Here is a 115,343-nt window from a genome sequence, read left to right on the forward strand (position 1 = left end):
CGCTCCCACATTTTGATCTCCATGGGTCTTCAGCCTTTGGCTTCGCTGATAATCTGCCGAATCGCACCGACAAAGGCTTCTGGCGGCTGACCACCGCTGACCGCGTACTGGTCGTTGAAGACAATGGTCGGCACCGAGCTTACGCCACGGGAGACCCACAACTGTTCTTGCTCGCGAACTTCGGCGGCGTATTCATTGGAAGCCAGAATTTCTTCTGCCTGCTTGCGATCAAGGCCGACACTTTCAGCAATCGTCGCCAGGGTGGCGTGATCGGAAGGGTTCTGCTGATCGGTGAAGTACGCCTTGAACAGCGCCTCCTTGAGGTTGTACTGCAAGCCTTCAAGCCCGGCCCAATGCAGCAGGCGGTGAGCGTCGAAGGTGTTGTAGATGCGGCTTTGGCCATCGGTGCGAAAAGCGAAGCCGACCTCGGCACCCCGGTCGCGAATCATCGCCCGGTTGGCCTGGGACTGTTCGGCCGTGGAGCCGTACTTTTCAGTGATGTGCTCGGTGATGTTCTGCCCTTCGGCAGGCATGTCGGGGTTCAGCTCAAAGGGCTGGAAGTGGATCTCGGCCTGCACCTCGGGGCCCAACTGGTCCAGGGCTTCGGTCAGGCCGCGCAGGCCGATGATGCACCAGGGGCAGGACACGTCGCTGACGAAATCGATTTTCAGGGAAGTACTCATTTAGGCAACCTCGCAGGCTAAACAGGCCAGAAAGTTCGCACCATACACCCCATATCTCTGAGAAAAGAACCCCCCGGGGTGTTTACAAAACGTTGGGGCGAGCCAGCGGGTCGATCTGCGCCCAATGCGCCGTGTCTTGCCGATGGGCTTGCAGATACGGCAACACCGCCGCCAGCAATGGCGCCTTGAACGCTTCCTGGAATCGGTGAGCCAGGCCCGGAATCAGCCGTAACTGGCTGCCCTGGATGTGCGCCGCCAGGTGCACGCCGTGCATCACCGGCAGCAACGGGTCGGCGGTGCCGTGGACCACCAGGGTTGGCACTCGCAATTGATTGAGCAACGGTACCCGACTGGGCTCGGCAAGGATCGCCATGATCTGGCGCTTCACGCCGTCGGGGTTGAAGGCACGGTCATAGGACAGCGCCGCCTGATGCAAGAGCATCTGGCGATCGTCCTTCACCTCAGGGCTGCCCAGGGCCGCGAGCAGGTCGGCCTGTTGCTCCAACGCCACCTCGCGATTGGGCGCGCTGCGTCGCGACAACAATTGCACCAGTGCCGCACTCGGCGCCGGCAGGCCTTCGGCGCCGGAGCTGGTCATGATCAGGGTCAGGCTTTCCACCCGCTGGGGCGCCATGGCCGCCAGATGTTGGGCAATCATCCCGCCCATGCTCGCGCCCAACACGTGAAACTGCTGGATTTGCAGCGCATCCATCAGCCCCAAGGCATCGTCGGCCATGTCGGTCAGGGTGTAGGGCGCCGCCACCGGCAAACCTAACTTGTAGCGCAGCACTTCAAACGTCAGGTTGGCGCTGGCCGGCGCCTGGCGCCAAGTAGACAAGCCCACATCACGGTTGTCATAACGAATCACCCGAAAGCCTTGCTGACACAGCGCGACCACAACTTCGTCGGGCCAGTGAATCAGTTGCCCGCCCAGGCCCATCACCAGCAGCAACGCCGGGTCCGAGGCGCGACCAATACTTTGGTAAGCCAGGCTGACTTGTGGCAGGTCGACCCGTTGGGTCGGGACATTGGCATCGCATCGAGAAGTCGCAAAGGACGGCAGGCCGAACAACAGCGCGGCCAGAAATAACACTACACGCATGGAAAACACCGAAACGCAGAACCCCAGTAGAGCGCGAGTCTGATGAAGTTTGTTCAAGCGCGCTGCCACAGTTGCGTGACAGTTTGATGAAGGGCGCCCAACGGTCATTGGGGTTAATGCCGGGCTTGGCTGTCGACAGCGACGACAACATGAGACAAACTCACCCTATTCGTCTTTATCACAAATTGTATTCATGGAGTGCCCGTGCTCGAAATTCGTCACCTCAAGACCCTGCACGCCCTGCGCGAAGCCGACAGCCTGGTGGAAGCCGCCGAACGGCTGCACCTCACCCAGTCTGCGCTCTCCCACCAGTTCAAGGAACTTGAGGAGCGCTTGGGCATGCAGCTGTTTGTGCGCAAGACCAAGCCCTTACGCTTCACCAGCGCCGGCCTGCGCCTGCTGCAACTGGCAGATGCCACCCTGCCCTTGCTGCGCGGCGCCGAACGAGACATCGCACGCCTGGCCGGTGGCACCGCCGGGCGCTTGCACATGGCCATTGAGTGCCACAGTTGCTTCCAATGGCTGATGCCGACCATCGATCAGTTCCGCGATGCCTGGCCGGAAGTCGAACTGGACCTGGCCTCCGGGTTTGCCTTCGCTCCGCTACCGGCCCTGGCCCGTGGCGACCTGGACCTGGTGGTGACCTCTGATCCACTGGAGCTGGCGGGCATCACCTATGTACCGCTGTTCACCTACGAAGCGATGCTGGCAGTGGCCAACCAGCACCCGCTGGCGAACAAGCCCTATATCGTGCCCGACGACTTGCTCAACGAAACCTTGATCACCTACCCCGTGGAGCGCGACCGCCTGGACATCTTCACCCGCTTCCTGGAGCCGGCCGACGTGGAGCCCGCCCAGGTACGCACCTCGGAACTGACGGTGATGATGATGCAGTTGGTGGCCAGCGGCCGTGGCGTGTGTGGCATGCCACATTGGGCGCTGCATGAATACAGCTCGCGGGGTTATGTGAAGGCCAAGCGGCTGGGGGAGAAAGGCCTATTTGCCACGCTGTATGCGGGGATTCGCGCCGATATGCTGGACGCCCCGTACATGCGCGACTTCTTGCTGACGGCCAAGGACACGTCGTTTTCAACATTGGACGGGGTCAGCGCCGTTCGCTGAAGCCCACCCTGTAGCCGCTGGCGCAGCCTGCGATCCAGGCCGAAGGACTGGCGGCTCTGAAGAAAAAGGTCCTGCGGACCTTATCGCAGGCTGCGCCAGCGGCTACAGGGGTCGTGTGTTGGCAGACCCTCGTGTCACGAATGGTTCATGCGCTGCGACGCTGCTCAAGCATCAGCCGAACGGCCAAGGCTGCCAGGACAAACCCCATGAAATAGCGCTGCACCGAGAGCCAACTTGGGTTGTTGATAAACCAGCCGGCAATAGTAGCGGCGAAGAGCGAGATCAGCAGGTTCACCATGAAGCTCACGCTGATCTGGGTCATGCCAAGCATCAGGCTCTGGGTAAACACCGAACCGTGCTCCGGGGTGATGAACTGCGGGAACACCGAAAGGTAGAAAACGGCGATTTTCGGGTTCAGGGCACTGGTGAGAAAGCCCATCAGCACCAGCTTGCGCGAGGAGTCCGGCGGCAGTTGCTGGGCCTCGAACGGCGAGCGTGCCCCCGGTTTGACGGCTTGCCAGGCCAACCACAACAGGTACAGGGCGCCGGCCCATTTCAATGCTTCATAAGCCATCGGCACCGCAAGAAACACCGCCGTCAAACCTGCGGCGGCGGCGAACAGGTGGACGAAGAATCCCGCCACCACGCCCAGCAGCGAAGTAACCCCGGCCTTGCGGCCCTGGCAGATCGAACGGGAGATCAGGTAGATCATGTTCGGCCCGGGTGTGAGCACCAACAGCAGGGAAGCTGCAGCGAAAATCAGCAGGTCTTGGGTCGGAATCACGGTTCAATCCTTTGAGCCTGTGGGGGTCAGGCAGTGGCCAGAGATGAGCGATAAAACGGCAGAATCAGGTCCCGTGTCAACGGCGCCAGCACCAAGTCGCCGTCACCGGCAGGATCGATCCAGCACACCTCTTCAATCTCGGCAGCGGGCGTCACCGGCACGTCGATATTGACCTGGAACAACTCGGCCTCCACGACAAACCCCGGCTCGTTGGCGGCAGGCGCCGAGAACTTGCCGAGGTAGATGGCTGCAGCCGGGTCGACGTGCAGCCCCAACTCTTCGTGCAGCTCCCGGACCAAGGCCTCGGCTGGCTGCTCGCCAGCGTCGATCTTGCCGCCCGGCTGCATGAAGGCCTGGGTGCCGCGCTTGCGTACCAGCAGGGTTTGGCCATCGCTGCCGATCAACAGGGCAGCGGCGATGTGGATAGTTCCGGACATGAAGTAAACGCCTCTGAGTAAAGGCGGCAAGGATCACATGCGCGTCAGCGGCAGGCAACCGAATCGCCCTGAACTGTGCGAAGCGCCAGCGTGGATACGCGACCAGCGTCGTTTTTTTTATCCGCCATACATGCACCGCAACACCCATTACTGCCAGCCATAGACTCAGAACACATAGTCAATCGGGCGCGCCGCATCCTGAGTGCGTTGCGCCTCATTCATACGGGTTCCAACATGCATATTTCATTGCTCCCCTCCCAAGACCAACAAGGTGACGCCCCTGAACAGATCCAGGTCGCCACTGTGGCAGCCCATCCCTTGCAGCCCGTGACGCTGCCTGTGATACCGCCTGCACAGCTATCGATCGACGAACAGCAAGCGCACCTTATTCGCGAGCTCGGCAATCTTAATGCCCAAACCGACGATCTGATGCACGAACAGCCGAGCCTGGAGGCTGTATACCAGCAGAAATTGGCCGCGACATTTCCCGATTTACCCCGACCCATCAACCCAAATAGCATCTTTTACAGTCGTTACCGCGAGGACAGCGAGGGGCAACGACAACTTCTGTCTTGCGAACTTCTGGGGTCGCTATTGAACAAGGTGCGGGCTCCTGGTGGGGGCGCATACCTGACAGAGACCGGCGCCTTCTACCGGGAACGCAACACACTGGAGGCGGACAAAAGCGTCTCTGCAATCGGTTCGCCGGCGACAATCGCCAGCGCGCTGGAAATAGCCTTCACGATGAGCCTGAATGGATTCTGGGGGGCTCGCGAGGACGAACAACCCAACACTGAAGAGCAGTTGCTCGCTCTGCGCCGACAGGTCCTTGCCCATCAGTTGGCATTGCGCACGGTCGACGGCACGCTGTCGACCGGCGGGCGGACGCTGGCAGATAACCTACTGAAATATCCGGACGCAACCGCGCGGGAAAAGGCGTTCGCCGCCGGCAACAGGCCTGGGGTATATCGGCTGACATTGGAGGACGGCAGTGAATTCGCCGGCGCATTTATCCTGAGTGCCAGAGATGGAACGCCGCCAGCGGGCAACGTGATGCTGTACAGCCCGGGCGAGGGATTTGAGGAATATGAAAACCTCAGTCGCTTGAATGAAACAGTAGCGGCACGCGTACGTGACAACGGATCAGCAGGCAAGCTGCTGGCCGGTAGCCTGCCTGCAGCGGCTCGTACTCAATTGTCCCGCCTGCCCGTGCTGGCAACGCGGCCACCCAAGATAGAAGCCGATGTGATTGCAGACAGCGTCCGCTCACTGCGGATCCGGCAACACTTCCGTATCCGCGAGGCCCTGCGCGGGGAAACATTGCCGGTAACAGGCGAACTCGATCTGGCTGCTGATCTGACGCCGCAACTGGATGCCTGCGCGGCCCTGGCGGCTCGCAACCTACGCTTGGTGGAGCCGCACGAACCCGACTGGCTGATAGCTGCCAGCCCGGTAGATCAGGCTCGATACAGGCAACTGGAAAAAGCGATGATTGACAGCAACGAGGTGCTCATCCCTGTGCTTGAGAAGATCTCGACACTGAAATCGTTTTCAGAAAACGAAACCCACAAGGTACTGAAAGTACAAAAACCAGCGTATGCCGATGTGGATATTGCCCCCTATGACAGCCTGGTACATCTGCGCCTGATCGACACCAACACATTCGAGGTGAAGGGGTATCGCGACGAGGAAACCGCAACGGTCTATATCTGCGAGGACCCAAAGATCGACATCCCGCAGTTTCTGGAGAACCCATCATTGAAACGAGGCTCCTGGAAGACCAAGGACGTCGTGGATTTGCGGACCCTGGGAAGTTACGCCCGGCGTAACGTCGACCCTTGGTCCGCCCATGAGGTACACAGAACAATCACCGCTACCGCCGACATTATCGACACCTCGGGAGAAAAGAGGGGCCGGCTCGGTAATGCGGATTTACGTGCGCTCGCCCAGTTGGCCAATATTGCCGAAAAATATGACGCGTATCTTAGGTCAGCCTTCTCGCCGAGCGGCGAGGGGCGGATTTTTGCCACCGCCTGGCAACGTGCCCACGCAGCGAAAATGAACAAGGATGCCCTTGAGAGCCGCCTGAATCCCGCAGCCTACCGTCTATTTATATTCAAGACGCCCGGCAGCGGATTTGATTGGATAAAGGCCATAACGGAGCACCCCGATTCGGCAAGCCGCCCCCAGGTCAGCGGATTCGATATCGAGGGCAATCAGTTGGTGATGGGCAGCTCGCGGGAAGGGGGTCAGGGTGGACAGGCCATCAATGGCGTCGCGGTCATTCAGCGAAAAGGCACCGGAGCTGGCGGGGTCAGCGTCCTGTATACCCCGGACGCACCAGATAGCATGCCATTCAGGGAACTGGTCGAAGGGCTGGCGGGACTGGACACACTGAAGGCAAAGCCTGAATGGCAGGCCTACTTCACCCAACGGATGGCCACTAACGATGCACAGGAGCTTGCGCGGATCTTCAGCGATACACGCGGTACGCATCGTTATGCGTTAACGCCGATAAGCGGCAATTTCCACGCGTATCTGTATTCAATGCAACTTGGCTTTCAACTCGCGCATGCGGATTACCGCTCACGGAGCAACCAGGAAATTTCACGGGAATCGGCAGTGAATGCCTTTATGCTCGGCGCTGATGTCACCGATTTGCTGATGGACCTGGTGCCGGCCAAGACAGCGCTGTCGTTTTTGCGTCGGGGAATCATTAGAACGCTACACAGAGCGCAAAAGCTGGGACACCGGATCCCTGGGCTTGTCAATAAAGTCAGCGGGGGCCGGCAAGCCAGCATCGAGATCGGAAAGGCGTCGATCCGGCCGTTGGAGCCGACGTGGGTCAATGTCGCGGAGTATCGGTTGCCCAAGCAGATTGACTCGCTCTTTGACGTGGAGACGTTTGCACAGACGAATACTTACAAGTGGTCACGCAGTACGGGAAGCGCCCCCTATTTTATCGACAGCCGAAATAACCAATTTGTCGCGATGAGGGATGAAGGGGGACGCTATTACCTGTACTCGTCCTATATGAAGGACAGCGCACGTTATATAAAAGACCCCGCGGGGAGCAAAGTGGACTTTATCGTCGTGCCGGGAGACGCAAAAAGCTGGAAGCCCCGCTTCGAGAGAACTGTAACAGGCGGAGGGTTAATCTGGAGTACCCTGCGCCCTCTCACGGATGTACAGCAAATAGATAATGATCTGATCGCAGCGCTTCGCATCTATTCAACAGAAGCGGAAATGCCATACTTCGTAGAAACAATCAAAGAATTCAGTGACCCCAAAAAAAAACAACTACTTGATAACGCACGACAACGGCTGGGGGGCGATGTAGATGAAACTGCATTTCGTCGTATGGTAGCCGGCCAACGGGGTTTAAGCCAAAGCGCGAAAACCAAATTACGTGATGCACTGTTGACGCTACGATCTGACACGGATATTTTCACCCACATTAACAGATCAACCAGTTCTCTGACCCCACCACTCTCCCCCTCAAATAAATAACAACTTTATAGAAAAATAAAAAGAATAATTGGGAGAAATGATGACTTTTCAAAACACATCAGATCATCAATTAAAGTTCTAGACCCTGAAACAGGAGCGCAATTTGTAGGTTACGCCATTACGCCCAAGCAGTTGAGCAACCTGAACCGATTTGATCAAAAATACAAACTTTCAACTTGGGCGACCGACAGCCTTAATGACTTTCTAGACGAAAAGGGACGACGACAAATCCTCAGCAACATAGCAGCCGATAAAAAAATCACACCGCAAGAGGCACTGGAACAGCTTGTATCGTCGCCCATAATACAAGAAGCATTAAAAACGTTTAAAACAGAAAAATTCATAGAAAAGCTACGAAAACTCGGCGTAGATTCCTTTTCGGGGGATCTGAAAAAATCCGGTGTGCCTTATATCGCACTGTCCCATGGCAAACAAACAAGCGTCGACCCTGGCGTAAAAATGGTCGACAGCGTAGCCGTCGCTGAGTTTGAAAAAAACATCCCCCAATTCTCAACACCTTTAGAGTTCCCCAAACCACGAGCTCAAACCCACAGAGTTGATAAGCCTTCACTTACACCCAGCACTTCTGTTCCCCAAAGACCACCAGCCACGCGAGATCCAGCAATTAACATCGTGAAACTGGATGAGCTGGCAGAAACCCAAGTCCCCCTCCTACCCGACAATGCCAGAGCCAAAATCGAGGAGATTATTCAGGATATTCAAGCAGGTCGTGTTACCCGAAAAAAAATAGGCAAATACACCTATGTTGATTTACCGCAAGTAGAAGTTGGTACTGGACGTGGTCGATGGCGAGTAGCTTTTGAGAAAAGCGGAAAAGAGGATGAGAAAGATATCTTCATACTCAGGGGGATCATTGATTATCACGGTAACAAGCAAATAGCCTGGGGAATATAGGAGGTAACAAGTTGGGGCTTTATCTTCAGGTGCCCCTGCACGGCACAGGAAAGCGAACGCCGCCTCGCCGGGACCCGACCGTTGCAGGCAGCTAAGCGAGAAGCGGCGCCTCATCGGGCTCTTTGATAAACACGCTGAACTTGGCCCCTTCCATCGCCTCGAAGGCAATCAACTTATCCACCCAGCACCTTGCCGGCGTTGAGCAGCAACATGCCGTTGTCGGCGTTGAGGTTGCGGGCCAACACCATGCCTTCGACCAGTTCGCGGGGGCTGGCTTCATCCAGACCATGGGTGTTGCACCAGGTGCGTACCCGTTCGATGGTCTGCCGGTTGGTTTGCTTGCTGCGAGGCAGGCGCAGGTTGGCCAGCAGCGAGAACACTTCAAGGCCCGTCGCATAACGGTGTTTGAGTTCTTCGTAGGCCAGATCGAGCATATCGGCGGTTTGCTGCAACTCACTGGTACGTGACGCCACGTGCTTTTCCAGGGAGGCGTTCAGATGCTTGAGCTCGTCGTTCTGTTGGCGAATCAGTTGTTTCAGTCGCAGACGCTCACGCTCTGAATGTTGGTGGCCAGGGATTGGCGCAGCGCCAGCAGCAACTCTTCGTCCTTCCAGGGTTTGCTGAGGTAACGGTAGATCTGCCCTTCGTTGATCGCCTTGATGATCAGGGTCAGGTCGGTCTCACTGGTTAAAGGTAACAGCCTCCTGGCAATTACCCAGTAGTTAGTCAGTTTTTGTCGAAATGACGGCCTTGTGATACCAGTCCGTCAACCGAGCATAAAAAGCCGCCTCACTGAATGAAGCGGCCCTGAGGTGAAGCGTTTGCTGATCACGCCTCGACGTTTTTCGGGCTCGAACCAAACGATGCAAAACGCTTGTTGAACCCGGCAATCCGGCCTTCGGACTGGGTCTTGCGTTGCTGTCCGGTGTACACCGGGTGCGAAGCGCTGGACACGTCGAGGGCGACGTAAGGGTAAGTGTTGCCATCACTGTGTTTGTGGGTACGGTCACTGTCGACGGTGGAGCCGATCAGGAAGAACACATCGGCGGCGGTGTCGTGGAACAGCACGGTGCGGTAGTCGGGATGGATACCAGATTTCATAATGCCTCCGGGGCGTCTGGGTGATTTAAACTTGTTATAGAGTAACATAAACATCACACCCAAACGAGAACCGATTGCAATAAGAATAGAACCATCGGTACTGGTTACGCTAACTCAACCATTCGCTCACGTGCGCCAACGCATCCTTGACAGACTCCGGCGTGGCTTCGTTCTTGATCATCGTTTCTGCATACCCCTTGACCATTGCCTTGACGTCACCACTGGCTGCGCCCGCCATGGCCTTGTCAAAACCGTCCGCGCGGGTCTTTTCAATCCCGGCCTCCACGCCCGATTTAACGCCTCCAAGAGTGCCCTCTGCGTTTCCAACACCTTGCAATATGTTGCTCAATCCGGGGACGAACCACAGCGACTGACCCGCCTGGCTGGCAAACCCCTGCAGGTTGCCCTTGTTGGTACCGTTGGGCCTTACATAAGGGTCCCCTGTACCGTCCAGCCGGTGGTCGTCCCTCAAGGCGGTATAACCTTGCTCCGTGAAGTCTTTCCACATACCGGCAGGGGTGCCATGCCGGGCGTCGCCACTGCTGGTAATCCCTTCAAGATCCCCGTTGTTATGCGCCTTGCCACGGTGCTCACCTGAAGCCGATAACGAGGTATCAATGTAATTGAGCACCTTGGCAGCGTTGAACGCAGCGTCAGCTCTGGCGTCCGGGTCTTTGTTTTCCGCGCTCCAGTCACCTAACCGGCTATACGCCTGCTCACGATTGATGTCTTTTTGATGCCCAAGATTCTTGAGGATGGGATTGTCATTAATGATCTGCTCGGCACTGCGTTTGTCCCCAGGTGGACGCCCCGTAGCGAAGTCCGGCTTGAGCCTGACATCCTGCTCCGGCTTATCAATACCCTTCATCAATTGAAGGGCCCTCACGACTTGCTCTGATGGTACGGCAGGCCTCTCAATAACCCCGGACGGGCTTTGCGGCACTGACCCTGTAGAAGAAACAGCAATAGATAACGCCATACACGACTTACTCACTGACGTATTAATCGAGACGTCCTGTTGACCGTTGCGTCCTTGCGTATCAGCCCCACAAAGGCCTGGCCATAAGTGGCATCGCTGAGCTGAACAGTTCCTCGACCCGCTTCGGTGCGTCGCAGGGCGCTCAATCCTTGTCCGCTGTTTCAGTACTGGCGCAGAATGCGTGACCGACCTGATGAGTCCGAACCCAAGGAAACCGTATGAGCCTGTCCTTGCTAAGCCGTTACGCCTTCTTTGCCGTGTGCGTTATTTTCACCCTTGCCAGCCTCCCCTTTGTTGAACATGAATGGCTGTGGCCCATCACGGTGGTCACGGGGATCCTCAGCCTGATCGGCATTTTCGACCTGATGCAAAGCCCTCACGCGGTACGCCGCAACTATCCGATCCTGGGCAATATCCGTTACCTGGTGGAAGGCATCCGTCCGGAGATCCGCCAGTACTTGCTGGAATCCGACAGCGACGCCCTGCCCTTCTCCCGGGCCCAGCGCTCGCTGGTCTACTCCCGGGCCAAGAATGAAAGCGCCGACAAACCGTTTGGCACCCTGATCGACGTGTACCAATCCGGTTTCGAATTTATCGGCCACTCCATGCGCCCTGCGCCATTGAGCGACCCCAGCGCCTTTCGCGTGATGGTCGGCGGCCCGCAGTGCACACAACCGTATTCAGCCTCGGTGTTCAACATCTCGGCCATGAGTTTCGGCTCCTTGAGTGCCAACGCCATCCGCGCCCTGAACCAAGGCGCCAAGCTCGGCAACTTCGCCCATGACACCGGCGAAGGCAGTATCAGCCCCTATCACCGGGAAAACGGCGGCGACCTGACCTGGGAACTGGGCAGCGGCTACTTCGGCTGCCGCACCAGCGATGGCCGTTTCGACCCGGAACGCTTCGCCGTACAAGCGCAGAACCCGCAAGTGCGAATGATTGAAATCAAGATGAGCCAGGGCGCCAAGCCCGGCCACGGCGGGATCCTGCCCAAGCACAAGGTGACCAAGGAAATCGCCGAGACCCGAGGCATCATGATGGGCGAGGACTGTATCTCGCCATCGCGCCACAGCGCATTTTCCACGCCCATCGAACTGATGCAGTTCATCGCCCAGTTACGTGAACTGTCCGGCGGCAAACCCGTCGGCTTCAAGTTCTGCCTGGGTCATCCATGGGAATTCATGGGCATCGCCAAGGCCATGCTGGAAACCGGAATCCTGCCGGATTTTATCGTGGTCGACGGCAAGGAAGGCGGCACCGGCGCCGCCCCCGTGGAGTTCACCGACCACATCGGCGTGCCCCTGCGTGAAGGCCTGCTGTTCGTCCACAACACCCTGGTGGGCCTGAACCTGCGGGACAAGATCAAGCTCGGCGCCAGCGGCAAGATCGTTAGCGCCTTTGACATCGCCAGCGTGCTGGCCATCGGCGCCGACTGGGCCAACGCGGCCCGGGGCTTCATGTTTGCCATCGGCTGCATCCAGTCGCAAAGCTGCCACACCAACAAATGCCCGACCGGCGTCGCCACCCAGGACCCATTGCGTCAGCGCGCGCTGGTGGTACCGGACAAAGCCCAGCGGGTGTTCAACTTCCACCGCAACACGCTCAAGGCCCTGGCGGAAATGCTCGCGGCCGCAGGTCTTGATCATCCATCACAGTTGTCGGCCAAGCACTTGGTACGACGCATGTCCGCCACCGAGATCAAACTGTTCTCGCAGTTGCATGTGTTCCTCAAACCCGGTGAATTGCTCACCGGCGAAGTGAACGGCGAATTCTATTCGCGGATGTGGCAGATGGCACGGGCCGACAGTTTTGAGCCGCATGAAGAAGCAGCCGCTTAACCCCCATTGCGGCGCCGGGCACGGCGCCGCTCAAAGGATTGAACTCATGTTGAAAGTGATCGCCGAAGACTTCATCAAACCCGAACACCTGGACACCGTGCGTCCGTGGTATGCCGAACTGGTGGAGAAAACCCGTCAGGAACCGCTGTGCATCGCCTACGATTTGTTCATCGACCAGAAAGACCCAGGGCACTTTATCTTCATCGAGCAATGGCCCGATCAGGCCGCGCTGGACACGCATTGCCAAACCGAGCACTTCACCCGGCTGGTTCCACAGATCAACGCGCATCAGGCCAAGCCGTGCCGGGTATTGCTGATGGATGCATTCTGAACACCACTCTTTGCTGAATCGGACCACCGACGGCATTTTTGAACCAAGGAGATTCACCATGCCGTTACACGACTTCACCTCGCTCGCCGAGCAACTGCCCGACAGCTGGAAATCAACACACGTCGGCCAGGTCGGTCCGGCGCGGATCAAGGTCCTGCGTATGAACGAACAGGCCTACGAAGAAGAAACCCACGACTACAACGAAGGGCTACTGGTCATTAACGGCCACCTGCGTTTGTCCATTGGCGAAGAGGAAGTCAATGTGAGTGCCGGCCAGATGTATTTGGTAGACGCCGGTATCGCCCACGGTGTCCTGGCCGGCAGCCACGGTACATTGGTGATCATCGATGTCTAGCCAGGCAGGATGAGACATTCAGTAATACCCACGCTTTGCAATTGCTTACAAATACCGCCAACCTGCGCCCGCCCGACGTACGGCCCGACCAATGCCGACGTCCACTTGTCATTACTAAACCAACTGTTCAAGAGCCCGCAGCCATGTTTAACGGACGCGACCCGCGCATCGATTTTTTTCGCGGTCTGGCGCTGATCTTCATCTTCTGGGATCACGTGCCCCACAACCCTCTGGGCCAAATCACCCTGCGCAACATCGGTTTCAGCGATGCGGCAGAAGTCTTCGTGTTTCTCGCGGGCTTCGCGGCGGTGCTGGCCTACGGCAAGATCCTGCAGCGCGAAGGGTATTGGATTACCTGTGTGAAGATCCTGCGTCGCGCCTGGGTGCTGTACGTAGTGCATATCTTCCTGCTGGCGATGCTGATGGGCATTGTGTTCTTTGCCAACAGCCATGTGGAAACCCGCGACCTGGTCCAGGAAATGGGCCTGACGCACTTCATCAGCAACCCTCAGCAAGCGCTGACGGATGAGTTGCTGTTGCGCTTCAAACCGAACCTGATGGACCCGTTGCCGCTGTACATCGTGCTGCTGGCGGGCCTGCCGCTGGTGCTGCCGCTGCTGGTGCGCAAGACCTGGGCGGTCGTAGCCGTTTCACTGGCGGTGTACCTGCTGGCGCCGAAGCTGGGCTGGAACCTGTCGGCGATTGCCGACGGTGTGTGGTACTTCAATCCCGTCACCTGGCAGTTGCTGTTTGTACTGGGCGGCGCGGCGGCGCTGCACAGCCAGCAGCCCCGGCCCGCACAAAGCCGAGCGCTTTCGCGACAGCCACTGTTCATCGCAGCCGCCAGCTACGTGGTGGCTGCCGGTATCATCACTGTTTCCTGGCGCTGGCGCGAGATCCACGATGCAGTGATGCCCGCGCCCCTGAGCGACCTGTTGTACCCCATCAGCAAGACTGATCTGTCGCCGGTGCGCCTGCTGCACTTCCTGGCCTTGGCCTACGTCACTGCCAAGCTTTTGCCGGGCCGTGGCTGGACGCAAAACTGGCTGGCACAACAAACCTGCCGCATGGGCCGGTATTCCCTTGAAGTGTTCTGCCTGGGGGTGTTGTTGGCACCGTTGGCAGACATGGTCAACGCCATGACCAATGATGCCTTCGCCATGCAGATTTTCACCGCACTGGTGGGCGCCGGACTGATGGCCTTGCTCGGCGCGTGGCTGGACTTGAACAAGCGCCTGACCCAACCGGCGCGGGTAGCCACGACCTGACCTTCGACATCGCAAAAAACAAAAGCCCCGATCAATTGACCGGGGCTTTTTTGTTGACCGTGTACGTATCAGGACGTTGAACGTACCGCGCCTGGGGAAGCATTGGTCGGCTGCAACTTGAACACGTAGAACAGCACCGTCAGGAACAGCAGGAACACAGGCCCGACATACAACGCAACACGGGTATCCGGGAAGTACGCCATCAGGCCCACCACCAGCACCAGAAACGCCAGGGCCAGGTACGAGCTGACCGGGTACAGCCACATGCGGTATTTCAGGGCTTTCTGTTCGGCGGGGCTCAAGCTTTTACGGAACTTGAGCTGGGCCAGCAGGATCATGACCCAGGTCCAGATCGCGCCGAAGGTGGCGATGGACGTCACCCAGACAAAGACCTTGTCCGGTACCAGATAGTTGAGCAACACCCCCAGCAGCAAGGCGAAGATCGACAGCAGCAACGCACGGCGTGGCACGCCATTGCTGGAAGTGGTGGCAAAGGTCGCCGGGGCCTGGCCGTTCTGCGCCAGGCTGTAGAGCATGCGCCCGGTGCTGAATATCCCGCCATTGCAGGACGACAGCGCCGCCGTGATCACCACGAAGTTAATGATGCCGGCAGCGGTCTTGATGCCCAGACGCTCAAAGGTCATTACAAACGGGCTGCCCTGGGTGCCGATTTCATTCCATGGGTAGATCGACAGGATCACGAACAACGCACCGACGTAGAACAGCAGAATCCGCCAGAACACCGAGCCGATGGCATTGGGAATGGTCTTCTGCGGGTTCTTCGCTTCACCGGCGGTCAGGCCGATCATCTCCACACCCAGGTAAGCGAACATCACCATTTGCAAGGACATCAGCACACCCTGCACACCGTTGGGCAGGAAGCCGCCATGGGCCCACAGGTTGGAAATCCCCAGCGCCACGCCGTCGTTGCCGAAACCAAACGCAATGATGCCGACGCCACCAATGACCATCGCAATGATGGTGACGATCTTGATCAAGGCGAACCAGAACTCAAACTCACCGAAAGCTTTCACTGCGATCAGGTTGATGGTGCCCATGCTGATCAGAGCGGCCAGGGCCCAGATCCAGCGCGGCACATCGGGGAACCAGACGCCCATGTACACGGCGACGGCGGTGATTTCCGCAACGCAGGTTACCAGCCACAGGAACCAATAGTTCCAACCGGTGAGAAAGCCGGCCAATGGGCCGAGGTAGTCCTGAGCGTAACGGCTGAACGAGCCAGCGACTGGGTTATGCACCGCCATCTCGCCGAGGGCGCGCATGATCACCAGGATCGCCAGGCCGCCAATGATGTAGGACAGCATGATTGCCGGGCCGGCCATTTCGATGGCCTTGGCCGAACCCAGGAACAGGCCGACACCGATACAGGCGCCGAGCGCCATCAGGCGAATATGCCGTTCGCCAAGTTCGCGTTTAAGCGGACCGCCCGAAGGGGTCTCGCCGTGGGGCAGGTGGTTGCCAGCGGGCATAGGGGTACAACCTCATTTTGTTATTGGATATGAACCACCGAGTGTTCGACGTCACAGCGGGTCGCCACGACGCCCTCCTGCCAGGCCTGCCTTTTGGGTAAACCTGCCTGACCGTACAAACCGGGCCAGCTCAGCGGGGGTGCAGTATAAAAAGCCATGAGCAGGGCTTTTCACTCTATAAACAGCAAGATTCAGCGAGAAGTCTCGGCAAAAGCGCCTTTTGCGGAGGAGCATCACCTGGGCAATGTAGGAATTGCCTTCAATAAACGGCGGCGAGTATTGCACAAGGATGGTGCATCGTCATGCCCCTACCTTTGGTGGATTTACCTGGGGAAGAGGCTCTAGAACGCACCTATTGTGGCAAGTGGCTGGATATTGGCGAGCGGGCTTGTTGTGGCGAGCGGGCTTGCTCGCGTTGGACTGCGCAGCAGTCCCAAACCTGGCGACCGTGGTTTGTCTGCTAGAACTCGGGGGTCCTACTGGGGCGGCTGCGCCACCCAACGCGGGCAAGCCCGCTCGCCACAACAAACCCTCTGGTCACAACAAGCCCTCTGGCCACAACAAACCCGCTCACCACAGGGATCAGACGGTCGCAGAGACATCTGCACACTGATTTCAGGATCGCCTCCCAGCACTCAGTACTAGCGTCAATAAGTCACTACATCCATTAAGGAGCAAAGGATTGCCTCGCCAACCCAACTCTCACCTATTACGCCGTGGCCGCTATTCGGAGTCGGGTCGCGCTTATTTGATTACTGCTGTGGTTCATGCCAGACGCCCCCTGTTTCGTGACGTTCATCTGGGACGATTATTGGTGGCCGAACTAAAGCGAGCCCACGACTTTGGCTTGGTCAACTCACTCGCCTGGGTCGTAATGCCAGATCACTTTCATTGGCTATTTGAACTACGGGAAACGGAGCTGGCGCAAGTAATGGGGCGAACCAAGTCCCGGAGCACTCTGTCCATCAACCGTGCTTGCGGCACTTCAGGCGCGTTCTGGCAAAAGGGCTATCACGACCGGGCTGTTCGTACAGAGGAAGACCTGCGCAAGATTGCCCGCTACATCATTGCTAATCCACTTCGCGCCGGGCTGGTAAAAAGCATCGGCGACTATCCTCTCTGGGACGCCGCCTGGCTCTGAGCCAGACATCTACCCCTGTTGACCGGCGGGCTTATTGTGGCGAGCGGGCTTGCCCGCGTTGGACTGCGCAGCAGTCCCAAACCTGACTACCGTGATTTGTCTGGTAGAACTCGGTGGTCCTACTGGGGCGGCTGCGCCACCCAACGCGGGCAAGCCCGCTCGCCACAGAAGCCCGCTTGTCATAAAAGCTGTCCTGCTACACAAATTTCTCCTACACGCTCGCCACCGTCTAAGCTTCAGACAAGTCCGATCAATCTGCGTGAATGGATCAATCGACTATGGGCGCTTTATGGCAAACCGATTCGACCACGGCTGTGGTTCCAACCGACAGTGCGGATGAGCAGCCATTGCCACAAAAGCCCCGCAAACGACACTTTTTCTGGCGGATGTTCTGGCTGTTGCTGGTGATCAGCCTGATCGCCTTCGGTTATGCCGCCTCGCGGGAAATGCGTACGTCCAAGTGGCAGGCCCGGGAGTTCAGCCGGCTCGCCGAGTCGTTGACCTACAAGGTCCAACCCGGCCCCAGTAACGCCATTGTCTACCCCGGCGACGGCCCCTTCGATAAGCGCCTGGGCTACAGTGCCTTGGGCGATTTCCTACCGCGTTTGCTCAAACGCGACTACTTGATCCAAAGCCAGGCCCAGTTCTCCGACGCCTTGCTCGACTACACCCGCCACGGCCTGTTTGTGCCCTACGCCGAGAAAATCCAGGCAGGCCTGTCGATCACCGATTGCCGCGCCACACCGATGTACCAATTCTACTACCCGCAGCAGTTCTACCCGACCTTTGCGGCCATCCCGCCAGTGATGGTCAACAGCCTGCTGTTTATCGAAAACCGCGACCTGCTGGACCCTGCTCAACCCCGGGCCAACCCGGCGGTGGACTGGCCGCGCTTTGCCAAGGCCGCCTGGTCCCAGGTCGCCAAATTGCTGCACTTGCCAGGCCAGACAGCAGGCGGCAGTACGTTGGCGACTCAATTGGAAAAATACCGTCACTCACCCGATGGGCTGACGCTGTCCGGTGGCGAGAAGATTCGCCAGATGATTTCCGCCAGCGTGCGCACCTACCAGGGCGGCCCCGACACCCTGGAGGCGCGCAAGAACATCGTGCGCGATTACCTCAACAGCGTCCCTCTGTCGGCGGTACCCGGCCACGGTGAAGTACACGGCATGTCTGAAGGCTTGCGAGTCTGGTACGGCGCCGACTTCAAGCAGACCAACGCCCTCCTGACCAGTAACGATCCCAGGCAACTCGCACAAAAAGGCTTGGCCCTGCGTGAAGTCCTGTCGTTGATGATCGCCCAGCGTCGGCCTTCGCACTATCTGTCCAAAGGCCGTCAGGAGCTGGCAGAACTCACCGACAGCCACATCCGTCTGTTGGCGCAAAATGGCGTGATCGACCCCGCGCTGTCCGCCGCCGCCCTGGCCAGCAAGGTCAGTTACCGTGACTGGCAACAACAACCCACGACCCAACCCATCGAAACCAACAAAGGTATCAGCGTCGCGCGCAGCCGCCTGGCTGCCCTGCTCAATCGTCCGCTGTATGACCTGGACCGCCTGGACCTGTCCGCCACCAGCACCCTGCAAGGTGACCTGCAAACCCAAGCTACCGAGTACCTCAAACACCTGGCGGACCCAGCCTTTGCAGGACAACTCGGCTTGCTCGGCCCACGCCTGCTGACCCCGGCCAGCACCGCTCAGGTACGTTACAGCTTCAACCTCTACGAGATGACACCCGATGGCGCCCGGGTACGGGTACAGACCGACAACACCGATCAACCCTTCGACATCAACGAAGGCAGCAAGCTGGAGTTGGGCTCCACTGCCAAGCTGCGTGTGCTGACCACCTACCTGCAAATCATCAGCGAACTCCACGACCGCTACGCCGGCCAAACACCCGCCGCGCTGAAGAAAGTCAACATTGATGACCAGGATCGCCTGTCCCGCTGGGCTGTGGATTACCTGGCGCAAAACAGCGACCAAAGCCTGCCGAAAATGCTCGATGCGGCCCTCAACCGGCAGTACTCCGCCAGCCCCGGCGAAAGCTTTTTCACCGGCGGCGGCCTGCATCACTTCCATAACTTTCGCAACGAAGATAACGGCCGCAGCCCGACGTTGCGTGACGCCCTGCGCGAATCGATCAACCTGCCGTTCATTCGCCTGATGCGTGACCTGGTGCGCTACAGCACCTATCACGGCGCCAACAATAGCGCCGAGCTGCTCAAGGACGACAGCAACCCCCGTCGCCAGGAATACCTGGCCCAATTCGCCGACCGCGAGGGTACGACCTTCCTGCTGCGTTTCTGGAAAAAATACCGCAACAAGGACACCCAGGCCCGGCTCGACACCTTCCTTGACGGCATGCACCCCACCGCCATCCGCCTGGCCGCCGTACACCGCTACCTGTTACCCCAGGCCAGCCAAACGAGCTTCAACAGTTTTGTCCGTGCCCATTTGACCAGCACCAAGGCGCCGGAAAAGCTCACCGACGAACGCTTGGAAAAGCTCTATCAAAATTACGGTCCCGGCGCCTACGACCTGCCGGACCAAGGCTACATCGCCAAGGTCCATCCGCTGGATTTGTGGCTGCTCGGCTACTTGCTGAACAACCCCGAGGCCACCTTCACCCAGGCCGTCGCCGCCAGCGAGCATGAGCGCCAGGAAGTCTATGGCTGGCTGTTCAAGAGCCGGCACAAAAGTGCCCGAGACAGTCGGATTCGTACCATGCTGGAGATCGAAGCGTTCCTCGACATTCATCAACGCTGGCAGGCGGTCGGCTACCCGTTTGACCACCTGGTGCCGTCGCTGGCCACCGCCATTGGCAGTTCGGGCGACAAGCCCGCCGCCCTTGCCGAACTGGTGGGCACCATCCTCAATGACGGCATACGCCAGCCAACCCTGCGTATCGACAGCCTGTACTTTGCCGCCGGTACTCCCTACGAAACCCGTCTGATCAACGACCCGAACCGTGGCAAGCGCGTGATGCCCAGCGAAGTCGCCAGCGCCTTGCGCACAGCGCTCTCGCAGGTGGTGGACGCCGGCACCGCCAAACGGGTCTCAGGCAGTTTCAAACTGGCAGATGGTACGCCACTCGCCATGGGCGGCAAGACCGGCACCGGGGATAACCGCATTGAAGCCATCGGTGCCGGTGGGCGAATTCTCAGCTCCAAGTCAATCAACCGCACGGCCACCTTTGTTTTCTATATTGGCGAACATCATTTCGGCACCCTCACCGCCTTTGTACCCGGCGCCTCGGCCCAAGGTTTCAAGTTCACCTCGGCCTTGCCCGTCCAAGTCCTCAAGGGCATGTCTGCGATTCTGACCCCCTACCTGCAACCCGGTGCCCAAAGTTTGTGCCTGCAACCGACCGCCCGCCAATAAGGGCGTTATATAGCTGTTTTTCAGTCCTGAATAGTGCATCGGACGCGCGCTGTTCCTAGCAACATTTCAACCTTTTAAACCCGCGTACCTGGCAGATAATCGGATGCTCCAAGTCTTAATAAAAGGTCATCCAACTCATGTCAGTCACGCTCATGGACCGAGCCATATCGGCCGCCGAAAAAAAACCGGTTCATTACGATTTCATCCAGCAACAACTACCTCGATGGCTGACCGATACAGGGTCGCAACGAATAACCTCACTGAAAAATCTCACGCCTGACATCGCCCTGATCCACGCCAACGCCTTGCCATCGGCGCAACACAATTCACTCAAACAAGCCCTGGGCAACCATTGGACAACCCAGAACGCGCTGGACAAAAAGCTCGCGGCCCTAAGCGACATCAAGGCATTTGCCGAACCGCTGCTCAAAGATGCCCTGAAAGACTACGGCGACATCGACATACTCCACACCTGGATCCGCGTCTACGCGCCTGCCAAATTGGCGTGGTGGGCAAAAAATGTGCTGCACGGTGTCACCAGCAGGATCACCACCCTGCTCGACGCGGCGCTGCACAATTTCTCGACAGAGGAAAACTTTGCCGAGTTTACGTTCCTGTCCGATGCGGACACTCGCGGGCAACGCCAACTGTTGACATTCCAGCACAAGGAAACTGGCCAAACCCTCACCACTGAGGATTTCAAGACCCTGTGCCGAAAGCTCGATATCGGCGCACGCTATCAACAAAAAATACGCGCCACACTGGGGTTCGATGACGCGGCAATCGCCGCCCCGCTGCACCTCGACATCATCAGCAACCTGAAGGCAGCGTTGAACAGCGCCGCCCATCTGGGGCTGGCGAAAAAAGACATCACCCAGGATGCCTATGGGCTCGTTCAAGCCCTACTGCGTGGAGACTCCCGACTGGAACTGAACGGCCAACCGATGGATTTCTACACACTGGACCTGCTGGAAACACGCCTGATCGGCGTCCTGGTTATCGCGCCTACACAGGTTGGCCCCGAGACCATGAGGATGCTGGCCTATATTCCCGAGGACCCCGAGCATCCGCTCAAGGAATACGCTTCATCACTGGACTTCGTCAAAGAACTGACCAGCCAGTTACGTGACAAAACCCCCGCGCCTGAATCATCACGTCCCAGCTATCAACAATTCTTCAGCCAGTTCATTGCTCACAAAGAGCGCGGCCGTTTTTTTTACCAGCTCAACAGCTTGCTCTCCCCCCTACGCTGGTTTCCCAGGGAGCGTGGCGATAGCCGTCCGACCTGGCGCGAAACACCGGAGCAGGCACCCAACCTGCAGTTCCATATCGAGGCGGTACGGGACGACACCGCTAACCGCGCCAACGATCCGGATCACGATGACCTCTGGCACTACCTGTACCGGGTCAAACTGAACAAGATCGTCAATGATGCTCAGGAAATCGCCATCTCCACGGCCTATGTTGACCGCATGGCTCGCTGGAGCTGGTGGGATAACCTGGAAAACATGCTCACGGACATTTTCAACGCCGCCCTGCTGGTCGTTACCCCGTTCGTGCCCTTTCTCGGTGAACTGATGATGGCGTATACCGCCTACCAGGTACTCAACGACGTGTTCGAAGGTGTCGTCGACTGGGCAGAAGGCCGCCAACTTGAAGGGTGGGAGCAAACCCTGGCGGTGGCAGAGAACCTCATTCAACTCAGCCTGTTCCATGCCGGCGGGAAGATTACAGAAGTCGCCAGTTTGAAGCTGTCGCCCTTTGTCGACGGGCTCAAGCCCGTACAGACACCCGCGGGCGACACTCGCCTGTGGCACCCCAACCTCACGCCTTACCAGCAAAGGTCACTGCGCCTGCCGCCGACAATCGTCCCTGAAGAGAACGGCCTGCACCCGCATCAAGGCAAGCAGATTTTGCGGGTGGGCGAGCTGGCATTCATTTCCAGGGAGAAGAACCCGTCGACCTCACTCACCCCACGGCTGGCGTGGTTGATGATGTGGTGGCCCTTGAGCGGTTTGCCTTGGGGGTCGACCAGGCGCCCAAGCACGGTGACGGTGCGCATTACGCTGATCTTGCGGTAGTCCACGCCGCCCTTGTTCAGGTGATAGGCGGTGCGTGGCGGCTGGATACTGGCCGCCGGCGCGTGGTTGCCTTCGAAGTCGAAACTGACCGAGCTGCCTTTGTAGGCGGTGATCGGGATGAAGTTGCGCCCAGGCCGCAAGGTGGTGCTGCCGCCACTCAAGTCATCGGCACGCAGGAGGATGTCGTCGACGTCGGTTTCGACATCCACAATCATTCCCGAGCCGCCGCCGTGGTACTGGCTGGTGAGCACCATCTGCTGGCCGCCGATGGCAAACGTGCTGTCCAGGTTCAGGCCACCGGTGAGGTCGTTGTTGAACGAGGAGCGCTGCACGAAGCCGTCGCCATTGAACGCATCGGTCTGGAAGCTGGCCATGCCGGACAGGCCGACGCCGTAGGTGTCGCCCAGCACGGTGCCCGAGACGCTTTGCAGGACGTGGTCTTGCAGATCTTTGCGGTAGGTCAGCGAGCCGTTGTGATCGCGCCCACCGTCGCGGGAGGTACGCGTGCCGATGCTGGCAGACCATTGCTCGCCGGGGCTGCCCAGCGCCAGGCTGACACTCAGGTCGACCCCGCGGTTGCGTTTGTCGCCGGTGCTGGAGCTGGCCGGGCGGTCGAACAACGAGAGCCGCCAGTTGGCGTCACTGTCAAACAGACGGGTGCGCTCGTTCCAGCCCAGGTCCAGGCCAACGCCTTCGGTGTTGCCTTCGCTGTAGGAAACTCGGGCACTGATGGAACGCAGGTTACTCAGGCGATGGTTGAGCGAGAGTGAGGACAGGCTGGTCTGGCCGATAAAGACATCACGCTGGCGAATGCGGGTGCCGTCGGGCAGGGTTTCGTAAGTGTTGCGGTTGTCGAGCCAACTGCGGGTGTGGTTGAACACCACACTGCCCAGGCCGTAATTGTAGAGGCTGTTGAAGTCGACACCGGTGCCGTAGTTGTCGGTCTGGTAGACATTGGCGTAGAGGCTGGCGTTATTGGCCAGGGTCCAGTCGATAGACGTGCCGTACTGCATGTTTTCCTTGACCTGGCGCCCGGACAACCCCAGCACCACCCGCGGGTGAGCCAAGTAGTTGACGGAGGCTCCGGCGGTCATGTCGCCGCTGGACTGATCATCCCAGTTGCTGAGCAACTTGCTTTCCTGGCCGGCAAACACGTTGTAGCGCCAATGGTTGTCGAGGTTGCGCCAGTTGTTGGGCTTGTACACCAACTCCTGGGTGGTGCTGGTGACCTGGCCGTCTTCCACCAGACGCACTTCCACTTCATAGATGCCGCCCGGCAACGGCCGCGTGTCCAGGCTTTGCAGGCCGGTGGTGACCGCCTGGGTGTTGATCAGCAGACCGTTGCGGTAGATCTCCACCGAAGCCTGTCGGTTGGCGGTGACGTAAATGGGGTAGATGCTCGGCTTGGGGTTGCTGATCATCAGGCTGTCGGAGCTGCCGTACATCACGCCCACGGCGGTGTCGGGGCTGGCGCCGAACGTACGTAATTGACGGGTCAGGCCTTCGGCGTTGGGGGTGAAGTAGCCCAGACGCAAAAAATTGCCGTGCAGCTCACGTTGGGAGTAAAGCGAATACACCGCATGGTTGAGGGCGTCGTCGTCCGGCCCGCCCAGGCGCGAGAACTGCATGTTCACCACCTGGCTCCAGTTGCCCAGGCTGCCGCTGGCGTCCAGCCCCAGGCGACCGCCCAGGTCCTGGCCCTGGCCACCGCTGATATTGAGCTGATTACGCACGATCAAGCCGGTGCTGCCGCCGTTGGGCAGGGAGTAATACTTCGACTCGAGCCCGTCACGTTCGGCGTTTTCGGTCAGCAGCGTGACCATGGACTTTTCAAGGTTGTAGTGCACCGCCAGCAGTTGCTCCGGACAGTTGCTTTCGCACGTCCCCAGCGACACGCCTTGCTTGAGGTAGTCACCCCAGCGATCGCGCTCGATATCCTTGATCACGCTGCCCTCGTGGTCGGTGAAGTCCAGCAGGGTCAGGCGATCATCGCGGGTCAGAACAATCATCGCCTCGGACACGAACTCCTGGTCCAGTTCAACCCGTACCGCCAGGGGCACATCAAAAAAATGCTCTTCAAAGTCCGCAGGCAGACCCTTGGCCTGGGACAGCAAACTTCTCGGGGTTGTGCCAGTTGCCGCGTCTGCTGCAAACGCACCCGTAGCAAACAACAGGGCAAGCGCTGCCGCGATGGGAGTCATCGGGAACATGAACGGATACTCTGAATACACACGAGGAATACTTGAATACCGATCAACCGACAGCAGTGGCCGGTCGATCGGTAGTTACCAAGCAATAAGCTGACGCTTATTGATTAACCCGACGCTTTCACGGAGTGACGCGCGGTTCGTGGTCAAACACCACCACGTAGTTGGTGGTGAACAGCCCGGAAACACCGGTAGCCGGTGTGGCAGCAGCGATCACCATGTCGGCTTGGGTGCCGGGCGTGGAGCTGGCGTCATCGACCACTTCCAATGGCGAACCGGTCAGGGTGACACCGTTGAAGGTGGTGGTCAGGGCAATAGAATCGGTGCCGTTGGTCAGGGAAGCCGGGCCGCCCTCAATGTAGGCCTTGATCGAACCATCAGTGTTTTTCACCGCGTAAGTAGCACGCAACGGAGCCAGTTGGCCGGTGACCGTGTTGTAGGTCATGGTCTCGTCACGACCGAAGTTCGGATCCAGAGGCTGCGCATGGAACTGAGTAGTAGGAATGGTCGCCTTGATGTTGATGACGCTGGTGGCTTCACCTGCGGCAAACACGCTGGAGGAGGCAACGGCCAGCAGGGCCAGTGGCAGTACTAGAGCAGTTTTTTTCAGCATCATTAAATACCTGTCATCGCATTAAGTTAGTTAAAAGCCCGATGAAGATCGAAGCTTTCTGCACGCCTGAAACTGACTTCCTCGTTGTTCGAGACATGTCCTAAGACGCCAGCAAATGATTAACCGAATTCAACTTAAAGTATGCCAGTGGATTCCGTATGGAGCGTAGTTATCCCCCTCCAACCCAGACAGATAAAACCTTGAAAAATCAATATCCAATTAATTTACTGTCAGCCAAAACATACCGACAACCAAACATTAACCGACACAACTAACACCTCAATCTGTAAGAGAAGTATTACATACCACCCCTTGATTAATTATCCGAACAAATTAGAGCAGTTACTCCATAACCCAATTAAGTTTTATTATAAGTTTTGTCAACTAATTTCGGTGGTCGATGACATTAAGAATGCACCCGCGCCGATTCCCGCCCCGGGCCTTGCCGTTCGTCAGGAGGCCTTGCTCAAGTCATAAGATATATCTTACGTTATGTCTAAACCACACACAAAGAGCACGATAATGAGAGACCATCATTCCCACCGTGACCCCGGTGACGGCCGCGACGGCTTCGAGAAACGCCCAGGCCGCGAACGCGGCGGCCGTGGCCCGCGAGTCTTTGCCCCTGGCGATTTGAAACTGCTGTTGCCGGCGCTGATCGCCGAACAGCCCTGCCACGGCTACGACCTGATCCGCCAGATCGAAGGTCTGTTCGACGGTGCCTACAGCCCCAGCCCCGGGGTGATCTACCCCACGCTGACGTTTCTGGAAGAAAGCGAATTGATCAGCGGAGACGCCGAAGGCGGAAAAAAACGCTACACAATCACCGACGCCGGACGTCTCTTCTTAAGTGAGCAATCGGTTGCCCTGGACGGCGTGCGCATGCGCATTGACGTCAGCAAACGCTCTCTGCGTGGTCACGATCGGCCTCCGGAAATTCACGAGGCAGTGCACAACCTGCGCCATGCCCTGCAGTTGCACCACGGGCGCTGGAGTGCGGAAGAAATCCGTCGGGTCAGTGCGCTGCTTAATAACACCGCCAAAGCCATTGTTGACGGCCCGGCCGTGCAACCTTCATCGGAGCAAACCCAATGAGTGAGCCCAACAAGTTGGAAATCCACCGCGTCATGCATGAAATCAAGCGCCGTCGCCTGGATGTGCTGCGGGTGGTCGACATCACTCCGCGCATGCGCCGCATCACCCTGGGCGGCGAGCAGTTGGCCGGGTTTATCAGCCTGGGCAGCGACGATCACATCAAGCTGCTGTTCCCACAGAGCGCCGCCGAACAAGCCGCGTTGGAAAGCCCGACGTTCAGTATCAAGGGTGACGGCCCCCAGCCAGCGATGCGCGACTACACGCCGCGACGTTTCGACCTGGCCATCGGCGAGCTGGACATCGACTTCGTACTCCATGGTGATGGCCCTGCATCCACATGGGCTGAACAGGCCGCCGTGGGCCAACACCTGTACATCGGCGGGCCCCGTGGCTCGATGGTTGTGCCGGATATCTTCGACAGCTACCTGCTGATCGGCGATGAAACCGCCCTGCCCGCCATTGCCCGACGCCTGGAAGAATTGCCGGCCGGGCGTAACGTGCTGGCGGTGATTGAAGTGACGAACGCGGCAGAAAAACAGACGCTGGAGAGTGCGGCGGATGTCGAGGTGATTTGGGTGCTGCGTGGGGTGGATGACTTGCTGACGACTGTGCAGCAGTTGCAGGTTCCGGGCGGCTCACTCTATGCGTGGGTGGCAACCGAGACCAAGTTGTCGCGCCAGGTTCGCCGGGTACTGCTCGATACCCATAAGCTCGATGACAGCTTCGTCAAGGCCGTGGGTTACTGGCGTGCGGACGGCAGCGACGAGGAATAGATCTGTGGAAGGTCCCACTACCTCTTCGACGTAGCGCTGTCGCGTAGCAAACTGGGACCTCTGTGGCGAGCGGGCTTGTCCCGCGTTGGGGTGCGAAGCGCTCCTGATGAAGACGAATGCGGTGTATCAGGCACTCCTCTGCGCCTGGTTTTGGGGCTGCTGCGCAGCCCAACGCGGGACAAGCCCGCTCGCCACAAGAATGCGGTCGCCTGAAATTGTTTATGCAGGACTCAAGACTTTAGGGTGAAATTTTAACCCTTTAAAATCAGTAAGTTATTTTAAGTTTGATAAGAGCGGGCTTGTGTGGGAGCGGGCTTGCTCGCGAATGCGTAGTGTCAGCCACCGAATAAGTCGACTGACCCACCGCTTTCGCGAGCAAGCCCGCTCCCACATTATCCCTGCGGTGATTTGACGAGTTTGTCCAACCCGACAATCGCCAAGGCAATCACCACAAATCCCACCAATATCCCTCCGGCATTCACGAACACCTGTGGATAACCCAAGGTATCCACGTCAATAAACGGATATTGATACTGCCCCAGCAAATGCCCGCGCAGCAGCACATAGGCGAAGTACACCAATGGGTAGATCACCCACAGGCCAATGTGCGCGAACCGCAACCTGCCCTTGGGTACACAGAACCACCAATAGCCAAGAAACAGCAACGGCATCACGTCGTGGAGCAGTTCGTCGGCGATAAACTGGAACCCCTGAGGGCTCCACAAATGCCGCAGCAGCAAGCTGTAGGCCAGCCCCACCACGACGATGCTCACGGCAACCCCGCTGCCGACGGCCGGCTGCAGGAAAAACCGTCGCCCGGCTGAAGGACGACTCACTAATGCATAGCTCAACACCACCACCGCCAGAGTATTGGTGAGTACCGTGAAGAAGCTGAAAAAACTCACCAAGCCGCCCAGTAAACTGGCGTCCAAGGTCCAGCGCGAATAGAAAATCAGGTACTGCTGAATCGCCAGGCCCGCCCAGCCGGCCAGTGCCGTTACCGTCACATACCCACGCAACCTGCCGCCCATATCATCAATCCTGAGGACGTTTGGTGGGCATCAGCTTGACGTACAGCCCTTCGACTTTTTCCCGCGCCCATGGCGTCTTGCGCAAGAACGACAGGCTCGACTTGATGCTCGGATCGCTGGAAAAACAGCGGATGTTGATGCGCTCGGCCAACCCTTCCCATTGGTAGTGAGCCACCAGCGCGGTGAGTACTTGTTCCAGGGTGACGCCGTGCAAAGGGTCGTTGTTTGTTGCGCTCATGCCGGGCCTTTTTTGCCAAAAATTGAAGAAGAAGCCGCGCACCTTAGCCGAGGGGCCACGCGGGTGGAAGCAGTGCCTTCACTATAGCCACACAAACCTGTAGCCGCTGCCGAGGCAGGGATCTGGGGAAAGTTCCCCTTCCCAGAGAAAAAAGAGATGTTATATTGTAACGACAATTATCAAAGGTATCGCTTTCGTTACCGCGTTCAGCCTTCTCTTTTTGACTCAAGGCGCCCTGTTGTGCGCCCTCCAAGGAATGACCGATGTCTCTCTTCCCTTCTCGCCCACTGCTATGGCACCTCACTCCGCTGGCCGCCGCTCTGCTGATCAGCTCCCAGGCTCAAGCGCTGGAGCTGCAACCTCAAGTGATCACCGGCAACCCACTGGGAAGCGAGCAACTCGCCTCGCCGACCACCGTACTGGAAGGCGATGACCTGACCCTGCAACAAAAAGGCAGCCTCGGCGAAACCCTGAACAAGCAGCCGGGCGTGTCGTCGTCCTACTTCGGCCCTGGCGCCAGCCGCCCGATCATCCGGGGCCAGGACGGCGACCGCATTCGGATTCTACGCAATGGCGTCGGCGCACTGGATGCTTCGTCGCTGTCCTATGACCACGCCGTGCCACTGGACCCGATCAATGTCGACCGCATCGAAATCGTTCGCGGCCCGGCCGCCCTGCTCTACGGTGGTAGCGCCATCGGTGGGGTGGTCAATACCTTCGACAATCGTATTCCCACCGAGGCGATCGAAGGCATCCACGGCGCCGGTGAACTGCGCTACGGCGGCGCCGCAACCACCCGCAGCAGCGCCGGCAAACTGGAAGCCGGCAACGGCACGTTCGCCCTGCACCTGGACGCCAATGCCCGGGAATTCAACGACCTGAAAATCCCCGGCTTCGCCCGCAGCCGTCACGCAGCTGAAAGCGAAAACGGCGACGGCAAGCGCGGTCGTCTGGGAAACAGCGACGGCCGGCAGGACGGTGGCGCAGTCGGTGGTTCCTACACTTGGGATGACGGTTACGCCGGTCTGTCCTACAGCAACTACGACAGCAACTACGGCTCACCCGCTGAGGAGGACGTGCGGATTCGCATGAAGCAGGATCACTACGCCTTCGCGTCCGAGATCCGTAACCTGCAAGGCCCCTTCACCTCGGTGAAACTCGACGCTGGCTACACCGACTACGAGCACCGGGAAATCGAAGGTGGCGAGACCGGCACCACATTCAAGAACAAGGGTTATGAAGCCCGTATTGAGGCGCGGCATCAGCCATTGGGGCCGTTCGACGGCGTAGTGGGCGCCCAAGTAACCCGCAACGAGTTTTCGGCCCTGGGTGAAGAGGCCTTCGTGCCGAAGACCGACACCAATGCCGGCGCGCTGTTTATCCTCGAAGAAATGCAGGCCACCGAGCGCCTGAAACTGAGCCTGGGCGCACGCCTGGAACACACCACCGTCGACCCGGACGCCAAGGGCAACGAGCGCTTCGCCAATGCCGACAAGTCCAACAACTTCACCGCCGGCAGCTTGTCGTCCGGGGCGGTCTATACCCTGACACCGATCTGGTCCCTGGCCGCAACCCTGGGCTACACCGAACGCGCCCCGACCTTCTACGAGCTGTACGCCAACGGCGCTCACGTCGCCACCGGCACCTATGAACTGGGCGACGCCAAGCTGTCGAAGGAAAAAGCCGTGTCCAGCGACCTGGCCCTGCGCTTTGACAATGGCACCCATAAGGGCAGTGTTGGTGTGTTCTACAGCCACTTCTCCAACTACATCGGCCTGCTGGGCAGTGGTCGAACCTTGAATGACGAGGGCGAAGAGGACGCCAGCGGCATCCCTGAATACACATACTCCGGAGTGCGCGCCCGTTTCGCCGGCTTTGAAGCCCAGGATCACTGGAAGCTGGGCGAAGGCGCCTACGGCAAGTTCGCCCTGGAACTGTCAGGCGACTACACCCGTGCCACTAACCTGGACACCGGCGAAGCCTTGCCACGCATTGCTCCGCTGCGCTTGAACTGCGGCCTGCTGTGGGAACTGGACCGCTGGCAGGCGCGGATCGACGTCGAGCACGCGGCAGGCCAAGGCCGCGTGCCCGATAACGAAAGCGGCACCAACGGCTACACCACCCTGGGCGCCAGTGCCGGCTATCGTTTCAACGTCGGGGGCAGCCAATGGCTGGCCTTCGTCAACGGCGAAAACCTGACCAACCAGACCGTGCGTTATGCCAGCTCGATCCTGCGGGACATCGCGCCGGCGCCGGGACGCAGTGTGGAGTTCGGGTTGCGTACTACCTTCTGACGCAGACCTTGCGGGCAACAAAAATCCATTGTGGTGGGCAGGCTTGTTGTGGCGAGGGGGCTTGCCCCCGTTGGGCTGCGAAGCAGCCCTAAAACCTGCTACGTCGGTCTATCTGAAAAAACTCAGCGATCTTATTGGGGCTGCTTCGCAGCCCAACGCGGGCAAGCCCGCTCGCCACAAGAAACCGCAGCCTCAAGCTCGGGTGTCCCAGCCCCACTGTTACCAAATACGAAACGATCCATCTTGCGAATGCCCCTTTCTCTCCTCGACGAGTGGCTTTATCCTTGTCAGCAATGACCTGAAACGTTTCACTCCCAATCCGTCCCCGACTTGCTGTGTTCTCGCCCTTGGCCCGATCACACCGGGGAGCTGTTGTCCCACTTCCTTAGAACGCGGTTTATCCCTGTCGATGTCATCCCCTGAAGACTATTCGCAGCCCTATAGACAGCGCTGTCTTTGCAACAGTGGCGCACCTGGATAAACGACGTCTCTACACACAGGTCGCATGGCCGAAAAAAAACAACACTTTTGCAGCTGAACCAAGCCCGCGCCGGATCGTCATCTACAGTGAACAAGCGCGGGACTACATTAAACGTCACGGAGAACAACACTATGAGCACTGATGGTGCTTCAAGCCCAAGCCGCCTGCTGCCCAGGCTGCTGGGGATCTTGCTGCTGATAATGGGCCTGGCCTTGCTGGCCGGGGGGATCAAGCTGAGTATGCTCGGCGGGTCGCTGTACTACCTGCTGGCCGGTCTCGGCATCACCTTGACCGGTGTCCTGCTGCTGGCTACGCGCCGTGCGGCGCTGGGCCTGTATGCAGTGGTGCTGTTTGCCAGCACCGTCTGGGCCTTGTGGGAAGTCGGCCTGGACTGGTGGCAGTTGGTGCCACGCCTGGCACTGTTGTTCGCCCTTGGCATCGTCATGCTGCTCCCATGGTTCCGCCGTCCGTTGCTGCGTGGTCAATCTGCCCCTCTGGGCACTGGCGCACTGAGCGTGGCCGTGGTCCTGGCTGGTGCTGCTGCCGTTGCCAGCCAGTTCACCACTCCGGGTGAAATCAAAGGCCAGCTCGACCGCGATGCGGTTCCGGGCATGACCAACGCCGCTCCGGCCCAACCCGATGGCGACTGGAACTCCTACGGTCGTTCGGCATTCGGTGACCGTTACTCGCCACTGGCGCAGATCACCCCGCAAAACGCCCACACGCTGGTACCGGCGTGGACCTACCGCACCGGCGACTTGCCTGGCCCAGGTGATCCCGGTGAAACCACCGCGGAAAACACCCCGCTGAAAGTCAACGGCATGCTCTACGTGTGCACGCCGCACAGCCAGGTGATTGCCCTTGACCCGGACACCGGCAAGGAAATCTGGCGTTTCGATCCGAAGCTCTCGACGCAAAAAGCCGAGAACTTCAAGGGTTGGGCGCACATGACCTGCCGTGGCGTGTCGTACCACGATGACGCCGCCTACGCCGCCACCGAGCAGAGCCCGGCCACCGACGCCGCTGCTCCGGCCGCCAACGCCTGCCCACGCCGGATCTTCCTGCCGACCGCCGACACCCGCCTGATCGCCCTGAACGCCGACACCGGCAAGATGTGCGAAGACTTCGGCGACAAAGGCCAGGTCGACCTGGGCGCCAACATCGGCACCTTCGCACCAGGTGGCTACTACTCCACCTCGCCACCCGCCGTCACCAAGAACCTGGTGGTCATTGGCGGTCACGTGACCGATAACGTCTCCACCGACGAACCAAGCGGCGTGATCCGTGCGTTCGACGTACACACCGGCAAGCTGGTGTGGAACTGGGACAGCGGCAACCCGGACGACACTACGCCGATTGCCGAAGGCAAGACCTACACCCGCAACTCGCCCAACATGTGGTCGATGTTCGCCGTGGATGAAAAGCTCGGCATTCTCTACCTGCCGATGGGCAACCAGACCCCGGATCAGTTCGGCGGCTACCGCACCGACGCTTCGGAACTGCACGCCGCCGGCCTGACCGCGTTGGACATCGACACCGGTAAAGTGCGCTGGCACTACCAGTTCACGCACCATGACCTGTGGGACATGGACGTGGGCGGCCAGCCAAGTCTGATCGACATCAAGACCGCTGACGGCGTGAAACAAGCCGTGATGACCTCGACCAAGCAAGGCAGCATCTATGTGCTGGACCGTGCAACCGGCGAGCCGGTGATTCCGATCCATGAAATACCGGTGCCGCAAGGCGCAGTGGCTGGCGATCGTACCTCGCCGACCCAGCCCAAGTCCGACCTCAACCTGATGCCACCGCCCCTCAAGGAGCGTGACATGTGGGGCGTGACCCCGTTCGACCAGATGCTCTGCCGGATCGACTTCAAGTCCCTGCGCTACGACGGCCCGTTCACCCCACCATCGCTGCAAGGCTCGATCGTCTATCCAGGCAACTTTGGTGTGTTCGACTGGGGCGGCATTTCGGTTGACCCGGTACGCCAGATCGCCTTCGTCAACCCGAGCTACATGGCGTTCAAGTCCAAGTTGATCCCGGCGGAAAAAATCGCCGAGCAAGGCCCGCGGGTTAGCGAAACCGAAGGTGTGCAGCCAAACAAAGGCACTCCGTATGGCGTGGTCCTGGAAGCGATGCTCTCGCCACTGGGCCTGCCGTGCCAGGCACCGGCCTGGGGTTACGTGGCAGCGGTCGACCTGACCAACCACAAAACCATCTGGATGCACAAAAACGGCACCGTACGTGACAGCTCGCCGGTTCCAATCCCCCTGACCATGGGCGTCCCAAGCCTGGGCGGGACTTTCACCACCGCCGGTGGCGTGTCCTTCCTCAGCGGTACCCTCGATCAGTACCTGCGCGCCTATGACGTGAAAAACGGCAAGCAGTTGTGGGAAGGTCGCCTGCCAGCAGGCGCTCAAACCACACCGATGACCTACACCGGCAAGGACGGCAAGCAATACGTGCTGGTCATGGCCGGCGGTCACGGTTCCCTGGGTACCAAACAGGGTGACTACGTGATGGCGTTCAAACTGCCGGATTAACTCACCGCCAGCAGTCAGAAGAAGCGGCTACCGGAAGGTAGCCGCTTTTTTTTGCCCACGGCCCTTGTCTCCGTCCTGACATAGGTATTTATACAATTGCGCAGGGGGCCGATTTCTGTCGATACCGTCATCAGGCAAGCGCCAATCTCGGCTCATGCATTCGGCCCGTTGTAGCCGCTGCCGAGGCACGAGGCTGCGATAAGGGCCGCAGGACCTTCAACGGTTGAGAGACTGGCGACTGCTGCGCAGCCGATCGCAGGCTACGCCAGCGGCTACAGAGGATGGTGCCCGTCATCGGGCAAGCGCCAATCTCGGCTCATGCATTCGGCCCGTTGTAGCCGCTGCCGAGGCACGAGGCTGCGATAAGGGCCGCAGGACCTTCAACGGTTGAGAGACTGGCGACTGCTGCGCAGCCGATCGCAGGCTGCGCCAGCGGCTACAGGGAGCGGTGTTTCACACCAGCGCCCGCTCTCGACGCATCCACATCTCGAATGCCATGGCATTCAATGGCCGACTGATCAGATAGCCTTGGGCGGTGTCGCACTTCCACAGCTTCAGCAGTTTCAGGCTGGGCTCGAACTCCACGCCCTCAGCCACCACCTTGAGCCCCAGGTTGTGGCTCATTTCAATCGTGGAACGCACGATCACCCCATCGCCGCTGGCGCTGTCGAGGTTGCGCACGAAGGACTTGTCGATCTTCAGTTCCTGCACCGGCAGGCGCTGAAGTTGTGCGAGGGATGAGTATCCGGTGCCAAAGTCGTCCACCGACAGGCTGATGCCACAACCGCGCAGTTGCTCCAGCACACGCAGGGCCTGCTGGGGGTTATGCATGATTGCGCTCTCGGTGATTTCAAACACCAATTGCTGCGCAGATACACCGTAGTGTGCCAGCCGTTCAGTGACACGGGTGGCCAGGCTGTCATCACTCAAGTCATCCACCGAGATGTTCACCGACAGTTGCACTTGCCACCCCCGTACATCCCACTCAGCCAATTGGCGAATAGCTTCCTCAATCACCCATTGGGTCAAGCTACCAATACTGCCGGTGCGTTCAGCCAAGGGAATGAATTCGGACGGTGAGACCAGCCCCAGGGTCGGGTGCTGCCAACGCAACAATGCCTCGGCCTGGCGCACGTGGCCGTGGTGCAGGTCGAGCTTGGGTTGGTAACACAGGAACAATTCGTTCTCCACCGCTGCCCGGCGCAGATCCCGGATCAGGGTGATCTGGCGTTGGTGGGCCAGGTCACGGTCCTGCTGATAAATCTGCAAATAACCGGGCAACGCCGCAGCATCGTGGCGAGCAATGGACGCACGGCTGATCAGTTCTTCGACGTGTTGTCCATCAGCAGGATAAGCGGCGATACCGATGCTCACTTCATGCCTGAGCTCATCACCGCCAATGTGCAGGGGCTCCGTCAGCAGCCCATACAAACGGTCGGCCCGAGCCACGGCGCGGTCGATCTGGGTGTTTTCCAGCAGCAGCAAAAACTCCGTGCCGGTGATCCGCGCCGCGGTATCGCTGGCCGACAGGCTGCACAACAAACAACGGCTGGCCTCGCGCAGCATCGCTTCCACCCCTTGGGGACCAAAGCCTTCGTTGATCAGCCGGTAGTTTTCAATCCCCAGGTACAGCAACACCACCGGCCGGCCGGCGCTGATCGCACTGCCCAGACGCTCCATGGCCAGCGCGCGGTTGGGCAGGCCCGTCAACGGATCATGCAAGGCGTTGTGGGCCAGCTGTTGCTCGCGCACGGCAATGCCGCTTTGCATGGCATTGAACGCATGGGCCAGCAGGCCGAACTCATCCCGACGGCGCACCACCACCGGCGTGTGGTAATCACCGGCACCAATACGCTCGGCGGCCCGCACCAACGTATTGAGCGGGCGCGAGACCCGCCGCGCCATGAACAACACGCCCACCAACGACACCGCCAACGCCGCCAAGGCAATGCCGAGAAACTGCCCATCAAGGGGCGCGAAGGATTGCAGTGAATGGTCCAGGGGGCTTTGCAGCAGCACCTGCACCGGGTTGCGGTCACTGTCATCGGTGTTGGCCAGTTGCAGGGCCTGGTTGAGAAAACGCTGACCGCCCAGAACGCTCATGTGTGCGCTCGGGTTTTGCGCCGAGTCATGCAGCGAATTCTGCATGGCGCTGATGATCGCCTCCCAGTACGCAGGGGGCTGGGTGCTGAACAGTTCGCCCGGCTGCCGGTCCTGCTGGCTCATGAACGACACTTCGAGGTTGCTCATGGTGCGCAGTTCGCTGGCGAAGATATCGTCCATGCGAAACCCCATCACCACCCGGGCGATGGGCTGCGGGTCGAGGACTTCATCCTGCACCAGCAGGAAGGGATGGCCGTCGAGGGTCACAATCAATGTGTGCAAGGCGCTGCGCCGAGCCTCGCGCAACGCATCGGTGTAGGGAAAGGCTCGGCCCCCAAGGACGGCAGGCAAGGTACTGGCGATGACCTGGCCACCAAGGCCCAGCACAAACACCTCACTGGCGCGAATGCCCGTGCCGTGCCGACGCAGCGCGGCGAGAATCGGCGCCGATTGGCCACCCGCGACAGCGCGGCGAAACTGCGCGTCCACTGTCAGCCAGTCAAGGCCATATTGCAGGCGTCGGCCCCGCAGCTCCAGCAACCGCTCGAACACCCGGCTACCGGTTTCCAGTTGCACCTGCGCCTGCTTTTCCATGGCATGGTAGGTGGCGGTCTTCATCGCGAAGTACACCGCGCCCACTACCACCACCAACAACAGCGCCAGCACGCCGGCAATCCGCGCCTGGAAGGTATGGCGCCATTTCATGCCCACGCCCTTTTCAATGAGCCGAAAATCCCCTTGGTCATCTGCGTCCCTCGCAACAACTGAACCCGGCGTCAAAAAAATGCCCTTCCAGGAAGGACACTTGGATTTTTCAGATTAGCCTTGGTTGAGCAGAAGCACACGCAATAAAAACTGGACGTCGACTGTCATTAAAATGGCGGTATTTTTTTGTGGTGCCTAACTTCTTGCCCGCATGACATCACCCCAACGCCGCACCAGGTAGTTGTGCTCATCCATCACCGAGTTCCACACGGCAATATGGCCCATGCGCTGCTCGTAGGAGCCGCCGTCGCGCACTTCGCCAATATCGATCAACGGCAGGCCGTCGCTGCCCAGCAGTTCTTCGCGGGCCGGCTTGCCGGCGTACCAGTAATCCCATTCGGCGCTGCTCAGGTGGTCGCGAGTGCGGGCCGGGTTGCCAATGTAGTAACCCTGGCGGGCCATCACCGCGCCCGGCCAACCGGACAGCCACCAGTTGAGGTAGGCGTAGGCGGCATCCAGCACCCGGCCCTGGGCATGGCGCGACAGGGACAAGCCGCCGAACCAGGCGCGATAACCTTCCCGAGGCACCGCCAAACGGTATTTGACCCCGGCGCGGTGCAGGCGCATCAAGGTCGGCGACCACAGGCTCTGGATATCGACATGGGGGCTGAGCATCAATTGCGCCGCTTCTTCGTCATCGGACCAGAACGCTGCAAAGTGCCCTTCCTTCTGCTTGCGTACCAGGATGTCGGCCAGCACATCGATCTCCTCGATGCTCATGTTGCCGATGTCCTTGAAGGTGGCCAGTCCTGCGCCCTGAACCGCCAGCGCCGCGTCGAGGGCACCGATGGCCGCGTCGCTTTGTAGCGCAGTGCGGGCACTCCAGGCAGGATCCAGCAACCAGCCCCAGCTTTCGTTGGCCGGGCTGAAACCGTCGGGAAGGCGCTCGGGGCGGTAGGCAAAGCTGTCGGCGTTGTGGGTCAAGGGCAGCATGCTGATGCGGTGGGTGACGGTGCTGCCGAGGCTGCCGTCGTGTTGCACGAACAAGCGTTCGCTGGGCACGCTGCCGCCGCCCAGGCGGTCGTTGGCGGACAAGCGGCCACACTTGGGCAGGTTATTGATTTCATGCCACAGGGCGATGCGCTGGGTGTCGATAGGCTGGATCGCCCGTGCCGGCCACACGAAGTCAACGTTGTGAAACCACTGGTCGTACAGGTCGTAGCTTTCGGGCTGCATCACCGCAATGCGCTGGGCCTTTTCGACGTCGTGCACTTGATAGACCAGGCGAATCCCCAGTTCCTGTTCGGCGCGTACGCGCAAACACTCAAGCAACGTCACCGACGTCCCCAGCACCCGCAACGTAATCATGAGTTGAACCTGCGGGAGAACACATCAAAGGAGCGGCGCAGCAACGCCGGGTCAAGGCCCCGCAAGATAAACACCAGGCGCGACTGCCGATCGGTACCCGGCCAGGCAGGCAAGTGGACCGGCGCATGCAGGCAGTGCTGCACGCCATGAATGACGATGGGAGCTTGGCTGGCGTTCACGTTGAGCAGTCCTTTGACGCGAAGAATGCGTTCGCCATGGCATCTTAACAGCATCGAGAGCCAGACCCCGAACCCCACCCAGTCCAGCGGCTGGTCGAAGGTCAGGCAGCAGACTTGCGCCGCGCCATGGGTGGCGGTGGTGGTTTGATGGAGTTTCCAGCGGCTCACTTCGGCCGCGGGTTCGGCACTGCGCAGGCCTTCGCCTAGCAGCAATTGATCGCCGCTGTCGATCTCATGGGTATTGAGGATCGGCGTGCCGGCGTTCAGCGCCTGCAAACGTTCGCGCAGCGGTTCGCAGTCCTCCACCCGATCGGTCTTGCTCAACAACAGGCGATCAGCCGCTGCCACTTGCGCCAGCCACTCCGGGTGCAGGCGCTCTTGCAGTGCTGCGTGGCTGGCGTCCACCAGCGTGATCACCAAGCCGATATGAAAGCGCCCGCGCAGTTGCACGTCGTTGTTCAAGGTGGCGAGGATCGGGGCCGGATCGGCCAGCCCGGTAGTTTCCAGGATCACCCGTTTGAAGGCGGGAATCTCGCCCCGGTCGCGACGTTGCAGCAGACCGAGCAAGGCGTCTTTCAACTCACCGCGAATGGAGCAGCAGACACAACCGCTGGGCAGCAGCACCGTATCTGGAGCAACTTCCTCCACCAGCAAATGATCAATGCCGACGTCGCCGAACTCGTTGATCAACAGCGCGGTATCGCCCAGGCTTTCGCCTTGCAGCAGGCGCTTGAGCAGGGTGGTCTTGCCGCTGCCGAGGAAGCCGGTGATGACGTTGAGGGCAATGCTCATATTCTTAACTCCCTATCGACCTTGTAGATACCGTCTTGCGCGTCACCAGGCAAGAGTCCTGTCAGGTCATACATTTGGCCCGTTGTAGCCGTTGCCGAGGCACGAGGCTGCGATAAGGGCCGAAGGACCTTCAGCAGTCGCCAGGTGATCGACACGGCCCCGGCAGCGGCTACAAGGATTGTTCCAGATGATCGAGCAGTGTCGGGTCCAGCGGATCCAACGGTCGGCCGAGCATGGTTTCCGCTGCTCGCCACAGCTGATCCAGGCCGCTGGCCAGTTCCTGCTTGCCGGTGGCCCCCAACAGCAGATAGGACGCGCCCTGGAAGTCCTCGACCTTGAGCCGGAACACCGCCAGCACCTGATTGATCGCTGCGATCCGGCGCAGGCGCTCGCGGCGACGGGGCAATTCATCGCCCAGAGGGTCGCTCCAGTGCAGGTCTTCGCCCAACAGTCCGCAGAGTCCACACATAATTTATTGCTCACTCATGGCATGACGTCGCCGGAGTTCGGGCCAAGGGTCTGGCCGACGAACAGGTTGCCGCCAGGTTCACTGGCGAGCAGCACGGCGGTGGGGGCAACTTCGTCCGCCAGGCCAAAACGGCCCAGGGGCAACTCGGCAGATTTGGCGCGCTTCCAGGTGTCGCTGATGCCGCCGACCAAGGGCGTTTCAATCGGGCCGGGGGCGATGGCGTTGACCAATACGTTGTCCTTGGCCACTTCAAGGGCCAATGATTTGGTGAAGCCAATCACGCCGGCCTTGGCGGCTGCGTAATGGGTCAATTCGGCGCCGCCCTTGATGCCCAGTTGCGAGGCGACGTTGATAATGCGGCCCCAGCGCTGCGCGAGCATATGCGGCAGGGCCCGCTGGCTGGCGACGAAGACACTGGTGAGGTCGACGCGCAGCATGTCGTTCCACATTTCGATGCTCAGGTCGACACAACGGGCCTGGGTCAACATGCCGGCGTTGTTGACCAGGATGTCGATGCCACCGTAATGCGCGACGCACGCATCAACGCTGGCCCGGGCGCCTTCGACGGTGCCGACATCGGCCACGCATTCGAAGACTTCGGCGCCCAACGCGCGGCAGGCTTGGGTGGTTTCGGCCAGGCGGGTGGCGTCGCGGTCGGCCAATATCAGGCGTGCGCCTTCGACGGCATAAGCGCGGGCGATGGCGGCTCCGATGCCGCTGGCGGCGCCGGTGATGACGGCACGGCGGGTGGTGAGTTGGGGCATGGTGAACTCCTCAAATAATCAAACGACGAACGCGGTCAAATGTGGGAGCGGGCTTGCTCGCGAATACGGAGTGTCAGTCAAATATGTATCAACTGACCCACCGCTTTCGCGAGCAAGCCCGCTCCCACATTGGGACCGAGTCCGGCTTAAAGCTGGGATCAATCCGGCCAGCGCACGGTCAGCCCGCCATCAATCACAATGCTCTGCCCCGTCAGGTAACTCGACTCTTCACTGGTCAAAAACCGCACCAAAGACGCCACTTCATCCGCTCGCCCAACTCGGCCCAGCGGAATCGCCCGCGCCGCTTTCGCCAAACCCTCAGGCCCCAGGGAGTTCTTCGCATCCAGCGACTGCGGCGTTTCAATCAACCCCGGAATCACCGCGTTGCAACGAATCCCCAGCGGCGCCAACTCTACCGCCAGCGACCGGCACAACCCCGGCACTCCGGCCTTGGCCGCCGCATAGTGTGAGTGCTCCTGCCAGCCATACACCCCACCGGCAATCGACGAGATCGCCACCAGCGCTCCACCTTCACGCATATGCCGGGTCGCCGCGCGGAAGGTGCGCATCACCCCCGTCAGGTCGACATTGAGCATCTCGTTCCATAACTCATCGGTCATCTCCAGCAGCGGTGCTCGGCGCAGCAGGCCGGCGTTGGCCACTGCGTAATCGAGACGACCAAAGTGCTGGATCGCCTGGGCAGCCAGGTTATCCACAGACGCGGTATCGCCCACGTCCAACGGCAGCATCAAGCATTCGCCGCCGGCCTGCTCCACCCGCGCAACGGTCTGATGCGGGTCATGAGGATCGGCCGGGTAATAACCGCCCACCACCGCCACACCGCTACGGGCATAGGCCACCGCGAGGGCCTGGCCGATGCCGCTGGCAGCACCGGTAATCAAGGCAACTTTACGACTCATCAACGGGACTCCTTACTTGACGGTTTCAGGGCGCACATGGCGCGCGGCAAACATCAGCGCACCGGAGAGAAAGCACGGCAGTGCGCCGAAATACAGGGCAGAGGTCTGCCAATCGCCGCCGGCAGACAACACCGACGTGGCACCGAAACCTGCAACCACGGCCCCAATCGGCCCCATGGCATGAATGATCGCGCCGCCGGTGGCGCGGATACTGGTGGGGAAACTTTCACTGATGAAAAACAGCGCCGCCGAGTACGGCCCGATCAGGAAGAACAAACCCAGGCTGTAGAGCCCGACCACCATCGGCATGTTGCTCGGGCCATAAAGCATCCCGGCAAACGACAGACCACCGAGCATCCACCCCAGGCCAATCACATTGCGTCGGCCGATCTTGTCGCCCATCCAGCCGTGGCACAGGTAACCGCAGTAACCCACCAGGTTCGACAGCACCAAGATGATCAGCGAGTTCTCGAACGAGATGTGGTGCACGCTGACGATCACCGACGTGCCCAGCACACTGAACACCTGAATCGCCGCCCAGTTGAGCAGAATCGCCGCGCCGATCACCAACGTCGCGCGCCGTGCCGGGCCACGAAATGCGGCTTTGAGGCCAGCCTTGCTGTGTTCGTCATAGTCCACGCCGTAGGTCACGGCGACGCTTTGCGCCTGTGCCACCGCACCGCTTTTACGCAGTTCGCCGATGCGCTGGTGGATCTGGAATTGCGGGCTCTCCTTGAGCTTGCGGGCCATGATCGCGATCACAATCGCCGGGATCGCCGCAAACACGAAGCAACCCTGCCAGCCAATGATCGGCAGCAACAGCGCGGTCAACCCCGCCGCGATCAACGCGCCCACCGGCCAGCCGCCCTGCACCAGGCTGTAGATAAAGCCACGCCGTTTGGCCAGTTTCGGGTCATCGGAGGCGGCGTACAGTTCGCTCAGGTACGTGGCGTTGACCGTTTCCTCGGCATACCCCAGGCCGCCCAACGACCGGATAAAGATCAGCGGCGACTTGCCCCACGCACCGCCGATGGCGGTCAGTGCCGAACAGATGGCCGAGCCCGCAACCGTGAAAATAATCCCTTTGCGCCGACCGAGCTTGTCTACCAATGGCCCGATGGCCAACGCCACCACGGCCGTACCGACGGCCACCCAGGTGGCGATCTCAGCTTGCTCCACTTCACCCCAGCCGAAATGCCGGCCGATTTCCGGCAGCAAAGTGCCGAAGAGGATGAAGTCATACACCGCAAACACCCAGGCGAAAAATGCGATCCAGGTGGCGAAACGCACTTCCTTGGGCGTCAGTTGCCGGGGTTTCCAGCCAGTCAGGTCAAGCGTGTTGTAGATAGACATGAGTCGCGCCTCGAGGGAGCAAAGGGTCAGGTACGGTCGTCCCCTGTAGGAGCGAGCTTGCTCGCGAAAAACTCAAGATCACCGCGTTCATCCGGGATGCCCGCGTCATCGTTAACGATTTTCGCGAGCAAGCTCGCTCCTACAGGGAGGGGTTGGGTCAGGTACGGGGCTGGCGGCGGATGAAGTCGTCGGCGATTTCGTCGAAGGTGACGAAGCGCACGCCGGCATGGCTCTGGATGTGCTCGATCAGCCGTTCAAGCATCAGCAGCACTTGCGGGCGACCGGACACGTCGGGGTGGATGGTCATGGTGAACACCGCGTGTTCGTGTTCGCGGTAGACCCAGTCGAACTGGTCGCGCCACATTTCTTCGAGGTGGCGCGGGTTGACGAAGCCGTGGCTGTTGGGAGCCTTTTTGATGAACATCATCGGTGGCAGGTCATCGAGGTACCAGTTGGCCGGGATCTCCACCAGGTCGGTTTCTTCGCCGCGCACCAGGGGTTTCATCCAGGTGTCGGGGTGCTGGCTGTAGTCGATCTTGGTCCAGCTGTCGCCCTTGCGCACGTAGTAGGGATGGAAGTCGTTGTGCATCAGGCTGTGGTCGTACTTGATGCCTTTTTTCAGCAGCAGCTCGTTGGTGACTTTGCTGAACTCCCACCATGGCGCCACGTAACCGGTGGGCCGTTTGCCGGTGACCTGGGTGATCAGCTCGATAGACTTGTCGAGGACGATTTCTTCCTGCTCGGCCGTCATGGCGATGGGGTTTTCGTGGCTGTAGCCGTGCACGCCGATTTCATGGCCGGCGTCGGCCACGGCCTTCATTTGCTCGGGGAAGGTTTCCATCGAGTGGCCGGGGATAAACCAGGTGGTGCGCAGGCCGTAGCGTTCGAACAGTTTCAGCAGACGTGGCGCGCCGATTTCACCGGCGAACAGGCCACGGGAAATATCGTCCGGGGAATCTTCGCCGCCGTAGGAACCGAGCCAGCCGGCGACTGCGTCGACGTCGACGCCAAATGCACAGAGGATATCTTTAGCCATGATGTGTCTCCTTATTGGATAGGTACGGTTTCAACCGAGAGCGCGGCTCTTAACAGCCGTGCGTCTTCGCCGCTGGGGGCGCTGAGCAGCAGACCGGTGGGCAGGCCCAGGGCATCGCGGCCGCTGGGCAGGGTCACGCCGGGCATGTCCAGCAGACTGCCGGGCATGGTCAGGCGCAGGGTGGCGAGGTTGGTGCTGACGAACAGTTGATCGTCGGCTTCCAGCGGTGCCAGGGCCGGGGCGACGTGGGCTACGGTTGGGGTGATGAGGATGGCGCCGTCGAGTTCGTCGATCAGTTGCTGTTGCAGGCGGCGGCGAGCGTCATACAGGCCCAGCAGTTGGCTGGCAGGTAACGTGCGCGCGGCTTCAAGGCGGCGGCGTACGCGAGGGTCCAGTTGCTCCGCGTCGGGGCTGTCGAGCAACGCTTCGTGTAAGGCAAAGGCTTCGAAAGAACCCAGCCAGCCTTGATGCCGGATCAGGTCCAGAGTGGCTTGAAAGGTCTTCGAGGGACGGACATCGATCAGCGCACCGGCGGCCTTCAACCGATCGATAGAACGGTGCAGGTTATCGCGCACGCTCTGTTCGACCCGGGCGTCTTCCAGCACGCTTTGTTCAACCTGAAACCGCTGGCCCTTCAGGCTGCGGGCCGGACGTGGCTGGCGCTGGTCACGGCCATTGAGCAAGTCATCAATGGCCAGCGCGTCACGCACACTGCGGGTCAGCGGGCCGAGGCTGTCGAGGGTGTGGGCCAGGGGAAACACGCCGTCGCGACTGTAGCGTCGGCAACTGCTGCGGTAGCCAACCAGGCCGTTGAAAGCGGCGGGAATGCGGATCGAACCTGCGGTGTCGGTGCCCATGGCAATCGGCACGATACCGGCCGCCACAGCGACCGCCGAACCTGAGGACGAGCCGCCGGGAATACGCGGTTGGTCAGTGCCATACGGGTTGTGGGGCGTGCCGAAATGCGGGTTCAGGCCCAGGCCCGAATACGCCAGCTCGCTGAGGTTGGTCTTGCCCATGCTGACCATGCCGGCGCGGCATAACTGGCTAACGATTGGGGCGTCCAGCAAGGCAGCCGGCGCCTGGCGACGATAGGCGGCGCCCGCCGTCGTCACACTGCCGGCAACATCAAACAGATCTTTCCAAGCCAGCGGTACACCATCGAATACACTCAACGGTTGGCCTGCACGCCAGCGGGCGGCGGCAGCTTCGGCTTCGCGCAGGGCGCGTTCGGCGGTCAGCGAGGTAAATACCCCCGCAACGTGGGCGGCCTGGGCCAGTGCCTGCTCCAACACTTGTACCGGATCACTGCGACCGCAGGCGAAATCCTCGGCCAATGAAGTGGCGTCTGACATGAAAGGCCCCCTAAAAACGTACATATTAATAAAATGTACGTTTTATAAAGGCAGCATTCGTGCCAGCCTCATCGTCAGGACGGCGCACTGCTCACACTTGGAGCCCCAACTCTGGCGTAGATACACGGGCTAGATGGGTTTACATCGCTGGAAGAAAAATCCACCGATGCGTCGACGCTGTCCTAGAATGAAATAATGTATCTTTTGTTAATAAATCCATCTTGGTGCAAAAAAGTAACATTCACCTCTTGATGGCCCCAAAAAAGTGCCACTCACGTGGCGCAGAGTGACAGGGATATCTATGAGAGAATCCCCGGCCATCGTCCCCCTGCTCTAGAGAACCCGATGAAAGCAGTGTCAGCCTCGGCTTCCCGTTACGCGATGATCCGCCAGGTCTTGCGTGACGCCATCGTCAACGGCACCGCCCGCCATGGCCTGGTGCTGCTGGAAGCCCCCTTGGCCGAGTTGTTCGGTACCAGCCGGGTGCCGGTGCGCAAAGCCCTGGACCTGCTGCACAAGGAAGGGCTTATCTGCCGTTTTGAGGGCCGGGGTTATCTGATCAGCCCGAACGGCCTGGCGCTGGAGCCATTGCGCCTCCCCTTGAGCCATGCGCACCTGGGCCTCAACGGTGGTGATGAACTGGTGGACACTCGGCCATTGGGCGAGCGAATCGTCGAGGAAATTGGCGCGGCGCTCTCTACCTGCATCGCCTTCGGCCACTACCGTCTGGACGAGCAAGCCGCCGCCGAACACTACGGTGTCAGCCGCGCGGTGGTACGTGAAGCGCTGATGCGCCTGCGGGATCGCGGCCTGGTGGAAAAAGAGCCGTATTCCCAATGGCTGGCCGGGCCACTGACCGCCCGCGAAATCACCGAAGACTACGAACTACGCGCCTGCCTGGAGCCGGAAGCCTTGCGCCAGAGCGCACCGAACCTGGCGCGTGAAGTGCTGGAAGCCATGTTGCAGCGGGTACTCGACGCGCAAAACAGTGCCCATTGCAGCCTGGAAGAAATCGAACAGATTGAAGACGACCTGCACCAGCACTGCCTGGCCGGCATGCAAAACCGCAAGATCGCCGCGCTGATCCGCCAAGGGCAGAGCCCGATGATCATCAGCCGGATTTTCTACCGCCTGCTGGGTATCGGCGCAGATCCGGCGATGCTGGCCGAGCACCGCTTGATCCTGGAGTTGCTGCTGCATGGCGCCATCGATGCGGCGGCGATGAACCTGCGCGAACACCTGCAACGGGCACGGCAACGGATGTTGCAGCGATTGAAGGTGCTGTCGGTGTTGCCAGAACAACCATTGCCGGGCTACCTCAGCAAAATCAGCTGAGTACACACACTCCAAAATGTGGGAGCGGGCTTGCTCGCGAAGGCGGAGTGTCAGTTGATACACATTTGACTGACATTCCGCCTTCGCGAGCAAGCCCGCTCCCACAAGGGAATTGTGGCGTGGCGAATATCATGCAATTTGTTGCTAACTGATCCCGGCCATTGAAACCACCGCTGCCCCGCCCCATCTAACCTCCATACTTCCTTATGCAGGTGCCCCATGAGCGACCAGCAAGAATTTCCTGAAGACTTCGCCGAATACGCCGACCCCGAAAACGCTGAACACGAAACGTCCTCCAACAAAGGCCTGGCCCTGCCTGGGCAAAACCTGCCGGACAAGGTCTACATCATCCCGATCCACAACCGGCCTTTCTTCCCGGCACAAGTGCTGCCGGTGATCGTCAATGAAGAACCGTGGGCTGAAACGCTGGAACTGGTGAGCAAGTCCGACCATCATTCCCTTGCCCTGTTTTTCATGGACACGCCGCCGGAAGATCCACGGCATTTCGACACCTCCAGCCTGCCGCTGTACGGCACCCTGGTGAAGGTCCATCACGCCAGCCGCGAAAACGGCAAGCTGCAATTCGTCGCCCAGGGCCTGACCCGCGTACGGATCAAAACCTGGCTCAAGCACCACCGCCCACCGTACCTGGTGGAAGTCGAATACCCGCACCAGCCCACCGAGCCGACCGATGAGGTCAAGGCGTACGGCATGGCGCTGATCAATGCGATCAAAGAGTTGCTGCCGCTGAACCCGCTGTACAGCGAAGAATTGAAGAACTACCTCAACCGCTTCAGCCCCAACGACCCGTCGCCACTGACCGACTTCGCCGCCGCGTTGACTTCGGCCACAGGTAACGAGTTGCAGGAAGTGCTGGACTGCGTGCCCATGCTCAAGCGCATGGAAAAAGTCCTGCCGATGCTGCGCAAGGAAGTCGAAGTCGCGCGTCTGCAAAAAGAAATCTCCGCGGAAGTTAACCGCAAGATCGGCGAGCACCAGCGCGAGTTCTTCCTCAAGGAACAACTCAAGGTCATCCAGCAAGAGCTGGGGCTGACCAAAGATGATCGCAGTGCCGATGTCGAACAGTTCGAACAACGCCTGGTGGGCAAGGTGCTGACGTCCCAGGCGCAAAAACGCATCAGCGAAGAAATGAACAAGCTGTCGATCCTGGAAACCGGTTCGCCGGAGTACGCAGTCACGCGCAACTACCTGGATTGGGCCACCTCGGTGCCGTGGGGCGTGTATGGCGAAGACAAGCTCGACCTCAAGCACGCCCGCAAGGTGCTGGACAAGCACCACGCCGGTCTGGACGACATCAAAAGCCGCATCCTCGAATTCCTTGCCGTCGGCGCCTACAAAGGCGAAGTCGCCGGCTCCATCGTGCTGCTGGTGGGCCCTCCGGGCGTGGGCAAGACCAGCGTCGGCAAATCCATCGCCGAATCCCTGGGCCGACCGTTCTATCGCTTCAGCGTTGGCGGCATGCGCGATGAGGCCGAGATCAAGGGCCATCGCCGCACCTACATCGGCGCCATGCCAGGCAAACTGGTGCAAGCGCTTAAAGATGTGGAAGTGATGAACCCGGTGATCATGCTCGACGAAATCGACAAGATGGGCCAGAGCTTCCAGGGCGATCCGGCTTCGGCCCTGCTGGAAACCCTCGATCCGGAGCAGAACGTCGAATTCCTCGACCATTACCTGGACCTGCGCCTGGACCTGTCGAAAGTCCTGTTCGTGTGCACCGCCAACACCCTGGACTCGATCCCTGGCCCGCTGCTGGACCGCATGGAAGTGATTCGCCTGTCGGGTTATATCACCGAAGAAAAAGTCGCCATTGCCAAACGTCATCTGTGGCCCAAGCAACTGGACAAGGCCGGTGTATCGAAAGCCAGCCTGAGCATCACCGACGGCGCCCTGCGCGCGTTGATCGACGGATATGCCCGGGAAGCTGGGGTACGCCAGCTGGAGAAACAACTGGGCAAACTGGTGCGCAAGGCGGTGGTCAAGCTGCTGGATGAGCCGGACTCGGTGATCAAGATCGGCAACAAGGACCTGGAAAGCTCCTTGGGCATGCCCGTGTTCCGCAACGAACAGGTCCTGTCGGGCACCGGTGTGATCACCGGCCTTGCCTGGACCAGCATGGGCGGCGCGACCTTGCCAATCGAGGCGACGCGCATCCATACCCTCAATCGCGGCTTCAAACTCACCGGGCAACTGGGGGACGTGATGAAGGAGTCGGCCGAGATTGCCTATAGCTACATCAGCTCCAACCTGAAGTCGTTTGGCGGCGATCCGAAGTTCTTCGACGAGGCCTTCGTCCACCTGCATGTACCGGAAGGTGCGACGCCGAAAGACGGCCCGAGCGCCGGGGTGACCATGGCCAGTGCACTGCTGTCCCTGGCGCGTAACCAGGCGCCGAAAAAAGGCGTGGCCATGACCGGTGAACTGACCCTGACCGGGCATGTACTGCCGATTGGCGGAGTGCGAGAAAAGGTGATTGCGGCGCGGCGGCAGAAGATTCATGAGCTGATCTTGCCGGAGCCCAACCGCGGGAGTTTCGAGGAGTTGCCGGAGTACCTGAAAGAAGGCATGACGGTGCACTTTGCCAAGCGCTTTGCGGATGTGGCGAAAGTGTTGTTCTGATAGTTATGTAGTGCCTGATCTGGCCTCTTCGCGAGCAAGCCCGCTCCCACATTCGACCGCATTCCAAAGGATGGACTCGGTCAAATGTGGGAGCGGGCTTGCTCGCGAAGAGGCCGGTACAGCCAACACACAGTCCCATCTTGTCACACCCTGTCTCATCTTCGGTTATGCTCGCCCTTCGTCGCCAAACAACGGAGCCCCCATGACCGCTGCCCGCCTGCTTCTCCCCTTGAGCCTCGTCCTGCTCGCCGCGTGCGCCAGTGCACCGAAGCAAAATGTCACCGTGGAAAAACAGAGCACCTGCCCGCTGCAACTGAAAACCGGGCAAAACCTGATCCTGACCTTGCCCAGCAACCCCACCACCGGTTACCGCTGGGCGATCCAGGATTCAGCCGGTGGTGTATTGCGCAGCCTCAGCCCTGAGGTCTATACCAACCCGGAAGACACCGGCCTCGTCGGTGCCGGCGGCAAGTCCACCTGGCGCTTCCAGGCCTTTGCCCAGGGGCAAGGCCGCTTGCGCCTGACCTCCCAGCAACCCTGGGAGCCGGAAGCAGAACCGGCCGAAACCTTCGATTGCGCCATTACGGTGAATTGATATGCCATGGCTGATTCTTGCACTGATGGGCGCCGGCACTTTTATCTACGGCCTGACCACCCACGCCACATTGCTGTGCTTGCTGGTCAAGCCTTTGCCGGTATTGGCGCTGCTGGGTTGGCTGCATGACGCGCCACCCACCGACTATCGACGCTGGATCAGCCTGGGGCTGATTTTCTCCCTGGTGGGCGATGTATTGCTGGCATGGCCCGGCGACCTGTTTATCTTCGGCCTCGGCGCGTTTTTGTGTGCTCATTTGGCGTACCTCAAAGCCTACTTGAGCGATTGCCGCCGTCTCGCGCTGTTGCCGCTGGTGCTGGCACTGGTGGTGGGTGCGATCTTGCTGAGTATCTTGATTGCCCACGGCCTTGGCCCATTGCTCGTACCCGTGGTGGTCTATGCCCTGGTGATCAGCGCCATGCTCTGGCGAGCGTTGGCGCGGCTGGGCAGCGATGCGCCCAAGCGTTCAGCGATGCTGGCGGCAGCGGGTGCGGTAGCCTTTGTATTTTCCGACGCACTGATCGGGATCAATCGGTTCGTACTGGCGTTCGATGCGGCACCGTATCTGTTGATCACCACCTATTGGCTCGGTCAGTGGGGCATCACCGCCTCGGCGTTCAACCAGAAAGACCGCTGACCTGTGGCGAGGGGGCTTGTCCCCCGTTGGGTGGCGAAGCCGCCCCATAAGATCGCCGGGTTTTCAGATAGACCGAGACGACAGTTTTAAGGGCGGCTTCGCCACCCAACGGGGGACAAGCCCCCTCGCCACAGGTGTTCCATCAGACAACCCGCGCATCCCACGACCAACTTGGCTAAAATGCCGGTTTTTCCCCCTTCGTTGCCGGAACAGCCGTGAGCAAAGAACCCGATCGCCTATTCGCCCAGCCCTTGCCCCAGGTGCCGGACTTCGCCTTCAACGAAGACGTGGTCCGGGTGTTCCCGGACATGATCAAGCGCTCGGTACCCGGCTACCCGACCATTGTCGAGAACCTTGGCGTCCTCGCGGCGCAGTTCGCCCAGCCCAATAGCGTGCTCTATGACCTTGGCTCGTCCCTCGGTGCGGTGACCCAGGCCCTGCGCCGTCACGTGCGCACCGACGGTTGCCGGGTGATCGCTGTGGATAACTCTGCCGCGATGGTCGAGCGTTGCCGCGAATACCTTAATGGCCAGGACTCGATGTTCCAGGAGTTGCTGCCGGTGGAAGTGGTCGAGGGCGATATCCTCGCACTGCAATTCCAGCCGGCCTCGGTGGTGGCGCTGAACTTTACCCTGCAATTTATTGCTCCCGAAGAACGCCTGGCGTTACTTGGGCGGATTCGTCAGTCGCTGCTGCCAGGCGGCGCACTGATCCTCTCGGAAAAGCTGCGTTTCAACGACCCGCAAGAACACGCGCTGCTGACCGACCTGCACATTGCCTTCAAACGCGCCAACGGCTACAGCGAACTGGAAATCGCCCAGAAGCGCAGCGCCATCGAAAACGTCATGAAGCCCGACAGCCTCGAAGAACACCGCGAACGCCTGCTGGCGGCGGGGTTCTCGAAAGTCGTGCCGTGGTTCCAGTGTCTTAACTTTGCCTCGTTGATTGCCTTGCCATGATTGATCTGTCTCCCCTCGCCCGCCATCTGGTCGGCACTCCTTTAGCGGTTTGGGCTCAGGGCCTGCAAGCGCAACTCGATAGCAAGATGGAAAAGGGTCATGGCGACCTGGAACGCTGGCAGAGTGCGCTGGATGCACTCCCGAAAATCATGCCCAATGAAGTCGACCTACTGAATGGCCTGATTCTGGACACTGATTGCGACGACGAAACCCGCGCGCAGATGCGTACCGCGCTGATGGGGTTGTGCCCCTGGCGCAAGGGGCCGTTTGACCTGTTCGGTGTGCATGTGGATACCGAATGGCGCTCGGATTGGAAGTGGTCGCGAGTGGCTCCGCATCTGGACCTCAAGGGCAAACGCATCCTCGATGTCGGCTGCGGCAACGGTTATTACATGTGGCGCATGCTGGGTGCGGGTGCGGACAGCGTGATTGGCGTCGACCCGAACTGGTTGTTCTTCTGCCAGTTCCAGGCGGTGCAGCGCTATATGTCGGCGCCGAACGCCTGGCATTTGCCGTTCCCGTTTGAGGACCTTCCACCGAATATGGAAGGCTTCGATACGGTGTTTTCCATGGGCGTGTTCTACCACCGTCGTTCACCCATCGAGCATTTGATTGCACTCAAGGATTGCCTGGTAAAGGGCGGCGAGCTGGTGCTGGAAACATTGGTGGTTGAGGGCGATCAGCAACAAGTATTGGTACCGGAGGACCGTTATGCGCAGATGCGCAACGTATGGTTCCTGCCATCAGTACCGGCGTTGATGCTCTGGCTGCGGCGTGCAGGCTTCAGTGAGGTGCACTGTGTGGATGTGAGCGTGACCACGGTCGAGGAACAGCGTGGAACGGAGTGGATGAAGTATCAGTCCCTCAGCGACTTCCTCGATCCTGAGGATCACAGCAAGACCATCGAAGGGCTACCGGCGCCGATGCGGGCGGTGATTGTCGCCAAGAAATAAAACCCGTCTCCTCCTGAAAAATGGAGATCAAATGTGGGAGCTGGCTTGCCTGCGATAGCATCACCTCGGTTTGCCTGATACACCGAGGTGTCTGCATCGTAGGCAAGCCAGCTCCCACATTGATTGGGTTATCACATTGAGGTTTTTGGGGGTTGCTTAAAGAGCAGGTTTGGCTCTGCGTGCCTTAAAGAACTCACTCAACACCGTCCCGCACTCTTCAGCCAACACCCCGCCTTCATACAACACCCGATGATTGAGAAAGCCCTGGGTAAAAAATTGTCCCTGGCTTTGCACAATCCCCGCCTTGGGCTCCAGCGCGCCATACACCACACGGGCAATCCGCGAGTGGACGATCAACCCGGCGCACATGCTGCACGGTTCCAGCGTCACGTAGAGGGTGCTGCCCGGCAGGCGGTAGTTGCTGACCGCCTGGGCGGCGGCGCGGATGGCGACCATTTCCGCGTGAGCGCTGGGGTCGTTACCGCTGATAGGACAGTTGAAGCCCCGACCAATGATTTCACCGTCCTGCACCAGCACCGCACCCACGGGCACTTCACCCAACGCTGCGCCTTGGGCTGCCAGGGCCAGGGCTTCATGCATGAAGTCCTGGTCGCGGCTGCGATCGATAATCGCCGTTGGGCGAAACTGGCGCATCACGCTACCTCGATGGCGGCCATCAGGCCGGTTTCCATGTGATCAATGACATGGCAGTGGAACATCCACACGCCTGGGTTATCCGCCACCAGGGCAACGCGGGCGCGCTCGTTCTTGCCCAGCAAGTAGGTGTCGGTGAAGTACGGGATCACCTTGTGCCGGTTCGAGGCAATCACCTTGAAGCTCATTCCGTGCAGGTGAATCGGGTGTTGGTACTGGGTCATGTTCTTCAATTCGAAAATGTAGCTCTTGCCCTTTTCAAGCTTGGCAATCGGCCGGTCGGCACAGGTCTTGTCGGTAATGTCCCAGGCCTGGCCGTTGATCTGCCACAGGCTGGGCGGCTTATTGTCCACGTTCACCGAGACCGAACCTACCCATTCAAAATTGAAGTTGAGTTTCTCGGCATTGGCCAGGTCCGGCTCGGCAACCGGGTTGGCCGGCAACGCGGGCGGCCATTCGGTGGGCGCGTCGGCATGGGTCACAGAGCGGAAGGTGCCCAAGCGCACCGGACCGTTGCGGATCGATAACTCTTCTCCGGCAGGCGGGGCCTTGATTGCCAGGCAAATGCGCATGCCCGGGCCCAGCCAGTACTCCTTGCCCAATGGCCTTGGCTCAATGGGGTTGCCGTCCAAAGCATAGATCTGCGCCTCGACGTTGGGGATATTGATGCGATAGGTCAGGGTGTTATCGAGGTTGAGCAGGCGCACGCGGGTGATCTGCCCGGCGGGTAAATCGACGACCGCCTGGGACATCCCATTGATCGTCGACAGGCGTCCGGCCGTACCACCACGCGCGGCTTCACGGGGAATGCTGAAGGCGACAAAGGCACCCTCTTCGTCCACATGCCAGCTTTTCAGGCTCAGTGTGCGCTCGTACTTGAAACCGGTTGGCTCGCGCTCTTCAATGATCAGCGGCCCGACCAGACCACGGCCGAGCTCTTCGCTGCTGTTCACATGGGGGTGATACCAGTAGCTGCCGGCATCGGGCACACGGAACTGGTAATCGAAGTACTCACCCGGCAACACCGGCAGTTGCGACACATAGGGCACGCCGTCCATTTCCAGCGGCAGGCGGATGCCGTGCCAGTGAATGGTGGTGGCGACCGGCAGGTGATTGATAAACCGCACCCGCAGCCACTCGCCCTGGCGTACCCGTAACTCGGTGCCCGGCGCCGACGGCCCGAACGCCCAGGCCTCGGTCTTGTGCCCCGGCACCAGTTCCACGTCCAGCGGCGCGGCGATCAGCTCGTAATCGCGCCCCGCGCTGGCGTCGGCGACTTTCCCCAGCCAGTAGCGATAGGCACCACCGGCGCCAACGCCCACCACTGCAAGACCGGCCAGACCACCGAGGATTTGTCGACGGGAAAAGGATTGGGACACAACAACCTCACGTATCTACCGCGGGTCCAAGCCCCGCAAAGGGCAAATACGATACACCCGCAAATGCGAAACAGTAAGGGTTCGCGTTGCCGCGATGTGGTTTTCAGGCCTTGGCGGCGGCCAGGATCAAGGCTTTCATCTCGGCCACGGCGCCTTTGAAACCGACGAACAGTGCATGAGCGACCAAGGCATGGCCGATATTCAGTTCGTTGATGCCTTTGATCGCCGCCACAGCTTCGACGTTGTGGTAGTGCAGGCCGTGGCCAGCGTTGACGATCAGGCCTTCGCCCAGGCCGCACTTGACGCCGTCGATGATGCGCTGCAATTCGTCGGCGACTTCGGTCGGCGTGGTGGCGTCGGCGTAACGGCCGGTGTGCAGTTCGATGGCGGGAGCACCTACGCGTTTCGATGCTTCGATCTGCCGCTCATCGGCGTCGATAAACAACGAGACTTCACTGCCGATCTTCGACAGGCGCTCTACTGCGGCCTTGATCCGTGCTTCCTGGCCAGCCACATCAAGGCCACCTTCCGTGGTCAGTTCCTGACGGGTTTCCGGCACCAGGCAGATGTGCGCCGGGCGGATACGTTCGGCGAACGCCATCATTTCTTCGGTGACGCCCATTTCGAAATTCATGCGAGTTTGCAGCACGTCTTTGAGCAACAGCACGTCGCGCTCCTGGATATGCCGGCGGTCTTCGCGCAGGTGCACGGTGATGCCGTCGGCGCCCGCTTCCTCGGCGTCCAGCGCGGCCTTGACCGGATCAGGGTAACGGGTGCCCCGAGCCTGGCGCAGGGTGGCTACGTGGTCGATGTTCACGCCGAGAAGAATGCGATTGCTGGTGGTCACGAAAAGCGCTCCTGAAGAGGGAAGGAATCGCTGCACAGCATACACGGGGATGTCAGGGCTTTCGAAACAACTCGCGACTGACCAGCGGCCGACCGCCCAGGTGCACGGCCAGGGCCTGGCGCATCAAGCGTTTGGCGGCGGACAAGGCGCCTGGAGCGCTCCAGTCGGCCTCGCTCATGGCCAACAGCTCTGTGCCCTGGAACAGGCCGGGTTGCAGTAGATAGACCCGCTCCAGGCCCGCGTCCACTTGCAGGCGGTACATGCCATCGGCGGCGATGGGATCGCCGTGCAGGTCCTGGCTCAGTTCAAAGCCGTAACCCAAGTCGTCCAGCAGGCGCCATTCGAAGGCACGCAGCAGAGGTTCCAAAGGGCGGCCTTCGGCCAGGGCGAGCAAGGTGGCGGCATAGTGATCGAAGACGCCTTGGTGTGGATCTTCGGCGGGTAGAAGACGGATCAGCAATTCGTTGAGGTAGAGGCCACTGAACAGCGCCTCACCGTTAAGCCAGTTGGAGGCACCGGCGGCTTCCATGCGGCCGACGTTCTTCAGCTCGCCACGCCCACGAAACTCCACTTCCAGGGCCACGAATGGCCGTGCCAAGGTCCCCGCTTTGCCTCGTGCGCTGCGCAAGACGGCCCGCAGGCGGCCTTGGGGCGTGAGGAAGTCCACCAAAGCGCTGGTCTCGCGGTAGGCGCGGCTGTGCAGGACGTAAGCGGGTTGGCTGGGGGGTGGGGATTGGGACATGGAGGTCTCTTCGCAGAACTTAAGGACAGCGACAATCCAATGTGGGAGCGGGCTTGCTCGCGAATGCGGTGGATCAGTCACCCGATGTATTGACTGATACTGCGCATTCGCGAGCAAGCCCGCTCCCACATTTTGTTTTGCAGTGTTGCCGAAAACCTATTACAGGTCGCCGTAACCCAGCGAACGCAACGCACGCTCATCATCAGACCAGCCACCCTTCACCTTGACCCACAGGTTGAGCATGATCTTGGAGTCGAACAGCAACTCCATGTCCTTGCGCGCTTCGGTGCCGATACGCTTGATACGCTCGCCCTTGTCGCCAATGATGATTTTCTTCTGGCCGTCACGTTCGACGAGGATCAGCGCATGGATATGCAGGGTCTTGCCCTGCTGCTTGAACTCTTCGATTTCGACGGTGATCTGGTACGGCAGCTCTGCGCCCATCTGGCGCATGATTTTCTCGCGCACCAGTTCAGCGGCCAGGAAACGGCTGCTGCGGTCGGTGATCTGGTCTTCCGGGAAGAAGTGCTCGTTCTCCGGCAGGTGCTGGGCGATGACCCGCTCCAACGCTTCCAGGTTATGACCGTGCTGGGCCGAGATCGGGATGATCTGGGCGTTCGGCAGTTGCTCCTGCAGCCAGCTCAGGTGCGGCATCAGCTCAGCCTTGTCTTCGATGCGGTCGGTCTTGTTCAACGCGACGATCAACGGACCCGTCACGTATTGCACGCGTTCAAGGACCATCTGGTCTTCGTCGGTCCACTTGGTGCGGTCAACGACGAAGATCACCACGTCGACGTCTTTCAACGCGGCCGAGGCGGTCTTGTTCATGTAGCGGTTGAGGGCTTTCTCGCCGCCTTTGTGCATACCTGGAGTATCAACGTAGACCGCCTGGATGTTGCCTTCGGTCTTGATGCCCAGCATGTTGTGGCGCGTGGTCTGCGGCTTGCGCGAAGTGATCGCCAGCTTTTGTCCCAGGATGTGGTTCAGCAACGTGGACTTGCCCACGTTGGGACGGCCGACGATGGCAACATAGCCACAGCGTGTTGCGGTTGAATCAGTCATGGCCATTCTCCACGCCCAGGGCAATCAGTGCTGCGGCGGCCGCTACCTGTTCGGCAATACGACGACTCACACCCTGACCTCGGCTTTTTTCATTCAGTAAGGTGATTTCACATTCGACGAAGAACACTCGGCAGTGGGGCTCACCCTGGATATCCACCACTTCGTAACGTGGCAGTTCACACCCGCGAGACTGCAGAAACTCTTGCAGGCGGGTCTTGGGATCTTTGTTGGTGTCCACCAGCGTCAGGCTTTCAATCTCCGACGCCAGCCAGGCCACTACCCGTTCCTTGGCGGCTTCCATGCCCGCATCGAGGTAGATCGCACCGATCAGGGCTTCGAGGGCATCGGCCAGAATCGACTCACGACGGAAACCACCGCTTTTCAACTCGCCGGAACCCAGGCGCAGGTACTCGCCAAGGTCGAAACCACGGGCCAGTATGGCCAGGGTCTCGCCCTTCACCAGGCGGGCACGCAAGCGCGACAACTGGCCTTCACGGGCCAGGGGGAAGCGATCGAACAGCGCTTCACCGGCGACAAAGTTGAGGATGGCATCACCGAGGAATTCCAGGCGCTCGTTGTTACGCCCGGCAAAACTGCGGTGTGTAAGGGCAAGGATCATCAATTCCTGATCCTTGAAGGTGTAACCGAGCTGACGCTCGAGACGGCTTAGAGAAACGCTCACGGTTTACCCACATTCAGTTCGTGGCGCCAAAGGCCTACGACGATTAACGCTGTGTTCAAATTCAAATCCTGGTGGTTGCTGCATGAGGCAGGACAATTGTCCAAGCCCCAGAAAAGCATTCGGCGCTGTGTTCACAGCGCCGCATGGATTACTTGATCAGCCCGACCCGCGAGAAGTTCGGCAGGTGGCTGAGCTTGGGTTCCGGCCAGCTCATCCAGACCGCGAAGGCCTTGCCGACGATATTCTGGTCGGGGACCATGCCCAGCAGGTTCTTGGGAATGTTGGGGTCATCCCAGTACCGGCTGTCATTGGAGTTGTCACGGTTGTCGCCCATCATGAAGTAATGCCCGGCAGGCACTGTCCACTGGTTATCGGGCGGTGAACGGTAACGGCTCATTTCCTTGCGGATTTCGTGCTCTACCGCGCCGAGCTTCTCCTGGTATAGCTCGGCGCTGCCCAGAGTGTTCGGCTCAGAACCGATCAGCTTTTCCGCCACCGATTCGCCGTTGACGAACAGACGCTTGTCGCTGGTGTAGCGAATCACGTCACCCGGCAGGCCTACCACACGCTTGATGTAGTTGACGTTCGGGTCGCTTGGGTAGCGGAACACCATCACATCGCCACGCTGCGGATCACCGATCTCGATGACTTTCTTATCGATCACCGGCAAGCGGATCCCGTAGGAAAACTTGTTCACCAGGATGAAGTCGCCCACGTCCAGGGTGGGTTTCATCGATCCCGAAGGAATCTGAAACGGCTCCACCAGGAACGAACGCAGCACCAACACGATAAACAGAACCGGGAAGAACGACTTGCCGTATTCAACCAGCAGCGGTTCCTTGTTCAGTTTCTCGACCACGGCCACATCAGGCTGGCTGACGCTGCCCTGATAGGAGGCAATGGCCGTGCGCCGACGCGGGGCGAAGAACACCAGATCAAGCAACGCCAGGAAACCACAAACGGCAACGGCGATGACCAGCAACAGCGGGAAATTTAGTGACATAGGACCTAACTATCCAACCTGAGCACCGCAAGGAAGGCTTCTTGTGGAATTTCCACGTTGCCCACTTGCTTCATGCGTTTTTTACCGGCCTTTTGCTTCTCAAGCAGCTTGCGCTTACGGCTGACATCGCCGCCATAGCATTTGGCCAGTACGTTCTTTCTGAGTGCCTTGACGGAGGTCCGCGCAATGATCTGCCCGCCAATGGCGGCCTGGATCGCGACGTCGAACATCTGGCGCGGAATCAGTTCCTTCATCTTTTCGGTCAACTGGCGACCTTTGTAGTGCGCGTTATCCTTGTGCACGATCAGCGCCAAGGCGTCGACCTTGTCACCATTAATCAGCACATCCAGCTTCACCAGATTAGCTGACTGATAACGATCAAAATGGTAATCCAGCGAAGCATAGCCGCGACTGGTGGATTTGAGACGGTCGAAGAAGTCCAGAACCACTTCGTTCATCGGCAAATCGTAGGTCACTTGTACCTGGGTACCGAGGAACAGCATGTCGTGCTGCACGCCACGCTTTTCGATACACAGGGTAATGACGTTGCCCAGGTGCTCTTGCGGCACAAGAATATTGGCCCGCACGATCGGCTCGCGCATGTCTTCGATGGAAGACAGATCCGGAAGCTTGGACGGGTTGTCGACGTAAATCGTTTCACCGGTTTTCAGCAACAGCTCAAAGATAACCGTTGGTGCGGTGGTGATCAGGTCCAGGTCGTATTCGCGCTCGAGGCGCTCCTGGATGATCTCCATGTGCAGCATGCCGAGGAAGCCGCAACGGAAGCCGAAGCCCAGAGCGTCGGAGCTTTCCGGGGTGTACTGCAACGACGAGTCGTTGAGCGTCAGCTTTTGCAGGGCTTCGCGGAAATCTTCGAAGTCGTCGGAACTGACCGGGAACAGACCGGCGTAGACCTGCGGCTGGATGCGTTTGAAGCCCGGCAGCACGTCGACGTCAGGGGTGGAGCTCAAGGTCAGGGTGTCACCGACGGGGGCACCGTGGATGTCCTTGATACCGGCGATGATGAAGCCTACTTCGCCGGCTTTCAGATCAACGGTCGCAGTGTGCTTGGGGTTGAATACACCGACGCTATCCACCAGGTGGATCTTGCCGGTGGACTTGACCAGGATCTTGTCGCCCTTCTTTACACGGCCGTGGCGCACGCGTACCAGGGAAACAACGCCCAGGTAGTTGTCGAACCAGGAGTCGATGATCAACGCTTGCAGCGGATCTTCGTAGTTACCGGTAGGGGCTGGAATGGTTTTAACCAGGCGTTCGAGCACTTCGTCGACGCCCAGGCCGGTCTTGGCGCTGCACTCGACGGCGTCGGTGGCGTCAATACCGATGATTTTTTCGATTTCTTCTTTCACGCGGTCCGGATCGGCCTGTGGCAGGTCGATCTTGTTCAGGACCGGCATGACTTCCAGGCCTTGCTCGATGGCGGTGTAGCAGTTGGCCACGGACTGGGCTTCAACACCCTGCCCCGCATCCACTACCAGCAACGCACCTTCACAGGCCGCCAGCGACCGGCTGACTTCGTAGGTGAAGTCAACGTGGCCGGGGGTATCAATGAAGTTCAATTGGTACTTGATGCCATCGCGGGCGGTGTAATACAGAGTAACGCTGTGGGCCTTGATGGTGATCCCGCGCTCGCGCTCGAGGTCCATGGAGTCCAGCACCTGGGCTTCCATTTCACGCTCGGCAAGGCCGCCGCACATCTGGATGAATCGATCGGCCAGCGTCGACTTGCCATGGTCAATGTGGGCGATGATGGAGAAATTGCGGATATGACTCAAATCACTCACGGATCAACACTCAAAAAGGCTGCAGGCAGACTGCCCGCTGAAAAATAGCCGGGAATTGTACCTGATGCTCAGGCCAGACGTCATCTTTGGCGACCAAGAACAAAAATGCCCCGATCTGTCGAACGGGGCATTTTTTTGTTTATAAGCAGGCAATCAACCGGCTCGGCGCAACAACCAGAACCCGGCCACGGCACAAATGAGCGTCGGCACCAGCACCGCAAACAGCGGCGAGAAGCCGAATACCAGGCTGGACGGCCCCAGCAGGTCCTGGGCGATTCGGAAGGTAAAGCCCACCAGCACACCGGTGAACACCCGCTGGCCCAGGGTCACGGAGCGCAGCGGGCCGAAGATGAAGGAAATAGCCATCAGCACCAGCGCAGCGGTCACCACCGGTTGCAATACCTTGACCCAGAACGCCAGCCAGTAACGGCCATTGTTCAGGCCCTGATCGCTCAAGTAGTGGATATAACTCCACAAACCGGCAATAGACAGGGTTTCCGGAACCATCACCACGGTATTGAGCAAATCCGGGCTCAAGGCGATATCCCAGGTTTCCTGCGGGGTGTTGACCACCTCGGTAGTCGATGCCGGACCGGTGCCGATACCACGGAAGAAGGTAGTGGTCACATCACTCAACTGCCACTTCTCGTCACCATACTGCGCACGCTTGGCAAAACTTGCCGACAGAATGTGCCGCTCCTTGTCGAAGTGATAGCGGGTCACCCCCAGCAGCAAGCCGCCCGGTTGCACGGCGTTGATGTGGATGAACTCATCACCCTGACGGTGCCACAGGCCGTGCTTGGCGCTTTGCGCGTCGCCTGACCCTTGGGCCAGGGCCCGGTTGGCCTGGGCCTGGCTTTCAGTCGGCGGCACCACGTACTCGCCAATCAACACACCGACCACCATCAGCACCAGCATGGGTTTCATGACCGCCCAGACAATACGGCCGATGGACACACCGGCGGCGCGCATGATCGTCAGCTCGCTGTTGCTGGCCAGGCTACCCAGACCGATCAGACAGCCGATCAGCGCGGCCATCGGTAGCATCTCGTAGAGACGACGGGGCGCGGTGAGCATCACGAAACTCAGAACGTCGGTCACGGTGTAGCTGTCGCTGACGCTGCCCACCTCGTCGATGAAGGCGAACAACAGGGCCAAGCCCAGGATGATGCCCAGTACGGCGAGGATCGCCACCAGGACGCTGCTACCAATGTAGCGATCGAGCTTAACCACGAGCCAACTCCTTCACGCTGCGACGACTCGCCAGTTTCAAACGCAACGGTTCCCAGTACAGCAACCCCAGGCCGATGGCCAGGAAGATCCCGTGTACCCACCACAAGCCGAGAGCCATCGGGATCTTGCCCTTCTCCAGGGAGCCGCGGGCGGAAATCAGGATGGTCAGGTACGCCATATAAAGCAGGATCGCCGGCAGCAACTTGAGGAACCGGCCCTGGCGCGGGTTGACGCGTGCCAGTGGCACTGCCATCAAGGTCACGATAAACACCAGCAGCGGCAACGACAGGCGCCATTGCAACTCGGCCACGGCACGTGGCTCCGGGTTACCCCACAGGCTACTGGTGGGTATGGCGTCGCGGTCGGTCACCTCGTTGCTGATTTCAGGCTTGGCCAACAACACGCCGTAGGTGTCGTACTTGATAGCCCGGTAATCCGCCTGGCCGGGGTTGCCGTCATAGCGATAGCCGTTTTCCAGGATCAGGTAGCGATTGCCGTCCGGACGGATTTCCTGGCGACCACTGTCGGCCACCAGTACCGAAATGCCACGGTCCTTCTTGTCCTGGCCCAAGCGCTTCTCGGAAATGAATACCCCGCCCAGGCTGGCGCGGTCTTCGGTCATCCGCTCGGTATAGGTCACCCGCGAGCCGTCATTCAACGCCTGGAAACGCCCAGGAACCAAGGTATCGAACTCGGTCATCGCGTCTTGCTTATTAAGTAGCAGCTGAAATTGCATGGAGCCTTGAGGCGCCAGGCTCAGGCTCAACCAGGCAACCACCAGGGCCACGCCGGTCGCCGGTACCAGGGTCATGGCCAGCAAACGCTGCTGGCTCATGCCGGTGGCCGACAGCACGGTCATTTCACTTTCGAGGTAGAGCCGCCCGTAGGCGAGCAAAATACCCAGAAACAGCCCCAGCGGCAGGATCAGCTGCAGCATGCCGGGCATCCGAAAGCCCATGATCAAAAACAGGGAGCCCGGATCAAGGGCGCCGGAGGCGGCTTGAGCCAGGAACTTGACGAAGCGACCACTCATGATAATGACCAGCAATACCGCACTTACGGCACTCAGGGTCACCAGGACTTCGCGGGACAGATAACGGAAGACAATCAAACCAGACACTCCAGGGTTGTCAGGCTAAGCGGCCAAACAAGCAAGCATATCGAGTCGACCCATTGGCACAGGTCGGCTAAAAAGATGGCGCATTATCCTGTGATTGACCGCGCCTGTCACTGCGCACGCTCAAGCAGGCGCACAAAGCTGCCTGCAAGGGTTGTCAGCCGAACGTCGCGAGGTTCAAACTGCGGCCTTTGTCGCAGGCCGCCTACAGGTGGCCAAGCTTATAAAGCCGGGTGTACAAACGCCTGGCTCTCAGACCTCATCAAGGGACCCGAAAATGGAACTGGTTGTAAAAAGCGTTAGCCCGGAAACGTTGAAAACCGCCACCCTCGTGGTCGCTGTCGGCGAAGGCCGCAAGCTTGGCGTAGCCGCTAAACAGCTGGACGAACTGAGCGGTGGTGCCATCAGTGCCGTGCTCAAGCGCGGTGACCTGGCCGGCAAAGTCGGTCAGAGCCTGCTGCTGCAAAGCCTGCCCAACCTGAAAGCCGAGCGCGTATTGCTGGTAGGCGTGGGCAAGGAAGCCGAACTGGGCGACCGACCGTTCCGCAAGATCATCAGCGGCGTGCTCAATACCCTCAAGGGCCTGGGCGGCAGCGATGCAGCTCTGGCCCTGGACGAAATCGTGGTCAAGGGCCGCGACAGCTACGGCAAGACCCGTCTGCTGGCGGAAACCCTGGCCGATGGCGAATACACCTTCGACCAGTTCAAGAGCCAGAAAGCCGAACCCCGCGCCCTGAAGAAAGTCACCCTGCTGACCATCAAGGCTGCCCAGGCTGAAGTCGAGCGCGCCGTGACCCACGCCCAGGCGATTGCCGGCGGCATGGCCTTCACTCGCGACTTGGGCAACCTGCCACCGAACATCTGCCACCCAACCTACCTGGGCGAGCGAGCCAAGGCGCTGGGCAAGGAATTCAAGGGCCTGAAAGTCGAAGTACTTGATGAAAAGAAAATCAAGGAGCTGGGCATGGGCTCGTTCTATGCCGTGGGCCAGGGCAGCGACCAGCCGCCACGCCTGATCGTCATGCAATACAACGGCGGCAAGAAGTCCGAGAAGCCATTCGCCCTCGTGGGTAAAGGCATCACCTTCGACACCGGCGGCATCAGCCTCAAGCCTGGCCTGGGCATGGATGAGATGAAGTACGACATGGGCGGCGCCGCCAGCGTCTTCGGTACCCTGCGCGCCGTGCTGGAACTCAAGCTGCCGATCAACCTGGTGTGCATCCTGGCCTGCGCCGAGAACATGCCGAGCGGCGGCGCTTCCCGGCCGGGCGACATCGTCACCACGATGAGCGGCCAAACCGTGGAAATCCTCAACACCGACGCCGAAGGCCGCCTGGTGCTGTGCGACGCCCTGACCTACGCCGAGCGCTTCAAGCCGCAAGCCGTGATCGACATCGCCACCCTGACCGGTGCCTGCGTGGTCGCCCTGGGCGCTCACACCTCCGGCCTCTTGGGTAACAACGAGGAGTTGATTGAGCAACTGCTCAGCGCCGGCAAGCAAGCCGACGACCGCGCCTGGCAACTGCCGTTGTTCGACGAGTACCAAGAGCAACTGGACAGCCCGTTCGCCGACATTGCCAACATCGGTGGCCCGAAAGCCGGCACCATCACCGCGGCCTGCTTCCTGTCGCGCTTCGCCAAGAACTTCAACTGGGCCCACCTGGACATCGCCGGCACGGCCTGGACCAGCGGCGGCAAGGACAAAGGCGCCACTGGGCGCCCGGTTCCACTGCTGACCCAGTACCTTCTGGATCGCGCCAAGGCCTGAAACTGAAAACGCCGAGGCGGCCATTACGCCGCCCCGGTCGTAGCAGCTGTCGAGCGCAAGCGAGGCTGCGTCGGCGGAGTACCTGACACACCGCAACGCAGCCTCGCTTGCGCTCGACAGCTGCTACGGGGTTTTCGTGATGGGCGATTAGACGGTATTTACAATTGCGACGCGGCTATCAGGAACCACAATGACCCAAGTCGACTTCTATATATTGCCCAGCGCCGATCCTTCGGCACGCCTGGACTTTGCCTGCAAACTCACCGAAAAAGCCTGGCGCATGGGCCACCGCATCTACCTGCATTGCAGCGATGCCACCCAACGCGACGAGCTTGATGCCCGCCTGTGGCGCTTCAAGGGCGAAAGTTTCGTGCCTCATGGCCCCGCAGAAGCAGAGCCCGATGGCCTGGTTGTACTGGGTTTGGGCGACAGCTGCGGCGATCACCATGACCTGCTGGTGAACCTGGACCTGAAAGTACCGGCCTTCGCCAAGGGGTTCGCCCGTGTGGCGGAAGTGGTGGTGGAAGATCCGGCTATTCGTCAGGCCGCGCGGGAGAGTTTCCGTTTCTACCGCGAACAGGGCTATTCTCTGCAAGATCACCGATTACAGCGACTCTGAGCACACGATGGACACTCCAAACCCGCTAAAACCGTCTGACCATCTGCTGGACGACCTTGAGTCGATCCGCCAGTTGTTGGGTGATGATGACAACCTGCAACCACCGTCGCTGACCGAACCGGCCAGTGATGTACAAATTCCCCTGCTGTTCGACATGGTCGGCGGAAAACCTGCGCCTGCCCTGGTCGAATCGCCCGTTGTAGCAGCAGATCCGATCCCGGCCGCCGCTCCAGCACAAACCCCGACCGCCGAACCCGAGACCGCAAAAGCCCCGGACGCCCTGCTGCTGCACCTGGACAACGAACTGCGCGCCGCTGCGCAATTGATCATGCAAGACGTGATCGACGATTTTGCCCCGCACATCGAAACCGAGATCAAGCGTCGGCTGGATGCGCGCATGGAGCGGCTGCTCAGTCAGTACCAGAACTGAGGCTGACCTATATCCCCTGTGGGAGCGGGCTTGCTCGCGAAAACGGTGTACCCGTCAGCACATATATTGACTGACACACCGTTTTCGCGAGCAAGCCCGCTCCCACAGGTACTCTGCGCCAACCTTAAGCCCGTCTTCAACTCGCCCTCTCCCCTATCCCCCGTTATACTTGTCGGCTTTCCTGAATTAATGCCAACTAGGGTCCCGCCGCGCATGGATAAGACCTACCAGCCGCACGCTATTGAAACTTCCTGGTACCAGACCTGGGAGTCCGAGAATTATTTCGCTCCGCAAGGCGCGGGCGATTCCTACACCATCATGATTCCGCCACCGAACGTCACTGGCAGCCTGCACATGGGCCATGGCTTCAACAATGCGATCATGGATGCCCTGATTCGTTTCCGCCGCATGCAGGGTCGCAACACCCTGTGGCAGCCAGGCACCGACCACGCGGGTATCGCCACGCAGATGCTGGTGGAGCGCCAGTTGGAAGCCACCGGCCAGAACCGTCACGATCTGGGTCGCGAGAAATTCCTGGAGAAGATCTGGGAATGGAAGGATCAGTCCGGCGGCAACATCAGCCGTCAGATTCGTCGCCTGGGTTCGTCCGTAGACTGGAGCCGCGAGCGCTTCACCATGGACGACGGCCTGTCCGAATCCGTGAAAGAAGCCTTCGTGCGCCTGCACGAAGACGGCCTGATCTACCGCGGCAAGCGCCTGGTCAACTGGGACACCAAGCTGCACACGGCGATTTCCGACCTTGAAGTGGAAAACCACGACGAGAAAGGCTTCCTGTGGAACCTCAAGTACCCGCTGGCTGACGGCGCCAAGACCGCCGAAGGCAACGATTACCTGATCGTCGCCACCACCCGCCCGGAAACCATGCTCGGCGACGCCGCCGTAGCGGTTAACCCGAACGACGAACGCTATCAGGCCCTGATCGGCAAGTTCGTCGAGTTACCGTTGGTTGGCCGTCGCATCCCGATCATCGCCGATGATTACTGCGACCCTGAATTCGGCACCGGCTGCGTGAAAATCACCCCGGCCCACGATTTCAACGACTATGAAGTCGGCAAGCGCCACAACCTGCCGCTGCTGAACATCTTCGACAAGAACGCCGCTGTTCTGCCGGCCTGCCAGGTGTTCAACCTCGACGGCACGCTGAACGAAAGCATCGACGGCAAGATCCCGGCCGAATACGCCGGCCTCGACCGTTTTGACGCGCGCAAGCAGATCGTTGCCGCCTTCGACGCCGCCGGCCTGCTGGTGAGCGTTGACGACCACGGTCTGAAAGTGCCGAAAGGCGACCGTTCCGGCACCATCATCGAGCCGTGGCTGACCGACCAGTGGTACGTGTCTACCAAGCCGTTGGCAGAGCCTGCGATTGCTGCCGTGGAAGATGGCCGTATTCAGTTCGTGCCCAAGCAGTACGAAAACATGTACTTCTCGTGGATGCGTGACATCCAGGATTGGTGCATCAGCCGTCAGCTGTGGTGGGGCCACCGGATTCCGGCCTGGTACGACGAGTCGGGCAAGGTCTATGTAGGCCGCGACGAAGCCGAAGTGCGTGCCAAGCACAACCTCGGCCCGGACGTTGCGCTGCAACAGGACAACGACGTACTGGACACCTGGTTCAGCTCGGGCCTGTGGACCTTCTCCACCCTGGGTTGGCCGCAACAGACCGAGTTCCTGAAGAAATTCCACTCCACCGACGTGCTGGTCACCGGTTTTGACATCATTTTCTTCTGGGTTGCCCGGATGATCATGCTCACCATGCACTTGGTGAAGAACGAAGACGGCACGCCACAAGTACCGTTCAAGACCGTGTACGTACACGGCCTGGTGCGTGATGGCCAAGGCCAGAAGATGTCCAAGTCCAAGGGCAACGTCCTTGATCCGCTGGACATCATCGACGGCATCGACCTGGAAACCCTGGTGCAGAAACGCACCTCGGGCCTGATGCAGCCAAAACTGGCGAAAAAGATCGAAAAGCAGACCCGCGACGAATTTGCCGACGGCATCGCCAGCTATGGCACCGACGCCCTGCGCTTCACTTTCTGCTCGCTGGCGTCCACCGGTCGCGACATCAAGTTCGACATGGGCCGCGTCGAAGGCTATCGCAACTTCTGCAACAAGATCTGGAACGCGGCGCGCTACGTACTGGATAAAGGCGAAGACTGCGGTCAGAACGGCGAAGCCTATGAGCTGTCCCTGGCCGATCGCTGGATCATCTCCCAGTTGCAACGCACCGAAGCCGAAGTGACCCGCCAGCTGGACCAGTTCCGTTTCGACCTGGCCGCACAAGCACTGTACGAGTTCATCTGGAACCAGTATTGCGACTGGTACCTGGAACTGTCCAAGCCGGTGCTGTGGGACGAAAACGCACCCATCGAACGCCAGCGCGGCACCCGCCGCACCCTGGTGCGCGTACTGGAAGTGGCCTTGCGCCTGGCGCATCCGTTCATGCCGTTCATCACCGAAGAAATCTGGCAGCGCCTGGCGCCGTTGGCCGGTATCGAAGGCAAGACCATCATGCTGCAACCTTGGCCAGTGGCCAACGAAGCACGCATCGACGAGGCAGCCGAAAGCGATATCGAGTGGCTCAAGACCCTGATGCTTGGCACGCGTAACATCCGCGCCGAAATGAACATCGGCCCGGGCAAGCCACTGGCTGTGTTTGTGAAGAACGCCAGCGCCGAAGATCAGCGTCGTCTCACCGAGAACGATGCGCTACTCAAGAAACTGGCGAAGCTGGAATCGATCACCGTGTTGGCCACTGACGCAGAAGCACCACTGTCCGCCACTGCACTGGTTGGCGAGATGGAAGTGCTGGTGCCAATGGCCGGCCTGATCGACAAAGGCGCCGAACTGGCGCGCCTGGACAAGGAAATCCTGCGTCTACAAGGCGAAGTGCAACGGGTGGGCGGCAAGCTGTCCAACGCGGCGTTCGTCGACAAGGCCCCGGCTGAAGTCATCGACAAGGAACGCGCCAAACTGGCCGAGGCTGAACAGGCCTTGGGTAAACTGGCGGAGCAACATGCACGGATTTCCAGCCTGTAAGGTGGCCGCTGTGTAAGAAAGAGGCCTTCGGGCCTCTTTTTTTGGCTTTAAACCCGATCAATGTGGGAGCGGGCTTGCTCGCGAAAGCGGTGGGTCAGCCAAACATTTGGTGACTGACACTACGTATTCGCGAGCAAGCCCGTTCCCACATTTGACCGAGACCGACTCAGGAATGTGTGACAATACCCGCCACTTTTGAAACAACCCCAGAATCGACGCAGCCCATGACCGCTCCCAGCACACCCAAACCACCGCGCAAGAAGCCTAAACCTGCAACGCCGGCCAAACCCGTCGTTGCGCGCAAAGAGGCCACTCTGCACCCGCGTAACCGCCATCAGGGTCGTTACGACTTCCCGGCGCTGATCAAAACCACGCCGGAACTGGCAAAATTCGTGATCCTTAACCCTTACGGCAAGGAAAGCATCGACTTCGCCAGCCCTGATGCGGTGCGGGTGTTCAACCGGGCGTTGCTCAAAACCTTCTACGGCATCCAGCACTGGGATATCCCGGCTGATTACCTGTGCCCTCCCGTTCCAGGGCGTGCCGACTATGTGCACTTCCTCGCGGACCTGCTGGCCAGCGTCAACGAGGGCGTGATTCCCCGTGGCGCACCGGTCAAGGTGCTGGACATCGGCATGGGCGCCAACTGCGTCTACCCGTTGATCGGCTACAGCGAATACCGCTGGCACTTCCTCGGTTCGGAAGTCGATCCGACGGCCGTGGCCGCCGCCAAGGCCATCGTGCAGTCCAACGGGCTGAACAAGGCCATTCAACTGCGCCAGCAAAGCAATCCCAAGCATATCCTGCTGGGTCTGCTGGAGCCGGGGGAGCGTTTTGACCTGACCATGTGCAACCCGCCCTTCCACGCCTCCATGGATGAAGCGACCAAAGGCAGTGAGCGCAAGTGGCGTGCACTGGGCCGGGCCGACCCGAAACGCAAGCTGCCGGTGCTGAACTTCGGCGGCCAGTCGGCTGAATTGTGGTGCGAAGGTGGTGAAGCGCGATTTGTGACGCAGCTTATTGCCGAGAGTGCGCACTTCCAGCACAAAGTGCTGTGGTTCAGCACCCTGGTGTCAAAAGCATCGAACCTGCCAGCCATCCAGACCGCCCTGAAAAAGGCCGGCGCACTGGAAAGCCAGGTAGTGGAGATGTCTCAGGGCCAGAAACAGAGCCGTTTCGTCGCCTGGACCTTCCAGACCAAGAGCGAACAGCAAACCTGGCGCCAACGCTGGGTCCGTAAGGACTGATCGCCGCTACATTAAAAACACAAACGGCAGGCAACAAAAAACCGTGCCCGGATCGCTCCGGAGCACGGTTTTTTTTGCTGCGTCTTACTTGTTAACCGCGTCGGTCAGGCCTTTGGCCACAACCAGCTTGATAACTTTCTTGGCAGCGATTTCGATGGCAGCGCCAGTCGAAGGGTTACGGCCAGTACGGGCAGGACGCTCGGTCACTTTCAGTTTGCCAACGCCTGGCAGAGTGATTTCGCCGCCATTTTCCAGCTGATCAGCAACGATCTGGCCCAGTTGGTCCAGCAGAGCACGCACGGTGGTTTTCGGTGCGTCTACAGCTTCAGCCAGATCAGCGATCAGTTGGTCTTTAGTAATAGCCATTGTGGTGTTCCTTCCCTATCAAATTCATTTGGATTGCAGAGTGCAGTGTCAGCCATCGAGCCCGACCATCAAGGCCTGGCACCCACGGCTCTAAACCACGACAGATCGGGGTTATAGATACCTGAAACGGGGTTTGGTTCGACCTGACAGATGCTGAATGCACGCTTAACGCTGAGACTTCGCGTAAGACGGGGCAAAACTAGCACAGAGACGGGGAAATATCCGCCTCAACATGCCTATTTGGTCAGCTTTATCGCTCTAAACCGTGAAAAAAAGGCATATGGACCGTCGGACCACGCGCAAAACACCCTTCACACCCCCTGCGACCAGCGGGTGCGGTACACTGGCGACTTTTTCCGGGAGGCCGCCCTCCTCCCATTCAGCCAGCCGAGAAGCCCATGCCGATCCGTCATTGCATCGTCCACCTGATCGACAAAAAACCCGACGGCACACCCGCAGTTCTCCACGCCCGCGACTCCGAACTTGCCGAGTCAGCGGCCATCGAGAACATGCTTGCCGACCTCAACGAGAGCTATAACGCCAAACAAGGCAAGGCCTGGGGGTTTTTCCATGCCGAGTCCGGGGCGCATCCGTTCAGCGGCTGGTTGAAGGAGTATTTTGAAGGCAGCATGGATTTCACCGCGTTCAGCCGGGTAGCGGTGGAGCATCTGCAAAAGCTGATGGAGGAGTCCAACCTCTCCACGGGCGGCCACGTGCTGTTTGCCCACTATCAACAAGGCATGACCGACTACCTGGCCATCGCCCTGCTGCACCACAGCGAAGGCGTGGCGGTGACCGACCAGTTGGATGTAACGCCTTCACGCCACCTGGACCTTGGCCAGTTGCACCTGGCGGCGCGCATCAACGTCTCCGAGTGGCAGAACAACAAACAATCCAAGCAGTACATCTCCTTTATCAAGGGCAAGAATGGCAAGAAGGTCTCGGAATACTTCCGCGACTTTATCGGCTGCCAGGAAGGCGTCGACGGTCCGGGCGAAACCCGCACCCTGCTCAAGGCCTTCAGTGATTTCGTTGAAAGCGAAGACTTGCCGGACGAGTCCGCCCGCGAGAAAACCAAGACCCTGGTGGATTACGCCAGCAGCCAGGCCAAGCTCGGCGAGCCGATGGGCCTGGAAGAGCTCTCGGGGCTGATCGACGAAGAGCGGCCAAAAGCCTTCTACGATCACATCCGCAATAAGGATTACGGCCTGTCGCCGGAGATTCCGGCGGACAAACGCACCCTCAACCAGTTCCGCCGCTTCACCGGGCGCGCTGAAGGCCTGTCCATCAGCTTCGAAGCGCACCTGCTGGGCGACAAGATCGAGTACGACGAAGCTGCCGGCACGCTGATCATCAAGGGGCTACCGACTCAGTTGACTGACCAGCTCAAGCGCCGCAACTGATGCTGGGCGGGGTTCTGAAGAAGGTCCTGCTGGTGTTGCTGGTGGTGGTGGTTTTCCAGAACTGGGGCAAGATCGAGCGGGTGTTCAACCCGTCACAAGTGGCGCCCGAACAGATACGGGCCAATGCCCGAGTGACGCTGTACAGCACTGACTGGTGTGGTTACTGCCAGCAGACCCAGCGTTTTCTTGATCAGAAAGGCATTCCCTACAAGACGGTCGACATCGAGAAGGATGCCGAGGGGCGTAAGGCTTATGAAGCCCTGGGCGGCGGTGGGATTCCATTTGTGGAGGTGAACGGTACGCTGATTCGCGACTACAACCCGGATGCGATCATGGCGGCGCTCAAGTAACAGAGGCAATCACCTGTGGCGAGGGGGCTTGCCCCCGTTGGGCTGCGCAGCAGCCCCAAAACAGGCCATGGCGTTTTTTCTGAAAGTACGCGGAGGCGTTTATAGGGGCGGCTTCGCAGCCCAACGGGGGCAAGCCCCCTCGCCACAAAAGCGCACGCCTGACTAACCCAACCTACTGCAACTGAATGCGAAACCCCAACCGCGGAAAGTGCACATGCACCGTGCCGCCCTGTTCATCGGTACGACGCAGGATCAGTTCTTCCCGACCGGCAAACAGCAACTCACCCGCCACCGGATCGACGCCATAATCCGTCGCCGAGATGCTCACCTGCTGGCCAGCCTTGAAGCCATTCGGTTCGTCAAACAGCTCATTCGGCAAGGCGACTGGCGTGGAATTTCGCGCCACCTCCAAGGCTTGCTCGGCGCTCATTTCAGTCGCTGAACCATGACCAAAACCCATGACGCGCGCATGCCAGGCTGAAACAGCGGGATAAAGATCGACCAGCGGCGCAGTCACCGGCGTCGCCTTGAGAAACCACAACGGGTGAGCCATGGCAAAGTCGGCGATCGACGGCTCGCCAAACAGGAAGTCTCCCTGCTCGCGCTGCAACTGTTGCTCCAGACACCCCATGATAGCTGGCCACTGATGGCGCGCCTGCTCGGCCGGTATACGCGTAGCCGAGCCGCCGGTGAACAAGGCGGCACGGTCGGCGATAAACGCCTTGAGCGCTTCAGGCGGTAGTTTGGCAAAGCGTACCGCTACTGACTCGGGCTGGAACACGAGGCTGACGGCATGTGCGAACACTACCGAATCGGCCCAGGCGGCAAATGCCTGGGTGATCAGTTCTTGCCCCTCGGGAAACAACGCGGGCGAGGATTTCTCCTGCTCCAGGCGCCGGGCAATCAATGCGGTGTCACAGTAGACATCAGCACCGACCTGCAACACCGGCGTCTTGCGGTAGCCGCCAGTCAGGGCCGTGAGGCCGGGCTTGGGCATCACCGGCGAGATATGCACCGAGTACCAGGACAGGCCTTTGAAGCCGAGCAAAAGCCGAGTTTTTTCTGCGAATGGGGACGCCGGGTAATGGTGGAGGATCAACTCTGACATGCTGGAATCCGCTAAACGAGTGAAGACCCAGCTTAGCGCGCAAAAACCACCCGGCCTACCCATCGGCCTGATAGGAACTTATCAGTCAGGCTGATAAGCCCCCGGCTTGACTGGCGGCCAGGCACTCCTTGGCGCTCTTTTTCAGCTTCTTGATCAGCCGCTCCTGGCGCAGGGCTTCGCTTTTGCTTGAACAGGCTTCGGTGTAGACCAGCGCCACGGCCGGGCTTGAGAGGAAAAAACGCGCGCCCTTGCCGCTCTGGTGGGAGGCAAAACGACGCACAGGGTCATTGCTGATCCCGCAATACAACGACCCATTGGCCGCACGGACAAGATAGACAAACCAAGGTTTGGGCTCTGCGGCTTCAGCACAGCTCGACGGACTATTCACAGATTGATCTGGCCAACGATAAAGAGCCCTAATCTTATCAACGACTGGCCTGGAACGCCTTCAACCCTTTCAACGCCTGGGTACGCACCGCATTGCGTACCAACGGCGTCCAGCCCAGCAACAGGCCTTTCGTACCGAGCGCCTGGCGCGACCAGCGCCACAGGTCGAAGTCATCATGGTGCTCGCAGATCTTGCCGTCGCGAAACACGAAGCGCGCCTGAATATCGTTGACCACCGTGTTGCCGGTCTGGCTGAACAGGTAGGTTGCCACCCAATGGGCACTGCCAGTGATCTCGTCACTGTTCACTTGGTCGAAGGTCAGAGAAAAATCCTTGGCCCGAGTGGTCAGCATGCGCCACATGTCGCCGGCATCACGCCCACGCAACTCGCCGAACGCCGGGTCACTGAACACCACGTCATCGGTGTAGCAGGCGCTCATCGCCTCAGCGTCCAAGCGCTGGAACGCGCTGTAGAACTCGATGATCAAGGCGTTATGGGCGTCGCTCATGGGCAGCATCCGAAAAAGGGTCAGGAGCCGCTTACGATAGTGCGCAAGCGCCTGGAACACTATCGGTATTTATGACAGGAATGCCACGGCTACGCCCTTTAAGGCACCATGCCGCAACTGCGAGCATAGGCGAACAAATCCACATCGGTGGAAATACAGAGTCGATGCATGGCCGTACTTTTCTGTTTACTGATGGTGGAAATGCTGCGATTGACCCGCGCGGCGATCTGGCTGACGGTCATGCCACTGGCCAGCATCCGCACCACTTCCCGCTCCTTGCCGGACAATTGCGGCTGTTGGGACTGGTCACCGGTACCGGCCTGCGCCAGTTGCACCCGCAGGCACTCGCTGGCAAATGTCCGGCCTTCGCTGACAGCCTTGATCGCCGAGGGCAGCTCCTTGGCCGATGCACTTTTGGCAACGATGGCCTTGGCGCCATGAGCAAACGACGCACGCAGGGTGGCAACGTTGGCAAACATCGTCACCAGAATCACTGGCAACCTCGGATACTGACGGCGCAACAGGCTCAGCAGCCCATAACCATCAGCCTGCTGGTCACCCGGCATGGCGAAATCGCTAACCAGCAAATCGCAGGGCGTCGTACTCAACAACTTGAGCAATTGATCGGGCCCATCGGCCTCACCGACCACTTTGCACTTGCCGTTCGCCTCAATCACGACTCTTTGCCCGATGCGGACAATGGGGTGATCGTCGGCAATAATTACTCGAAGCATAGGAACTCACGGATGATGGCAACTTGAATCCGCGCAAAATAACCCCGCACGCGACCCCCAACAACCGCCGGCAAACGCTGGTTTTGCGTCCTCAACCAATGTTTTGTAGCCATCAATAACAGCCCTACAAAATAAAAAGAAAACACTTACATCTAACGCCTTCAACACTTCAGCGTAACGCCCTACAAGCAACCAGAAAACCGCCGACAAGTCACAGGCTATTCAAGTAAACAAGGTAACGGTGAAGGTCACTTTGAAACGCGTCCAGCTGCGACCGATTCAGCAGCACACCATGGGAATGAAGTTGTTCGATCAGTTGTGAACCTCTGGACTCCAGCTCCGTCGCGCCAAGAAACGCCAGGCTTCCCACCAGCCGATGAAGCCGTTCAGCCATCAGCGACGTATCGAGGGTATTACGGGCGTGATCCAGAAGCGCATTGTCTTCCCACGCTTCGGTGAGCAGGCTGCCAAGCATCTGGCTCACTACCTGGGTGCTGCCGAATGTCTCGATCAAGCTGTCACGAGTGGGCCAGGCGCTCACTACCAATGGTTGTTTTGACGCCGGCGGCACAACAACAGGAGGTCCAGGCAGCCAATGCATCAAGACCTCACACAGTTGCTCCAACGTCAGGGGCTTGAGCAGCCAGGCGTCCATACCGGCATCGTGGCACCGCTGAGGGTCGTCATGCACCAGGTTGGCGGTCAAGGCAATGATTGGAACACGCTGGCGCTGCTTGATCTGCTCAAGCAGGCGTATCGCCCGCGTCATACGGTAACCGTCCATGCGTGGCATCTGACAATCGGTGATGATCAGGTCGAATGGCTGGGCGCAGATAGCCGCCAAGGCACGGCGGCCATCACTGAACAGTTCGTGGCGCAGCCCGAGCTTTTGCAGGAGCCAGCCCATCAGGGCGCGATACGTTGGATGATCTTCCGCCACCAGTACGTTCAGGTGCTGCCAATGCGATGGCGGGTCGGTGGAGGCTTTCAGCTCCCGGGAAGGCCCTGGGCTGGAAAGTAAGCGGCCCCCCATGATCACCTCGTGATTGCTGGCAGACCTGCAGCACCCAGGGTTCACGATAAACCGGTGGGACTGACGCAGCAGCCAAAAGATGCACGGTGCAGCAAAACCATGACATTTATATGACCGCTATCGCCGATAAAAAAATACCCTTTGAATACCCATTTGACGATACAAAAACTACGAAAAAACTAGCTTTCCTGCGTCACCCAACAACTTATTCCGACACCCCATATATTGACTTCGCGTTATCCCGTCATTGTCGTATTAGTTGTATTTCCCCTGTCCCAACTGCCCGCTAAATTGCACACACCCCGCTAGAGGGTCCGGACTCGCCGCGTGCGGCATCCCAGAAGAAAAAATGACTCGCTACGCGGCAACCCATTCCTTGCACTTGTCGGGGTTGCCGCGGCGTGTCTTATCAGCCGACTTCACACTGGAACAACTAGAAATGAACAAGTCCCTAGCCTTGTTGAGCACCGCCCTGTTGCTCGCTACCGCTTCACCTGCTTTCGCCGCCAGCTCCGTCGACCTGACCGTCAAGGGCCTGATTACTCCCAGCGCCTGCACCCCAACCCTGCCCGGTGTTGTCGATTTTGGAAAAATCTCGGCCAAAGACCTGAACCTGGACAAACACACAACGCTTGAAGAAAAAACGGTCCAACTGACCATAAGCTGCGAGGCCAGTACTCTATTTGCAATCAACCCCATCGATAACCGAGCCGGCTCGGCGTCCACCATTAATTCCACCTATGGCCTGGGGCTGATCAACAGCACGGAAAAACTGGGTCGTTATTTCTTGATGTTCCGCAACCCAGTCACCGATATTCCATCAGAAATGTTGACGTTTAGCGCCGGAAAATGGAGCTGGCTCGGCGACGACGATGCCGCAATACCTAACCAGTTAATTGCCTTCGGAAGCTTCCAGAACGATGTCGGTTACTTGCCCCACCCCCTTCAAAGTGCGGCCGTGGAAATCGTGCTCAATACCGCCATCGCCCCGGCCAATACCCTGACTCTGACCAATGAAGTGGCATTGGACGGTTCGGCAACCCTGGAACTCAAGTACCTGTAACCCCTAGTGCTTCGATGCCCCTTCCTGATTAAGAGTTTTTTGCATATGAACACGTTTACCTTGCGCCTGCTCGCGACCCTGCTGTTCACCTCACCCGCCTTTGCCGCCAGCTCCGTCGACCTGACCGTCAAGGGTTTGATCACGCCCAGCGCCTGTACCCTCGACCTACCTGGCGTTGTCGACTACGGAAAAATCTCGGCCAAAGACCTGAATCTGGACAAACGAACCCCACTCGAGCTGAAAACGATTTCACTGACCATCAGCTGTGAAGCCCAGACCCTGTTTGCGATTAACCCCGTCGACAACCGACCCGAGTCAGGCGGCTACTACAGCTACGGCCTGGGTCTGATCAACGGCTCGGAGAGGCTGGGCAGTTACGACCTGACGTTCCACAGCCCGGTCGCCGATATCCCCTCGAAAATGTTGAATTTTCGAGAGGGAAGATGGATGTGGATTGACGACGATGAAGCCGTAATACCGAACTCATTGGTCGCCCTCGGTGAGTTCCAGACGGATGTCGGCTACTTACCGCATCCCCTCCAAAACGCCTCGCTGGACATCACCGTGTATGCCGCCATCTCTGCGGCCAATACCTTGACCCTGACCGATGAAGTGGCAATAGACGGCTCGACAACCCTGGAACTTAAGTACCTGTAAACCCAATCGACGTTCTGTTGAATTCTCCAGACAAAGGGCCTTTTACCTATGAACGCTTTTGCCTCCCGACTGATGCTGACACTGCTGTTCGCACCCTCGGCCTTTGCAGCCAGCTCCACCGACTTGGCCGTCAAGGGCTTGATTATTCCCAACGCCTGCGAGCCGCTGATCTCAAGCGGAGGGATTGTCGACTTTGGGAAAATGTCGGCCAAAGAGCTGAGTGCCGATCAACCGACCACGCTGCCTGGGCAAACCATACAGTTGAGCGTGAGGTGTGAAGGCCCGACGTTTTTTACCCTGAACACCATCGACAATCGCTCCGGCACCTCCGCCAATCACGCTAACTGGCATGGCCTGGGGATGACGTCCGAGGGTGAAAAACTTGGCGGCAGCGCGTTCCATCTTTACACGCCAATGGCAGACGGGGTTCCCGTACACACCATTACCTCCACCGACGGCGGTGCGACCTGGAAGGTCGACAGCATGCTCAGTCACTCGATGCTGACCGCCGTGGCGATGACTGATGGGCTGGTTCCCATTGCGGTTAGCTCTTTCGATGCCGAGATTAGGCTGCGCACCCACATCGCCCCGGCCAGCGGCCTGACTCTGACCGACGAAGTCCCCGTCGATGGCCACGCCACCGTGCAGGTCAAATACCTGTAACGGATGCCAACAGACTCAACCGAAAGGAACTCGCCCTTATGAAAACCACGCTCACCGCCCTCTCTGCCGGCTTGCTGCTCGTTGGCTCTGCCAGCACCTTCGCCGCCTCCACCGTCGATCTGACCGTCAAGGGCCTTATCGTACCGAGCGCCTGTACCCCGGAGCTGAGTCGCGGCGGAGTGATTGATCACGGCAAGATCTCCGCCAAGGACCTGCAAACCGACAAACCAACGCTGATTGGCACCCACGTCATGACCCTGGTGATGGTCTGCGACAGCGCCATTTCGGTTGCGCTGCACTCCATCGATAACCGCTCCGGCTCATCCCTCTTACCCACCGGTTATGGCCTGGGCCTGATCAACAGCGACCAGAAACTGGGCTGGTTCACCCTCATGTTGCGCAACGCAGTCGCCGACACCGCGCAGGTCCAACCAATCGCCTCCCAGGACGGTGGCAATACCTGGTATGGCGAAAGCACCTGGGATTCGGGCCTGTTCATGTCGATGGCCAGCATGAGTGACGACACTCAGCCGGTGCCAATGAAGGAACTGGCAGCGGAGCTGGTGGTGGACACGTTTATCTCCGCCACCGACAGCCTGGACCTGAGCAACGAGGTCACCCTCGACGGCTCGGCCACCCTGGAAGTGAAGTACCTGTGACACCCCGCAAGCCCATGCCAGACAGCTGTTTTCCAGCATGGGCCTTGTTGCGTAACGGCCGTAGTCCCCTTTGCCAGTGACCTCAACGATGAACACGCTCCCTCGCTTTTTGGCGGTACTGCTCTTGCTGGCGTCCACCCAGCCGGTTTTCGCTACGTCGTTTGTCGATGTCACGGTGACCGGCCGACTGACGCCGGATGCCTGCCATGTCTCGCTGTCTGACGAGGGCACCGTCGACCACGGAAAAATCCCCGCTCACACCCTCAGCCCCAACGAGTTCACCGTGCTGCCCAGCCGAATGTTGGAACTGACTGTGCAATGCACCCGCCCCATGCTGTTTGCACTGGTGGGTATCGACAATCGCTCGGAGTCGTCACTGGCCCCAGGGTTTTTCTACGGTTTGGGCAGAAACATTCATGCCCACGACGAGCGCCTGGGCTCAGTGGCGCTGTCCTATCGCGACCCAGTGGGCGACGCCCAGCCCATGCTGGTTCTGGCCTCCAGCAACAACGGTGAAACCTGGACGCCAGAGCCCAATGCGTACCCCAAATCCTATATCGGCTTCGCCTCGCCCGGTGACCGTCAGCCCGACTTCATACGCCAGTTGACCACCCGGCTACGGATCGACACCTCGATCAATTTCTCCCGGTACCTGACCCTCGACCAGGAGGTACCGCTCGATGGCTCCATCGTCCTGGATTTGCGCTACCTCTGACCCTTTCATCTTGCCCAATGGAACCCCCCGTCATGACGAGGATATTGTTGAAAATCACCGCCTGCTTTGGTGCCCTGGCCCTGTTGCTCGGCACCCAGGCACATGCGGACGGCATGGTGCCGGACACCTCCGTGGTGATCGTTCACGAAGCCGAGGGTGAAGCCGCGATTTCAGTGACCAACACCGACAGCCAACTGGCGCTGCTGCACGTCACCCTGGAAAACATTCCCGAGGACAACGAAGCATTGCTGGTGGTCACGCCACCGCTGTCACGGGTGGAAGCGTCGAAGTCGCAACTGGTGCGCTTCATCCTGCAAACCAGTCAGCCCCTCATGACCCAACGGCTCAAACGGGTGATCTTCGAAGGTATGCCGCAAAACCGGCCCGCCACCGAAGCCGGGCATGCCCGGGTGGGCGTGACGGTTCGCCAGAACCTGCCGCTGATCATTCATCCCAAGGGACTGGCGCGTAACCCCACGCCCTGGACCGGCCTGACCTGGTCGCAGGAAAACGGCACGTTACGGGTGCGCAATGACACGCCATATGTGGTGCGCCTGGCCCAGGAGCTGCTTCTGTTGCCAGGTGATGGCCGGGCTATGTTGCCGCGCACCTATGTGCTGCCGGGAGAAACCTTGAGCGTGCCCGCCACCGGTGGCGCAGCCGAGACGGTGCGGATACAGCCGGCCACCGTGTACGGCTTTGCCGTGGCGGCCTATGAAGCACCGATCACCCGCTGACGACCCACAGGCGCCACAGGACAGGACGGCGCCTGAATAACGAAGTGACGGCTCAATGACCGTCACCAGGTCGCCCCGTACCGCCGAAGTGACTCGGCGACGGGCGCCATCATTCGAGTGCCTTTCGTGAAAACAGTACTGAGTTACCGTGACGGCGAAGCCGTGCCCGCCAATCCTCTTCGTCGCGCCTGGCCCGTGTGGTTGCTGACCAGCGTCCTGCTGCCTGTCGAGACCCGAGGCGATGCATCATCACCTGCCAGCTTTGACGCGCGGACCCTGTCCCAACGCGGTATCGACCCGCAACTGGCCAGCCTGCTGCTGTCGGCGCCACGTTTTGCCGCTGGCCGTCATGCGATCAGCCTAGTGGTCAATGGCCAACGGCGCGGGCGCCTTGAGGTCAGTTTCGATCAGCAAGGCACCCTGTGCTTCGACCAGGCGCTGCTGGACGCCGCCAATCTACTGGATCCTGGTGACAACGCAGCCTGCCATGATTTTCTCGCGCAATACCCGCGAAGCCAAGTGCAGCCAGACCCGGCCACCCTCACGGTATCGTTGGTGGTGCCCACCGAAGCCCTGCGACCGATACCGCAGGATATTTCCGGGTACCAGACCGGCGGCTTCGCCGGGCTGCTCAATTACGACCTGACAGGCGTGCATAACCGTTTTGGCGATGACACCAGCCGCTTTGGCTCGGCCAACACCGAGGTGGGGTTCAACGCCGGCGACTGGATTGTGCGTAGCCGTCAGGTGCAGACCTGGCAAGACGGCCTGTCGCGCAGCACTCACCTGGAAGCGTATGCCCAGCGCACCTTCGCCCAACATCAGGCGGTGCTGCAGGCCGGCCAGATCAACCTCTACAACCCAGTGTTGTCCGGCGCGCAGATCAACGGCGTCCAGGTGCTCACCGAACAGGCCCTTCAAGAGCAGGGCCAGGGCGCGACCATCGACGGGATCGCCAACAGCCCGGCGCAGGTCGAGGTTCGCCAAAACGGAGCGTTGATTCATTCCACCGTAGTGCCCACCGGGCCGTTTTCCCTGACGGATGTCCGCCGTCTGAATACCCGTTCGGATGTCGAGGTCACGATCAAGGAAAGCGTCGGTGGTGAACGGCGCTTCACCGTGCCAGCGGCGATGCTCGGCCTCGGCTTGCCAGCGCCGGGGTATTCGGTGGCGGCAGGCCGGGTGCGCAACATCGGTGATGCCAAGGGTGAAGATCCTTGGGTCGTCAGTGCCGGCTGGACCGGTGCCGTGCATCCGCAACTGACGGTGGGCAGCGGCGTGCTGGCCTCCGACGAGTACCGCTCCGCAGGCTTGAGCCTGGGCTGGCTGCCGTGGCTGGACGGCCAGATTCAACTGTCCAGCCAGATGTCCGATGCAAGCGCACCCAATAAGGTCCGAGGGTTGCAGACCGACATTTCATGGTCCCAACGCCTGAATGACCAGTGGTCGTTCAGCGCCGCCAACTCATGGCGCACCCCCGGCTATCGCGAGCTGGAAGAGGCGACCTACGAACCCGAAAGCACCCAGCAACGCAGCTCCCGCTACCGCGATCAGCAAAGCGTTACCCTGGGTTGGTCTCACTCATGGCTCGGGGCGTTCAGCGCCGGGGTCTCCCGCTCCGGCACCTTTGATGGCAACAGCAATAGCCACGCCCTGGCGTCGTGGGGCACGAGTATTCGCGGCGTGTCACTGTCTGCCAGTGCCGAGTGGCAAATGGGTGGGCGCCAGGAGCAGGACAACGCGGTCTACCTGAATGTCAGCGTGCCCCTGGGTGAAAGTCGCCGAGCCCGCAGTTGGCTGCGCAACTCCGGTGGAGACAACCGCACTGGCGTGGGGCTGAATGAGCAAATCAACGATCAGTTCAGTTATCAGGTCAGCGCCGAACACGACAGCCGCGACCACCAGGTGGAAACCACCTTGGGCCTCTCGACACTGCCGCTCTACAGCCAGCTCGACTTCAGCTACAGCCGCTCCGACGCCGAACGCTCGAGCTATCAAGGTGGCGCCCGGGGTGGCGTGGTGGTGCACGGTGGCGGTGTCACGCTGTCACCGTATCCGGTGCGCGATACGTTCGCGCTGGTTTCGGTCAGCGACATGAGCGGCATCAAGCTCAGCACCCCCAGCGGCCCTGTCTGGACCGACTGGCAAGGCCAGGCGGTGGTGCCCCAGGTATCCGCCTATGGCCGCAGCCCGGTGGAAGTCCAGACCCGCTCGCTGCCACGCAATGCCGATATCAACAATGGCCTGGCAATGATTTCGGTCGGGCGCGGCGCGGTGGAGCGTGTCGATTTCGGCCTGACATTGACCCGTCGAGTTTTGCTCACGGTACGCACTGAAGACGGCATGCCACTGCCCCGTGGCGCCTCCATCAGCACCGACAGCGGCGAGTTCGTGACGCTGGTCCAGGACGGCGGCCAAGTGTTTTTGCCCAACGTTCTGGAACAACCGAAATTGTGGGTCAGCGGGCCCGGAATGGAGCGTTGCACCCTGCACTACGAGTTGCCGGCAAAGGGCGACCCAGAGGTGTACTTCGAAACCGCCCCCGTCCAGTGCACCCCATCATGAGGAAGACTGCCATGTTATTGATGCCTGCTCTGCAACGCCTGACTGTGGTGTTGCTGACAATCGGGTTCGTTGGCAACAGCTACGCAGAGGACGAGTGCCAACTGAGCCTGAGCGAATCGCTGCTGGACTTAGGACAAATGAGCCGTATTGCACAGAGCGACAGCGCACCCGAGCGACTACTGGGTGAGCGGCGCCTGAGCCTGAACTTCATTTGCCCGCAGACGGCCGACATGAGCCTGTTCTACCAGGCCTTGGCAGCGAGCCCACAGCGGCTGAAATTCACCGAGCACGGCAGCTACGCAATCCAGGTCAGCGACGGTGTGCTCGATGGTCAGGCCGTGGAATTGGGATTGGTGCCAGCGCTCGGCCAACCGCCGTCCACCAGCGGCGCCGTGCTGAACTGGCGCGCCGGCCATGGCATCGCGCCGGTGCAGGGCGGCTCAGTGCTTATGGGTAAAAGCCTTTCACTGCAACTGACCCTCAGCGCCTGGGCCGATATAGCCGCCACCCAGGTTCAGGATGCAACTACCTGGGAAGTGTCCGGGACACTCTATGGGCGCCAAAGCGGTCGTTACCGGGAACTGACCCTGCGCGCCCACTTCGTACCTGCAGCCTGTACACCGCAACTGTCTAACGGCGGCTTGGTGGATTACGGCACCTTGTCAGCCAAGGACCTGAGTGCCGTCGACGAAACCCCGCTACCCACCCGAACCCTGCAGTTCTCCGTCAGTTGCGATGGCCCCACGCGCTTCGCCTTGCTCATGCACGACAACCGCAACGGCTCGGCCACCGGCGGTACCGATGAAACCGCCTACGGTCTGGACCTGGACAACGGCCGGAACAAGATCGGCCGTTACTACCTGAACATCGACCCGGCGGACTTCACCGCCGACAGCTTCGGCACGCTTTTTCGCACCGACTCCACCAGTCACGGCGTGGCCTGGAGCAGCTCCAGCGCCCGGCAAATCCCCATCGCCAACAACAGCCTCATGGGCTTTACCGAGAGTGCCGGCAACACCCACGGGCCGATGGCGATCCAGAACCTGAGCGGCACCGTGCGCATCAAGGCCTACCTCGCCCCCACCCAGTCCCTGGACCTGCGCAGCGTCGTGGAAATCAACGGCGCTGGCACCATCGAAATCATTTACCTGTAGGACTCCACACCATGAACACTCCGTGCATCATCCTGAGCATTCTGTTACTGGCCGGCGCCCAACATGCCCACGCCGCGTCCACCGTCGACCTGAGCGTCAAGGGCCTGATCACACCCACCGCCTGCACGCCCCTGCTGTCCAGCGGTGGGCTGATCGATTACGGCAAGATTTCCCAACAGGACCTGAACCAGGACAAGGGCACGCGATTGCCGGTCAAACACCTGCAAGTCAGCGTTGCTTGCAATGCTCCCAGCCGCTTCGCCCTGCGCATGCGCGACAATCGCGACGGCTCGGCCATGGTTAACAGCGAGATCTACTACGGGCTGGGGCTCGACAACAGCGGCAACCGCATCGGCCTTTACTCCATGACGTTTGATCCCAGGCAAACCGTGGTCGACAGCACCGCGTTGATCTACGGCACCGAATCCACCACCGGCGGCCTGGCCTGGCGTACCGCCAACCTCAACCCCATCGACATCGGTGCCAACAGTTACCTGGGCTTTACCGACGCCGAAGGCAGCACTGCCGGGCCGTCTGCGATCCGGGAGCTGATCAGTACGGTCAAGGTCGAAACCGTGATCAACGCCAAACAGAACCTCGACCTGAGCACCGACACCCTGCTCGATGGCTCGGCGACGATGGAAGTGGTTTACCTCTAGAGTTTCTCGCTGGTGACCTGCACATAAAGAGCACGGCCCGCGCCCAGCCCGGCGACGATCGCGCCTAGGCCGATTACCGCGAAAATCCAGCCGATGGCCGTCCACCCGCCGGTCCAGTCATGCACCAGGCCGACCATGAACGGGCCGAGGGAGGCCAGCGTGTAGCCAATGCCCTGAGCCATGCTCGACAGGTTGGCGGCGACATGGGAATCACGCGAGCGCAACACGATCAAGGTCAGCGCCAGGCTGAACGTACCGCCCTGCCCCAAGCCCAGCAGAATCGCCCAGCCCCACAACCCTTCCAGCGGTGCGTAGAGGCAACCGAACAACCCGCCGAGGGTCAGCAACATCACTACCACGATGGCCAGGCGCTGATCCTTGCCGCGCGTGGCCAACCATGGCGCTGCCAGAGAACTGACCAGTTGCACGATCACCGATCCGGAAAGCACCAGCCCTGCCTGGGTGGCCGTCAGGCCACGGCCGATCAGGATCGACGGCAACCAACCAAACACGATGTAAGCCAGGGACGATTGCAGGCCCATGTACAAGGTCACCTGCCAGGCCAGCGGATCACGCAGCAAACCGCGTACACGATAGGCCACCTGATGAGCGCCGTGTTTCTGGCCGACTTGAGGCAACCAGAACAACGCTGCCACCAGCGCAGGCAGAACCCAGAAGCCCAGGCCGATATTCCAGCTGTCGTCAAAGTAGTGACTCAACGGTACCGTCGAGCCGGCCGCCAGCGCCGCCCCCAGGCATAGGGCCATGGTGTAGACGCCGGTCATGGTGCCGGCCTGCTTGGCGAAGTCGCGCTTGACGATACCCGGCAATAACACACCGATGATGCCGATGCTGGCGCCGGCCAGCAGGCTACCGGCGAACAGTCCGGTTTCCCCGAACGAGCTGCGCAGAATGATGCCGGCAGCCAACGTCAGTAAAATCCCCAGCACTACCCGCTCGGCACCGAAGCGCCGGGCCAGGATCGGTGCCATCGGCGCAAACAGACCCAGGCACAGCACCGGCAAGGTGGTCAGCAAGCCGGCTTTGGCCGCCGAGAGGCCGAGACTGCTGGATACTTCGCTGAGCAGCGGCGCCATGCTCGACAGCGCCGGGCGCAAATTCAGGGCTACCAGAATCAGACCCAGCAGCAACAGCCACGGGCGATTCACCACCGGCTGGCTGTGCTGGACTTCGTCGTCATCGGCTTCGGCGTCGATCAGCAGTTCTTCAAGGGCACTCTCTGAACGGGGCTGTTCTTTACGGAGCATGGTGTTCTCGGGTTCAAGGTTCATTGATCAACTGCCGGGAAAGGGATTTGGCGCGCTCAGGGTCCTGTTGTTCCACAGCATCGAGCAGTTCAGCGTGCAGGTCGAAAACGGCCTGACGGCGAGGCTTGATGTTCAGCGTCTGGCGCAACTGCGCGCCGACAATGCTGGAGAAATACTGGTACAGCTCACTCAAGGCCGGATTGTGGGCCGCGTCCACCAAGCGTTTGTGGAACATCAGGTCACAGCTGATGTAGTGCTCCAGATCGCCGTGATAGTGCTCGCCGCTGGTCTTTAACGCCTCGCGCAACGCCTGCAAATCTTCATCGGTACGGCGCAACGCGGCCAAGCCAATGGCCTCGGTTTCAAGAATCTGCCGCGTCTCCTGGGCCTGGGCCAGGGTGCAGTGAGACAAGGCCCGCATCGCCCCCAGCGGGTCGGTCATCGAGCGCAGGTAACTACCGTCGCCCTGACGGATTTCGATCAATCCGGAAAACGCCAACACCCGCATGGCCTCACGCACGGTATTGCGGCTGATACCCAGCTCGGCAGACAGCTCGGGTTCGGTGGGCAGGCGTTCGCCGATAGCCCACTTACCCTCGGTGATGCGATGACGCAATTGCTCCAGCGCCTGGTCGACGAGGGAGCGTTTGATCAGTGGGGCGATGACTGTCATGTGATTCGCACTTTCGTCCAATCATAGGATGAATTTTCCTACATGTTAGTCAGACTTGCCTACAAGAGCAACGCACTAGGGTTTTTAAGCAACAAAAGGAGCGGGATTTTCGATTGTTAAAATTACCCTTAGAGGGTAATTTCGGCCCTAGGTGTCTTATGGAAAAGTACACACCTCATTACGATTTGGCGGTGATAAAGGCGGATGTCAGGCGGCTTGGGAAGAGAGCATTTACCAAGACCGCAGAAGAAACCGGCTCGGATCTCGGATTTAAAATCAACGATATGCAAGAGATCGTTTTCGAACTGCAAAACAAGATGTTGTACAAATCAATGACCACCTATGACGATTATCGAGTCTGGCAAGACGTGTACCACATCAATTCACACGGTCTGGAGATTTACATCAAGGTGACATACCGCCCTGCTGGCGGCCCACCGGTAATCTCCTTCAAGGAGAAAAGCTCATGAAAACCCAGCAATGTTTCAGTTGCGGCGCACGTGAGGGAATGATGCATTTTCAGGGGCGGGGAGAAACTATCAGTGTCAAAGGTATGGAGCGTCGAGTAGACGAACTTTCTGGCTGGGAATGCCAGAAGTGCGGAGAAATCGAGTGGGACCCCGATAGCGCAGAGCGTTACGGAACTGCAAGCGATGAACTGGTCGTCGCCGCCCGGCAAATGATCGGTACCGAGATGAAGCGCATCCGCCGCAAACTGCATCTTACGCAAAAAGAAACAGTGCAACTGCTGTCAGGCGGCGGGCACAACGCGTTTTCACGGTACGAGCGCGGTGAACTACTTCCACCCAAAGCGTTGATGCTGCTAATGCGCCTGCTGGATCGATACCCGCACTTGCTCGCCGATGTAAAAGTCTTGGGTGAAGGTGCCGATCTGAGGGGAGCGTTCAAATACACAAAGCACAAGCAATCTGAAACCCTTACGGTTTCCTAGGCCACAAAAAATAAACCCGGCCTTGTGCCGGGTTTATTTTTAAGCTTCAACCACAAATCAATGCAAAATCTGACTCAAGAACAACTTGGTCCGATCATTCTGCGGATTGTCGAAGAAGTCATTCGGCGCCGCCTGCTCCACAATCTCGCCCTTGTCCATAAAGATCACACGATTGGCCACGGTCCGGGCAAAGCCCATTTCGTGGGTCACGCAGAGCATGGTCATGCCGTCTTCAGCCAGGCCAATCATGGTGTCCAGTACCTCTTTCACCATTTCCGGATCGAGGGCCGAAGTCGGCTCATCGAACAGCATGATTTTCGGTTTCATGCACAGCGCCCGGGCAATCGCCACACGCTGTTGCTGGCCGCCGGAGAGTTGCCCCGGAAACTTGTGGGCCTGCTCCGGAATGCGCACGCGCTCCAGGTAGTGCATGGCGATTTCTTCGGCCTTGCGCTTGGGCATCTTGCGTACCCACATCGGTGCCAGCGTGCAGTTTTGCAGGATGGTCAGGTGCGGGAACAGGTTAAAGTGCTGGAACACCATACCGACTTCACGGCGCACGCTTTCGATCTGCTTGAGGTCATTGGTCAGTTCCACGCCATCAACCACAATGCGACCCTGCTGGTGCTCTTCCAGACGGTTGAGGCAGCGGATAGTAGTGGACTTGCCGGAACCCGACGGGCCGCACAGCACGATTCGCTCGCCCTGCTTGACGTTGAGGTTGATGTCTTTCAACACGTGGAACTGGCCGTACCACTTGTTGACGCCCTGCATCTGAATAATGCCTTCAGGGCTCACAGGCTGTTTGATTGCTTCGCTCATCAAAAAACTTCCTAAATTGGGTACGGACTTAGCGCTTGTGACCTGTGTCGAGCTTGCGTTCCAGATGCATGGAATAGCGCGACATACCAAAACAGAAAATCCAGAACACCAGGGCGGCGAACACGTAGCCTTCGGTGGCCATACCCAGCCATTTCGGGTCGGCGGCGGCTTGTTTGACGCTGTTGAGCAGGTCGAACAGGCCAATGATGATCACCAGGCTGGTGTCCTTGAACAGCGCAATAAACGTGTTGACGATGCCCGGAATCACCATCTTCAGCGCCTGAGGCAACACCACCAGGCCCATGCTGCGCCAATAACCCAGGCCCATCGCTGCGGCCGCTTCGTACTGCCCCTTGGGAATCGCCTGCAAACCACCGCGTACCACTTCGGCCACGTAGGCCGACTGGAACAGGATCACGCCGATCAAGGCCCGCAGCAGCTTGTCGAAGTTCATGCCTTCGGGCAGGAACAGCGGCAGCATCACCGAAGACATGAACAGCACGGTGATCAACGGCACGCCGCGCCAGAACTCGATAAAGGTCACGCAGACCACTCGAATTGCCGGCATGTTCGAACGACGTCCCAAGGCCAGCACGATCCCCAGCGGCAAGGCGCCGGCGATACCGACGGTGGCAATCACCAGGGTCAGCATCAGGCCGCCCCACTGACTGGTCGCCACGTTGGTCAGGCCGAAGATCCCACCGTGCAGCAGGAAGTAGGCAATGATCGGGTACAGCACCAAAAAGCTCAGTCCATAGACCGCCTTGCGTTGAAAACGCGAGATGAACAACGGCGCTACACCGACGATGGCCAGCCACACGGTCATGTCTACGCGCCAGCGCTGGTCGCCGGGGTAGTAGCCATACATGAACTGCCCGAAGCGCTGTTGGATAAACACCCAGCAGGCGCCCTCTTTCGTGCAATCGGCCTTGGTGGTGCCGACCCAGTTGGCGTCAAGGATTGCCCAGTGCAGGATCGGCGGCACGATCAGGTAGATCAGGTAGAACGCCAGGAACGTCAGCAGGGTATTGAGCCAACTGGAAAACATGTTGGCGCGCATCCATGCCACCGGCCCGAAGACTTTGCCCGGTGGCGGCATGTCAGGTTTGAAAGTATGCGTAGTCATGCTTGTTTCCTCACCGCTCGATCAGCGCAATGCGCTTGTTGTACCAGTTCATCAGCAGCGAAATGCTGATGCTGATCGCCAGGTACACGCTCATGGTGATGGCAATGACTTCGATGGCCTGGCCGGTCTGGTTGAGCACCGTGCCGGCAAACAGCGAAACCATTTCCGGGTAACCGATACCGGCCGCCAGGGACGAGTTTTTCGCCAGGTTCAGGTATTGGCTGGTCAGCGGCGGAATGATGACCCGCAGGGCCTGCGGGATGATCACCTTGCGCAGGGTCGGCCCAGGACGCAGGCCCAGGGAGCGCGCGGCTTCCGTCTGGCCGTGGCTGACGGATTTGATCCCGGAACGCACGATTTCGGCGATAAACGCCGCGGTGTACACGGTCAAGGCCAGGGTCAACGCCAGCAGTTCGGGGATCAGTACCCAACCGCCGACGAAGTTGAAGCCAGCAAGCTTCGGCATTTCCCAATGCACGGGAGTGCCGAATACCAACATGCACAACGCAGGAATCACCAACAGCAACGCCAGGCCCGCCCAGAACTTGTGGAACGGAACGCCTGTAGCCTCAAAACGCTTGTTGGCCCAGCGGGTCATCAGCACGATGGCGCCGAACGCGATCACAACGCTGATCCAGAACGGCCAGAACCCGTCAGCGGCAATCGCCGCCGGCATGTTCAGGCCACGGCTGCTGACAAAGAACATATCGCCGAAGTTATGGCTGGCACGCGGCCCCGGCATAGTCAGGAACACCGCGAAGTACCAGAACAGGATTTGCAGCAGCGGTGGAATGTTGCGAAACACTTCCACGTAGACCGTCGCCAGCTTGCTGATAATCCAATTCGGCGACAGCCGTGCCACGCCGACGATGAACCCGAGGATGGTCGCCAGGACCACACCGATCACGGTCACCAGCAAGGTGTTGAGCAGGCCGATCACAAAGACCCGGGCATAGCTGTCCGATTCGGTGTAGTCGATCAGATGCTGAGCGATGCCAAAACCGGCACTGCGCTCAAGGAAGTCGAAACCCGAGGTAATGCCCCGGTGTTGAAGGTTGGTTTGCGTGTTGTTGAACAGATACCAGCCCAACGAGACCACCGCCACAATGGTGATGATCTGGAATAGCCACGCACGCACTTTTGGATCGCTGAAGCTGAGCTTCTGCTTTGGTGCGCCGATTTGAGTTTGCATGGAGTGCCCCAGAAAGAATGGTACAGAACATCACCCGGCGGTTGGCCCACCGGGTGATAGAACCATCAGCGATCAGCGCACAGGGGGTGCGTATTGAATGCCACCGTTGTTCCACAGGGCGTTCAGGCCACGGTCGATTTCCAGCGGAGTGCTTTTGCCGAGATTTTTCTCGAACACTTCACCGTAGTTACCGACTTGCTTGACGATCTGTACGACCCAGTCTTTGCGTACTTTCAGGTCCTTGCCGTATTCACCGTCAGCGCCCAGCAGACGAGCGACGTCCGGGTTCTTGGTGGACTTGGCTTCAGCTTCGACGTTCTTCGAGGTTACGCCTGCCTCTTCAGCGTTAAGCATGGCGAACAAGGTCCACTTGACGATGCTGAACCACTCTTCGTCGCCACGGCGAACCACTGGGCCCAGGGGCTCCTTGGAAATGGTTTCCGGCAGTACGACGTAGTCTTTCGGCGAGGCCAGCTTGCTGCGCTGTGCGTAGAGCTGGGATTTGTCAGAGGTCAGCACGTCGCAACGACCGGATTCCAGCGACTTGGCGCTTTCGTCGGAAGTATCGAAGGTGATCGGGGTGTACTTGAGGTTGTTGGCGCGAAAGAAGTCAGAGACGTTCAATTCGGTGGTGGTACCGGCCTGGATGCAGATGGTTGCACCGTCCAGTTCCTTGGCACTTTTTACACCCAGCTTGTTGTTGACCAGAAAGCCAACGCCGTCGTAGTAGGTCACGCCGGTGAACACCAGGCCCATGCCCGCATCGCGAGAGCTGGTCCAGGTGGAGTTACGCGAGAGCACGTCGACTTCGCCGGACTGAAGCGCGGTGAAACGCTCCTTGGCATTCAACTGGCTGAATTTGACCTTGGTGGCATCGCCGAAAACGGCGGCCGCTACGGCACGACACACGTCAGCATCAATCCCGAGGATCTTGCCGCTGGCATCCGGCACCGAGAAGCCCGGCAAACCGTCGCTCACGCCACACTGCACGAAGCCTTTCTTCTGCACGGCATCCAGGGTGGCGCCGGCTTGGGCGAAACCACTGACACCCAATACGGCGGCCGCGCAAACGATAGCCAGGGTGGATTTCAATACCTTCATTCAAACCTCCAGTTGCTCTTGTTGTGTCGGAGCTTGAGCCCTGCCGCACCCTTATGAGGCGAGATTGACCTGTGTTGGCTTTTTTTGAGGTCAAACGGCATGAGACTGTCGCTGTAAGTCCAGTTGCTATCCCTCAAGCGGCAGTCACTGATAGTGTTACCGCCTGAGGTAAGCGTTGACATCGGGGTTCTCATAGCAAGCCCCGTACCAGACTGCCGGGCGAGCCGTTTCAGCCGCAGGTCAACCAAAAAAGATTCAACCTTGCGACATCTTCTTAACAGATCATCCCGTCGCGCACCGTGCCGACGCACCCAATCAGCGCGCACGCACATTAATGGAGCAGATATGACCGACCCCTTGATTCTTCAGCCCGCCAAGCCCGCAGACGCCTGCGTTATCTGGTTGCATGGCCTGGGCGCCGATCGCTACGACTTCCTGCCGGTAGCCGAAGCCCTACAGGAAAAACTGCTGTCCACCCGCTTCGTTTTGCCCCAGGCGCCGACCCGTGCGGTGACCATTAATGGCGGCTACGAGATGCCCAGCTGGTACGACATCAAGGCCATGAGTCCGGCCCGCTCCATCAGCCTTGAGGAACTCGAGGCGTCGGCCAAAATGGTCACTGACCTGATCGAGGAGCAAAAAAGCGGCGGGATAGACCCTTCGCGGATTTTCCTGGCCGGCTTTTCCCAGGGTGGCGCCGTGGTATTTCACACCGCCTTCCTGAAATGGCAGGGCGCCTTGGGTGGCGTAATTGCCCTCTCCACCTACGCACCTACTTTCGGCGATGAGCTTGAATTGTCTGCCAGCCAGCAACGGATTCCGGTGCTGTGCCTGCATGGCCAATATGACGACGTGGTGCAGAACGCCATGGGTCGAAGCGCCTTTGAGCATTTAAAGACTCGCGGTATCACCGTCACATGGCAGGAATACCCAATGGGCCACGAAGTGTTACCCGAGGAGATACGCGATATTGGCGACTGGTTGAGCAAGCGCCTGGGCTGAAAACCACACATTGTGTAGCCGTATGACCAACGCACTACGCCGCGCCCGATTCTTGCATTACACTGGCCGGCGTACATTCCTTAATCAATTGATGAGATGACCGTGCTCAAAGCACTCAAGAAGATGTTCGGTAAAAGCGAGGCTGAGCCGCTCGCCCCAGTTCCCAGCGCTCCTGTCCATGCCCCCGGCAGCCGCAATGACGGTAAACAGCCTGGCCGGACCGCACCTGTTGCCTCGCCAAAGAAACCGCCGGTGACCCAACCTGTATCGGTAGAAGCCGCTGAAGAACAGCCTGTAGAACCCCCGCGCCAGGAAAAACCTCGCCGCGAGCGCGCACCGAAACCGGTGGTCATTCCCTGGAAACTGGAAGACTTCGCTGTCGAACCCCAGGAAGGCAAGACCCGCTTTCACGACTTCAAACTCGCCCCGGAACTGATGCACGCCATCCAGGACCTGGGTTTCCCGTATTGCACACCGATCCAGGCACAAGTCCTGGGTTTCACCCTGGCGGGCAAAGACGCTATCGGTCGCGCTCAGACCGGCACCGGCAAGACGGCCGCGTTCCTGATCTCGATCATCACCCAACTGCTGCAAACTCCGCCGCCCAAAGAGCGCTACATGGGCGAGCCGCGTGCGCTGATCATCGCCCCGACCCGCGAGCTGGTAGTGCAGATCGCCAAAGACGCCGCCGACCTGACCAAGTACACCGGCCTCAACGTGATGACGTTCGTCGGCGGCATGGACTTCGACAAACAGCTCAAGCACCTGGAAGCGCGCCACTGCGACATCCTGGTCGCCACACCGGGCCGTTTGCTGGACTTCAACCAGCGCGGCGACGTGCACCTGGACATGGTCGAAGTGATGGTGCTGGACGAAGCCGACCGCATGCTAGACATGGGCTTCATCCCGCAAGTGCGTCAGATCATTCGCCAGACTCCGCCGAAAAACGAACGTCAGACCCTGCTGTTCTCCGCGACCTTCACCGAAGACGTGATGAACCTCGCCAAGCAGTGGACGACCGAGCCGTCCATCGTCGAGATCGAAGCACTGAACGTGGCCAGCGAAAACGTCGAACAGCACATCTACGCCGTGGCCGGTGCCGACAAGTACAAACTGCTCTACAACCTGGTCAACGACAACGGTTGGGAGCGGGTGATGGTGTTCGCCAACCGCAAGGACGAAGTGCGCCGCATCGAAGAGCGCCTGGTGCGTGATGGCGTCAACGCCGCGCAATTGTCCGGTGACGTGCCGCAGCACAAACGGATCAAGACCCTGGAAGGTTTCCGCGAAGGCAAGATTCGCGTGCTGGTGGCCACCGACGTGGCGGGCCGTGGGATTCATATCGACGGCATCAGCCACGTGATCAACTTCACCCTGCCGGAAGTGCCGGACGACTACGTACACCGCATTGGCCGTACCGGTCGTGCAGGCGCTGCGGGTGTCTCCATCAGCTTTGCCGGCGAAGATGATTCGTACCAGTTGCCGTCGATCGAGACCTTGCTGGGTCGCAAGATCAGTTGTGAAACCCCGCCGACGCATTTGTTGCGCCCGGTAGAGCGCAAACGCCCTTAAGCTGGAATGCAATAAACTGTGGGAGCGGGCTTGTGTGGGAGCGGCGGTGCGACGATTCGACTTGCTCGCTCCCACACAAGCCCGCTCCCACATTTGGTTTCAGTGCTCTCAAGTCTGCATTCCAGGAGGAAAGTATGAACCAGGCCGACTACCTCATCATCGGCGGCGGAATCGCCGGGGCATCTGCCGGCTACTGGCTGTCCCGACACGCCCGGGTGATCGTGCTGGAGCGCGAGTCGCTGCCGGGTTATCACTCCACTGGCCGCTCCGCCGCCCTCTACATCGCCGCCTACGGCACCCCGCAAGTCCGTGCCCTGACCCTGGGCAGCCGCGCCTTCTTCGATCATCCGCCCACAGGCTTCGCCGAACACCCATTGCTCACGCCCCGGGCCGAACTGCTGGTGGACCTGATCGGCGACCCCGAGGAATTGCAGCGCCAATACTTGAGCGCCAAGGCCCTGGTACCTGAAACCCGCTTGCTCGACGTCGATGAAGCGATGGCCATGATGCCGATCCTGCGTCGGGAAAAGGTCCATGGCGGGATCTATGATCCGACGGTCTGCGATATCGACACCGACGCGCTGTACCAAGGTTACTTGCGCGGCATTCGGCGCAACGGCGGTGAAATCCACACCGACAACGAAGTGCAAAAACTGACCCGCGACAGCGAAGGCCAGTGGCAAGTGCGCACCTCACAACAACGCTTCAGTGCTCCGGTGATCATCAACGCGGCCGGCGCCTGGGCGGATGCTATCGGTGAGTTGGCCGGAGCCCGCAAAATAGGTCTGCAGCCCAAACGCCGCAGCGCCTTCATCTTCGCCCCGCCCGCGGAGGTGAACATCCATACCTGGCCGGAACTGGCGGCCCTCGACGGCTCGTTCTACATGAAGCCCGACGCCGGCATGTTCCTCGGCTCACCGGCCAATGCCGACCCGGTAGAACCCCATGATGTGCAGCCCGAAGAGCTGGATATCGCCATGGGCATCTATCAGATCGAACAAGCCACCACCCTGACCATCCGCCGCCCCACTCGGACCTGGGCGGGGCTGCGCAGTTTTGTCAGCGATGGGGATCTGGTGTGCGGATTTGATCCGCAGGTGGACGGCTTTTTCTGGATTGCCGCCCAGGGCGGCTACGGGATTCAGACATCGCCAGCCATGGGCCAGGCCAGTGCGGCGTTGGTGCGGGGGGAGAAGTTGCCAGAGGCATTGGCGGCGTTTGGACTGACCGAGGCGATGTTGTCGCCCAAACGCCTTCTCTAACCCCTGCATGGAGCTTGCTCGCGAACGTGTAGCCGCTGCCGAAAAATGAGGCTGCGATGCGTGTCCGCAGGACCACCTTTGGGGCCGCTGCGTCGGAATGCCGCACCAAGCCCATCGCAGCCTCATTCTTCGGCAGCGGCTACAACGGCTTTCGATGTTGTGTGCTGGAGGGATTATTTCCAGCGATCAGCCGCCGCATGATCACTGTCCCGCCCTTCCACCCAGCGTGGCCCGTCGGTAGTGTTTTCCTTCTTCCAGAACGGCGCCCGGGTTTTCAAATAATCCATCACAAACGCACAGGCATCAAACGCCGCCTGACGATGGGCACTGGCTGCCGCAACGAACACGATGGGCTCGCCGGGCTCCAAGGCACCGATGCGGTGCAGCACTTCGAGCTTGAGCAACGGCCAGCGTTGCTCGGCTTCGACGGCGATCTTGGCCAGGGCCTTTTCAGTCATGCCTGGGTAATGCTCGAGAAACATCCCCGCCACATCGAGCCCCTCATTGAAGTCACGCACGTAACCGACAAAGCTCACCACCGCGCCCACGCCCACATTGGCCGCATGCATAGCGTTGACTTCGGCACCGGGGTCAAAGGCCTGGACCTGTACACGAATAGCCATGTTCAGCCTCCTGTCACAGGGGGGAAAAAGGCCACTTCGTCACCGTCCGTGAGCGGCTCGTCAAGGGTGCAAAGTTCTTCATTGCGGGCGCACATCAAGCCCGTTTCGTTGAGGACTTCAAAGCCAGGATCCGCCGCCAATGTCTGGCGCACAGCCTCGACCGTGGCGAAGTCGCCTTCGACCTCCAGCGAGTCCAGGTCCACGGCTTCACGGTAACGGGCAAAAAACAGCACCGTGATACTCATTGTTCATTCGCCTTGAAATGCCCGCTCTTGCCGCCCAGTTTTTCCAACAGGCGAATGTTTTCGATGGTCATGCCACGGTCCACAGCCTTGCACATGTCATAGATCGTCAGCGCGGCAACACTGGCCGCCGTCAACGCTTCCATCTCTACACCGGTCTGGCCGGAGAGCTTGCAGCGGGCAACGATATGCACGGCATCCACACCGTCCGCACTGAGCTCAACCTTGACGCCCGTCAGCATCAGCGGGTGGCACAGAGGAATCAGGTCGCTGGTTTTTTTCGCCGCCTGGATCCCGGCGATTCGGGCCACGGCAAATACGTCGCCCTTGGGATGAGCGCCGTTGACAATCATTTTCAGGGTGTCGGGCAGCATACGCACCCGCGCTTCGGCCACCGCCTCACGGAACGTCACGGCTTTTTCAGTGACGTCGACCATGTGGGCGCGACCTTGGGAATCGAGATGAGTCAGCACAGGGATACTCCTGATCAGGAGCCGCAATTGTAAACCCGTGAGTCAAATTTGCGCAGGGCTGTTTATCAAATGAAGGAAGGGACGCACTGACCTGTAGCCGCGTGCCTCGGCAGCGGCTACAGGGTTCAGCCTGGGTTAGAAGCGGAAGGTGAATCCGGCGTTGATCCCGTTGTCGTTGCCACGGTTGGACAGCAAACCGCTGTAGTTCAAGGACACCAGGGTGTCCTTGGTCAAGGCCATTTCCGCGCTGGCCTTGATGATCGCGCCATCGCGGGCCACTGGCACGCTATTGACCGCAAAGGCGTTGTCGCTGCCGGTGAATTTCAGCGAAGCCTCACGATCGGTATCGCCGAACTGATGTGCCCAGCCCAGCTCGCCACGCAAGGTCACCGCCGACGTGCTGCTGACCGGCAGTTGAGTATGCGCCCTCAGGCCCAGGGTGGAGAGCGTCGCATCCTGGCTTTGCTTGCTGGCATGCAAGGCCGCGGCGCCGCCTTTCTCCTTGAACGAGTCGCTCTGGTAGTTCAGGTAAGTCAGGTTGGCAAAGGGTTCGAACGCAGTCCACTGGGTGTAACCGATCTCAGCAAACACTTGATCGGTGCGTGCACTGTAATCGGCGCGTTCATGGTCCGACTGGTTGGCGTAAACCACGCGCCGCGAAGTGTCCAGACGGTGCCAGGTGGTGGCGCCGCCCAAGCGCAAGGCAATCGCATCGAAGCGTTTGCCGCCGTAGACCGACAGGTGATAGTTGTCGCTGTCCGCCGACGCCGACGACTCGCCATTGAGGTGGCTCTGGGTGTAACCGGTGGCGGCGCCCACGCGCCAGCCATCGCCTACATCCGTGTCCAGGCCCAGCAGCACACCGCTGGTGGACGAGGTGTAGCCACTGGCATTGTTGTCGCCACTGACGTTACTGCGACCACCCAGCAGTTGCACCCAGCCACCGTTGTCGTGGGTCTCGATCTGCGCGGTGGAATCCAGCGCCTGGGCTTGTTGCAGCCGACCATTGACCGCTTCACGAATGTAGCGACTGTCGGCCATTTGCGCCGCTGCCACGTCCGAGTGCAGTTGCCCCGACAACTGCTTGAACGCGTCCCGCGCCTGAGCAGCCGAGTCCGACGCCAGCAGGCTTTCGTAAACCGGGTTGCCGGCGCCCAATGTGTCAGCCACTGCCGCCACGGCGCGTTCGTTGCGGGTTTGCGCGACGCTGGCGAACGTCGTCTGGTTGCGCGCCACCGCCAGGGTCAGCAGGTTCGGCTGGTAGTTCAGTTGGGTGCCAATGAACAGGTAGTTGGGCGAGATGGCCGCAAACTGGCCATTGATGCCCTGGTTGGCACTGAGGATGTTGAACTGCTGCCCCAGCAGGCTGCGAGCCTCGGTGGCGGACAGCAGGTTGGGGCTGTTCTCCAGGGACACCGTCACTACACCGCCGTTAAGAGTGGCTACGCCGCTGCTCTGGATCTTGTCGCTTTGCCCGTTGGGACCGACTTCGACGGCATAGACTGAGCCCGGGTTGAACGTGACATCGCCGGTGTTCAGTGTGCCGATTGAATGACCCGGCGCGACACTGCCGCCGCTGTTGACGGTCAGGGTGCCCACCTTGCCGTTGCCGGCCAGTGTGCCGCCCTGAGTGGTGACCACGCCGTTATCCGCGTTACGCGTGCCCACGGCGCTGCCATCCACCGTCACGGCAGATGTCAGAGAGCCGTCCACCGACAGCTTGCCGCCGCGTATCCAGGTGCTGCCCGAATAGGTGTTCTGGCCGTCGAGGACCAGCTCGCCGTCACCCGACTTGGCCAGGCTGCCGACGTAGGTGTTGCCGGTGAGCAGGTCTTTGCCGCGCGCCAGGGTTGCCTGTTCCCGCGCGCTGCCGATTTCGTACTGGAACTGGTCATCTGCCGAGGCATTGGCCGGCAAGCCATTGAGCCAGCCTTTTTGCTGCTTGGTAGCGGCCCAGGTCGCCTGCTCAGTGGTGTCTTCTGCACGACGGGCGCGGATGGCCTCGTCGGAAATCGGGTTGGCCCAGATATCCCGAGTGCCGGTGGGCAATGCCACGGCCACCGAGCCAAGGAATTGCCCCGGGACCTGCATGGCTTTTTGCAGGTTGGGCAAGCCCCAGCCGCTGACCACGCCCGGCACTTGCGGCGTGCCAGGCGCAGCATCGTGTACCGGTTGCAGGTTGTCGTAGGTTCGGCCACCGGTCAGGTTGCCAACGGGGGTGTCCGGGCCATCCGGCGTCTGCAGGCTGGAGGTGGTCAGCAACACATCACGGGCTTGGGTGGCGGTCATGTAGGGGAGGCGCTGGATCACCAGGGCCAGCGCCCCGGAAACGCTTGGCGCAGCGGCTGACGTACCGTTGGCGTTGGGGATAATCTCACCCTCGGGCCCGGTGGACGGGATACCCGAAACCCCCATCACGCACCACCACTTGGACGTGCCGCAGCGGTTGTACACCTGGGCGCTGGTCTCGTCATAGCCGGTGATCGACAGCCATTTGGATTCGATATCAGGCTTGAAGAACGGCAGGTTGGCATTGGTATCCGGGTTGGCGCCGTGACTGTCGTTCCCCGCCGAGATGATCTGGATAAAGGTGTTCTGCCGCCCGGCGTCGGCCATGGCGTCCATCCAGGTCTTTTGCCCGGCGTGCGCCTTGTCCCAGAACGGGCGATAAGCGGCCGTCATGTCCCGCAAATTATCCGCCGCGCTGTCGCCGACGTTGCCGAAGTGGTTCTCCACGTCGTTGCGCGAATTCTGCCCCCAGCTCTGGTTGACGATCGAGACGTTCTTCGCAGCCAGGGCGTTGTAGCTGGCCATGAACGCGTTGTAGTCGAGGTCGTTGGAGCCCTGGAAGCGGTTGTCATCGGTGCCGCCGGTATTGGCAACGAACACGTTGGCGTCGAAGGCAATGCCGTGCATGCCGGTGCCGTTGCGGCTGGCGCCCAACACGCCGGACATTTCCGTGCCGTGCCCATCGTTGATGACCGGGTCGTATTCACCGGAAATACTGAAGCGCTCGCCCTTCTGAAACTCGCCATCGGGAGTGTCGTGGAGGTAACGAGGGTGGGTGGCGTAGTACTCGCCGGTGGAGGTCACCGCCTGCACACGGTCCTGACCCTGGGCATTCTTGCCCTGGAACTCGAAGTGTTCGGTGAGGATGCCTGAATCCAGCACGCCGACGTTCACACCCTTGCCGGTCATGCCCAAGGCATAGGCGTAATATGCGTTGGTGCGGTCCAGACCGGAGTTGACCTGAGCTTCCGGGGTCTTCCAGGTTTGCGCATTGGCGCTCCAGTCACGGGTGGCGGCGGCCCAGGAGACGCCAGCGTTCAATTGCCCGTTCAGGTTGCTGCTGACACCCGGTTCGACATAAGTGTAGGGCTTGGCGGCCGGCAGATTGGCGATGATCGCTTTGGAAAAATCGAGAATATTGGTGGTGTAGCGACCGCTGTTACTGAATAGCCGGCTGCGGTAGTAATCCAGGCGCGATGCATAGTCCAACGGCCGCTTGGTGTCGCCGAGCATGGCGCCGATGGTCAGGTTTTCTGGCTGCAACTCGTAGTTTTGCTTGAGGGCCGAATCGAACTGGCCGGACTGGGCGGCGAAGTCCTTGGCGGCCAGATCCACGATATCCGGATAGGCAAACCGCAGATTCTTGTAGACATCGGTGTCGGGGCCAAACGATGAAACGGCGTTCCTGAAGGCTGACTCCAGCACCTGAGAGGTGTAAGGGTTGCTGTCGTCTGCCCAGGCCATTGGCCCCTGGCCCAGCCATAAGGCCAGCCCGAGCGCGATGGGGGTCAGGGGTATCGATTTGAGGCGTGCGGCGTGTTTGCGTTGAGACAGAGTGGAGCCATTACCTGCTACGTCCATTTTCCTTTCCCTTTGGATATGTGCGTCGTCAATGAGCGATGTATCGGGCTTTTTGTAATAGGCAGGATCACGTTGAAGACCAACGATGGGGCTTCAAAACGTCGTCGAATCAATGAGGTAGTTTTCCGACGGGGTCACGCAGTGTTTTTATTTTGGGTGCCGCCTGTTTGCGGCGACAAAAAATGTAACAAAATAAATACACAGACCACAAGCACCCTTGGCCCGTAAAACACCGACAAACCTTGCACAAAACAAAAACCCGGACTTCGTGAGAAATCCGGGTTTTTTGCGGCTTTTAACCGCTAACTGCAGCGAGGAGGGTTACAGATGCGACTCGGCGTATTCGGCCAGAATCGAACGTGGGACTCCTTGCAGGGCGATGTGCACGCCGTTGGGGAAGTCCTTGAAGCGCTCTGTCAGGTAGGTCAGCCCGGAGCTGGTCGCGGACAGGTAAGGGGTGTCGATCTGTGCCAGGTTGCCCAGGCACACCACTTTGGAACCGGCGCCGGCACGGGTGATGATGGTTTTCATCTGGTGCGGTGTGAGGTTCTGGCATTCATCGATCAGAATCAGGCTTTGCTGGAAGCTGCGACCTCGAATGTAGTTGAGGGATTTGAACTGCAACGGCACTTTGCTGAGGATGTAATCGACGCTGCCATGGGTGTTTTCGTCATCCATGTGCAAGGCTTCGAGGTTGTCAGTGATCGCCCCCAGCCACGGCTCCATTTTTTCCGCTTCGGTGCCGGGCAAGAAGCCGATTTCCTGGTCCAGGCCCTGCACACTGCGGGTAGCGATGATGCGGCGATAACGCTTGGTGACCATGGTCTGCTCGATGGCGGCAGCCAGGGCCAGGATGGTTTTCCCGGAACCGGCGGCACCGGTCAGGTTGACCAGATGGATATCCGGATCCAGCAGCGCATACAGCGCCAGGCTCTGGTAAATATCACGCGGTTTCAGGCCCCAGGCTTCCTGGTGCAACAGGGGCTCCTGATGCAGGTCGAGGATCAGCAACTTGTCGACCTGGATCTCTTTGATCCAGCCGACGAAGCCCTGTTCGTCAATGATGAACTCGTTGATGTGCACGGCCGGCAGGTTGTCGGTCAGCTGTACCTGGTGCCAGGTGCGGCCATGGTCCTGACGGGTTTCCACCTTGCTGACGCGGTCCCAGAACGAGCCGGTCATGGTGTGATAACCACGGGACAGCATCGATACGTCGTCAACCAGTTGGTCGGTACTGTAGTCCTCGGCAGCGATCCCACACGCTCGTGCCTTGAGGCGCATATTGATGTCTTTGGTCACCAGCACCAGGCGCAGGTCCTTGTCGCGCGTATGCAGGTCGATCAACTGGTTGATGATTTTGTTGTCGTTGAGGTTTTCCGGCAGCAGGCTGTTGGGCTCGCGGCTCTTGTTCATCAGGATCGACAGCAACCCCTTGGGTCCGCTTTTGCCACGCTGGATCGGCACGCCCTGTTCAACGTCCTCCGGAGAGGCTTCGCCCAGGGTCTTGTCGATCAGGCGGATGGCCTGGCGGCATTCGGCGGCAACGCTGTGGTGCCCGCTTTTGAGTTTGTCGAGCTCCTCGAGCACGATCATCGGAATGGCGACGTGGTGTTCTTCGAAATTAAGTAACGCGTTTGGATCGTGGATCAATACGTTGGTATCAAGCACATAAAGGATTGGCTGGTTGGAAGAAGGGTTACGTCCATGATCATCCATACTCGGTCACCTTTGTGGGAGCCAGTCGACGCAATACCACGACAGTGCTGCGCCTCGATTTGACCATCAAACGCACCTGAGGGGCGTCAAGTGCGGTGCACACAAGAGGTGTCTTGGAAGACGCCACCTGTGTTGCAGGTTTCGGCGGTCTGTCTTCGTAATACCGCAAAACCCATGACAGGAAAAAGCACTTTGACGTTTTTTTGAAGTTTATTTTTCAGGATGACGAATAGCACTAGGCGAGCGCCCCAAGCACCGTTAAAGTCGGAAGTCCGCCTGTATCGAAATATCTCCCAATTTTCACCTCAAAAAACCTCAGCCCCAACAGGGCCGGGCGTTTTGTCATTTTCAGCGAAACGCTTCCCGGCAATCCTGCCAACCAAGTCCACTTTCAGCCGTCGCCTGCAACAGCCAGGGTAATGCCACCCGCGCCTTGTCCTGGGCGTCATGAAAAACAATCACCCCTCGACGCCACAGCAGCATCAACGTCAGCACCCGCTGGGCGGATTCATCAGCCTTGAGCTTCCCCGCTTCGTCCTCCGAATCGATGTCCCACAGCGCCACTTGCAGCCCCTGGGACTGGAAGAATCCCTGACTGTCGGCGCGGCGCTGGCCGTAAGGCGGACGGAACAACGGCACATAGTTCTCCGGCAACAGGTTCTGCACCAGACTGGCGCTGCGGGTGATAGAACTTTGCCAATCCACCCAATGACTATGAGAGCGGTACTGCCAACCCTGAAGGCCGACACACTGCCCCTGATAAAGCCGCTGCACATCCGCGGGCGATGTCTTTTCCAGACGCGTCTGCAGGCTGTTGCCGAGGACATAGAACGTGGCGTGCATTTTCTGTTTGCGCAGGTAATCGGCCAGCCAGTCGGTGTTGCCGCTGAGCGGTGCAGGGCCGCCATCGAAAGTCAGCAAAAACAACCGGTCGTTGAGTTCATCGCCATTACGTTCATGGTCGCCGAAGCGGGCAATCTCGCTGCTGATCTGCGGGAACAGCGCGGCCTTGCGCAACTGTTCCTCCAGGTAGCGTTCATGGAACGCCCGGCTGGGTGCGGCCCAGCCTATATAGAAGGAGTTGTCGCTGACCGCGAACTTGCCGGCCTGCTCGCGCAGGTCGTCCATGTCTTCTACCAGGTAGCAGAACGAGGCGTCCTGCTCGCAGCTTTGCTGGGCGAATGTGTAGTTATCCAGCAATCGCTGCCACAGCTGACGGCGCAGGTCATCAATAGATGCCAGGTTGATATTTTTCAGGCCCAGGTGCTGTTTGAGCGCGGGTTCATCCAGGGCTTCGCTGGCCAGCAGGACATGGGCGAACATCAGGATTTCTGCGCGGGACGCGACGTCGAACAGGGCTGGGCTGCTGAGCTTTTCGGGCCAGGTGTTGCGGTCCAGGCTGGCCACATCTACCGGGGCCGCCTGGGCCGTCAGGCAGAGTAGCCAGGCTGACAATACGAGTGCGATTCGCACGAAGGGTCTCTCTATTCTGAGTCGTCGGGCACTATAGCTGATCAGGCGGTTGGGTTGGGTTGGTGTGCATATCCGTTGCTGCGGTAACGGCTGCTGTTGGTTTCGCTTTTACAGCGACTCACTTTGCAAAAGCGGCAAAATAAGCAAAACGCTCTTGCCCCACCACTCGGCACCTCGCCAGGGCTCGGTGTGCCTTCTCTCCGGCATTGCTCCGTGGGTCGCCGCAATGGGCCATCCCTGGCCCAGTGCGGCTAAACCGGCGTCCTGCCGGTTTACCCACGGACCAATGCCTACGTTCAGCCATCGTGGTTTAACGGGGCGCCTAAGATCAAAGTCAAAAGCAGATCAAGAACACAGCGGCCTACCGGCCGGCTTGAGTGGTGTGAAGCGAAGGCAAAATCAAAAGTGGGCACGGTCTACTGTGGGAGCTGGCTTGCCTGCGATGCAGGCAACTCGGTCTTTCAGGAACACCGAGGTGATGCCATCGCAGGCAAGCCAGCTCCCACAGAAAAGCAGATCTGCTTTCGCTCTGGCCCTTGCCTTTGCTTCTACCACTCTGGATGGCCGATCGCGGCGGGCCCACGGAGCAATGCCGGAGTGCGGGCACACCGAGCCTAGGCGAGGTGCCGAGTGGTGGGGCAAGAGCCCTTTTGGTTACTTTTGGCTGGGCCGGCATTCCGGGCTCTTTTCCAAAAGTGACCCGCCGTAAGGGCGGAACCAACAGCAGCCGTAACCGCAGTAACGGATATGTACACACCCATCTATCACCATCATAGGTGGAGTCAAACCGCCCTACCCCCTAGAATCCCCCCACGATTACAGGAGACGACTTCATGCTGATGGTGATTTCCCCAGCCAAAACCCTCGATTTCGACACCCCGCCGGTGACCCAGCACTTTACCCAACCGCAATACCTCGACCATTCCCAGGAATTGATCGAGCAACTGCGCGAGCTGAGCCCGGCGCAGATCAGCGAGTTGATGCATGTTTCCGACAAGATCGGCGGCCTCAACGCAGCACGCTTCGGCAGCTGGACCCCCGCCTTCACCCAGGCAAACGCCAAGCAAGCACTGCTGGCCTTCAAGGGCGACGTCTACACCGGGCTAAATGCCCAGACCTTCAAGGACGCCGACTTCACCTACGCCCAGAAACACCTGCGCATGCTCTCCGGCCTTTATGGCCTGCTGCGCCCGCTGGACCTGATGATGCCGTACCGTCTGGAGATGGGTACCAAGTTGGCCAACGCCCGTGGCAAGGACCTGTACGCCTTCTGGGGCACCCGTATCAGCGAGTGGCTCAATGAAGCCCTGGCCGAACAAGGCGATGACGTACTGCTCAACCTGGCCTCCAACGAGTACTTCTCAGCGGTCAAACGCCCAGCCTTGAACGCGCGGATCATCAATACCGAGTTCAAGGACCTGAAAAACGGCCAGTACAAGATCATCAGCTTCTACGCGAAAAAAGCCCGGGGCATGATGAGCCGCTTTGTGATTGAAGAACGCATCAACGATCCAGCCCAACTCAAGCAGTTTGACGTGCAGGGTTACCGCTTCAATGCGGAGCAGTCCAAGCCGGACAACCTGGTGTTTTTGCGCGATCACGCACCGGAATAAGGCCGCAAGAACACCCAGGACCAAATGTGGGAGCACGTCGAATCGTCGCACCGCCGCTCCCACATTTTTCCGTACTCCGCCCTCAAATCGTCACTTATTTGGCGCCAAAAACCATGCCTCAAAATTCCTAACGATTCTTTCACTCGACACTCGTCAGTTTTTTTCGTAGTGGCACCATTTTTTTCAAACAGTAGTGGCATAAAACTATACCCCTCACTCAGCACCCCATAACTACGCGCCAAAATAACAAGTGCCATCAATATAGTACTAGTGCCATCTTTGCTTATATTTCAAAAAATTTCGAGAAACAGGATGAGCGGCTAGGAACTATGCCCCAAAGTGCCGCTCATACCACCGGTAACGATTATCTCTGTTCTTGTACGAGATGACTTACACCGTGACCCAAGAGCAGAAACAAAGTTGTCATATTAACTTTGACTCAACGGTCGAATAATCAGCTATCTAGTTGAGGGTAGGCGATAACGCTGCATTGCTATCTCCTATAAGGCCAAGGCTGAGCTTCCCTATATGGCCAGTGAGAAAACCCAAGCACTTGATATTCATAGAATTATAGTGAGTACCAAGCCCTTGCGGCACTGGCGCCAGAGGCTTCCCCCCAGGAAGGCTGGCTGCATTTCAGGGCAGGCCCGAATAACAAGGCCAAGTTGCGCACAACTTGAGTGCATTAGTTAGTCACTCGATTTTTAGTATGCCTGTACATGGCAGATCGGCGCCTATTCGCCGCACTTGCTAGTGCATGAGTGACGCCTAAAACATGAACTCCAGCCATCTAATGGCATGATTAAACACAGAGGTAAATGCGATGCGCATCAGCATATTTGGTTTGGGTTACGTTGGCGCAGTCTGTGCCGGTTGCCTGTCTGCACGGGGCCACGAAGTGGTCGGCGTAGACATCTCCAAGGAAAAGATCGACCTGATCAACGCAGGTAAATCACCCATCGTTGAACCAGGTCTGGGCGAGCTGTTGAGCCAGGGCATTCAAACCGGCCGACTGCGCGGCACCACTAATTTCGCCGAAGCCATCCGCGACACCGACCTGTCGATGATTTGCGTCGGTACGCCGAGCAAGAAAAACGGTGACCTGGAACTGAACTACATCGAGTCGGTGTGCCGCGAGATCGGTTTTGTCCTGCGTGACAAGACCACCCGCCACACCATCGTGGTACGCAGTACGGTGTTGCCCGGCACCGTGGCCAACGTGGTAATCCCGATTCTCGAAGACTGCTCGGGCAAGAAAGCCGGCGTCGACTTCGGTGTCGCGGTGAACCCGGAGTTCCTGCGGGAAAGTACCGCCATCGCCGACTACGACCTGCCACCGATGACCGTCATCGGTGAATTCGACACCGCCTCCGGTGATGTCTTGCAGTCGCTGTACGAAGAGCTCGACGCGCCGATCATCCGCAAGGACATCGCCGTCGCCGAGATGATCAAGTACACCTGCAACGTCTGGCATGCGACCAAAGTGACCTTCGCCAACGAGATTGGCAACATCGCCAAGGCGGTGGGTGTCGATGGCCGTGAAGTGATGGAAGTGGTCTGCCAGGACAAGACCCTCAACCTGTCCCAGTACTACATGCGCCCGGGCTTCGCCTTCGGCGGCTCCTGCCTGCCCAAGGATGTGCGTGCCCTGACCTACCGCGCCAGCTCCCTGGACGTGGAAGCCCCGCTGCTCAACTCGCTGATGCGCAGCAACGAGTCCCAGGTGCAGAACGCCTTCGACATCATCTCCGGCCACGACAAACGCAAAGTCGCCCTGCTGGGCCTGAGCTTCAAGGCCGGCACCGATGACCTGCGCGAAAGCCCGTTGGTGGAGCTGGCGGAAATGCTGATCGGCAAGGGCTTCGACCTGAGCATCTACGACAGCAACGTCGAATACGCCCGCGTCCACGGTGCCAACAAGGATTACATCGAGTCGAAGATCCCGCACGTGTCGTCCCTGCTCAACTCGGACTTCGACGCGGTGATCAACAACTCCGACGTGATCATCCTCGGTAACCGCGACGAGAAGTTCCGCGCACTGGCCCAGCTTGCCCCTCACGGCAAACAAGTGGTGGACCTGGTGGGCTTCATGTCCAAAGCCACCAGCGTGAGTGGCCGTACCGAAGGTATTTGCTGGTAACCCTGCCCGTGTAGCCGCTGCCGAGGCACGAGGCTGCGATGGTTTTGGTGCGGCATTCCGACGAAGCGCCCCCCGAGGGCGGTCCTGCGGACACGCATCGCAGCCTCGTACCTCGGCAGCGGCTACAAGTTTTCTTCACTTACGGATGCAGATTATGCACAGGCTCAAACACGGCCTACTCCAGGCCGCCGGTTGGCTGTTGTTTTTAAGCGTGTTGATGTGCCTCGCCCTGGCGTTGCCGGCGACCATCTTCGACTCCCAGTCCAAGGATTTCATATTCCTGATTGGCGCCGTGGGCATCTGGCGTTACTCAATGGGTGCCACGCACTTTATTCGCGGCATGCTGTTTCTCTATGTGGTCTACCCGCACCTGCGGCGCAAAGTGCGCAAGCTGGGCAAGGCCGCAGATCCGTCCCACGTGTTCCTGATGGTCACCAGCTTCCGTATCGACGCGCTGACCACAGCCCAGGTCTACAGCTCGGTGATTCGTGAGGCCATCGAATGTGGCTTCCCCACCACCGTGGTCTGCTCCCTGGTGGAAATGTCCGATGAGCTGCTGGTCAAGAGCCTGTGGACCAAGATGAACCCGCCCGCCCACGTCAAACTGGACTTCGTGCGCATCGCCGGAACCGGCAAACGTGACGGTCTGGCCTTCGGTTTTCGCGCTATCTCCCGTCACCTGCCGGACGACCGTGCCGTAGTGGCGGTGATCGATGGCGACACCGTGCTCGCCGAGGGCGTCGTACGCAAGACCGTGCCGTGGTTCCAACTGTTCGGCAATGTCGGCGGCCTGACCACCAACGAATTCTGCGAAGTGCGCGGCGGCTACATCATGAGCGAGTGGCACAAACTGCGCTTCGCCCAACGCCACATCAATATGTGTTCCATGGCCCTGTCCAAGCGCGTACTGACCATGACCGGGCGCATGTCGGTGTTCCGCGCCAGCGTGGTGACTGACCCGGGCTTTATCGCCGACGTGGAAAGCGACTCGTTGCAACACTGGCGCCTGGGCCGTTTCAAGTTTCTGACCGGTGACGACAAGTCCAGCTGGTTCAGCCTGATGCGCCTGGGCTACGACACCTTCTACGTACCGGATGCGGCGATCAACACCGTCGAGCATCCACCGGAAAAGAGCTTTATCAAGGCCAGCCGCAAACTGATGTTCCGCTGGTACGGCAACAACCTGCGGCAGAACTCCCGGGCCCTGGGCCTGGGGGTAAAACGCCTGGGTGCATTCACCAGCGTGGTGCTGTTCGACCAGCGCGTATCCATGTGGACATCGTTGCTGGGCCTGACCGTGGCGATCATCGCCAGCTTCAAATACGGCGGCGCGTTCATCCTTGCCTACCTGTTGTGGATCGGCATTACCCGCTTGATTTTGACCCTGCTGTTGTCGTGCTCCGGGCACAAGATCGGCCCGGCCTATCCAGTGATTCTGTATTACAACCAGATCGTCGGCGCGCTGGTGAAAATCTACGTGTTCTTCCGCCTCGATCAACAGTCCTGGACCCGCCAGGACACCAAACTGACCCGCGATTTGGCCAGCTTTCATCGTTGGTTCAACACCTGGTCGTCTCGGACCATGACCTTCTCCGCCGGCAGCATTTTCGTTGCCGTGTTGCTGATGATGGTCTGACCCTGCCAAGCCTGAATTAACTAAGGAATTACACCGATGAACAGCCCAATGACTCCCCCCGTAAACGCCAATGTCGTCCATGAATCCGAAGCCCAGCGCCAACACGCCCGGGTCAAGATCCCGGCCAAGCTGCGCTTCTTCGGCGCCGACCGTACGCCCATGGAAGTACGGGTCATTGACCTGTCGGCCGGGGGCTTGGCGTTCAACGCGCCCCAACAGCCACTGAAAGTGGGCGATGTGCACAAAGGCCGCCTGCAGTTCGTCATCGACAACCTCGGCCTGGCGATGGACGTTGAATTGTTGGTCCGTTCCTACGACCGCCAGACCGGCCGCACCGGTTGCCAGTTCCAGAACCTCGACGCCCAGGACATCTCCACCCTGCGCCACCTGATCACCTCACACCTGTCCGGCGATATCGTGACCATGGGCGACGTGCTGGCGACCCTGCAACGGGACAACTTCACCAAGGCGCGCAAGGTCAAGGACGGCGGCAGCGGCATGAGCGCGTTCGGTCGCCTGAAAGCGGTGACCTTCAGCCTGGCGATCTTCCTCGTGGGCCTCGCCGCTTTCGGTTTCATCTTCAAATCGGTGTATGGCATGTACTTCGTCAGCCATGCCCAAGCGGGTGTGGTCAGCGTACCGGGGATGAACGTGACCATGCCCCGTGACGGTACCGTACAGAGCCTGATCAAAGACAATGCCGTCGCTGCCAAGGGCGCGCCACTGGCGACTTTCAGCACCAGCATGCTCGATGTACTCAAGGGCCATCTGGACGAAGACCAGTTGCAACCGGCCAAGGTCGAAGAGCTGTTCGGCAAGCAAATGACCGGCACCTTGACCTCGCCGTGCGACTGCGTGGTCGCCCAGCAAATGGTCGCCGACGGTCAGTACGCCAGCAAAGGTGATGTGATCTTCCAACTGGTACCGCGCGGCAGCCAGGCCAATGTTGAGGCGCGCTTCTCCTATCGCCAGTTCGCCGATGTGCGTCCGGGCACGCCCGTGAACTTCCAGGTCGCTGATGAAGAACAAGTCCGCACCGGCACCATCGTCAGCAGCACCAGCCTCAACAGCACTGACCTGTCTTCCGACATCCGTGTGCAGATCAAGCCCGATGCACCACTGGACAGCGCCTATTCTGGCCGCCCGGTGGAAGTGAGCAGCGACCGTGGCCCCTCCCTGAACTGGCTGATCGACAAAGCCATGGCTGCAGGTCTTTAAGCGGAGGACATGCCTGTGACGACTCCACCTATTCCGAATACCCTGCAATCCTTGTGGGAGCGGGCTTGCTCGCGAAAGGATCAGCGCGGTGTATCTGATGTACCGCGTCGCCTGCTTCGCGAGCAAGCCCGCTGCCACATTGGATCTCTGTGCACATTAACCCTAGCCATCAGTCTGGCCGGTTGCGCCGGCCTGCCGGACCAGCGTCTGGCCAACGAAGCCCTCAAGCGCGGCGACACGGTGACGGCTGCGCAGAACTATCAGCAACTGGCGGACCTGGGTTACAGCGAGGCCCAAGTAGGCCTGGCGGACATCCAGGTCGGCACCCGCGACCCTGAACAAATCAAGCAAGCCGAAGCGACTTACCGCGCGGCCGCTGACACCTCGCCGCGCGCCCAGGCTCGCCTGGGCCGCCTACTGGTGGCCAAGCCCGGCGCGACCGAAGCCGAGCACCGCGAAGCCGAAGGCCTGTTGAAAAAAGCCTTTGCCAATGGCGAAGGCAACACCCTGATCCCGCTGGCGATGCTGTACCTGCAATACCCGCATGATTTCCCGAACATCAACGCCCAGCAGCAGATCAGCCAATGGCGCACCGCCGGTTACCCTGAAGCCGGCCTGGCCCAGGTGCTGCTGTACCGCACCCAGGATACTTACGACCAGCACCTGGATGAAGTCGAAAGCATCTGCAAGGCTGCGCTGAACACCACCGACATCTGCTACGTCGAGCTGGCCACCGTGTACCAGAAACGCGGTCAACCAGAGCAACAAGCCGAACTACTCAAGCAACTGGAAGCAGGCTACAGCCTTGGCACCGTCACCGCTCAACGGGTGGACAGTGTGGCCCGCGTGCTGGGCGATGCGAGCCTGGGCAAACCTGACGAAAAAACCGCCCAGGCGTTGCTGGAAAAAATCGCCCCCGGCTATCCGGCTTCCTGGGTCAGCCTGGCGCAATTGCTCTACGACTTCCCCGAGTTGGGCGATGTCGACCAGATGATGAAGCACCTGGACAACGGTCGCGCCGCCGACCAGCCCCGCGCCGAGTTGCTGCTGGGCAAGCTCTACTACGAAGGCAAGTGGGTGCCGGCCGATGCCAAGGCTGCCGAAGCGCACTTCCAGAAGGCCCAGGGCCGAGAAGTGGCCGCCGATTACTACCTCGGCCAGATCTACCGCCGTGGTTACCTGGGCCAGGTCTATTCGCAAAAGGCCCTGGACCATTTGCTGACCGCTGCGCGCAACGGCCAGAACAGCGCCGATTTCGCCATCGCCCAACTGTTTTCTCAAGGCAAGGGCACCAAGCCCAACCCACTGAACGCCTATGTCTTCAGCCAATTGGCCAAGGCTCAGAACACCCCGCAGGCCACCGAACTGGCCACGCAACTGGAAGCACAGTTGCCACCCGAGCAGCGCGCCGAAGGCCAACGCCTGGTGCAACAAGAACTGGCCACCCGTGGCGCCTTGAGTCAAAGCACGTTGCAACTGCACGCCCTGCAAGAAGAAGACGGCGAGGAATCCCTATGAAACTCAATCCATTCGTCAAGGCCGGTATTGGCCTGACCTTCGCACTGTTGTGGTCGTGCCCGACCCTCGCGGCCCTGACCGAAGAAAAGAACTTCGGCCTCGACGTCAAAGTCACCGGCCAGTCCGAAGACGATCGCGACCTGGGCACGCAAAAAGGTGGCGACGTCAACGGCATCGGCCTCGACCTGCGCCCGTGGATCTACGGTGAAAGCGGCAATTGGAGCGCCTACGCCATGGGTCAGGCAGTGGCGTCCACGGACATCATCGAGACCGACACCCTGCAATCATCCGATGCTGACGCCACCCAGCAGTCAAGCAACGACGATCGCAAGACCAAGAAAAACTACCTGGCCTTGCGCGAGTTCTGGATCGGCTACAGCGGCTTCACGCCCTACCCTGGCGAGCAACTGAAATTCGGTCGCCAACGCCTGCGCAACGACGACGGCCAGTGGCGCGACACCAATATCGAAGCGCTGAACTGGACCTTCGACACCACCCTGCTTCGGGCCAATGTCGGCGCCGCCGAACGCTTCAGTGAATACCGCACCGACCTCAAGGAACTGGCGCCCAAAGACAAGGACCGCCAGCACTTCTACGGCGACGTGGCCTACCAGTGGACGCCGGGACAGTGGATCGGCCTGCGCGGCCATCACACCCACGACGACGGCAAGCTCGACTACCCGGAACCGGGCGTAGCAGCCGACTCCCTGGACAAGCGTGAAAACGGCGACCTGACCTGGCTCGGCATCGAAGCCAACAGCGACGCCTATAACTGGCGCAACACCAACACCGTCAACTACTGGGCGAGCATCACTGGCATGAAGGGCGACCGTGACACCGTCAACGCCTTGAACGCCGACGGCACCCGCCCAGCCAACGCCAAGCGTAGCGACGACGTCGACGGCTGGGCCACCGACCTGGGTGTGCGCCTGCGCCTCGACCCGCAGTGGCAAGTGGGCGCGGCTTATGCCCGCGCCAGTGCCGACTACGAGCAGAACGGCCTGCAAAGCAACCGCTCGAACTGGACCGGTACCCAATCGCGGGTCCATCGTTTCGGCGAAGCGTTTCGCGGCGAGATGAACAACATGCAGTCCATCAGCCTGTTCGGCTCCTGGCAGTTACGCGAGGACTACGACGCAAGCCTGGTGTACCACAAGTTCTGGCGCGTCGACGGCAACAAGCCGGTGGGCAGCAACGGTATCGATGCCGTGCAGAACAATACCGACGACGTCACCGGCGCCGTGCTTTCCAGCACCTCCCTGCCCCTGGCGGACGGCAAGAAAGACCTCGGCCAGGAGATGGACCTGGTGGTCACCAAGTACTTCAAGAAAGGCCTGTTGCCGGCCGCGCTCAGCCAGTCCATCGACGAACCGTCGGCCCTGGTGCGCTTTCGCGGCGGTGTGTTCAAACCGGGTGATGCCTATGGCAAACAAGTCGACTCGTACATGCACCGCGCCTTTGTCGACGTGATCTGGCGATTCTGATGGGAGCCTGCGCAATGAATCCTCAAGCCCTCAAAGGCTCGGTCAGCCTGCTGGTCGCAGCCATGCTGCTGGCCAGCACTGCGGCCATGGCCGATGGCGCGGCGGCGGTCAAGGCGCCCACCATCGCCAAGGAACTGCAACAGGCCAAAACCTACACCATCAGCAGCCCGTCCACCGCGTCGCTGGAACTGGCCAAGCCTGCGCTGCCGGACGTCTCGGGCTACACCGCGGAGGCTGTGGCGAAGAAGATTGTCCGAACCAGGGCGGGCAAGGTCAGCATCCGCCGGATGATGCAGGAAGACGCCCTCAAGGACTTTATCGGCGGTGACAACAAGATGGCCGAATGGGTGGTGCGCCAGCACGGGATTCCCCAGGCGATCTTTGTCGATGACGGCTACATGAACCTCAAGGACCTGCTGAAAAAAGTGCCCAGGCAGTACCTGAGCGAAACCTCGCCAGGTGTGTTCCTGGCCAAGTTGCCGATCGTGGTCGGACGTAAGGGCATCCTGGAAATCGACAAACAGACTCAAGAGTTGCGTCTGTCCCAGGAAGCCGGTTCATTCCTGATCAACGACGGCCAGTTGTTTGTGCGCGATACCAAAATCACCGGATGGCGCGAGAAGACCAACGGCCCTGCGACCTTCCAGTCGCCCAAGGAATTCCGTCCGTTCCTGCTGGCCTGGGGCGGCACCGAGACTTACATCGTCAACAGCCAGATGGCCAGCTTCGGCTACGCCAACAGTAAGTCCTATGGCGTGAGTATTTCCCAGTACACGCCGAACATGGCCAAGGTCCTCAAGCGCCCGGAACCCACCGGCTGGATCATCGGTTCCGAGTTCTCGGACATGTGGTACGGGTTCTACTGCTACGAGACCACGGGCTTCGTGATCAAGGGCAACACCTACAAAGACAACATCGTCTACGGTATTGACCCCCACGACCGTTCCCACGGGTTGATCATCACCGACAACACGGTCTACGGGACGAAGAAGAAGCACGGCATCATCATTTCCCGGGAAGTGAACGACAGCTTCATCTTCAACAACCGTAGCTACGACAACAAGCTCTCAGGCCTGGTGATCGACCGTAACAGCGTCAATAACCTGATCGCCGATAACGAGATCTACCGCAACCACACCGACGGCATCACCCTCTATGAGAGCGGCGACAACTTGCTGTGGGGCAACAAAGTGATCAGTAACCGTCGCCACGGTATCCGCATCCGTAACAGCGTGAATATTCGCCTGTACGAGAACGTCGCCATGGCCAACGGCTTGACCGGGGTTTACGGCCACATCAAGGACCTGACCGACACCGACCGTGACATCGCCCTCGACCCGTTCGACGCCCAAGTGTCGCTGATCGTGGTCGGCGGTGAATTGGCGGCCAACGGCAGCGGACCGCTGTCCATCGACTCGCCGTTGAGCATCGAGTTGTATCGCGTGTCGATGCTCGCCCCGACCAAATCCAGCGGCATCAGCTTCTCGGGGATTCTCGGCGAACGCCAGGATGAAATTCTCGACTTGCTGGTGCGCCAGCAAAAAGCCGTGCTGATCGACCCTGTCGAACGCCAGACCCAACTGCAGGACTGAGGATGACCTTTATGCACCCACACATGATCAAACTGCTCAGCCTCTCGGGTTTGACCCTCGGCATTCTGGCCGCCAGCAGCGGCGTGCGCGCCGATGAAGCGCAGGCCCCGAAGTTCACCGCCGACCCATGCTGCAACCTGTGCCCCGAGGCGCATGACGCGAAGAACTACACCACGCGCTACCAGCAGAACTTCACCACCCTGGTACAAGCCCAGGGCGACTGGCTGTTCCGCACCCAGGAAGACTTACGCACTGAATTCGACACCTCCCCCGCCGGCTACAAACGCATGCAACAACTGCACGATGCGTTCAAGAGCAAGGGCGTGGAACTGGTGGTGGTCTACCAGCCTACCCGTGGCCTGGTGAACCGCAACAAGCTCAACCCCGAGGAGAAAGCCAAGTTCGATTTC

General features: G+C 59.7%; 96 protein-coding genes and 2 pseudogenes (1 of these 98 running past the window's edge). 49 read left to right on the plus strand and 49 right to left on the minus strand.

Annotation, left to right across the window (positions count from 1 at the left end):
• Window positions 1-29 precede the first annotated feature (29 nt).
• Both J7E41_RS08295 and J7E41_RS08300 read right to left on the minus strand, forming a co-directional pair.
• Window positions 30-683 carry a DsbA family oxidoreductase gene (locus J7E41_RS08295; protein WP_214991616.1) on the minus strand — a complete coding sequence of 218 codons (654 nt, stop codon included), beginning with the start codon at window positions 681-683 and terminating at the stop codon, window positions 30-32.
• Between the two features lie 82 nt (window positions 684-765).
• Entirely contained in the window at window positions 766-1,785 is a 1,020-nt protein-coding gene (locus J7E41_RS08300; RefSeq protein WP_214991618.1) for an alpha/beta fold hydrolase, read from the minus strand.
• Window positions 1,786-1,989: 204 nt separating this feature from the next.
• Here J7E41_RS08300 and metR point away from each other — a divergent pair, with 204 nt between their 5' ends.
• Window positions 1,990-2,907, plus strand: a complete 918-nt coding sequence (metR, locus tag J7E41_RS08305; protein WP_214991620.1) for a transcriptional regulator MetR — start codon at window positions 1,990-1,992, stop codon at window positions 2,905-2,907.
• A gap of 145 nt (window positions 2,908-3,052) precedes the next feature.
• Here the strand turns inward: metR and J7E41_RS08310 are convergent, their stop codons facing one another.
• Both J7E41_RS08310 and J7E41_RS08315 read right to left on the minus strand, forming a co-directional pair.
• Window positions 3,053-3,691: a LysE family translocator gene (locus J7E41_RS08310; RefSeq protein ID WP_214991622.1), complete on the minus strand. Its 639-nt coding sequence runs from the start codon at window positions 3,689-3,691 to the stop codon at window positions 3,053-3,055.
• A 26-nt stretch (window positions 3,692-3,717) separates the two neighbouring features.
• Window positions 3,718-4,128 (minus strand): NUDIX hydrolase, encoded by a 411-nt coding sequence (locus J7E41_RS08315; RefSeq protein WP_214991624.1) that lies wholly within the window; start codon window positions 4,126-4,128, stop codon window positions 3,718-3,720.
• Between the two features lie 234 nt (window positions 4,129-4,362).
• Here J7E41_RS08315 and J7E41_RS08320 point away from each other — a divergent pair, with 234 nt between their 5' ends.
• Entirely contained in the window at window positions 4,363-7,638 is a 3,276-nt protein-coding gene (locus J7E41_RS08320; protein WP_214991626.1) for a hypothetical protein, read from the plus strand.
• 132 nt (window positions 7,639-7,770) lie between these two features.
• Window positions 7,771-8,553 carry a hypothetical protein gene (locus tag J7E41_RS08325; RefSeq protein ID WP_214991628.1) on the plus strand — a complete coding sequence of 261 codons (783 nt, stop codon included), beginning with the start codon at window positions 7,771-7,773 and terminating at the stop codon, window positions 8,551-8,553.
• Window positions 8,554-8,644: 91 nt separating this feature from the next.
• On the opposite strand, the pseudogene J7E41_RS08330 reads toward J7E41_RS08325, so the two are convergent.
• From J7E41_RS08330 to J7E41_RS08340, 3 genes and pseudogenes are all read right to left on the minus strand, one after another.
• A pseudogene (locus tag J7E41_RS08330) lies at window positions 8,645-9,244 on the minus strand (hypothetical protein); the annotation flags it as partial.
• Window positions 9,245-9,381: 137 nt separating this feature from the next.
• Window positions 9,382-9,654, minus strand: a complete 273-nt coding sequence (locus tag J7E41_RS08335) for a type B 50S ribosomal protein L31 (protein WP_214991630.1) — start codon at window positions 9,652-9,654, stop codon at window positions 9,382-9,384.
• A gap of 109 nt (window positions 9,655-9,763) precedes the next feature.
• Entirely contained in the window at window positions 9,764-10,522 is a 759-nt protein-coding gene (locus tag J7E41_RS08340) for a hypothetical protein (protein ID WP_251029391.1), read from the minus strand.
• Between the two features lie 329 nt (window positions 10,523-10,851).
• Here J7E41_RS08340 and J7E41_RS08345 point away from each other — a divergent pair, with 329 nt between their 5' ends.
• The 4 genes from J7E41_RS08345 to J7E41_RS08360 all read left to right on the plus strand — a co-directional run bounded on the left by J7E41_RS08345 (window position 10,852) and on the right by J7E41_RS08360 (window position 14,425).
• Entirely contained in the window at window positions 10,852-12,471 is a 1,620-nt protein-coding gene (locus J7E41_RS08345) for an FMN-binding glutamate synthase family protein (protein WP_214991633.1), read from the plus strand.
• 46 nt (window positions 12,472-12,517) lie between these two features.
• Entirely contained in the window at window positions 12,518-12,802 is a 285-nt protein-coding gene (locus J7E41_RS08350) for a putative quinol monooxygenase (RefSeq protein ID WP_214991635.1), read from the plus strand.
• A gap of 58 nt (window positions 12,803-12,860) precedes the next feature.
• On the plus strand, window positions 12,861-13,157 hold the full coding sequence (locus J7E41_RS08355) for a cupin domain-containing protein (protein ID WP_214991637.1): 297 nt from the start codon (window positions 12,861-12,863) through the stop codon (window positions 13,155-13,157).
• Between the two features lie 143 nt (window positions 13,158-13,300).
• The gene (locus J7E41_RS08360; protein WP_214991639.1) at window positions 13,301-14,425 is read left to right on the plus strand and encodes an OpgC family protein; all 1,125 of its coding nucleotides are present in this window, start codon (window positions 13,301-13,303) and stop codon (window positions 14,423-14,425) included.
• Between the two features lie 68 nt (window positions 14,426-14,493).
• Here the strand turns inward: J7E41_RS08360 and J7E41_RS08365 are convergent, their stop codons facing one another.
• The gene (locus tag J7E41_RS08365; RefSeq protein ID WP_214991640.1) at window positions 14,494-15,915 is read right to left on the minus strand and encodes an amino acid permease; all 1,422 of its coding nucleotides are present in this window, start codon (window positions 15,913-15,915) and stop codon (window positions 14,494-14,496) included.
• Between the two features lie 682 nt (window positions 15,916-16,597).
• Here J7E41_RS08365 and J7E41_RS08370 point away from each other — a divergent pair.
• From J7E41_RS08370 to J7E41_RS28395, 3 genes and pseudogenes are all read left to right on the plus strand, one after another.
• Window positions 16,598-17,056 carry an REP-associated tyrosine transposase gene (locus J7E41_RS08370; RefSeq protein ID WP_214991642.1) on the plus strand — a complete coding sequence of 153 codons (459 nt, stop codon included), beginning with the start codon at window positions 16,598-16,600 and terminating at the stop codon, window positions 17,054-17,056.
• Window positions 17,057-17,334: 278 nt separating this feature from the next.
• On the plus strand, window positions 17,335-20,436 hold the full coding sequence (locus J7E41_RS08375) for a transglycosylase domain-containing protein (RefSeq protein ID WP_214991644.1): 3,102 nt from the start codon (window positions 17,335-17,337) through the stop codon (window positions 20,434-20,436).
• Between the two features lie 152 nt (window positions 20,437-20,588).
• Window positions 20,589-21,620: pseudogene (locus J7E41_RS28395) on the plus strand (dermonecrotic toxin domain-containing protein); the annotation flags it as partial.
• A gap of 713 nt (window positions 21,621-22,333) precedes the next feature.
• Here the strand turns inward: J7E41_RS28395 and J7E41_RS08380 are convergent.
• Entirely contained in the window at window positions 22,334-24,727 is a 2,394-nt protein-coding gene (locus J7E41_RS08380) for a TcfC E-set like domain-containing protein (protein WP_214991646.1), read from the minus strand.
• Between the two features lie 118 nt (window positions 24,728-24,845).
• Window positions 24,846-25,337, minus strand: coding sequence for a CS1 type fimbrial major subunit (locus J7E41_RS08385; protein WP_214991648.1), 492 nt, complete (start codon window positions 25,335-25,337; stop codon window positions 24,846-24,848).
• A gap of 522 nt (window positions 25,338-25,859) precedes the next feature.
• Between J7E41_RS08385 and J7E41_RS08390 the strand changes: the two genes are divergently transcribed.
• Both J7E41_RS08390 and J7E41_RS08395 read left to right on the plus strand, forming a co-directional pair.
• The gene (locus tag J7E41_RS08390; protein ID WP_214991649.1) at window positions 25,860-26,432 is read left to right on the plus strand and encodes a PadR family transcriptional regulator; all 573 of its coding nucleotides are present in this window, start codon (window positions 25,860-25,862) and stop codon (window positions 26,430-26,432) included.
• Window positions 26,429-27,205, plus strand: a complete 777-nt coding sequence (locus J7E41_RS08395; RefSeq protein WP_214991651.1) for a siderophore-interacting protein — start codon at window positions 26,429-26,431, stop codon at window positions 27,203-27,205. The genes J7E41_RS08390 and J7E41_RS08395 overlap by 4 nt, the downstream gene beginning before the upstream one ends.
• Window positions 27,206-27,597: 392 nt before the next feature.
• Here the strand turns inward: J7E41_RS08395 and J7E41_RS08400 are convergent, their stop codons facing one another.
• Together J7E41_RS08400 and J7E41_RS08405 are read right to left on the minus strand one after the other, a co-directional pair.
• Window positions 27,598-28,236: a Pr6Pr family membrane protein gene (locus tag J7E41_RS08400; RefSeq protein WP_435304114.1), complete on the minus strand. Its 639-nt coding sequence runs from the start codon at window positions 28,234-28,236 to the stop codon at window positions 27,598-27,600.
• A gap of 4 nt (window positions 28,237-28,240) precedes the next feature.
• On the minus strand, window positions 28,241-28,474 hold the full coding sequence (locus J7E41_RS08405; protein WP_214991653.1) for a VF530 family DNA-binding protein: 234 nt from the start codon (window positions 28,472-28,474) through the stop codon (window positions 28,241-28,243).
• A gap of 263 nt (window positions 28,475-28,737) precedes the next feature.
• On the opposite strand from J7E41_RS08405, the gene J7E41_RS08410 reads away from it, so the two are divergent.
• Both J7E41_RS08410 and J7E41_RS08415 read left to right on the plus strand, forming a co-directional pair.
• On the plus strand, window positions 28,738-30,768 hold the full coding sequence (locus J7E41_RS08410) for a TonB-dependent receptor (protein ID WP_214991655.1): 2,031 nt from the start codon (window positions 28,738-28,740) through the stop codon (window positions 30,766-30,768).
• Between the two features lie 612 nt (window positions 30,769-31,380).
• Window positions 31,381-33,792, plus strand: a complete 2,412-nt coding sequence (locus J7E41_RS08415; protein WP_214991657.1) for a glucose/quinate/shikimate family membrane-bound PQQ-dependent dehydrogenase — start codon at window positions 31,381-31,383, stop codon at window positions 33,790-33,792.
• Between the two features lie 453 nt (window positions 33,793-34,245).
• Here J7E41_RS08415 and J7E41_RS08420 read toward each other — a convergent pair whose 3' ends face one another.
• The 9 genes from J7E41_RS08420 to J7E41_RS08460 all read right to left on the minus strand — a co-directional run bounded on the left by J7E41_RS08420 (window position 34,246) and on the right by J7E41_RS08460 (window position 44,836).
• Window positions 34,246-36,600 (minus strand): putative bifunctional diguanylate cyclase/phosphodiesterase, encoded by a 2,355-nt coding sequence (locus J7E41_RS08420; RefSeq protein WP_214991659.1) that lies wholly within the window; start codon window positions 36,598-36,600, stop codon window positions 34,246-34,248.
• Between the two features lie 195 nt (window positions 36,601-36,795).
• Complete coding sequence (locus tag J7E41_RS08425) at window positions 36,796-37,968, minus strand: ABC transporter substrate-binding protein (RefSeq protein ID WP_214991661.1); 1,173 nt, start codon at window positions 37,966-37,968, stop codon at window positions 36,796-36,798.
• On the minus strand, window positions 37,965-38,939 hold the full coding sequence (locus J7E41_RS08430; RefSeq protein WP_214991663.1) for a CobW family GTP-binding protein: 975 nt from the start codon (window positions 38,937-38,939) through the stop codon (window positions 37,965-37,967). The genes J7E41_RS08425 and J7E41_RS08430 overlap by 4 nt, the downstream gene beginning before the upstream one ends.
• A gap of 169 nt (window positions 38,940-39,108) precedes the next feature.
• Window positions 39,109-39,408 carry a hypothetical protein gene (locus J7E41_RS08435; RefSeq protein ID WP_169356195.1) on the minus strand — a complete coding sequence of 100 codons (300 nt, stop codon included), beginning with the start codon at window positions 39,406-39,408 and terminating at the stop codon, window positions 39,109-39,111.
• Between the two features lie 14 nt (window positions 39,409-39,422).
• Window positions 39,423-40,172, minus strand: coding sequence for an SDR family NAD(P)-dependent oxidoreductase (locus J7E41_RS08440; RefSeq protein ID WP_214991665.1), 750 nt, complete (start codon window positions 40,170-40,172; stop codon window positions 39,423-39,425).
• Window positions 40,173-40,330: 158 nt separating this feature from the next.
• On the minus strand, window positions 40,331-41,092 hold the full coding sequence (locus J7E41_RS08445) for an SDR family NAD(P)-dependent oxidoreductase (protein ID WP_214991667.1): 762 nt from the start codon (window positions 41,090-41,092) through the stop codon (window positions 40,331-40,333).
• Window positions 41,093-41,104: 12 nt separating this feature from the next.
• The gene (locus tag J7E41_RS08450; RefSeq protein WP_214991669.1) at window positions 41,105-42,445 is read right to left on the minus strand and encodes an MFS transporter; all 1,341 of its coding nucleotides are present in this window, start codon (window positions 42,443-42,445) and stop codon (window positions 41,105-41,107) included.
• Window positions 42,446-42,602: 157 nt separating this feature from the next.
• On the minus strand, window positions 42,603-43,481 hold the full coding sequence (locus tag J7E41_RS08455; protein ID WP_003234086.1) for a polysaccharide deacetylase family protein: 879 nt from the start codon (window positions 43,479-43,481) through the stop codon (window positions 42,603-42,605).
• 11 nt (window positions 43,482-43,492) lie between these two features.
• A complete protein-coding gene (locus J7E41_RS08460; protein ID WP_214991671.1) occupies window positions 43,493-44,836 on the minus strand; it encodes an amidase in 1,344 nt (447 codons plus the stop codon).
• 345 nt (window positions 44,837-45,181) lie between these two features.
• Here J7E41_RS08460 and J7E41_RS08465 point away from each other — a divergent pair, with 345 nt between their 5' ends.
• The 6 genes from J7E41_RS08465 to cmoB all read left to right on the plus strand — a co-directional run bounded on the left by J7E41_RS08465 (window position 45,182) and on the right by cmoB (window position 51,955).
• On the plus strand, window positions 45,182-46,171 hold the full coding sequence (locus J7E41_RS08465; RefSeq protein WP_214991673.1) for a GntR family transcriptional regulator: 990 nt from the start codon (window positions 45,182-45,184) through the stop codon (window positions 46,169-46,171).
• A 219-nt stretch (window positions 46,172-46,390) separates the two neighbouring features.
• A complete protein-coding gene (gene lon, locus J7E41_RS08470) occupies window positions 46,391-48,811 on the plus strand; it encodes an endopeptidase La (protein WP_251029392.1) in 2,421 nt (806 codons plus the stop codon).
• A gap of 202 nt (window positions 48,812-49,013) precedes the next feature.
• Entirely contained in the window at window positions 49,014-49,406 is a 393-nt protein-coding gene (locus J7E41_RS08475; protein WP_214991675.1) for a protease inhibitor I42 family protein, read from the plus strand.
• Window position 49,407: 1 nt separating this feature from the next.
• Window positions 49,408-50,043, plus strand: a complete 636-nt coding sequence (locus tag J7E41_RS08480) for a lysoplasmalogenase (RefSeq protein WP_214991677.1) — start codon at window positions 49,408-49,410, stop codon at window positions 50,041-50,043.
• 215 nt (window positions 50,044-50,258) lie between these two features.
• On the plus strand, window positions 50,259-51,002 hold the full coding sequence (gene cmoA, locus J7E41_RS08485; protein ID WP_214991679.1) for a carboxy-S-adenosyl-L-methionine synthase CmoA: 744 nt from the start codon (window positions 50,259-50,261) through the stop codon (window positions 51,000-51,002).
• A complete protein-coding gene (cmoB, locus tag J7E41_RS08490) occupies window positions 50,999-51,955 on the plus strand; it encodes a tRNA 5-methoxyuridine(34)/uridine 5-oxyacetic acid(34) synthase CmoB (RefSeq protein ID WP_214991681.1) in 957 nt (318 codons plus the stop codon). Before cmoA ends, cmoB begins: the two co-directional genes overlap by 4 nt.
• A gap of 156 nt (window positions 51,956-52,111) precedes the next feature.
• On the opposite strand, the gene tadA is transcribed toward cmoB, so the two are convergent.
• From tadA to lptF, 10 genes are all read right to left on the minus strand, one after another.
• On the minus strand, window positions 52,112-52,609 hold the full coding sequence (tadA, locus tag J7E41_RS08495; protein WP_214991683.1) for a tRNA adenosine(34) deaminase TadA: 498 nt from the start codon (window positions 52,607-52,609) through the stop codon (window positions 52,112-52,114).
• Window positions 52,609-53,988 carry a multicopper oxidase family protein gene (locus J7E41_RS08500; RefSeq protein WP_214991685.1) on the minus strand — a complete coding sequence of 460 codons (1,380 nt, stop codon included), beginning with the start codon at window positions 53,986-53,988 and terminating at the stop codon, window positions 52,609-52,611. The genes tadA and J7E41_RS08500 overlap by 1 nt, the downstream gene beginning before the upstream one ends.
• A 103-nt stretch (window positions 53,989-54,091) precedes the next feature.
• On the minus strand, window positions 54,092-54,835 hold the full coding sequence (pdxJ, locus tag J7E41_RS08505) for a pyridoxine 5'-phosphate synthase (protein ID WP_214991687.1): 744 nt from the start codon (window positions 54,833-54,835) through the stop codon (window positions 54,092-54,094).
• Between the two features lie 52 nt (window positions 54,836-54,887).
• A complete protein-coding gene (gene recO, locus J7E41_RS08510; RefSeq protein ID WP_214991689.1) occupies window positions 54,888-55,577 on the minus strand; it encodes a DNA repair protein RecO in 690 nt (229 codons plus the stop codon).
• 159 nt (window positions 55,578-55,736) lie between these two features.
• Window positions 55,737-56,639 carry a GTPase Era gene (gene era, locus J7E41_RS08515; RefSeq protein ID WP_179447922.1) on the minus strand — a complete coding sequence of 301 codons (903 nt, stop codon included), beginning with the start codon at window positions 56,637-56,639 and terminating at the stop codon, window positions 55,737-55,739.
• The gene (rnc, locus tag J7E41_RS08520; RefSeq protein WP_169356211.1) at window positions 56,632-57,321 is read right to left on the minus strand and encodes a ribonuclease III; all 690 of its coding nucleotides are present in this window, start codon (window positions 57,319-57,321) and stop codon (window positions 56,632-56,634) included. The genes era and rnc overlap by 8 nt, the downstream gene beginning before the upstream one ends.
• A gap of 148 nt (window positions 57,322-57,469) precedes the next feature.
• Window positions 57,470-58,324 carry a signal peptidase I gene (gene lepB, locus J7E41_RS08525; RefSeq protein WP_214991691.1) on the minus strand — a complete coding sequence of 285 codons (855 nt, stop codon included), beginning with the start codon at window positions 58,322-58,324 and terminating at the stop codon, window positions 57,470-57,472.
• 5 nt (window positions 58,325-58,329) lie between these two features.
• Entirely contained in the window at window positions 58,330-60,129 is a 1,800-nt protein-coding gene (lepA, locus tag J7E41_RS08530) for a translation elongation factor 4 (protein WP_169356213.1), read from the minus strand.
• Between the two features lie 153 nt (window positions 60,130-60,282).
• Window positions 60,283-61,362, minus strand: coding sequence for an LPS export ABC transporter permease LptG (gene lptG / locus J7E41_RS08535; protein WP_214991692.1), 1,080 nt, complete (start codon window positions 61,360-61,362; stop codon window positions 60,283-60,285).
• Window positions 61,355-62,473 (minus strand): LPS export ABC transporter permease LptF, encoded by a 1,119-nt coding sequence (lptF, locus tag J7E41_RS08540; RefSeq protein ID WP_214991694.1) that lies wholly within the window; start codon window positions 62,471-62,473, stop codon window positions 61,355-61,357. The genes lptG and lptF overlap by 8 nt, the downstream gene beginning before the upstream one ends.
• A gap of 283 nt (window positions 62,474-62,756) precedes the next feature.
• On the opposite strand from lptF, the gene J7E41_RS08545 reads away from it, so the two are divergent.
• From J7E41_RS08545 to rlmF, 5 genes are all read left to right on the plus strand, one after another.
• On the plus strand, window positions 62,757-64,247 hold the full coding sequence (locus J7E41_RS08545) for a leucyl aminopeptidase (RefSeq protein WP_214991696.1): 1,491 nt from the start codon (window positions 62,757-62,759) through the stop codon (window positions 64,245-64,247).
• A gap of 190 nt (window positions 64,248-64,437) precedes the next feature.
• Entirely contained in the window at window positions 64,438-64,866 is a 429-nt protein-coding gene (locus tag J7E41_RS08550) for a DNA polymerase III subunit chi (protein WP_214991698.1), read from the plus strand.
• Window positions 64,867-64,873: 7 nt separating this feature from the next.
• Window positions 64,874-65,296: a DNA polymerase III subunit chi gene (locus J7E41_RS08555; RefSeq protein ID WP_214991700.1), complete on the plus strand. Its 423-nt coding sequence runs from the start codon at window positions 64,874-64,876 to the stop codon at window positions 65,294-65,296.
• Between the two features lie 213 nt (window positions 65,297-65,509).
• A complete protein-coding gene (locus J7E41_RS08560) occupies window positions 65,510-68,356 on the plus strand; it encodes a valine--tRNA ligase (protein ID WP_214991702.1) in 2,847 nt (948 codons plus the stop codon).
• A 224-nt stretch (window positions 68,357-68,580) separates the two neighbouring features.
• Window positions 68,581-69,603 carry a 23S rRNA (adenine(1618)-N(6))-methyltransferase RlmF gene (gene rlmF, locus J7E41_RS08565; RefSeq protein ID WP_214991704.1) on the plus strand — a complete coding sequence of 341 codons (1,023 nt, stop codon included), beginning with the start codon at window positions 68,581-68,583 and terminating at the stop codon, window positions 69,601-69,603.
• Between the two features lie 84 nt (window positions 69,604-69,687).
• Here rlmF and J7E41_RS08570 read toward each other — a convergent pair whose 3' ends face one another.
• Window positions 69,688-69,969 carry an HU family DNA-binding protein gene (locus J7E41_RS08570; protein ID WP_214991706.1) on the minus strand — a complete coding sequence of 94 codons (282 nt, stop codon included), beginning with the start codon at window positions 69,967-69,969 and terminating at the stop codon, window positions 69,688-69,690.
• 398 nt (window positions 69,970-70,367) lie between these two features.
• Here J7E41_RS08570 and yejK point away from each other — a divergent pair, with 398 nt between their 5' ends.
• A complete protein-coding gene (gene yejK, locus J7E41_RS08575) occupies window positions 70,368-71,372 on the plus strand; it encodes a nucleoid-associated protein YejK (protein ID WP_214991708.1) in 1,005 nt (334 codons plus the stop codon).
• Window positions 71,372-71,722 carry a glutaredoxin family protein gene (locus J7E41_RS08580; protein ID WP_214991710.1) on the plus strand — a complete coding sequence of 117 codons (351 nt, stop codon included), beginning with the start codon at window positions 71,372-71,374 and terminating at the stop codon, window positions 71,720-71,722. Before yejK ends, J7E41_RS08580 begins: the two co-directional genes overlap by 1 nt.
• 172 nt (window positions 71,723-71,894) lie before the next feature.
• Here the strand turns inward: J7E41_RS08580 and J7E41_RS08585 are convergent, their stop codons facing one another.
• The 5 genes from J7E41_RS08585 to J7E41_RS08605 all read right to left on the minus strand — a co-directional run bounded on the left by J7E41_RS08585 (window position 71,895) and on the right by J7E41_RS08605 (window position 75,493).
• The gene (locus J7E41_RS08585; RefSeq protein WP_214991712.1) at window positions 71,895-72,830 is read right to left on the minus strand and encodes a glutathione S-transferase family protein; all 936 of its coding nucleotides are present in this window, start codon (window positions 72,828-72,830) and stop codon (window positions 71,895-71,897) included.
• A gap of 85 nt (window positions 72,831-72,915) precedes the next feature.
• On the minus strand, window positions 72,916-73,218 hold the full coding sequence (locus J7E41_RS08590; protein WP_214991714.1) for a GIY-YIG nuclease family protein: 303 nt from the start codon (window positions 73,216-73,218) through the stop codon (window positions 72,916-72,918).
• Between the two features lie 37 nt (window positions 73,219-73,255).
• Window positions 73,256-73,726, minus strand: a complete 471-nt coding sequence (locus tag J7E41_RS08595; RefSeq protein WP_214991715.1) for a nuclear transport factor 2 family protein — start codon at window positions 73,724-73,726, stop codon at window positions 73,256-73,258.
• A gap of 98 nt (window positions 73,727-73,824) precedes the next feature.
• Window positions 73,825-74,460, minus strand: a complete 636-nt coding sequence (locus J7E41_RS08600; protein WP_169356226.1) for a response regulator transcription factor — start codon at window positions 74,458-74,460, stop codon at window positions 73,825-73,827.
• Between the two features lie 211 nt (window positions 74,461-74,671).
• Window positions 74,672-75,493, minus strand: coding sequence for a response regulator (locus J7E41_RS08605; RefSeq protein ID WP_214991717.1), 822 nt, complete (start codon window positions 75,491-75,493; stop codon window positions 74,672-74,674).
• Window positions 75,494-75,932: 439 nt separating this feature from the next.
• Between J7E41_RS08605 and J7E41_RS08610 the strand changes: the two genes are divergently transcribed.
• The 9 genes from J7E41_RS08610 to J7E41_RS08650 all read left to right on the plus strand — a co-directional run bounded on the left by J7E41_RS08610 (window position 75,933) and on the right by J7E41_RS08650 (window position 84,365).
• Window positions 75,933-76,556: a DUF1120 domain-containing protein gene (locus J7E41_RS08610; RefSeq protein WP_214991720.1), complete on the plus strand. Its 624-nt coding sequence runs from the start codon at window positions 75,933-75,935 to the stop codon at window positions 76,554-76,556.
• A gap of 45 nt (window positions 76,557-76,601) precedes the next feature.
• Window positions 76,602-77,213, plus strand: coding sequence for a DUF1120 domain-containing protein (locus tag J7E41_RS08615; protein WP_214991722.1), 612 nt, complete (start codon window positions 76,602-76,604; stop codon window positions 77,211-77,213).
• Between the two features lie 48 nt (window positions 77,214-77,261).
• Window positions 77,262-77,876: a DUF1120 domain-containing protein gene (locus tag J7E41_RS08620; RefSeq protein ID WP_214991724.1), complete on the plus strand. Its 615-nt coding sequence runs from the start codon at window positions 77,262-77,264 to the stop codon at window positions 77,874-77,876.
• Window positions 77,877-77,914: 38 nt separating this feature from the next.
• Window positions 77,915-78,535 carry a DUF1120 domain-containing protein gene (locus J7E41_RS08625; protein ID WP_214991725.1) on the plus strand — a complete coding sequence of 207 codons (621 nt, stop codon included), beginning with the start codon at window positions 77,915-77,917 and terminating at the stop codon, window positions 78,533-78,535.
• An 88-nt stretch (window positions 78,536-78,623) separates the two neighbouring features.
• On the plus strand, window positions 78,624-79,250 hold the full coding sequence (locus J7E41_RS08630) for a DUF1120 domain-containing protein (protein ID WP_214991727.1): 627 nt from the start codon (window positions 78,624-78,626) through the stop codon (window positions 79,248-79,250).
• A gap of 32 nt (window positions 79,251-79,282) precedes the next feature.
• Window positions 79,283-79,987 carry a fimbria/pilus chaperone family protein gene (locus J7E41_RS08635; protein WP_214991730.1) on the plus strand — a complete coding sequence of 235 codons (705 nt, stop codon included), beginning with the start codon at window positions 79,283-79,285 and terminating at the stop codon, window positions 79,985-79,987.
• A gap of 138 nt (window positions 79,988-80,125) precedes the next feature.
• Window positions 80,126-82,552: a fimbria/pilus outer membrane usher protein gene (locus J7E41_RS08640; RefSeq protein ID WP_251029411.1), complete on the plus strand. Its 2,427-nt coding sequence runs from the start codon at window positions 80,126-80,128 to the stop codon at window positions 82,550-82,552.
• Window positions 82,553-82,563: 11 nt separating this feature from the next.
• Complete coding sequence (locus J7E41_RS08645; RefSeq protein WP_214991733.1) at window positions 82,564-83,706, plus strand: DUF1120 domain-containing protein; 1,143 nt, start codon at window positions 82,564-82,566, stop codon at window positions 83,704-83,706.
• Between the two features lie 11 nt (window positions 83,707-83,717).
• Window positions 83,718-84,365 (plus strand): DUF1120 domain-containing protein, encoded by a 648-nt coding sequence (locus J7E41_RS08650; protein ID WP_214991735.1) that lies wholly within the window; start codon window positions 83,718-83,720, stop codon window positions 84,363-84,365.
• On the opposite strand, the gene J7E41_RS08655 is transcribed toward J7E41_RS08650, so the two are convergent.
• The gene (locus tag J7E41_RS08655) at window positions 84,362-85,657 is read right to left on the minus strand and encodes a CynX/NimT family MFS transporter (protein ID WP_214991737.1); all 1,296 of its coding nucleotides are present in this window, start codon (window positions 85,655-85,657) and stop codon (window positions 84,362-84,364) included. The two genes, J7E41_RS08650 and J7E41_RS08655, sit on opposite strands and share 4 nt — an antisense overlap.
• The gene (locus J7E41_RS08660; RefSeq protein ID WP_214991739.1) at window positions 85,647-86,306 is read right to left on the minus strand and encodes a FadR/GntR family transcriptional regulator; all 660 of its coding nucleotides are present in this window, start codon (window positions 86,304-86,306) and stop codon (window positions 85,647-85,649) included. The genes J7E41_RS08655 and J7E41_RS08660 overlap by 11 nt, the downstream gene beginning before the upstream one ends.
• A gap of 158 nt (window positions 86,307-86,464) precedes the next feature.
• On the opposite strand from J7E41_RS08660, the gene J7E41_RS08665 reads away from it, so the two are divergent.
• Entirely contained in the window at window positions 86,465-86,776 is a 312-nt protein-coding gene (locus tag J7E41_RS08665; RefSeq protein ID WP_214991741.1) for a type II toxin-antitoxin system MqsR family toxin, read from the plus strand.
• Window positions 86,773-87,258: a type II toxin-antitoxin system MqsA family antitoxin gene (locus tag J7E41_RS08670; RefSeq protein ID WP_214991743.1), complete on the plus strand. Its 486-nt coding sequence runs from the start codon at window positions 86,773-86,775 to the stop codon at window positions 87,256-87,258. The genes J7E41_RS08665 and J7E41_RS08670 overlap by 4 nt, the downstream gene beginning before the upstream one ends.
• A gap of 57 nt (window positions 87,259-87,315) precedes the next feature.
• Here the strand turns inward: J7E41_RS08670 and J7E41_RS08675 are convergent, their stop codons facing one another.
• From J7E41_RS08675 to J7E41_RS08690, 4 genes are all read right to left on the minus strand, one after another.
• Window positions 87,316-88,080 (minus strand): amino acid ABC transporter ATP-binding protein, encoded by a 765-nt coding sequence (locus J7E41_RS08675; protein ID WP_150765918.1) that lies wholly within the window; start codon window positions 88,078-88,080, stop codon window positions 87,316-87,318.
• A 28-nt stretch (window positions 88,081-88,108) separates the two neighbouring features.
• Entirely contained in the window at window positions 88,109-89,206 is a 1,098-nt protein-coding gene (locus J7E41_RS08680) for an amino acid ABC transporter permease (protein ID WP_214991745.1), read from the minus strand.
• A gap of 10 nt (window positions 89,207-89,216) precedes the next feature.
• A complete protein-coding gene (locus J7E41_RS08685; protein ID WP_214991747.1) occupies window positions 89,217-90,398 on the minus strand; it encodes an amino acid ABC transporter permease in 1,182 nt (393 codons plus the stop codon).
• Between the two features lie 72 nt (window positions 90,399-90,470).
• Window positions 90,471-91,499, minus strand: coding sequence for an amino acid ABC transporter substrate-binding protein (locus tag J7E41_RS08690; protein WP_155581161.1), 1,029 nt, complete (start codon window positions 91,497-91,499; stop codon window positions 90,471-90,473).
• A 345-nt stretch (window positions 91,500-91,844) separates the two neighbouring features.
• Here J7E41_RS08690 and J7E41_RS08695 point away from each other — a divergent pair, with 345 nt between their 5' ends.
• The 3 genes from J7E41_RS08695 (at window position 91,845) to J7E41_RS08705 (ending at window position 95,335) form a co-directional block, all read left to right on the plus strand.
• On the plus strand, window positions 91,845-92,501 hold the full coding sequence (locus J7E41_RS08695) for an alpha/beta hydrolase (protein WP_214991749.1): 657 nt from the start codon (window positions 91,845-91,847) through the stop codon (window positions 92,499-92,501).
• A gap of 96 nt (window positions 92,502-92,597) precedes the next feature.
• Window positions 92,598-94,073 carry an ATP-dependent RNA helicase RhlB gene (gene rhlB, locus J7E41_RS08700; protein ID WP_214991751.1) on the plus strand — a complete coding sequence of 492 codons (1,476 nt, stop codon included), beginning with the start codon at window positions 92,598-92,600 and terminating at the stop codon, window positions 94,071-94,073.
• Between the two features lie 134 nt (window positions 94,074-94,207).
• Complete coding sequence (locus tag J7E41_RS08705; protein ID WP_214991753.1) at window positions 94,208-95,335, plus strand: NAD(P)/FAD-dependent oxidoreductase; 1,128 nt, start codon at window positions 94,208-94,210, stop codon at window positions 95,333-95,335.
• A gap of 173 nt (window positions 95,336-95,508) precedes the next feature.
• Here J7E41_RS08705 and moaE read toward each other — a convergent pair whose 3' ends face one another.
• The 6 genes from moaE to J7E41_RS08735 form a co-directional block, all read right to left on the minus strand.
• Window positions 95,509-95,958, minus strand: coding sequence for a molybdopterin synthase catalytic subunit MoaE (moaE, locus tag J7E41_RS08710; RefSeq protein WP_214991755.1), 450 nt, complete (start codon window positions 95,956-95,958; stop codon window positions 95,509-95,511).
• A 2-nt stretch (window positions 95,959-95,960) separates the two neighbouring features.
• Window positions 95,961-96,203 carry a molybdopterin converting factor subunit 1 gene (moaD, locus tag J7E41_RS08715; RefSeq protein WP_214991757.1) on the minus strand — a complete coding sequence of 81 codons (243 nt, stop codon included), beginning with the start codon at window positions 96,201-96,203 and terminating at the stop codon, window positions 95,961-95,963.
• Window positions 96,200-96,673, minus strand: coding sequence for a cyclic pyranopterin monophosphate synthase MoaC (gene moaC / locus J7E41_RS08720; protein WP_214991759.1), 474 nt, complete (start codon window positions 96,671-96,673; stop codon window positions 96,200-96,202). The genes moaD and moaC overlap by 4 nt, the downstream gene beginning before the upstream one ends.
• A 135-nt stretch (window positions 96,674-96,808) precedes the next feature.
• The gene (locus J7E41_RS08725; RefSeq protein ID WP_214991761.1) at window positions 96,809-100,543 is read right to left on the minus strand and encodes an autotransporter domain-containing protein; all 3,735 of its coding nucleotides are present in this window, start codon (window positions 100,541-100,543) and stop codon (window positions 96,809-96,811) included.
• A 321-nt stretch (window positions 100,544-100,864) separates the two neighbouring features.
• Window positions 100,865-102,259 carry a PhoH family protein gene (locus J7E41_RS08730; RefSeq protein WP_214991763.1) on the minus strand — a complete coding sequence of 465 codons (1,395 nt, stop codon included), beginning with the start codon at window positions 102,257-102,259 and terminating at the stop codon, window positions 100,865-100,867.
• A gap of 348 nt (window positions 102,260-102,607) precedes the next feature.
• Complete coding sequence (locus J7E41_RS08735) at window positions 102,608-103,732, minus strand: polysaccharide deacetylase family protein (RefSeq protein WP_214991764.1); 1,125 nt, start codon at window positions 103,730-103,732, stop codon at window positions 102,608-102,610.
• Window positions 103,733-104,565: 833 nt separating this feature from the next.
• Between J7E41_RS08735 and yaaA the strand changes: the two genes are divergently transcribed.
• The 8 genes from yaaA to J7E41_RS08775 form a co-directional block, all read left to right on the plus strand.
• Window positions 104,566-105,345 (plus strand): peroxide stress protein YaaA, encoded by a 780-nt coding sequence (gene yaaA, locus J7E41_RS08740; protein WP_214991766.1) that lies wholly within the window; start codon window positions 104,566-104,568, stop codon window positions 105,343-105,345.
• A gap of 823 nt (window positions 105,346-106,168) precedes the next feature.
• Window positions 106,169-107,485 carry a nucleotide sugar dehydrogenase gene (locus tag J7E41_RS08745; protein WP_214991768.1) on the plus strand — a complete coding sequence of 439 codons (1,317 nt, stop codon included), beginning with the start codon at window positions 106,169-106,171 and terminating at the stop codon, window positions 107,483-107,485.
• Between the two features lie 154 nt (window positions 107,486-107,639).
• A complete protein-coding gene (alg8, locus tag J7E41_RS08750) occupies window positions 107,640-109,121 on the plus strand; it encodes a mannuronan synthase (protein ID WP_435304115.1) in 1,482 nt (493 codons plus the stop codon).
• Window positions 109,122-109,169: 48 nt separating this feature from the next.
• Window positions 109,170-110,339, plus strand: a complete 1,170-nt coding sequence (locus J7E41_RS08755) for an alginate biosynthesis protein Alg44 (protein ID WP_214991770.1) — start codon at window positions 109,170-109,172, stop codon at window positions 110,337-110,339.
• Between the two features lie 9 nt (window positions 110,340-110,348).
• Window positions 110,349-111,857 carry an alginate biosynthesis TPR repeat lipoprotein AlgK gene (gene algK / locus J7E41_RS08760; RefSeq protein ID WP_251029394.1) on the plus strand — a complete coding sequence of 503 codons (1,509 nt, stop codon included), beginning with the start codon at window positions 110,349-110,351 and terminating at the stop codon, window positions 111,855-111,857.
• Window positions 111,854-113,341, plus strand: a complete 1,488-nt coding sequence (locus tag J7E41_RS08765) for an alginate export family protein (protein ID WP_214991772.1) — start codon at window positions 111,854-111,856, stop codon at window positions 113,339-113,341. Before algK ends, J7E41_RS08765 begins: the two co-directional genes overlap by 4 nt.
• A complete protein-coding gene (gene algG, locus J7E41_RS08770) occupies window positions 113,341-114,933 on the plus strand; it encodes a mannuronan 5-epimerase AlgG (protein ID WP_214991773.1) in 1,593 nt (530 codons plus the stop codon). Before J7E41_RS08765 ends, algG begins: the two co-directional genes overlap by 1 nt.
• Window positions 114,934-114,944: 11 nt before the next feature.
• A protein-coding gene (locus J7E41_RS08775; protein ID WP_214991811.1) for an alginate O-acetyltransferase crosses the window boundary here: on the plus strand, window positions 114,945-115,343 show its 5' end (the start). It continues 1,050 nt past the right edge of the window; 399 of the gene's 1,449 nt are visible here — the first part of the coding sequence; it begins with the start codon at window positions 114,945-114,947; its stop codon lies beyond the right edge, outside the window.

The sequence above is a fragment of the Pseudomonas fluorescens genome, from assembly GCF_018614655.1.
GTDB lineage: Bacteria > Pseudomonadota > Gammaproteobacteria > Pseudomonadales > Pseudomonadaceae > Aquipseudomonas > Aquipseudomonas fluorescens_BX.

Bases quoted from the DNA above. Each gene is read 5' to 3' on its own strand.
- J7E41_RS08435 (WP_169356195.1), bottom strand. From the start codon at position 39,408: ATGTGTGGACTCTGCGGACTGTTGGGCGAAGACCTGCACTGGAGCGAC.
- J7E41_RS08745 (WP_214991768.1), top strand. From the start codon at position 106,169: ATGCGCATCAGCATATTTGGTTTGGGTTACGTTGGCGCAGTCTGTGCC.
- J7E41_RS08440 (WP_214991665.1), bottom strand. From the start codon at position 40,172: ATGCCCCAACTCACCACCCGCCGTGCCGTCATCACCGGCGCCGCCAGC.
- J7E41_RS08725 (WP_214991761.1), bottom strand. From the start codon at position 100,543: ATGGACGTAGCAGGTAATGGCTCCACTCTGTCTCAACGCAAACACGCC.
- era (WP_179447922.1), bottom strand. From the start codon at position 56,639: ATGACTGATTCAACCGCAACACGCTGTGGCTATGTTGCCATCGTCGGC.
- J7E41_RS08315 (WP_214991624.1), bottom strand. From the start codon at position 4,128: ATGTCCGGAACTATCCACATCGCCGCTGCCCTGTTGATCGGCAGCGAT.
- J7E41_RS08425 (WP_214991661.1), bottom strand. From the start codon at position 37,968: ATGATTACGTTGCGGGTGCTGGGGACGTCGGTGACGTTGCTTGAGTGT.
- J7E41_RS08320 (WP_214991626.1), top strand. From the start codon at position 4,363: ATGCATATTTCATTGCTCCCCTCCCAAGACCAACAAGGTGACGCCCCT.
- J7E41_RS08415 (WP_214991657.1), top strand. From the start codon at position 31,381: ATGAGCACTGATGGTGCTTCAAGCCCAAGCCGCCTGCTGCCCAGGCTG.
- yaaA (WP_214991766.1), top strand. From the start codon at position 104,566: ATGCTGATGGTGATTTCCCCAGCCAAAACCCTCGATTTCGACACCCCG.
- J7E41_RS08620 (WP_214991724.1), top strand. From the start codon at position 77,262: ATGAACGCTTTTGCCTCCCGACTGATGCTGACACTGCTGTTCGCACCC.
- J7E41_RS08300 (WP_214991618.1), bottom strand. From the start codon at position 1,785: ATGCGTGTAGTGTTATTTCTGGCCGCGCTGTTGTTCGGCCTGCCGTCC.
- J7E41_RS08375 (WP_214991644.1), top strand. From the start codon at position 17,335: ATGGGCGCTTTATGGCAAACCGATTCGACCACGGCTGTGGTTCCAACC.
- J7E41_RS08705 (WP_214991753.1), top strand. From the start codon at position 94,208: ATGAACCAGGCCGACTACCTCATCATCGGCGGCGGAATCGCCGGGGCA.
- J7E41_RS08480 (WP_214991677.1), top strand. From the start codon at position 49,408: ATGCCATGGCTGATTCTTGCACTGATGGGCGCCGGCACTTTTATCTAC.
- J7E41_RS08350 (WP_214991635.1), top strand. From the start codon at position 12,518: ATGTTGAAAGTGATCGCCGAAGACTTCATCAAACCCGAACACCTGGAC.
- J7E41_RS08690 (WP_155581161.1), bottom strand. From the start codon at position 91,499: ATGAAGGTATTGAAATCCACCCTGGCTATCGTTTGCGCGGCCGCCGTA.
- tadA (WP_214991683.1), bottom strand. From the start codon at position 52,609: ATGCGCCAGTTTCGCCCAACGGCGATTATCGATCGCAGCCGCGACCAG.
- lon (WP_251029392.1), top strand. From the start codon at position 46,391: ATGAGCGACCAGCAAGAATTTCCTGAAGACTTCGCCGAATACGCCGAC.
- J7E41_RS08380 (WP_214991646.1), bottom strand. From the start codon at position 24,727: ATGTTCCCGATGACTCCCATCGCGGCAGCGCTTGCCCTGTTGTTTGCT.
- J7E41_RS08605 (WP_214991717.1), bottom strand. From the start codon at position 75,493: ATGGGGGGCCGCTTACTTTCCAGCCCAGGGCCTTCCCGGGAGCTGAAA.
- J7E41_RS08395 (WP_214991651.1), top strand. From the start codon at position 26,429: ATGAGTGAGCCCAACAAGTTGGAAATCCACCGCGTCATGCATGAAATC.
- rlmF (WP_214991704.1), top strand. From the start codon at position 68,581: ATGACCGCTCCCAGCACACCCAAACCACCGCGCAAGAAGCCTAAACCT.
- algK (WP_251029394.1), top strand. From the start codon at position 110,349: ATGCCTGTGACGACTCCACCTATTCCGAATACCCTGCAATCCTTGTGG.
- J7E41_RS08685 (WP_214991747.1), bottom strand. From the start codon at position 90,398: ATGCAAACTCAAATCGGCGCACCAAAGCAGAAGCTCAGCTTCAGCGAT.
- J7E41_RS08420 (WP_214991659.1), bottom strand. From the start codon at position 36,600: ATGAAATGGCGCCATACCTTCCAGGCGCGGATTGCCGGCGTGCTGGCG.
- rhlB (WP_214991751.1), top strand. From the start codon at position 92,598: ATGACCGTGCTCAAAGCACTCAAGAAGATGTTCGGTAAAAGCGAGGCT.
- cmoB (WP_214991681.1), top strand. From the start codon at position 50,999: ATGATTGATCTGTCTCCCCTCGCCCGCCATCTGGTCGGCACTCCTTTA.
- J7E41_RS08650 (WP_214991735.1), top strand. From the start codon at position 83,718: ATGAACACTCCGTGCATCATCCTGAGCATTCTGTTACTGGCCGGCGCC.
- J7E41_RS08610 (WP_214991720.1), top strand. From the start codon at position 75,933: ATGAACAAGTCCCTAGCCTTGTTGAGCACCGCCCTGTTGCTCGCTACC.
- J7E41_RS08695 (WP_214991749.1), top strand. From the start codon at position 91,845: ATGACCGACCCCTTGATTCTTCAGCCCGCCAAGCCCGCAGACGCCTGC.
- J7E41_RS08665 (WP_214991741.1), top strand. From the start codon at position 86,465: ATGGAAAAGTACACACCTCATTACGATTTGGCGGTGATAAAGGCGGAT.
- J7E41_RS08335 (WP_214991630.1), bottom strand. From the start codon at position 9,654: ATGAAATCTGGTATCCATCCCGACTACCGCACCGTGCTGTTCCACGAC.
- J7E41_RS08625 (WP_214991725.1), top strand. From the start codon at position 77,915: ATGAAAACCACGCTCACCGCCCTCTCTGCCGGCTTGCTGCTCGTTGGC.
- yejK (WP_214991708.1), top strand. From the start codon at position 70,368: ATGCCGATCCGTCATTGCATCGTCCACCTGATCGACAAAAAACCCGAC.
- J7E41_RS08635 (WP_214991730.1), top strand. From the start codon at position 79,283: ATGACGAGGATATTGTTGAAAATCACCGCCTGCTTTGGTGCCCTGGCC.
- J7E41_RS08355 (WP_214991637.1), top strand. From the start codon at position 12,861: ATGCCGTTACACGACTTCACCTCGCTCGCCGAGCAACTGCCCGACAGC.
- moaD (WP_214991757.1), bottom strand. From the start codon at position 96,203: ATGAGTATCACGGTGCTGTTTTTTGCCCGTTACCGTGAAGCCGTGGAC.
- J7E41_RS08580 (WP_214991710.1), top strand. From the start codon at position 71,372: ATGCTGGGCGGGGTTCTGAAGAAGGTCCTGCTGGTGTTGCTGGTGGTG.
- J7E41_RS08430 (WP_214991663.1), bottom strand. From the start codon at position 38,939: ATGAGCATTGCCCTCAACGTCATCACCGGCTTCCTCGGCAGCGGCAAG.
- J7E41_RS08475 (WP_214991675.1), top strand. From the start codon at position 49,014: ATGACCGCTGCCCGCCTGCTTCTCCCCTTGAGCCTCGTCCTGCTCGCC.
- J7E41_RS08630 (WP_214991727.1), top strand. From the start codon at position 78,624: ATGAACACGCTCCCTCGCTTTTTGGCGGTACTGCTCTTGCTGGCGTCC.
- J7E41_RS08645 (WP_214991733.1), top strand. From the start codon at position 82,564: ATGTTATTGATGCCTGCTCTGCAACGCCTGACTGTGGTGTTGCTGACA.
- J7E41_RS08570 (WP_214991706.1), bottom strand. From the start codon at position 69,969: ATGGCTATTACTAAAGACCAACTGATCGCTGATCTGGCTGAAGCTGTA.
- J7E41_RS08680 (WP_214991745.1), bottom strand. From the start codon at position 89,206: ATGACTACGCATACTTTCAAACCTGACATGCCGCCACCGGGCAAAGTC.
- J7E41_RS08410 (WP_214991655.1), top strand. From the start codon at position 28,738: ATGTCTCTCTTCCCTTCTCGCCCACTGCTATGGCACCTCACTCCGCTG.
- J7E41_RS08400 (WP_435304114.1), bottom strand. From the start codon at position 28,236: ATGGGCGGCAGGTTGCGTGGGTATGTGACGGTAACGGCACTGGCCGGC.
- recO (WP_214991689.1), bottom strand. From the start codon at position 55,577: ATGTCCCAATCCCCACCCCCCAGCCAACCCGCTTACGTCCTGCACAGC.
- J7E41_RS08545 (WP_214991696.1), top strand. From the start codon at position 62,757: ATGGAACTGGTTGTAAAAAGCGTTAGCCCGGAAACGTTGAAAACCGCC.
- J7E41_RS08765 (WP_214991772.1), top strand. From the start codon at position 111,854: ATGAAACTCAATCCATTCGTCAAGGCCGGTATTGGCCTGACCTTCGCA.
- J7E41_RS08450 (WP_214991669.1), bottom strand. From the start codon at position 42,445: ATGTCTATCTACAACACGCTTGACCTGACTGGCTGGAAACCCCGGCAA.
- J7E41_RS08560 (WP_214991702.1), top strand. From the start codon at position 65,510: ATGGATAAGACCTACCAGCCGCACGCTATTGAAACTTCCTGGTACCAG.
- J7E41_RS08455 (WP_003234086.1), bottom strand. From the start codon at position 43,481: ATGGCTAAAGATATCCTCTGTGCATTTGGCGTCGACGTCGACGCAGTC.
- J7E41_RS08385 (WP_214991648.1), bottom strand. From the start codon at position 25,337: ATGCTGAAAAAAACTGCTCTAGTACTGCCACTGGCCCTGCTGGCCGTT.
- J7E41_RS08405 (WP_214991653.1), bottom strand. From the start codon at position 28,474: ATGAGCGCAACAAACAACGACCCTTTGCACGGCGTCACCCTGGAACAA.
- J7E41_RS08655 (WP_214991737.1), bottom strand. From the start codon at position 85,657: ATGAACCTTGAACCCGAGAACACCATGCTCCGTAAAGAACAGCCCCGT.
- J7E41_RS08390 (WP_214991649.1), top strand. From the start codon at position 25,860: ATGAGAGACCATCATTCCCACCGTGACCCCGGTGACGGCCGCGACGGC.
- J7E41_RS08615 (WP_214991722.1), top strand. From the start codon at position 76,602: ATGAACACGTTTACCTTGCGCCTGCTCGCGACCCTGCTGTTCACCTCA.
- J7E41_RS08595 (WP_214991715.1), bottom strand. From the start codon at position 73,726: ATGAGCGACGCCCATAACGCCTTGATCATCGAGTTCTACAGCGCGTTC.
- J7E41_RS08730 (WP_214991763.1), bottom strand. From the start codon at position 102,259: ATGGATGATCATGGACGTAACCCTTCTTCCAACCAGCCAATCCTTTAT.
- J7E41_RS08340 (WP_251029391.1), bottom strand. From the start codon at position 10,522: ATGAAGGGTATTGATAAGCCGGAGCAGGATGTCAGGCTCAAGCCGGAC.
- algG (WP_214991773.1), top strand. From the start codon at position 113,341: ATGGGAGCCTGCGCAATGAATCCTCAAGCCCTCAAAGGCTCGGTCAGC.
- J7E41_RS08585 (WP_214991712.1), bottom strand. From the start codon at position 72,830: ATGTCAGAGTTGATCCTCCACCATTACCCGGCGTCCCCATTCGCAGAA.
- alg8 (WP_435304115.1), top strand. From the start codon at position 107,640: ATGCACAGGCTCAAACACGGCCTACTCCAGGCCGCCGGTTGGCTGTTG.
- lepB (WP_214991691.1), bottom strand. From the start codon at position 58,324: ATGTCACTAAATTTCCCGCTGTTGCTGGTCATCGCCGTTGCCGTTTGT.
- J7E41_RS08670 (WP_214991743.1), top strand. From the start codon at position 86,773: ATGAAAACCCAGCAATGTTTCAGTTGCGGCGCACGTGAGGGAATGATG.
- J7E41_RS08675 (WP_150765918.1), bottom strand. From the start codon at position 88,080: ATGAGCGAAGCAATCAAACAGCCTGTGAGCCCTGAAGGCATTATTCAG.
- J7E41_RS08550 (WP_214991698.1), top strand. From the start codon at position 64,438: ATGACCCAAGTCGACTTCTATATATTGCCCAGCGCCGATCCTTCGGCA.
- J7E41_RS08295 (WP_214991616.1), bottom strand. From the start codon at position 683: ATGAGTACTTCCCTGAAAATCGATTTCGTCAGCGACGTGTCCTGCCCC.
- J7E41_RS08600 (WP_169356226.1), bottom strand. From the start codon at position 74,460: ATGCTTCGAGTAATTATTGCCGACGATCACCCCATTGTCCGCATCGGG.
- J7E41_RS08445 (WP_214991667.1), bottom strand. From the start codon at position 41,092: ATGAGTCGTAAAGTTGCCTTGATTACCGGTGCTGCCAGCGGCATCGGC.
- J7E41_RS08345 (WP_214991633.1), top strand. From the start codon at position 10,852: ATGAGCCTGTCCTTGCTAAGCCGTTACGCCTTCTTTGCCGTGTGCGTT.
- J7E41_RS08555 (WP_214991700.1), top strand. From the start codon at position 64,874: ATGGACACTCCAAACCCGCTAAAACCGTCTGACCATCTGCTGGACGAC.
- J7E41_RS08755 (WP_214991770.1), top strand. From the start codon at position 109,170: ATGACTCCCCCCGTAAACGCCAATGTCGTCCATGAATCCGAAGCCCAG.
- J7E41_RS08460 (WP_214991671.1), bottom strand. From the start codon at position 44,836: ATGTCAGACGCCACTTCATTGGCCGAGGATTTCGCCTGCGGTCGCAGT.
- J7E41_RS08360 (WP_214991639.1), top strand. From the start codon at position 13,301: ATGTTTAACGGACGCGACCCGCGCATCGATTTTTTTCGCGGTCTGGCG.
- J7E41_RS08365 (WP_214991640.1), bottom strand. From the start codon at position 15,915: ATGCCCGCTGGCAACCACCTGCCCCACGGCGAGACCCCTTCGGGCGGT.
- moaE (WP_214991755.1), bottom strand. From the start codon at position 95,958: ATGGCTATTCGTGTACAGGTCCAGGCCTTTGACCCCGGTGCCGAAGTC.
- J7E41_RS08465 (WP_214991673.1), top strand. From the start codon at position 45,182: ATGAAAGCAGTGTCAGCCTCGGCTTCCCGTTACGCGATGATCCGCCAG.
- J7E41_RS08660 (WP_214991739.1), bottom strand. From the start codon at position 86,306: ATGACAGTCATCGCCCCACTGATCAAACGCTCCCTCGTCGACCAGGCG.